This is a genomic window from Streptomyces sp. NPDC093510, assembly GCF_040683555.1.
GTDB lineage: Bacteria > Actinomycetota > Actinomycetes > Streptomycetales > Streptomycetaceae > Streptomyces.
The window spans coordinates 1-114,931 of sequence record NZ_JBFBEE010000011.1 but is presented as its reverse complement, the minus strand read 5'-3'; the positions used below and the strand labels follow the sequence as shown (position 1 = coordinate 114,931).

Annotated in this window: 101 protein-coding genes and 1 pseudogene (1 of these 102 cut by a window edge); 61 read left to right on the top strand and 41 right to left on the bottom strand. The window is 71.3% G+C overall.

Annotated features, from left to right (window positions below):
* Positions 1-258, top strand: the 3' end of a protein-coding gene (locus tag AB0N81_RS19165) for a HAMP domain-containing sensor histidine kinase (protein WP_365359705.1). Its footprint begins 2,049 nt before the window's first position; the window shows 258 of its 2,307 coding nt (coding positions 2,050-2,307); its start codon lies off the left edge, out of view; it ends in the stop codon at positions 256-258.
* A 378-nt stretch (positions 259-636) separates the two neighbouring features.
* On the top strand, positions 637-3,936 hold the full coding sequence (locus AB0N81_RS19160) for a BTAD domain-containing putative transcriptional regulator (protein ID WP_365360065.1): 3,300 nt from the start codon (positions 637-639) through the stop codon (positions 3,934-3,936).
* A 108-nt stretch (positions 3,937-4,044) separates the two neighbouring features.
* Here the strand turns inward: AB0N81_RS19160 and AB0N81_RS19155 are convergent, their stop codons facing one another.
* Both AB0N81_RS19155 and AB0N81_RS19150 read right to left on the bottom strand, forming a co-directional pair.
* Complete coding sequence (locus AB0N81_RS19155) at positions 4,045-5,784, bottom strand: bifunctional 3'-5' exonuclease/DNA polymerase (protein ID WP_365359703.1); 1,740 nt, start codon at positions 5,782-5,784, stop codon at positions 4,045-4,047.
* Between the two features lie 440 nt (positions 5,785-6,224).
* On the bottom strand, positions 6,225-7,067 hold the full coding sequence (locus tag AB0N81_RS19150) for a nitrilase-related carbon-nitrogen hydrolase (RefSeq protein ID WP_365359701.1): 843 nt from the start codon (positions 7,065-7,067) through the stop codon (positions 6,225-6,227).
* Positions 7,068-7,656: 589 nt separating this feature from the next.
* Here AB0N81_RS19150 and AB0N81_RS19145 point away from each other — a divergent pair.
* Positions 7,657-8,880 (top strand): DUF2786 domain-containing protein, encoded by a 1,224-nt coding sequence (locus AB0N81_RS19145; protein ID WP_365359699.1) that lies wholly within the window; start codon positions 7,657-7,659, stop codon positions 8,878-8,880.
* Between the two features lie 56 nt (positions 8,881-8,936).
* Complete coding sequence (locus tag AB0N81_RS19140; RefSeq protein WP_365359697.1) at positions 8,937-11,618, top strand: FUSC family protein; 2,682 nt, start codon at positions 8,937-8,939, stop codon at positions 11,616-11,618.
* Positions 11,619-11,648: 30 nt separating this feature from the next.
* Here AB0N81_RS19140 and AB0N81_RS19135 read toward each other — a convergent pair whose 3' ends face one another.
* Genes AB0N81_RS19135 through rpmB form a run of 3 tightly spaced genes read right to left on the bottom strand, consistent with a single transcriptional unit; the run spans position 11,649 to position 12,817 of the window.
* Positions 11,649-12,224 (bottom strand): hypothetical protein, encoded by a 576-nt coding sequence (locus tag AB0N81_RS19135; protein WP_365359695.1) that lies wholly within the window; start codon positions 12,222-12,224, stop codon positions 11,649-11,651.
* A gap of 51 nt (positions 12,225-12,275) precedes the next feature.
* Positions 12,276-12,581 carry a 30S ribosomal protein S14 gene (gene rpsN / locus AB0N81_RS19130; RefSeq protein WP_365359693.1) on the bottom strand — a complete coding sequence of 102 codons (306 nt, stop codon included), beginning with the start codon at positions 12,579-12,581 and terminating at the stop codon, positions 12,276-12,278.
* Positions 12,581-12,817: a 50S ribosomal protein L28 gene (rpmB, locus tag AB0N81_RS19125; RefSeq protein WP_365359691.1), complete on the bottom strand. Its 237-nt coding sequence runs from the start codon at positions 12,815-12,817 to the stop codon at positions 12,581-12,583. The genes rpsN and rpmB overlap by 1 nt, the downstream gene beginning before the upstream one ends.
* A 71-nt stretch (positions 12,818-12,888) precedes the next feature.
* Here rpmB and rpmG point away from each other — a divergent pair, with 71 nt between their 5' ends.
* The 5 genes from rpmG to AB0N81_RS19100 all read left to right on the top strand — a co-directional run bounded on the left by rpmG (position 12,889) and on the right by AB0N81_RS19100 (position 15,247).
* Positions 12,889-13,053, top strand: coding sequence for a 50S ribosomal protein L33 (rpmG, locus tag AB0N81_RS19120; protein ID WP_362997281.1), 165 nt, complete (start codon positions 12,889-12,891; stop codon positions 13,051-13,053).
* 5 nt (positions 13,054-13,058) lie between these two features.
* On the top strand, positions 13,059-13,304 hold the full coding sequence (locus tag AB0N81_RS19115; protein WP_365359689.1) for a type B 50S ribosomal protein L31: 246 nt from the start codon (positions 13,059-13,061) through the stop codon (positions 13,302-13,304).
* 47 nt (positions 13,305-13,351) lie between these two features.
* Positions 13,352-14,482 carry a GTP-binding protein gene (locus tag AB0N81_RS19110; protein ID WP_365359687.1) on the top strand — a complete coding sequence of 377 codons (1,131 nt, stop codon included), beginning with the start codon at positions 13,352-13,354 and terminating at the stop codon, positions 14,480-14,482.
* A 2-nt stretch (positions 14,483-14,484) separates the two neighbouring features.
* Positions 14,485-14,721 carry a 30S ribosomal protein S18 gene (gene rpsR / locus AB0N81_RS19105; protein WP_365359685.1) on the top strand — a complete coding sequence of 79 codons (237 nt, stop codon included), beginning with the start codon at positions 14,485-14,487 and terminating at the stop codon, positions 14,719-14,721.
* Positions 14,722-15,007: 286 nt separating this feature from the next.
* Positions 15,008-15,247 (top strand): DUF397 domain-containing protein, encoded by a 240-nt coding sequence (locus AB0N81_RS19100; protein ID WP_223775964.1) that lies wholly within the window; start codon positions 15,008-15,010, stop codon positions 15,245-15,247.
* A gap of 52 nt (positions 15,248-15,299) precedes the next feature.
* Here the strand turns inward: AB0N81_RS19100 and AB0N81_RS19095 are convergent, their stop codons facing one another.
* A complete protein-coding gene (locus tag AB0N81_RS19095; RefSeq protein WP_365359683.1) occupies positions 15,300-15,788 on the bottom strand; it encodes an ATP-binding protein in 489 nt (162 codons plus the stop codon).
* Positions 15,789-16,101: 313 nt separating this feature from the next.
* Here AB0N81_RS19095 and AB0N81_RS19090 point away from each other — a divergent pair, with 313 nt between their 5' ends.
* The 7 genes from AB0N81_RS19090 (at position 16,102) to AB0N81_RS19060 (ending at position 22,636) form a co-directional block, all read left to right on the top strand.
* Positions 16,102-16,965, top strand: coding sequence for a helix-turn-helix transcriptional regulator (locus AB0N81_RS19090; protein ID WP_362997269.1), 864 nt, complete (start codon positions 16,102-16,104; stop codon positions 16,963-16,965).
* Positions 16,966-17,043: 78 nt separating this feature from the next.
* Positions 17,044-18,501, top strand: coding sequence for an aldehyde dehydrogenase family protein (locus AB0N81_RS19085; RefSeq protein WP_365359681.1), 1,458 nt, complete (start codon positions 17,044-17,046; stop codon positions 18,499-18,501).
* A 140-nt stretch (positions 18,502-18,641) separates the two neighbouring features.
* Complete coding sequence (locus AB0N81_RS19080; RefSeq protein WP_365359679.1) at positions 18,642-19,193, top strand: DinB family protein; 552 nt, start codon at positions 18,642-18,644, stop codon at positions 19,191-19,193.
* 32 nt (positions 19,194-19,225) lie between these two features.
* Positions 19,226-19,867, top strand: a complete 642-nt coding sequence (locus tag AB0N81_RS19075) for a PadR family transcriptional regulator (protein WP_365359677.1) — start codon at positions 19,226-19,228, stop codon at positions 19,865-19,867.
* A gap of 79 nt (positions 19,868-19,946) precedes the next feature.
* Complete coding sequence (locus AB0N81_RS19070; protein WP_365359675.1) at positions 19,947-20,882, top strand: ATP-binding cassette domain-containing protein; 936 nt, start codon at positions 19,947-19,949, stop codon at positions 20,880-20,882.
* An 8-nt stretch (positions 20,883-20,890) separates the two neighbouring features.
* Positions 20,891-21,670 (top strand): ABC transporter permease, encoded by a 780-nt coding sequence (locus AB0N81_RS19065; protein ID WP_365360063.1) that lies wholly within the window; start codon positions 20,891-20,893, stop codon positions 21,668-21,670.
* 273 nt (positions 21,671-21,943) lie between these two features.
* Positions 21,944-22,636, top strand: coding sequence for a VTT domain-containing protein (locus tag AB0N81_RS19060; RefSeq protein WP_365359673.1), 693 nt, complete (start codon positions 21,944-21,946; stop codon positions 22,634-22,636).
* A gap of 75 nt (positions 22,637-22,711) precedes the next feature.
* Here AB0N81_RS19060 and AB0N81_RS19055 read toward each other — a convergent pair whose 3' ends face one another.
* Both AB0N81_RS19055 and AB0N81_RS19050 read right to left on the bottom strand, forming a co-directional pair.
* Entirely contained in the window at positions 22,712-24,385 is a 1,674-nt protein-coding gene (locus tag AB0N81_RS19055; RefSeq protein ID WP_365359671.1) for a threonine/serine exporter family protein, read from the bottom strand.
* Between the two features lie 115 nt (positions 24,386-24,500).
* Positions 24,501-24,992, bottom strand: a complete 492-nt coding sequence (locus tag AB0N81_RS19050; protein WP_055568469.1) for an inorganic diphosphatase — start codon at positions 24,990-24,992, stop codon at positions 24,501-24,503.
* 124 nt (positions 24,993-25,116) lie between these two features.
* Here AB0N81_RS19050 and dacB point away from each other — a divergent pair, with 124 nt between their 5' ends.
* From dacB to folE, 6 genes are all read left to right on the top strand, one after another.
* Entirely contained in the window at positions 25,117-26,628 is a 1,512-nt protein-coding gene (gene dacB / locus AB0N81_RS19045) for a D-alanyl-D-alanine carboxypeptidase/D-alanyl-D-alanine-endopeptidase (protein WP_365359669.1), read from the top strand.
* A 577-nt stretch (positions 26,629-27,205) separates the two neighbouring features.
* The gene (locus AB0N81_RS19040; protein WP_365359667.1) at positions 27,206-28,333 is read left to right on the top strand and encodes a zinc-dependent metalloprotease; all 1,128 of its coding nucleotides are present in this window, start codon (positions 27,206-27,208) and stop codon (positions 28,331-28,333) included.
* 233 nt (positions 28,334-28,566) lie between these two features.
* Positions 28,567-29,607, top strand: coding sequence for a tRNA lysidine(34) synthetase TilS (tilS, locus tag AB0N81_RS19035; RefSeq protein ID WP_365359665.1), 1,041 nt, complete (start codon positions 28,567-28,569; stop codon positions 29,605-29,607).
* Between the two features lie 54 nt (positions 29,608-29,661).
* The gene (gene hpt, locus AB0N81_RS19030; protein ID WP_365360061.1) at positions 29,662-30,222 is read left to right on the top strand and encodes a hypoxanthine phosphoribosyltransferase; all 561 of its coding nucleotides are present in this window, start codon (positions 29,662-29,664) and stop codon (positions 30,220-30,222) included.
* A 183-nt stretch (positions 30,223-30,405) separates the two neighbouring features.
* Positions 30,406-32,427, top strand: coding sequence for an ATP-dependent zinc metalloprotease FtsH (gene ftsH, locus AB0N81_RS19025; RefSeq protein WP_365359663.1), 2,022 nt, complete (start codon positions 30,406-30,408; stop codon positions 32,425-32,427).
* 108 nt (positions 32,428-32,535) lie between these two features.
* A complete protein-coding gene (gene folE / locus AB0N81_RS19020) occupies positions 32,536-33,141 on the top strand; it encodes a GTP cyclohydrolase I FolE (protein ID WP_365359661.1) in 606 nt (201 codons plus the stop codon).
* 35 nt (positions 33,142-33,176) lie between these two features.
* Here folE and AB0N81_RS19015 read toward each other — a convergent pair whose 3' ends face one another.
* From AB0N81_RS19015 to AB0N81_RS18990, 6 genes are all read right to left on the bottom strand, one after another.
* The gene (locus AB0N81_RS19015) at positions 33,177-33,662 is read right to left on the bottom strand and encodes a DUF3180 domain-containing protein (RefSeq protein ID WP_365359659.1); all 486 of its coding nucleotides are present in this window, start codon (positions 33,660-33,662) and stop codon (positions 33,177-33,179) included.
* A 46-nt stretch (positions 33,663-33,708) separates the two neighbouring features.
* Positions 33,709-34,320, bottom strand: coding sequence for a 2-amino-4-hydroxy-6-hydroxymethyldihydropteridine diphosphokinase (gene folK / locus AB0N81_RS19010; protein ID WP_365359657.1), 612 nt, complete (start codon positions 34,318-34,320; stop codon positions 33,709-33,711).
* On the bottom strand, positions 34,317-34,676 hold the full coding sequence (gene folB / locus AB0N81_RS19005; RefSeq protein WP_055565731.1) for a dihydroneopterin aldolase: 360 nt from the start codon (positions 34,674-34,676) through the stop codon (positions 34,317-34,319). Before folB ends, folK begins: the two co-directional genes overlap by 4 nt.
* 155 nt (positions 34,677-34,831) lie before the next feature.
* Entirely contained in the window at positions 34,832-35,401 is a 570-nt protein-coding gene (locus AB0N81_RS19000) for a nuclear transport factor 2 family protein (RefSeq protein ID WP_365359655.1), read from the bottom strand.
* Positions 35,398-36,270 carry a dihydropteroate synthase gene (gene folP / locus AB0N81_RS18995; RefSeq protein ID WP_365359653.1) on the bottom strand — a complete coding sequence of 291 codons (873 nt, stop codon included), beginning with the start codon at positions 36,268-36,270 and terminating at the stop codon, positions 35,398-35,400. Before folP ends, AB0N81_RS19000 begins: the two co-directional genes overlap by 4 nt.
* A gap of 30 nt (positions 36,271-36,300) precedes the next feature.
* Entirely contained in the window at positions 36,301-38,121 is a 1,821-nt protein-coding gene (locus AB0N81_RS18990) for a phosphatidylglycerol lysyltransferase domain-containing protein (RefSeq protein WP_365359651.1), read from the bottom strand.
* Between the two features lie 249 nt (positions 38,122-38,370).
* Between AB0N81_RS18990 and AB0N81_RS18985 the strand changes: the two genes are divergently transcribed.
* A complete protein-coding gene (locus AB0N81_RS18985; protein WP_365359649.1) occupies positions 38,371-39,489 on the top strand; it encodes an alpha/beta hydrolase-fold protein in 1,119 nt (372 codons plus the stop codon).
* A 94-nt stretch (positions 39,490-39,583) separates the two neighbouring features.
* Here the strand turns inward: AB0N81_RS18985 and AB0N81_RS18980 are convergent, their stop codons facing one another.
* A complete protein-coding gene (locus AB0N81_RS18980; protein WP_365359647.1) occupies positions 39,584-40,741 on the bottom strand; it encodes a betaine/proline/choline family ABC transporter ATP-binding protein in 1,158 nt (385 codons plus the stop codon).
* 159 nt (positions 40,742-40,900) lie between these two features.
* Here AB0N81_RS18980 and AB0N81_RS18975 point away from each other — a divergent pair, with 159 nt between their 5' ends.
* From AB0N81_RS18975 to AB0N81_RS18960, 4 genes are all read left to right on the top strand, one after another.
* Positions 40,901-41,629: an ABC transporter permease gene (locus AB0N81_RS18975; RefSeq protein WP_365359645.1), complete on the top strand. Its 729-nt coding sequence runs from the start codon at positions 40,901-40,903 to the stop codon at positions 41,627-41,629.
* A complete protein-coding gene (locus AB0N81_RS18970) occupies positions 41,626-42,288 on the top strand; it encodes an ABC transporter permease (RefSeq protein ID WP_365359643.1) in 663 nt (220 codons plus the stop codon). The genes AB0N81_RS18975 and AB0N81_RS18970 overlap by 4 nt, the downstream gene beginning before the upstream one ends.
* Positions 42,289-42,373: 85 nt before the next feature.
* Complete coding sequence (locus AB0N81_RS18965) at positions 42,374-43,345, top strand: ABC transporter substrate-binding protein (protein ID WP_365359641.1); 972 nt, start codon at positions 42,374-42,376, stop codon at positions 43,343-43,345.
* A gap of 187 nt (positions 43,346-43,532) precedes the next feature.
* Positions 43,533-44,675, top strand: a complete 1,143-nt coding sequence (locus AB0N81_RS18960; protein ID WP_365359639.1) for a hypothetical protein — start codon at positions 43,533-43,535, stop codon at positions 44,673-44,675.
* Between the two features lie 144 nt (positions 44,676-44,819).
* Here AB0N81_RS18960 and AB0N81_RS18955 read toward each other — a convergent pair whose 3' ends face one another.
* Both AB0N81_RS18955 and AB0N81_RS18950 read right to left on the bottom strand, forming a co-directional pair.
* Positions 44,820-46,142 (bottom strand): PH domain-containing protein, encoded by a 1,323-nt coding sequence (locus AB0N81_RS18955; RefSeq protein ID WP_365359637.1) that lies wholly within the window; start codon positions 46,140-46,142, stop codon positions 44,820-44,822.
* Positions 46,139-46,648 (bottom strand): PH domain-containing protein, encoded by a 510-nt coding sequence (locus tag AB0N81_RS18950; protein WP_365359635.1) that lies wholly within the window; start codon positions 46,646-46,648, stop codon positions 46,139-46,141. Before AB0N81_RS18950 ends, AB0N81_RS18955 begins: the two co-directional genes overlap by 4 nt.
* A 63-nt stretch (positions 46,649-46,711) precedes the next feature.
* Between AB0N81_RS18950 and AB0N81_RS18945 the strand changes: the two genes are divergently transcribed.
* Complete coding sequence (locus AB0N81_RS18945; protein WP_365359633.1) at positions 46,712-47,875, top strand: NADH-quinone oxidoreductase subunit D; 1,164 nt, start codon at positions 46,712-46,714, stop codon at positions 47,873-47,875.
* Positions 47,876-47,914: 39 nt separating this feature from the next.
* Here AB0N81_RS18945 and AB0N81_RS18940 read toward each other — a convergent pair whose 3' ends face one another.
* Positions 47,915-48,928: an SAM-dependent methyltransferase gene (locus AB0N81_RS18940; protein WP_365359631.1), complete on the bottom strand. Its 1,014-nt coding sequence runs from the start codon at positions 48,926-48,928 to the stop codon at positions 47,915-47,917.
* Between the two features lie 106 nt (positions 48,929-49,034).
* Between AB0N81_RS18940 and AB0N81_RS18935 the strand changes: the two genes are divergently transcribed.
* Together AB0N81_RS18935 and AB0N81_RS18930 are read left to right on the top strand one after the other, a co-directional pair.
* Positions 49,035-50,237 carry a sensor histidine kinase gene (locus AB0N81_RS18935; RefSeq protein ID WP_365359629.1) on the top strand — a complete coding sequence of 401 codons (1,203 nt, stop codon included), beginning with the start codon at positions 49,035-49,037 and terminating at the stop codon, positions 50,235-50,237.
* Between the two features lie 89 nt (positions 50,238-50,326).
* Complete coding sequence (locus tag AB0N81_RS18930) at positions 50,327-50,998, top strand: response regulator transcription factor (protein WP_365359627.1); 672 nt, start codon at positions 50,327-50,329, stop codon at positions 50,996-50,998.
* A 71-nt stretch (positions 50,999-51,069) separates the two neighbouring features.
* On the opposite strand, the gene AB0N81_RS18925 is transcribed toward AB0N81_RS18930, so the two are convergent.
* Positions 51,070-52,176 carry a DUF5937 family protein gene (locus AB0N81_RS18925; RefSeq protein WP_365359625.1) on the bottom strand — a complete coding sequence of 369 codons (1,107 nt, stop codon included), beginning with the start codon at positions 52,174-52,176 and terminating at the stop codon, positions 51,070-51,072.
* 246 nt (positions 52,177-52,422) lie between these two features.
* Between AB0N81_RS18925 and AB0N81_RS18920 the strand changes: the two genes are divergently transcribed.
* Positions 52,423-52,668, top strand: a complete 246-nt coding sequence (locus tag AB0N81_RS18920; protein ID WP_365359623.1) for a hypothetical protein — start codon at positions 52,423-52,425, stop codon at positions 52,666-52,668.
* On the opposite strand, the gene AB0N81_RS18915 is transcribed toward AB0N81_RS18920, so the two are convergent.
* A complete protein-coding gene (locus tag AB0N81_RS18915) occupies positions 52,625-53,842 on the bottom strand; it encodes a beta-eliminating lyase-related protein (RefSeq protein WP_365359621.1) in 1,218 nt (405 codons plus the stop codon). The two genes, AB0N81_RS18920 and AB0N81_RS18915, sit on opposite strands and share 44 nt — an antisense overlap.
* Before the next feature lie 147 nt (positions 53,843-53,989).
* Here AB0N81_RS18915 and AB0N81_RS18910 point away from each other — a divergent pair, with 147 nt between their 5' ends.
* The 11 genes from AB0N81_RS18910 (at position 53,990) to AB0N81_RS18860 (ending at position 63,152) form a co-directional block, all read left to right on the top strand.
* A complete protein-coding gene (locus tag AB0N81_RS18910) occupies positions 53,990-54,928 on the top strand; it encodes a DUF2520 domain-containing protein (protein ID WP_365359619.1) in 939 nt (312 codons plus the stop codon).
* A complete protein-coding gene (panC, locus tag AB0N81_RS18905; protein ID WP_365359617.1) occupies positions 54,925-55,950 on the top strand; it encodes a pantoate--beta-alanine ligase in 1,026 nt (341 codons plus the stop codon). Before AB0N81_RS18910 ends, panC begins: the two co-directional genes overlap by 4 nt.
* Positions 55,947-57,662: an L-aspartate oxidase gene (locus AB0N81_RS18900; protein ID WP_365359615.1), complete on the top strand. Its 1,716-nt coding sequence runs from the start codon at positions 55,947-55,949 to the stop codon at positions 57,660-57,662. Before panC ends, AB0N81_RS18900 begins: the two co-directional genes overlap by 4 nt.
* 2 nt (positions 57,663-57,664) lie before the next feature.
* The gene (nadC, locus tag AB0N81_RS18895; RefSeq protein WP_365359613.1) at positions 57,665-58,663 is read left to right on the top strand and encodes a carboxylating nicotinate-nucleotide diphosphorylase; all 999 of its coding nucleotides are present in this window, start codon (positions 57,665-57,667) and stop codon (positions 58,661-58,663) included.
* On the top strand, positions 58,663-59,469 hold the full coding sequence (locus tag AB0N81_RS18890; protein WP_365359611.1) for a type III pantothenate kinase: 807 nt from the start codon (positions 58,663-58,665) through the stop codon (positions 59,467-59,469). Before nadC ends, AB0N81_RS18890 begins: the two co-directional genes overlap by 1 nt.
* 124 nt (positions 59,470-59,593) lie before the next feature.
* Complete coding sequence (locus AB0N81_RS18885) at positions 59,594-59,776, top strand: hypothetical protein (protein ID WP_365359609.1); 183 nt, start codon at positions 59,594-59,596, stop codon at positions 59,774-59,776.
* Positions 59,777-60,530: 754 nt separating this feature from the next.
* Complete coding sequence (locus AB0N81_RS18880; RefSeq protein WP_365359607.1) at positions 60,531-61,205, top strand: hypothetical protein; 675 nt, start codon at positions 60,531-60,533, stop codon at positions 61,203-61,205.
* Between the two features lie 14 nt (positions 61,206-61,219).
* The gene (locus tag AB0N81_RS18875) at positions 61,220-61,396 is read left to right on the top strand and encodes a hypothetical protein (protein ID WP_365359605.1); all 177 of its coding nucleotides are present in this window, start codon (positions 61,220-61,222) and stop codon (positions 61,394-61,396) included.
* Positions 61,397-61,582: 186 nt separating this feature from the next.
* On the top strand, positions 61,583-61,981 hold the full coding sequence (locus AB0N81_RS18870; RefSeq protein ID WP_365359603.1) for a BlaI/MecI/CopY family transcriptional regulator: 399 nt from the start codon (positions 61,583-61,585) through the stop codon (positions 61,979-61,981).
* 9 nt (positions 61,982-61,990) lie between these two features.
* Complete coding sequence (locus AB0N81_RS18865) at positions 61,991-62,587, top strand: amino-acid N-acetyltransferase (RefSeq protein WP_365359601.1); 597 nt, start codon at positions 61,991-61,993, stop codon at positions 62,585-62,587.
* 226 nt (positions 62,588-62,813) lie between these two features.
* Entirely contained in the window at positions 62,814-63,152 is a 339-nt protein-coding gene (locus AB0N81_RS18860; RefSeq protein WP_365359599.1) for an Lsr2 family protein, read from the top strand.
* Here AB0N81_RS18860 and AB0N81_RS18855 read toward each other — a convergent pair.
* A complete protein-coding gene (locus tag AB0N81_RS18855) occupies positions 63,131-63,736 on the bottom strand; it encodes an SCO3374 family protein (protein ID WP_365359597.1) in 606 nt (201 codons plus the stop codon). The two genes, AB0N81_RS18860 and AB0N81_RS18855, sit on opposite strands and share 22 nt — an antisense overlap.
* A gap of 441 nt (positions 63,737-64,177) precedes the next feature.
* Here AB0N81_RS18855 and AB0N81_RS18850 point away from each other — a divergent pair, with 441 nt between their 5' ends.
* Positions 64,178-66,706, top strand: a complete 2,529-nt coding sequence (locus AB0N81_RS18850; protein ID WP_365359595.1) for an ATP-dependent Clp protease ATP-binding subunit — start codon at positions 64,178-64,180, stop codon at positions 66,704-66,706.
* Positions 66,707-66,830: 124 nt separating this feature from the next.
* Here the strand turns inward: AB0N81_RS18850 and AB0N81_RS18845 are convergent, their stop codons facing one another.
* The 6 genes from AB0N81_RS18845 to AB0N81_RS18820 form a co-directional block, all read right to left on the bottom strand.
* Entirely contained in the window at positions 66,831-69,395 is a 2,565-nt protein-coding gene (locus AB0N81_RS18845; protein WP_365359593.1) for an NACHT domain-containing protein, read from the bottom strand.
* A 51-nt stretch (positions 69,396-69,446) separates the two neighbouring features.
* Positions 69,447-71,993, bottom strand: coding sequence for an NACHT domain-containing protein (locus AB0N81_RS18840; RefSeq protein WP_365359591.1), 2,547 nt, complete (start codon positions 71,991-71,993; stop codon positions 69,447-69,449).
* Positions 71,994-72,056: 63 nt separating this feature from the next.
* The gene (locus tag AB0N81_RS18835) at positions 72,057-73,130 is read right to left on the bottom strand and encodes a PDDEXK nuclease domain-containing protein (protein WP_365359589.1); all 1,074 of its coding nucleotides are present in this window, start codon (positions 73,128-73,130) and stop codon (positions 72,057-72,059) included.
* Between the two features lie 46 nt (positions 73,131-73,176).
* A complete protein-coding gene (locus AB0N81_RS18830; protein ID WP_365359587.1) occupies positions 73,177-73,374 on the bottom strand; it encodes a DUF397 domain-containing protein in 198 nt (65 codons plus the stop codon).
* Between the two features lie 22 nt (positions 73,375-73,396).
* Entirely contained in the window at positions 73,397-73,588 is a 192-nt protein-coding gene (locus tag AB0N81_RS18825; protein WP_365359585.1) for a DUF397 domain-containing protein, read from the bottom strand.
* A complete protein-coding gene (locus AB0N81_RS18820; protein ID WP_365359583.1) occupies positions 73,585-74,487 on the bottom strand; it encodes a helix-turn-helix transcriptional regulator in 903 nt (300 codons plus the stop codon). The genes AB0N81_RS18825 and AB0N81_RS18820 overlap by 4 nt, the downstream gene beginning before the upstream one ends.
* A 312-nt stretch (positions 74,488-74,799) precedes the next feature.
* Between AB0N81_RS18820 and AB0N81_RS18815 the strand changes: the two genes are divergently transcribed.
* Positions 74,800-75,228 (top strand): ATP-binding protein, encoded by a 429-nt coding sequence (locus tag AB0N81_RS18815; RefSeq protein WP_365359581.1) that lies wholly within the window; start codon positions 74,800-74,802, stop codon positions 75,226-75,228.
* Here AB0N81_RS18815 and AB0N81_RS18810 read toward each other — a convergent pair.
* Positions 75,218-78,313 carry an NACHT domain-containing protein gene (locus tag AB0N81_RS18810; protein WP_365359579.1) on the bottom strand — a complete coding sequence of 1,032 codons (3,096 nt, stop codon included), beginning with the start codon at positions 78,311-78,313 and terminating at the stop codon, positions 75,218-75,220. The genes AB0N81_RS18815 and AB0N81_RS18810 overlap by 11 nt on opposite strands.
* 17 nt (positions 78,314-78,330) lie before the next feature.
* Positions 78,331-81,522, bottom strand: coding sequence for an NACHT domain-containing protein (locus tag AB0N81_RS18805; protein WP_365359577.1), 3,192 nt, complete (start codon positions 81,520-81,522; stop codon positions 78,331-78,333).
* A gap of 485 nt (positions 81,523-82,007) precedes the next feature.
* Here AB0N81_RS18805 and AB0N81_RS18800 point away from each other — a divergent pair, with 485 nt between their 5' ends.
* Positions 82,008-82,685 (top strand): M23 family metallopeptidase, encoded by a 678-nt coding sequence (locus tag AB0N81_RS18800; RefSeq protein ID WP_365359575.1) that lies wholly within the window; start codon positions 82,008-82,010, stop codon positions 82,683-82,685.
* 98 nt (positions 82,686-82,783) lie between these two features.
* On the opposite strand, the gene AB0N81_RS18795 is transcribed toward AB0N81_RS18800, so the two are convergent.
* Positions 82,784-83,440, bottom strand: a complete 657-nt coding sequence (locus AB0N81_RS18795; protein WP_365359573.1) for a helix-turn-helix domain-containing protein — start codon at positions 83,438-83,440, stop codon at positions 82,784-82,786.
* A 340-nt stretch (positions 83,441-83,780) separates the two neighbouring features.
* Here AB0N81_RS18795 and AB0N81_RS18790 point away from each other — a divergent pair, with 340 nt between their 5' ends.
* The 3 genes and pseudogenes from AB0N81_RS18790 to AB0N81_RS18780 form a co-directional block, all read left to right on the top strand.
* Complete coding sequence (locus AB0N81_RS18790) at positions 83,781-85,262, top strand: MDR family MFS transporter (RefSeq protein WP_365360059.1); 1,482 nt, start codon at positions 83,781-83,783, stop codon at positions 85,260-85,262.
* 218 nt (positions 85,263-85,480) lie between these two features.
* Entirely contained in the window at positions 85,481-86,326 is an 846-nt protein-coding gene (locus AB0N81_RS18785) for a class I SAM-dependent methyltransferase (protein WP_365359571.1), read from the top strand.
* A gap of 118 nt (positions 86,327-86,444) precedes the next feature.
* Positions 86,445-87,191: pseudogene (locus AB0N81_RS18780) on the top strand (LLM class flavin-dependent oxidoreductase); the annotation flags it as partial.
* A 291-nt stretch (positions 87,192-87,482) separates the two neighbouring features.
* Here AB0N81_RS18780 and cseC read toward each other — a convergent pair.
* From cseC to AB0N81_RS18755, 5 genes are all read right to left on the bottom strand, one after another.
* Positions 87,483-88,856: a two-component system sensor histidine kinase CseC gene (cseC, locus tag AB0N81_RS18775; protein ID WP_365359569.1), complete on the bottom strand. Its 1,374-nt coding sequence runs from the start codon at positions 88,854-88,856 to the stop codon at positions 87,483-87,485.
* A gap of 58 nt (positions 88,857-88,914) precedes the next feature.
* Entirely contained in the window at positions 88,915-89,628 is a 714-nt protein-coding gene (cseB, locus tag AB0N81_RS18770) for a two-component system response regulator CseB (RefSeq protein ID WP_365359567.1), read from the bottom strand.
* Between the two features lie 117 nt (positions 89,629-89,745).
* The gene (locus AB0N81_RS18765; protein ID WP_365359565.1) at positions 89,746-90,345 is read right to left on the bottom strand and encodes a hypothetical protein; all 600 of its coding nucleotides are present in this window, start codon (positions 90,343-90,345) and stop codon (positions 89,746-89,748) included.
* 29 nt (positions 90,346-90,374) lie between these two features.
* Entirely contained in the window at positions 90,375-90,923 is a 549-nt protein-coding gene (locus tag AB0N81_RS18760; protein ID WP_365359563.1) for a SigE family RNA polymerase sigma factor, read from the bottom strand.
* A gap of 191 nt (positions 90,924-91,114) precedes the next feature.
* Positions 91,115-92,062: an A/G-specific adenine glycosylase gene (locus tag AB0N81_RS18755; RefSeq protein ID WP_365359561.1), complete on the bottom strand. Its 948-nt coding sequence runs from the start codon at positions 92,060-92,062 to the stop codon at positions 91,115-91,117.
* A gap of 407 nt (positions 92,063-92,469) precedes the next feature.
* Between AB0N81_RS18755 and AB0N81_RS18750 the strand changes: the two genes are divergently transcribed.
* Together AB0N81_RS18750 and AB0N81_RS18745 are read left to right on the top strand one after the other, a co-directional pair.
* Complete coding sequence (locus AB0N81_RS18750; protein ID WP_365359559.1) at positions 92,470-94,221, top strand: histidine kinase; 1,752 nt, start codon at positions 92,470-92,472, stop codon at positions 94,219-94,221.
* 56 nt (positions 94,222-94,277) lie between these two features.
* The gene (locus tag AB0N81_RS18745; RefSeq protein WP_365360057.1) at positions 94,278-94,955 is read left to right on the top strand and encodes a response regulator transcription factor; all 678 of its coding nucleotides are present in this window, start codon (positions 94,278-94,280) and stop codon (positions 94,953-94,955) included.
* Between the two features lie 13 nt (positions 94,956-94,968).
* Here AB0N81_RS18745 and AB0N81_RS18740 read toward each other — a convergent pair whose 3' ends face one another.
* Positions 94,969-95,742, bottom strand: a complete 774-nt coding sequence (locus AB0N81_RS18740; protein WP_365359557.1) for a phosphatase PAP2 family protein — start codon at positions 95,740-95,742, stop codon at positions 94,969-94,971.
* A gap of 162 nt (positions 95,743-95,904) precedes the next feature.
* Here AB0N81_RS18740 and AB0N81_RS18735 point away from each other — a divergent pair, with 162 nt between their 5' ends.
* Positions 95,905-96,741 (top strand): hypothetical protein, encoded by an 837-nt coding sequence (locus AB0N81_RS18735; RefSeq protein ID WP_365359554.1) that lies wholly within the window; start codon positions 95,905-95,907, stop codon positions 96,739-96,741.
* Positions 96,742-96,828: 87 nt separating this feature from the next.
* On the opposite strand, the gene disA is transcribed toward AB0N81_RS18735, so the two are convergent.
* Together disA and radA are read right to left on the bottom strand one after the other, a co-directional pair.
* Positions 96,829-97,953 (bottom strand): DNA integrity scanning diadenylate cyclase DisA, encoded by a 1,125-nt coding sequence (gene disA, locus AB0N81_RS18730; protein WP_362997138.1) that lies wholly within the window; start codon positions 97,951-97,953, stop codon positions 96,829-96,831.
* Positions 97,954-98,088: 135 nt separating this feature from the next.
* Positions 98,089-99,498 (bottom strand): DNA repair protein RadA, encoded by a 1,410-nt coding sequence (gene radA / locus AB0N81_RS18725; protein WP_365359552.1) that lies wholly within the window; start codon positions 99,496-99,498, stop codon positions 98,089-98,091.
* Between the two features lie 170 nt (positions 99,499-99,668).
* Between radA and AB0N81_RS18720 the strand changes: the two genes are divergently transcribed.
* The gene (locus AB0N81_RS18720; RefSeq protein ID WP_365359550.1) at positions 99,669-101,495 is read left to right on the top strand and encodes a hypothetical protein; all 1,827 of its coding nucleotides are present in this window, start codon (positions 99,669-99,671) and stop codon (positions 101,493-101,495) included.
* 28 nt (positions 101,496-101,523) lie between these two features.
* Here AB0N81_RS18720 and AB0N81_RS18715 read toward each other — a convergent pair whose 3' ends face one another.
* Complete coding sequence (locus AB0N81_RS18715) at positions 101,524-102,402, bottom strand: hypothetical protein (protein ID WP_365359548.1); 879 nt, start codon at positions 102,400-102,402, stop codon at positions 101,524-101,526.
* A gap of 71 nt (positions 102,403-102,473) precedes the next feature.
* Here AB0N81_RS18715 and AB0N81_RS18710 point away from each other — a divergent pair, with 71 nt between their 5' ends.
* The 5 genes from AB0N81_RS18710 to AB0N81_RS18690 all read left to right on the top strand — a co-directional run bounded on the left by AB0N81_RS18710 (position 102,474) and on the right by AB0N81_RS18690 (position 107,349).
* Positions 102,474-103,406: a Ppx/GppA phosphatase family protein gene (locus tag AB0N81_RS18710; protein WP_365359546.1), complete on the top strand. Its 933-nt coding sequence runs from the start codon at positions 102,474-102,476 to the stop codon at positions 103,404-103,406.
* 78 nt (positions 103,407-103,484) lie between these two features.
* A complete protein-coding gene (locus AB0N81_RS18705) occupies positions 103,485-104,309 on the top strand; it encodes a sugar phosphate isomerase/epimerase (protein ID WP_365359544.1) in 825 nt (274 codons plus the stop codon).
* Positions 104,306-104,938 carry a TetR family transcriptional regulator gene (locus AB0N81_RS18700; RefSeq protein WP_365359542.1) on the top strand — a complete coding sequence of 211 codons (633 nt, stop codon included), beginning with the start codon at positions 104,306-104,308 and terminating at the stop codon, positions 104,936-104,938. The genes AB0N81_RS18705 and AB0N81_RS18700 overlap by 4 nt, the downstream gene beginning before the upstream one ends.
* Before the next feature lie 124 nt (positions 104,939-105,062).
* A complete protein-coding gene (gene ilvD / locus AB0N81_RS18695; protein WP_365359540.1) occupies positions 105,063-106,916 on the top strand; it encodes a dihydroxy-acid dehydratase in 1,854 nt (617 codons plus the stop codon).
* A 103-nt stretch (positions 106,917-107,019) separates the two neighbouring features.
* On the top strand, positions 107,020-107,349 hold the full coding sequence (locus AB0N81_RS18690; RefSeq protein WP_365359538.1) for an SH3 domain-containing protein: 330 nt from the start codon (positions 107,020-107,022) through the stop codon (positions 107,347-107,349).
* Between the two features lie 67 nt (positions 107,350-107,416).
* On the opposite strand, the gene AB0N81_RS18685 is transcribed toward AB0N81_RS18690, so the two are convergent.
* A complete protein-coding gene (locus tag AB0N81_RS18685) occupies positions 107,417-109,741 on the bottom strand; it encodes a serine/threonine-protein kinase (protein WP_365359536.1) in 2,325 nt (774 codons plus the stop codon).
* Positions 109,742-109,976: 235 nt separating this feature from the next.
* On the opposite strand from AB0N81_RS18685, the gene AB0N81_RS18680 reads away from it, so the two are divergent.
* From AB0N81_RS18680 to proC, 4 genes are all read left to right on the top strand, one after another.
* On the top strand, positions 109,977-110,453 hold the full coding sequence (locus tag AB0N81_RS18680; RefSeq protein WP_365360055.1) for an EamA/RhaT family transporter: 477 nt from the start codon (positions 109,977-109,979) through the stop codon (positions 110,451-110,453).
* Between the two features lie 83 nt (positions 110,454-110,536).
* A complete protein-coding gene (locus AB0N81_RS18675; RefSeq protein ID WP_365360053.1) occupies positions 110,537-111,397 on the top strand; it encodes an ABC transporter ATP-binding protein in 861 nt (286 codons plus the stop codon).
* A complete protein-coding gene (locus AB0N81_RS18670) occupies positions 111,394-112,131 on the top strand; it encodes an ABC transporter permease (RefSeq protein ID WP_365359534.1) in 738 nt (245 codons plus the stop codon). Before AB0N81_RS18675 ends, AB0N81_RS18670 begins: the two co-directional genes overlap by 4 nt.
* Positions 112,132-112,225: 94 nt before the next feature.
* The gene (proC, locus tag AB0N81_RS18665; protein WP_365359532.1) at positions 112,226-113,050 is read left to right on the top strand and encodes a pyrroline-5-carboxylate reductase; all 825 of its coding nucleotides are present in this window, start codon (positions 112,226-112,228) and stop codon (positions 113,048-113,050) included.
* A 105-nt stretch (positions 113,051-113,155) separates the two neighbouring features.
* Here the strand turns inward: proC and trpS are convergent, their stop codons facing one another.
* Positions 113,156-114,166 carry a tryptophan--tRNA ligase gene (trpS, locus tag AB0N81_RS18660; protein WP_365359530.1) on the bottom strand — a complete coding sequence of 337 codons (1,011 nt, stop codon included), beginning with the start codon at positions 114,164-114,166 and terminating at the stop codon, positions 113,156-113,158.
* Positions 114,167-114,931: the final 765 nt, after the last annotated feature.

Sequence of the window (114,931 nt, the reverse complement as noted above, 5' to 3'; positions counted from 1 at the left end):
CGCATCAGCTCCCGCACCACGGACGACGCCGTGCTGATCGAGGTCGCCGACACGGGCACCGGCATCGCGCCCGACGACCTGCAGCACGTCTTCGACCGGTTCTGGCGCGCCGACAAGTCCCGCACCCGTGCGACGGGAGGCAGTGGTCTCGGCCTGTCGATCGTGCGGAAACTGGTGGAGGCGCACGACGGGACGGTGACGGCGGAGAGCGTGCCGGGCAAGGGATCGCTGTTCACGGTGCGGCTGCCGGGGGCGTGACACACCGGTAGGGGAGAGGCGGGTGGCGCGAGGGAGGGGAGCGCGGGTCACAGGGGCGGGAGAGCGCGGGTCACAGGGGGAGCGAGAGCGCGGGCCACAGGGGGAGGGAGAGCGCAGGTCGCACGGAGGGGCAGGGCGAAAGCCCCGGTCGTTCACCTCCGCCGACCGGGGCTCTCTCTGCCCCCGGACCCGGCCGCGGCGGCGACACTCCCCCGAGCTACGCGCTGTGCGCGAGTACCGGCGGGCCAGGTCCGATGTAGAGATCAGATCAGGCCACACCAACAGATCGCTAACATGTGGCCAACGGTCCTTCCGGTATGGGGCGGCCGGCACTCTGGAGCAGGGCACGGGGAGGACGGTGTGAGTGAGCGGTGCGGGCTGCGGTTCGGTCTGCGGTTCGGTCTGCTCGGGGCGCCCGCCGTGTACGACGCCGACGGTGAGCCCCATCCCGTACGCAGCGCGAAGGGACGCGCCCTGCTGGCCGCTCTCCTGCTCGAACCGGACAGAGCCGTCTCCCTCGGCGTCCTCAAGGACGCGCTGTGGGGCGACTTCCCGCCGGCCTCCGCGCAGGCCTCCCTCCAGAACCACGTCACACGGCTGCGGCGCCTCCTCGACGACCCGCAGCGGCTGCACGCGGTGCCGCCCGGCTACCGACTCCGCGTGGACGACGGCGAGTTGGACGTCCGCGTCTTCGAGCGCCTCGTGACGCAGGCGCGGGCCGCGCACGCCGAGCGGGACTGGACGCTGGCCGCCGCCCGCGCCCAGGACGCGCTCGCGCTGTGGCGCGGCACGCCGTTGAGCGGCCTCCCGGACTCGCTGGACGGCCACCCCCTCGTACCGCGCCTGGAAGAGGCACGCCTCCTCGCCCTCCAATGGCGGTACGACGCCGAACTGGAACTCGGCACCGGCCTCGCGGCCCTCGTCCCCGAACTCGCCGCCCTGGTCGCGGAACACCCCCTCCGTGAGGTCTTCCACCGCCAGCTGATGCTCGTCCTCCACCGCACGGGACGCCAGGCCGAGGCCCTCGCCGTCCACCGCGAACTGCGTCGCAGGCTGATCGAGGAACTCGGCGTGGAACCGGGCGCGGCGGTGCGTGACGCGCACCGGGAAGTGCTGGGGGCGGGGGCGGGAGCGGGGGCGGGTGAGGAGGCGTCGGGGCCCGGCCTCGCACCCGCAGACGCACGCGAGTCGTCCCGTGCATCCGAGTCGCCCCACGCACGCGAGTCGTCCCGTGCATCCGAGTCGCCCCACGCACGCGAGTCGTCCCGTGCACCCGAGTCGCCCCACGCATCCGAGCCGAAAGGTGCCCCCGGGCCCGAGGCCGCGCCCTGGCCCACCCGGCCCAGAGGCGCGCCCTGCCCCACAGACGCACGCCACCCCACAGACGCACGCCGCCCCGCCGACACACGCCACCCCGCTGACGCGCCCGAGTCCGCTGACGCGCCCGAGTCCGCGGACGCGCCCAAGTCCACGGACGCGCCCGAGTCCGCGGACGAAGGTCAGCCGTCCGGAAGTACGGGTGAGGCGGCCCCGGAGCGGTCGCCCGCGCGCCCCGCTCAACTGCCGCCGGAGCCTGCCCACTTCACCGGCCGTGACGGCACCGTGCGCTCGCTGCGGCTCGCACTGGCCGGAGGGTCACGCGTCGCCGTCGTCTCCGGGATGGCCGGGGTCGGCAAGAGCGCGCTCGCCGTACACGTGGCGCACGCGCTGCGGGAGGAGTTCCCGGACGGGCAGCTCTACGTCAACCTGCGCGGCGCGACACCGGGCATGACCCCGCTCACTCCCGGACAGGCCGTCGCCGCGCTCCTCCGCGACCTCGGCGCGGGGCCACGCCACATCCCCGACGGGCCCGAAGCGCCGGACGCCGCAAGCGCGTTGCTGCGCTCGCTGCTCGCGCCCACCCGCACGCTCATGGTCCTGGACGACGCCGCGACGGCCGCGCAGGTACGCCCCCTGCTCCCCGCGGGCCCCGGCTGCGCGGTCATCGTCACCAGCCGTTCGCCGCTCACCGCCCTCGACGGGGCGGCGCGTTTCCCGCTGGCCCCCCTCTCCGACGGGGACAGCGCCGCCCTTCTGCGCGCCGTCTCCGGCCGCGCCCGACTCGATGCCGGGCACCCCCTGATCGAACTCGCGGGCCGCCTCCCCCTCGCCCTGCGCATCGTCGCCGCCCGCCTCGCCGCCCGGCGCGCCCTCACCCCGGACGCCCTCGCCGAACTCCTCACCGTCAGCGGCGGCCGCCTGCACCACCTGGAGTACGACGACCTCAGCGTGCGCCGCTCGCTCGCCGTCGCCCTCGACGCCCTGCGCACCTCGGACCGCGAGGCCGACCGTGACGCCGCGCGCGCCCTCGGCCGGATCGGGGCGGTCGACCTGCCGACGTACGGAGTGCCGCTCACCGCGCGCCTGTTGGGCACCGACGAACTGCGCGCGGGCGCGGCCCTCGACCGCCTCGTCGACGTCGCCCTCCTGGAGGAGACGTCCTACGGCCGGTACGCCCCGCACGACCTCGTACGCGACTTCGCCCGCGAGACCGCCACCACCGGCCCGGACGGCGACGCCACGGGCGCTGACCCCGTCGAAGAGGTCTACCGGTGGTACGCGGAGTCCGCCCGCCGCACCCTGCTGGCCATCCTGCCGGAGGGCCTCGACCGGACCGACCGCCTGCGCGGCGTCGAGTCCCGCCTCGTCCGCCCCGGCCGCGGCATCCCGGCCGGCCCGTCCCTGACCGCAGAGTCCGCCTTCACCTGGGGCGACACCGAGCTCGCCAACGTCCTCGCCCTCGCCGAGCGGCACGACGACCCCGCCGGACTCCTCCCCGTCCTGGTCCGCTGCCTCTTCCCCTATCTCCAACGCCGCGGCCGCCTCACCGAACTGGCCGCGCTCGGCACCCTCGCCCTGGACGCCTCCCGCCGCCAGGGCGACACCGCGGCCGAGGCCCAGGCCCTCACCGACCTCGCGGGACTGCACTTCATGTCCGGCCGGAGCAGCGAGGCCCTCGCCCTCAACGACGAGGCCCTCACCCTGTGGAGCGCGCTCGGCATCGTGTCCTGCGTACGCCGCGGCCTCAACAACCGTGGCCTCCTCCTCGAGGGCCTCGGCCGCCACACCGAATCCGCCGAGGCCCTCCACCAGAGCCTCGACCTCGCCAAAGAACTCGCCGACCCGCTCAGCGAGGCGATCACCCTCAGCCATCTCGGCAACCTGTACGAGCACACGGACGCCCGCGCCGCCATCGCCCACCACGAACACAGCCTCGCCATCGGCGAGACCATCGGGCACGCCGTCGTCCGCCAGTCCGCCCACTGCAACATCGGCTACGCCCACCTCACCCTCGGCGAACCGTCCGCCGCCCTCGGCCACTTCGAGGAGAGCCTGCGCCTGCACGGCGAGTACGAGGACTGGCACGGCGCTTCCCAGGCCCGCCTCGGCCTGGTCCGTGCCCTGCGCGGACTCTCCCGCACCGTGGACGCCACGCGCGAGTGCGCCGCCCTCCTCGACCGCGCCGAACAGCGCGGCGACACCCACATGACCGGCCTCGCCCGCCACCAGCGCGGGCTCCTGCTCCGCGCGGCGGGACGCGACGAGGAGGCGTACGAACAGTGGCGGGCCGCGCTGCGCGCCCTGGACGGCACCGACAGCAAGGTGTCCGACGAACTGCGGGCGCTGCTGGCGGGTTGAGCGGGTTAAGCGGGTTAAGCGGGTCAAGGGGGCGGGCGGTCGGGCCGCGTGGCCCAGCTACGTCTTGTCACGCGTTGCTGCGCGTTGTTGGGCGCTGCTGCGCGCTGCTCACTTCGCGTCCGCGTAGCACTCCACGATCGCTGTGGTGAACGGGAACCGGACCGGTGTCTCCCCGAACGCGATCCGGCCCGCGAGGTCCCCCGCCTCACGCACCGCCAGCGCCACCGTCTCCGCCTCCTCTGCGGGGCAGTGCACGATGACCTCGTCGTGCTGGAAGAACACGAGCTGGGCCCGCAGCCCGCCCTCCGCGATCGACCGCCGCAGCGCCGCCAGCATCAGCAGCGCCCAGTCCGCCGCGCTGCCCTGCACGACGAAGTTACGCGTGAAACGGCCCCTCGCGCGGGCGTTGGTCGATGCGTAACCAGGAATGAACTCCCCCTCCGAGAAAGGGGATCCGGCGACGGGCGGGACGCCGTCCGCGGGGGAGTCGGCTGGTGGCGGGCCCTCCTGGGGGATGCCCGCCTCGTCGTCCTCCCCGGCGCCCGCCGCCGGCGGACTCGTCCTTCCCAGCCACGTCCGCACGAGCCGGCCCTCCTCGCCCGCCTTCGCCGCGTCGTCGACGTACGCGACGGCCAGCGGGAAGCGGCGGCGCAGCGCCGCCAGGTTCTTCAGGCCGTCGCCCGACGTCTGCCCGTACACCGCGCCGAGCAGCGCGAGCTTCGCGTGCTCGCGGTCGCCGGAGAACGCGCGGTCGGAGAGGCGGGTGTACAGGTCCTCCTCGCTCCCCGCCACCTCCATCAGGCCCCGGTCCCGGGAGATCGCGGCGAGCACCCTCGGCTCCATCTGGTCGGCGTCCGCCACGACGAGCCGCCAGCCGGGGTCGGCGACGACGGCCCCGCGGATCACCTTCGGGATCTGCAGCGCCCCGCCGCCGTTCGTCGTCCAGCGGCCGCTGACCGAACCGCCCGGGGTGTACTCCGGGCGGAAACGTCCGTCGTGCACCCAGTCCTGGAGCCAGCTCCAGCCGTGCGCCGTCCAGATCCGGTACAGCTTCTTGTACTCGATGAGGGGCTTCACCGCGGGGTGGTCGATCCCCTCAAGCTCCCAGCGCCGCGTCGACTTCACCCTGATGCCCGCCTGCGCGAAGGCCTTGACGACGTCCGCGGCCAGATCCGGGCGGACGCGGCGGCCGAACGCGGTGGACACCTCGTCGGCGAGCTCGGCCAGGCGGCGGGGCTCGCCGCGGCCCGCGTACCGCTCGCCGAGCAGTTCGTTCAGGAGCTCGCGGTGCACGTCGGCGCGCCAGGGCAGGCCCGAGGCGTTCATCTCGGCGGCGACGAGCATGCCGGCGGACTCGGAGGCGGTGAGCAGGCGCATGCGGTCGGGGTGGGTGGTCGCTCCGTGTCTTCGCTGCTGCTCGGCGTACACCTCCGCGAGCTCGGCGAGGGATACGTGGGCGCCGCCCGGGCGGGGCTCGAAGAGGGAGTCCTGGGTTCCGGGTTCGGCGGCGCGGGGAGGGGGGTCGGGGGGTACGGGGGTGTTGCGGAGGCGGGCGAGGGCGGCGGCCGCGGAACGGGGCTCGCCCAGGCGGCCCTCGTGGCCGAGGAGGAGGAGTTCGGCGGCTTCGATGTCGTAGCAGCGGGGGATGCGGGTGGCGGTGGTGAGGAGGCGGGGGTAGATGGCCGCGGTGGACCGCCAGATCCAGCGGTCCACGTCCGGGCGCTTCCGGACGGCTTCGGCGAGGTCGGGCTCGCGGATGATGTCTCCCACGGGCAGCCCGTCGCCCCCGACCCGGACGAGCTCCGCTCCCCCTCCCTCAACAGCACCGATGACCCACCGTCCACCCATGCGGCGAGTTTCGCATCCGGCACTGACATTGCCATTGCTGGCGGGGGCGCCTTGGGCGGGGTAGCGCTTTCCGCCCGTCTGTGGGGCGGGGCCGTGGGGGTATGTACGTACTCGCTATCCCTGCGTCGCGCCTCAAGTCCAAAGACGCCAATGTTTCCTCGGTGCTCCGTGCGCACATACCCCCACGTCCCCTCGGGAGCGCGTTTGCGGCTGCGGCCCGGTGGGGGCTGCCCCTGCTCCTACCTGGCAGCTGCGTCGAGGGGGTCACCCGCCCCTACTCCCGCGGGACGTCGCGGGGTGCACGGGTGGGTGGGTGGGATACATCCGCCGCGAAGCGGCGGGTTTGGGGGTTTTGGGCTTACGGGGTGGGTTCGCGGCTGCGGCTGTGGGTTGGTCGGGGCGCTCATCCACAGCCTGTGGATATCGGGATGGCGTACGCCTCAGCTGTCGCCGCCCTCGTCAATGAGCCGACGCACCTCGCGGTCGACCAGACCGAGCCGCGCCTCGGCCACGAGCGGCACCGCGCGGCGCTGCCTGCGTGCTTCGTGTACGTCGATGTCGACCGTCACCAGAGCCGGCTCCCACTTCGGAGCCTGCGCCACGACCGTTCCGCGCGGGTCGACGACGCGCGAACCGCCCCAGAACGACGCGCCGTTCTCATTGCCGACCCGGTTCACGAAGACGACCCAGCACTGCAGCATGCGGGCGGTGTACGACAGCAGCGTGTCCCAGTACAGGCCGGTGTCCATCGCCTCGGGGTCCAGGCTGGCCGCGCTGTTCGTCGGTACGACGAGGACCTCGGCGCCGTCCTGCACGGCGAGCCAGGGCAGCACGGGCTGCCAGGCGTCGTTGCAGATGAGGGTGGCCGCACGGCCGTGCCCGCCCGGCAGGTCGTACGCGCGCAGGTGCTGGCCCGGACTCACGTGCTTGCGCTCCTCCCACGCCAGGTAGTTCGGGAGGTACAGCTTCCGGTGGGCGTGCAGGAGGCGGCCCTCCGCGAAGTACGCCGCCGTGTTGTACGCGCGCAGGCTCGTGTGCTCGTGGAGGCCGACCAGGACGTCCGGGCCGCCCGGTTCCGTCAGTCCGCGCAGCCTCGGGTCGTCGGTCGTGACCGACGCGTCTCTCTTCGTACCGCCCAAGTGGTAGCCGTGCAGGCTCAGCTCAGGGAAGACGACGAGGTCAGCGCCCTGGGACTCGGCCTGGGCCGCCTGGTCCCGCGCGATCTCCAGGTTCCGCTCGACCTCACCCAGCGCGCAGTCCGTCTGTGCCAGAGCCACTCGCATGCGCCGAGCCTCCCAGCGCCCCCCACCCCCCGCACCCGGAAGACCCCCGTCCGAGCGCCAGCCCGACCGCCCCACCCGCCGACGGCCCACCCGTTCCCCGCACACGGGGAGTAGGAACGGGCGGAGGGGGCTCCACCAGGAGTAGGCGAGTGGAGGCCCCAGTGGAGCCCCCCACCTGCCCGCGGCCGGGGGGCGCCGTGGGGACCATTGCCCCCGCGACGTCCCGCCGGGGTAGGAGCCCCAAGCCCGCCGCTTCGCGGCGGATGTATCCCACCCACCCGCCCGTGCGCCCCGCGACGCAGCTGCCAGGTAGGAGCAGAAAGGGGGGGGGCGGCCCCCCACCGGGCCGCAGCCGCACGCGCTCCCGAGGGGACGTGGGGGTATGTGCGCACGGAGCACCGAGCACACTGTGGCGTCTTTGGACTTGAGGCGTGACGCAGGGATAGCGAGTACGTACATACCCCCGCGGCCCCGCCCCGACAACGGGTTGAACGCCCAGCAACGGGACCGCGCCGCCCAGCAGCGGACTGAACCCCGCCAGAACCAACCCGCAGGCGACGGCCCCCACCCCGACTCCTACCCTGACCCCATGGACTCGGTGATCGACAGAGCGTTCGCGGCGGCGCTGTACGGCGACGGCGACGAAGGTCTGGACACCGGCGCGTCCCTCCTGGCGGCCGCCCCCGAAACAGATGCCGACCTGCACCGCCGCGGCGAGGAGTACCTGCGAAGGGCCTGGCAGCGCGGCTGGCAGCCCGCCGACGTCATCCGCGTGGTCCGCCGCGACCTGGCCGACCCGCACGTACGCCTCACCGCCACCCTCATCCGCACCGAGACCAGCCGCTACGCCCACCTCCCGCCCCGCTGGTCGACCCAGCTGGCGGACCTGGGGCCCACCGAAGAAGCCACCCGGGACGGGAACCGGGACCGCTTCACCCGGGCCACCACCCACCTCCAGCTGTACCGCCTCCTCCTCCGCCTGCCCCCGCTCGAACCCGCGGGCCCGCCACCCGGCGACACCGTCCCCGGCCCGGTCCAGGGCGAGCCCCGCACCCTCACCCGCATCCGCGCCCTCCTCGCCAAGGCCGAGGCGACCGGCTACCCGGAGGAGGCCGAGGCGCTCACCGCCAAGGCGCAGGAGCTGATGGCGCGGCACTCACTCGACGAGGCACTGCTCGCGGCCCGTACGCACGCGAAGGACGTCCCGGCCGCCTGCCGCGTCGGCGTGGACGCCCCGTACGAAACGGCGAAGGCGATCCTGCTCGACGCCGTCGCCGCCGCGAACCACTGCCGGGCGGTGTGGAACGAGGCGTTCGGCTTCTCCACGGTGGTCGGCTTCGAGCCCGACCTGGAGTCGGTCGAGCTCCTCTACACCTCGCTCCTGGTGCAGGGCACCGCGGCGATGACCAAGGCGGAGGCGGGGCAGCGCGCGGCGGGCCGCAAGCGTACGAAGACGTTCCGGCAGGCCTTCCTGATGGCGTACGCGCACCGCATCGGCGGACGCCTGGCCGCCGCGGGCGAGCACGCGGTGGCGGAAGCGGCGCGGGAGGCGGGGGAGGGGGCGCCGGGGGCGGAGGGTGCAGAGGGGGAGGCGCGGGGCGCGGCCTCGCTGCTCCCCGTACTGGCCGCCCGCGACGTCGCCGTCACCGACCGCGCCGAGCAGATGTTCCCCGAGACGACCACGACGCGGGTGCGGGGCGTGACGGACGCGGAGGGCTGGGACCACGGCACGGCGGCGGCGGACCGCGCCCACGTCCCGCATCGCGACCCGCACCGCGGCCGACCCCGTGGCAAGGGCCCCGCGCTGCCCTGACTGGATACATCCGCTATGCGCCCGTATTGGCCGCATATTGCCCGTATCATCACAGAGTGACCTGGCTCCGCGCGCTGAAAGAGACAGCTCGCTCGGGTCTGACCGTCGAGCGCAAACGTCTCGAACCCCTGGTCGCCCTGCGCGGCGCCGCCGGTCTGGCCATCGTCATCGGCGTCAGCCTCACGCTGTTCGGGCCCGCGGTGGCGGCGAGCTCCGCGTTCGGCGCGTTCCAGGCGGCCATCGCCACGTTCCAGCGCAGCTGGCGCCCCCGCCCGGAGCTCGCCCTGGCCTCCGGCACGAGCCTCGCCGTCTCGACCTTCCTCGGCTACCTCACCGGCTCCCACCTGCTTCTCTTCCTCGCGCTCCTCTGCCTGTGGACGTTTCTCGCGGGGCTGAGCTGGTCGGCGGGGCCGACGGTCGGCATCATCGCGTCGTCCAACGTCGCGATCATGCTGGTGACGGTCACGATCCCCACGTCGGTCGCCGCGGCGGCGGGCCACGCGGCGATGATGGTCGTCGGGGGCTGTGTGCAGGCGGGCCTGGTGATCCTTTTTCCGGTACGCAGATGGGGCGCGCACCGGGACGCGCTGGCCGACGCGCTGGCGGCGGAGGCGGACTACGCGCGCAGGCTCCGGCACGATCCGGTGGCCGCGTTCGACCCCGAACCCCTGATGGCGGCGCGCGACGCGGCGACGATCACCCCGCGCCAGGCCCGCACGCGGCCCGCGGAACTGCACGGCGCGCGGGGCGTCGCCGAACGCATCCGTCCCGTACTGGCGTCCCTGGCGGACCCGGCGGTGGGCGCGCCTGCGGAGGGCAAGGAACGGGACAGGGTCCGCGAGCTCCTGGGTGCGGCGGGCGCGGTCCTGGACGCGGCGGCCCGCGCGATCCGTCACGGGGAGCCGGTGCGGATTCCGCCGGCTGCCCTGGCCGCCCTCAAGACCCCCGACACGGGTGCGATCCTCACGGGCCCGCCCTACCGAGCCGCGACCCGCCTGGGCGCCCTCCTGAAAGACGTCCTGGAAACAGCGGGCAACACCCAGCTCCCCACGCTTCTGGGCGGCGGACCGGCGGATACGGCCGGCGCTCCGCCGCCGGCCGAGCCCGAAACACCCACCGCCCCCAGCACTCGCACCGCCCCCGGCACTCGCACCGCCCCCGGTACTCGCACCGGATCTGGCGCCCCCGCCGAGCCTGGCGCCCCCGCCGAGCCTGGCGCCCCCGCCGAGCCTGGCGCCCCCGCCGAGCCTGGCGCCCCCGCCGGGCCTGGTGCTCCCGCCGGGCCTGGCGCCCCCGCCGAGCCTGGCGCCTCCACCGGGCCTGGCGCCCCCGCCGGGCTTGACGCTCCCGCCAGCTCTGGCGCCTCCACCGAGCCAGGTGCCCCTGCCGACCTGGGCGCCCCGGCCGACCCGGGCACCTCGGCCGACCCGGGCACCTCGGCCGACCCGGGCACCCCGACCGACCCGGGCACCTCCACCGACCCGACCGACCCGACCACCCCGACCACCCCTGCCGACCCGAACACCCCAACCACCCCGCCCGCATCAACCACCCCAAGCCCCCCCGCCATCCCCCGCCCCTCCGCAAAGCCCGGTGAGGCGGTCCCCCTCCTTCGTCCCAGCCTCTTCGCTCTCTTTCCCGCTGCCCTTCGGGCTGTCAGGGCAGATCTTCGGCATGACTCGCCCGTGGCCCGGCACGCGATCCGCGTCACGGGGGTCGCCGCCGCGGGGTATCTCCTGGGGCACTGGCTGCCGTTCGGGCACGGGTACTGGGCCCCCATGGCGTCGGTCATGGTGATGCGTCCGGACTTCTCCCAGACGTACTCGCGGGCCGTGGCCCGGTTCGGCGGGACCCTCGTGGGGGTCGCCCTCGCCACGGGACTGGTCCAGCTGGCGCACCCCGGCACGGGGCTGTCCGCCGCGCTGGCCGTGCTTTGCGCCGGGATGATGTACCTGCTGATGCGCACCGGCCAGGTCGCGGCGCAGGCCTGCGTCGCCGCGTACGTCGTGTTCCTGCTCGGCATGGGCGGCCAGCAGTGGACGCAGACCGTCCCGGAGCGCGTGGTCCTGACCCTGCTCGGCGGCGTCCTCGCGATGATCGCGTACGCCCTCTACCCCGCCTGGGAGACCCCGCGCCTGCGCACCCGCCTCGCCGACTGGCTGATCGCGGACGGCCGGTACGCCGCCGCCGTCGTCGACCGCTACGCGCACCCCGCGGGCAAGGCCTGCCCCGACGTGCGCGAAGCCCTGCTCGCGGCACGCGATGCCCGGATCGCCTGGCAGGAGGCGGTGAACCGGGCCAAGAACGAACCGGTGCGACACCGTGGTCTCTCCCGCGCGGCCGCCGCCGACGCGGAACAGGTGCTCGCCCAGCTGGGCCGCGTGGCCATGCTGATGGAGGCGCATCTGCCGGAGCGCGGCGACACCCCCGTGCCGGCCGCAGCCCGCCTGGCCGAGGCGCTGCGCAAGTCGACGGAGCAGGGCGCGAAGGCCGTACGCGAACGCCGCGTACCCAAGTGGGACGCGGTCCGTACGGCTCTGGAGGAGTGGGACGGCGAGGGCGTTCCCGACCGGGTGGTCCGCAGGGGGGCGGGCCTGCTCCTGGACACCCTGGACGAACTGTCCGACGCCCTGGACACGGCGCCCCCGCCGATGCTGGTGGACGGCTCGGCCACGAAGCGGCCGGACGCCGACGGGCCGCGGAGCCCGGAGGAAGGTCCGGGGCCCACGGCCCGTTGAGTACTTGCCCCCTCCGGAGGGGGGCTGGAGTCAGGGCTGGGGTACGCCTGCCGTGGGCAAGCCGTCCGGCAGCTTGCCGCCCCGCGTCTTCAGGAACTCGTCCTTGCCGGCGCCTTCCCAGGCGACCGTCATGGACTTGCCGTCCACGGACTCGACGCGTCCCGTCGTACGGTCCGCGTTCCCCTTCGGGCACTTCAGGCTGATCAGCTGCGACCCTGCCCGGTCACCCGTGGTGCCGTTGCACAGCACGTCCTCGCCGAGCAGCGTCGCCGTCTTCCCGGTGACGGCGAGGGCGAGCGGCTTCCCGTCGGCCGTGGTGACCCACGAACCTTCCAGGCTGCCGCCGCCCCCGGCCCCCGAGCCGCCCGAGCCGCCCGAGCCGCCTGAACCGCCTGAACCACCGGAGCTGCCTGCCGAGTCCTCGTCCGCGCCCCCGGACCCGCCGGAAGAGCTCGAACCGGACGACCCGCGATCCTTCTTGCCGCTCCCGTCACCGCCCCGGTCACTGCCCCCGTCACCGTCACTCCCGCACCCCGTCAGGACGAGCGCGGCCGCCAGGCCGGCCACGACGGCGCCTACTCGGACACTGCGGACGTACGTGCGCACTTGAAGTCCCCCTGAGAACCGGCCACATCGCGCGCCAAGCTACCAGGACGACTACCAGGAGGACTTGCGCACACCGGGGAGATATCCGGCGTGCGCTTGCTCACGGAGCTTCACCCTCGACAGTCCGAACGCGCCCACGTAGCCGCGCGGACGCCCGTCGACGCTGTCCCGGTTGCGTACCCGCGTCGCACTGGCGTCGCGCGGCTGGCGCACCAACTCCCGTTGCGCGGCGAGCCGTTCGGCATCACCCGTGCCGGGACGGCGGATGATCTCCTTCAGTTCGGCCCGGCGCGCGGCGTACCGCGCGACGGTCTCGCGCCGCTGCTCGTTCTTCGCGATCTTGCTCTTCTTGGCCATCAGATCCTCACTCCACGCGCACGGATCCTGGCGACGGCCGCCTCGACCCCGATGCTGTCGACGGTCTTGATCCCCTTCGTGCTGAGCCGCAGCCGCACGTAGCGACCCTCGCTCGGCAGCCAGTACCGCTTGCGCTGGACGTTGGGGTCGAAGCGGCGGGAGGTCCGCCGGTGGGAGTGGGAGATGTTGTTGCCGAAGCGGGGTTCCGCGCCGGTCAGCTGGCAGTGGGCGGACAAGGTGACGCACCTCTCGGTAGGCGGAAAAGGGCTCCTGTTGAAAACGGGAGTCATTTTCATATACTAGCCACATGGCCCGCACCGAACACCGCCCCGTCATCAAACTCCGCTCCACAGCGGGGACCGGCTACACGTACGTGACCCGCAAGAACCGCCGTAACGACCCCGACCGCCTCACGCTGCGCAAGTACGACCCGATGGCCGGACGCCACGTCGACTTCCGAGAGGAGCGCTGACCGTCATGCGCAAGGACATCCACCCGCCCTACGGCCCCGTCGTCTTCCGCGACAAGGCCGCCGGCTTCGCCTTCCTCACCCGTTCCACCGCGACCAGCGGGAAGACGGTCGAGTGGGAGGACGGCCGTACGTACCCCGTCATCGACGTCGAGGTCTCGTCCGCGAGCCACCCCTTCTACACGGGCACGGCCCGCGTGATGGACACGGCCGGCCGCGTCGAGCGCTTCGAGCGCCGCTTCGGCAAGCGCTGATGGCGGGCCAGGAACGGGCCTCGCGGGCCGAGGGGGAGGCGTCCCGCATGGACGTCGTGATCGTCGCCGGCCTCCACGCGGCCGCCCGCAAGGCGGCCGTCGACGATCTGCTCGCGAGCGTCCCCGACAGCGTGGCCCTCCACCACGACCTGTCGACCGCCGTGTCGGGCACCGTCGTCCGCACGGTCCGCGACGCCACCGGCACCCTCTCCACCGGCGACGCCCCGCTGGTCAACGACTGCGCGTGCTGCGCGCTCCGCGAGGACCTGATGCCCGAGCTCGACCGCCTCGCCGACGCGGGCCTCACCCGGCTCGCGGTCGTCGAGCTGTGGGACTCGGTCGAGCCCAAGGCGATGGCCGAGGTCGTCGCCGCGCACGGCGGCGATGGCCTCGCGCTCACCGGTGTGGTCACCGCGGTCGACCCCGCCCTCCTCCTGCCCTGCCTCGGGAACGGGGACGACCTCATGGAGGCCGGGCTCGCCGCGGCCCCCACCGACCAGCGCACCGTCGCCGACACCTGGGCGCGCCAGTTGGAGTACGCGCCCGTGCTCGCCGTCGCCGACTCCCCGGAGGCCGACGACGAGGACCGCGCTCTGCTCGCCCAGCTTCACCCGACCGCCCGCCAGGTGCTCATCGGCGAGGGCGACCTGGCCCGCGCCGCGCTCGCCGGATTCGACGTCGAGGCCGCCGCCGCGGCGCAGCACCCCGCCTGTGCGCTGCTGCCTGCCGAGGCCGACGCGTGCGGGGTCTCCACCCTCGTATGGCATCGGGAGCGGCCGTTCCACCCGGAGCGGCTCTACAACGCGCTGGAGGACCTGACCTGCGCGGCCGCCCGCAGCCGGGGCCGCTTCTGGCTGGCCGACCACCCGGACACGCTGCTCGGTTGGGACGCGGCGGGTGGCGCGCTCTGCGTCGAGAGCGCCGGGCCGTGGCTGGCCTCGCTGCCGGACGCCGCCTGGGAGATGGTGCCGCCGGTCCGTCGCGCGGCCGCCGCCATGGACTGGCATCCGGAGCACGGCGACTGCTGCAACCACCTGGTGTTCACCTCGCCGGGCCTGGACCGCGACGGGCTCGAAGAGGTTCTGGAGTCCTGCCTGCTGACGGACGAGGAGTACGCCGCCGGGCGCGACGCCTGGAAACACCTGCCCCCCGCCTTCGACACCCTCCTGGAGGTCTGACCTTGTCCCCTCGCAAGCCCCCGCGCCCGCAGAAGCCGAAGCCGAACCCTCTGGACCAGGCGGGGATCACGTACATCGACTACAAGGACACGGAGCTGCTCCGGAAGTTCATCTCGGACCGGGGCAAGATCCGCAGCCGCCGGGTGACGCGGGTGACGGCCCAGCAGCAGCGGCGGATCGCGGCGGCGGTCAAGAACGCCCGTGAGATGGCGCTGCTGCCCTACGGATCGCCTCGCTGACCCGTTGTCGTATCCCTCCTCGCCCCTCTCCCCGGGGCGCGGAGGGAACAGGAAGGGCGCTGTGTGCGTCTCTTCCTGGTGCAAGGTGCTGACGGTCCTGTGTCCACGGTCCTGTGTCCACGGTCCTGTCATCGCTGTCCCGTGATCGCGGTCCTGTAATCAGGGGAACACCCCGCGTGCACGTGCATCTGCCCATGCATCCGCATGTGAACACAGCTATGATCCGGGACAGTTGACCACTGCATCTAGAGCCACTCATGGCACCGCACCACCCGGGGAGCGATCTGTGCACCACGCGTTTAACGGCATGGCGGCCACGGAGCTTCACGGGGTGGTCTGGCAGAAGAGCAGGCACAGCAACTCGCAGGGCTCGTGCGTGGAGTTCGCGAAGCTGCCGGGCGGTGATGTCGCCGTGCGCAACTCGCGCTTCCCGGACGGCCCGGCGCTCGTCTACACGCGCGCCGAGATCGAGGCGATGCTGCTGGGGATGAAGGACGGGGAGTTCGACCACCTGATAGGCGGCTGACCCACTCCCCTCAACTCGGGTCCCTCAACTCAGGCCCCTCGACTCAGGTCCCTCAACTCAGGCGGAACAGCGCCCAGACCACCTTGCCGCGGAGCGCGCCGGCGAGCGGGTGCCAGCCCCAGCTGTCGCTGAACGAGTCCACGAGGAACAGGCCGCGGCCGGATTCGGCCGAGAAGTCGTCGTCCGTGTCGCGCGCCACCGGGCTGTCGTCGCTGGGGTCGCGCACCGCGCACACCAGCCGTGTCGCCCAGTGCATCAGGTGCAGCCGCACGGGCGGCTCCTGCTGGTCGCGGGGGGTGTCCGCGGGCAGCGCGTGGCGCAGGGCGTTGGTGACGAGTTCGGAGACCACGAGCGCGATGTCGTCGAACCTCTCGTCGAGGTCCCACTGGCCGAGCGTCTTCCGGGTGAACTGCCGGGCGCTGCCCACCGCTTCGTAGCGGGCGGGGAGGGCGACGGAGGCCGCGTCGGAGACCGCGGAGGGGTCGATCGGAGGTAGCCCCTGCCGTAACGGCTCGAGCATGGTCGATCCATTCGTCCCCATGCGAGGCACTCCCCGGTTTCGCGGTACATAGCGATGGAGCGGTGGCGCGGTCGGTCGCCGATGGTGCGGTGGTACGCGGTCGGTACAGCAGTGGCGCGCGGACCATGGTTCCGAATGCGCACAGCAGATGCAAGGGCAGATGCACGTGCACGCGCCGGGATTGGTCGATCCCGTGCCACTTCTTGCCCATTTCTTCCCACGACTTCTTCGGGGGAGCTTTCGGACCCTTTCCATTTCTGTAACCGGACGTGTACGGCCCGAAGCGTTTAATGGCAGACTGCTGGCTTCCAGTCGATCGGGAGGATTGAGCGAAGTGACCGCAGGGGAGTCGAGCGGCTCGGTGGTACGGCGCATCCTGCTGGGCTCACAGCTGAGGCGGCTCAGAGAGTCCCGCGGCATCACCCGTGAAGCGGCCGGATACTCGATCCGCGCCTCCGAGTCGAAGATCAGCCGCATGGAGTTGGGACGGGTGAGCTTCAAGTCCAGGGACGTCGAGGACCTTCTGACGCTCTACGGCGTCACCGACGAGGCCGAGCGCGGCGCGCTGCTCTCGCTCGCCAAGGAGGCCAACCTCACGGGCTGGTGGCACAGTTACTCGGACGTCCTGCCCGGCTGGTTCCAGACATATATCGGCCTGGAGGGCGCCGCCTCGCTCATCCGCGTCTATGAAGTCCAGTTCGTCAACGGGCTGTTGCAGACCGAGGCGTACGCGCACGCCGTCGTCGCGCGGGGCATGAAGGGTGCGAGCAAGGCCGAGATCGAGCGGCGCGTCGCGCTGCGCCTTGAGCGCCAGAAGCTCCTCGCCTCCGAGCACGCGCCCCGCTTCCACTGCGTACTGGACGAAGCCGCGCTCCGACGCCCGTACGGCGACCGTGAGGTGATGAGGGGTCAGATCCAGCACCTCATCGAGATCTCCGAGCGCCCGAACGTCACCCTCCAGGTGATGCCGTTCAGCTTCGGCGGGCACGCGGGCGAGAGCGGCGCCTTCACGATGCTGAGCTTCCCGGAGTCCGACCTCTCCGACGTCGTGTACGTGGAGCAACTCACCGGCGCCCTCTATCTCGACAAGGCGGAGGAAGTCGCGCAGTACGAGCGGGTGGTGGCCCAATTGCAGAAGGACAGCCCCGATCCGGTCGGCAGCCGTGATCTTCTCCGTGGTCTGCTCCAACTCACCTGAAACATAAGTACTATGACGTGAGATCAGACATCTGCTTCCGTTTGCGGCCGTCTGCTGCCGCGGCAAGGGGTCCGTCTCATGTCCTTCTTCACCGACCTGGCTCATCAGTTCATCGACGGGGAGTGGAAGGCCGGGTCGGGGTCCTGGGACATCATCGACTTCAATCCGTACGACGGGGAGAAGCTCGCGTCCATCACGGTCGCCACGGCCGACGAGGTCGACCAGGCCTACCGCGCGGCCGAGCGTGCGCAGCAGGAATGGGCGCAGACCAACCCCTACGCCAGGCGCGCCGTCTTCGAGCGTGCCCTGCGGATCGTCGAGGACCGTGAGGAAGAGATCACCGAGGCGATCATCGCCGAGCTGGGCGGCACCCGGCTCAAGGCGGCCTTCGAGATCCACCTCACCAAGGAGTTCCTGCGCGAGTCGGTCCACCTCGCACTGCGTGCCGAGGGTCGCGTCCTGCCCTCGCCGGACGACGGCAAGGAGAACCGCCTCTACCGCGTCCCGGTGGGCGTGGTCGGCGTCATCAGCCCGTTCAACTTCCCGTTCCTGCTGTCGATCAAGTCCGTCGCGCCGGCCCTCGCCCTGGGCAACGCGGTCGTCCTCAAGCCCCACCAGAACGCGCCGGTGCTCGGCGGCAGCCTGGTGGCCAAGGTGTTCGAGGACGCCGGGCTCCCCGCCGGACTGCTCAACGTCGTCATCACCGACATAGCCGAGATAGGCGACGCCCTGATCGAGCACCCGGTGCCGGGCGTCATCTCCTTCACCGGCTCGGACCGCGTGGGCCGTCACGTCGCCACGGTCTGCGCCTCGAACTTCAAGCGCTCCGTCCTGGAACTCGGCGGCAACAGCGCGCTGATCGTCCTGGACGACGCCGACATCGACTACGCAGTGGACGCGGCGGTCTTCAGCCGCTTCGTGCACCAGGGCCAGGTCTGCATGGCGGCCAACCGCATCCTGGTGGACCGGTCCGTCGAGGCGGAGTTCACCGAGAAGTTCGTCGCCAAGGTCGCGGGCCTGAAGGTCGGCGACCCGGCCGACCCCACCACCCACATCGGCCCGCTCATCAACTCCTCGCAGGCGGACGCCGTCACGGCCGTGGTCGACCAGGCCGTCTCGGCCGGCGCGAAGGCGCTGCTGCACGGGAGCACGGACGGCAACCTGGTCGCCCCCTCGGTCCTCACGGACCTGCCGGCCGGCTCCCCGGTCCTGAACCAGGAGATCTTCGGCCCGGTCGCCCTGCTGCTGCCCTTCGACGGTGAGGACGAGGCGGTCCGCATCGCCAACGACACCCCGTACGGACTGAGCGGCGCGGTGCACACCGGCGACGTCGAGCGCGGCGTGCGCGTCGCCAAGCGCGTCAGGACCGGCATGATCCACGTGAACGACGGCACGGTGCACGACGAGCCGATCGTGCCGTTCGGCGGCGAGAAGAACTCCGGCGTCGGCCGGCTGAACGGCGAGTCGACGGTGGACGCCTTCACCACGCAGAAGTGGATCTCCGTGCAGCACGGCAGGTCGCGCTTCCCGTTCTGAGAGTCCCCTTTTCCAGGGTCACGGAGCCTTGCGGACAGTACCTGTCCGCAAGGCTCCGTAGCGTCTGTGGTGTCGGAAAGCCCGGCGGAACAACCCGGCGTCACAGCCCGCGCCCGCGGGCCGGAGAAGAGGCGGACACCATGGTCACTCACGTCAGCGCGGAAGCCAGGGGCGACGAGCGCGGCGCCCTGATCGCCTTCGTACAGGCCCAGCGCGGCGGCATCCGCAGGTCGGTGCTCGGCCTGACCGACGAGCAGGCGTCGGCGCGGCCCAGCGCCAGCGAACTGACCCTCGGCGGCCTCGTGAAGCACGTCGCAGAGACCGAGCTGAACTGGCTGCGGATGGCCCAGCAGAAGCCCAATGAGAAGGCCCGCACGGAGGCGACGTGGGGCGACAGCTTCCGCCTGGTGGAGGGGGAGACGCTCGCCGGGACGCTGGACTTCTGGGAGGAGGTCGCCCGGGAGACCGACGACTTCATCCGTACGGTGCCGAGTCTCGACGACACGTTCCCGCTGCCCGAGGCGCCGTGGTTCCCGCAGGACGGCGCGGTGTCGATGCGGTGGCTGATGCTGCACCTGGTCGAGGAGATCGGCCGGCACGCGGGCCACGCCGACATCGTCCGCGAGTCCCTGGACGGGAAGACGGCCTTCGAGCTGGTGGCGGCTGCCCAGGGATACCCTAGTCAAAGTTGAAGACCGGGGGGCTGAGTGGAAGGGCGCGGTACATGTCAGCGATCCGGCTGCTGGTTCTGGGGGCCGTGCGTCAGCACGGCCGCGCCCACGGCTATCAGGTCCGCAACGACCTGGAGTACTGGGGCGCCCACGAGTGGTCCAACGCCAAGCCGGGCTCGATCTACCACGCCCTGAAGCAGCTGGCGAAGCAGGGGATGCTGCGCGCCCACGAGGTCGCCCCGTCCACGGTCGGCGGCCCGCCCCGCACGGAGTACGAGATCACGGAGCAGGGCACGGAGGAATTCCTCTCCCTCCTCCGTGAGTCCCTGACGACGTACGACCAGCGGCCGGACATCCTCACGGCGGCGCTCGGCTTCATGGTGGACCTGCCGCGCGAGGAGGCCGTGGGCCTTCTCGAGGAGCGGGTGCGCCGCATGGAGGAGTGGCGGGCCTCCGTCACCGAGTACTACACGCCGTCGGAGGGTCCCGAACAGCTGGGCCACATCGGCGAGATCATGAACTACTGGGTGCACTCGGCGGACACGGGTGCGGAGTGGACCCGAAGTCTCATCGCCCGCATCGAGGGCGGCGCGTACACCTTCGCCGGTGAGGGCGATCCCTTCGTGGCCGTGCTCGCGGAGGGCGAGGAGAACCCGTACGCGACGGGGAACCGGCACGCCGAGGATAACCACTAATCAAGTTTGACGAATGCGAGTCCTTCGGCTACCTTCCTCCTTCTAGTCAAGTTTGACTACAAGATCAGAAAGGAGCCGGATGACGGACGCGATCGTCGTCGAGGGCGCACACAAGGCCTACGGGAAGAAGAAGGCGCTGAACGGACTCGACCTGCGGGTCGGGCGCGGCACGGTGCACGGGGTGCTCGGGCCGAACGGCGCGGGCAAGACCACGGCGGTGCGGATACTCGCCACTCTCCTGAGGGTCGACAAGGGGCGCGTGGAGGTCGCAGGGCAGGACGTCCGGCGCAGACCCGACGAGGTGCGCAGGCGCATCGGCCTGCTGGGCCAGCACGCCGCGGTGGACGAGGAGCTGAGCGGCCGGCAGAACCTGGACATGTTCGGGCGGCTGTACCACCTCGGCGCCCGCCGCGCGCGCGTGCGGGCCGACGAGCTCCTGGAGCGGTTCGGCCTCGTGGACACCGGCCGCAAGGCCGTCAAGCAGTACAGCGGAGGCATGCGGCGCCGCCTGGACCTCGCGGCCTCCCTCATCACGGACCCCGAGGTGCTCTTCCTGGACGAGCCCACCACGGGCCTCGACCCGCGGGGCCGTGCGGAGGTGTGGGACTCGGTGCGCTCGCTTGTGGGCGGCGGCACCACCGTCCTCCTGACGACGCAGTACCTGGAAGAGGCGGATCAGCTGGCCGACCGCATGTCGGTGATCGACGAGGGCCGCGTCATCGCGGAGGGCACGGCGGACGACCTCAAGGCGAGGCTCGGCGGCGACCGCATCGACGTCGTGGTGCGTGACGGTTCCCAACTGGAGCTCGTGGCCGGGCTGCTGCCTCCCGGCGCCACGGTGGACCCGGACCGCCGCCTGGCGTCCGCACCTGTCACGGACCGCATGGAGGCCCTCACGGACGTCGTGCGGGCCCTGCGGGACGCCGGTATCGACGCGGAGGACGTGGCGCTGCGCAGGCCCACGCTGGACGAGGTCTTCCTGAGCCTGACGGACCGTACGAAGGAGCCTGTGTGAGTACGTCGATGAGCTGGGCAGCGGCCGACTCCTGGACCATGACGCGGCGCGAACTCGCCCACTGGGCACGACAGCCGGTGCAGGTCCTGGTCGGCCTCGTCTTCCCGGTGATGATGCTGCTGATGTTCACCTACCTGATCGGCGGCGGGAAGGGCATCGCGGGGGAATACGCGGAGTTCCTCGTGCCCGGCATGTTCGCGCTGACCATGGTCTTCGGCCTCGACGCGACGATGCTCGCGGTCACCCAGGACCTGAACAAGGGCGTCATCGACCGGTTCCGGTCCATGCCGATGGCCAACGGCGCCGTCCTGGTGGGCCGTTCGGTCGCGGACATGCTCCAGTCGTTCGTCTCGCTGCTGGTCATGATGGGGGTCGGACTCGCGATCGGCTGGCGCTGGCACGGCTCGTTCGGGGCGGTGCTCGGGGCCGTCGGGCTGCTGATGATGCTGCGGTTCGCGATGCTGTGGCTCGGCATCCACCTGGCGATGATCGCCGGCAGGCCGGAGCTGGTGGTGGCCGTGCAGATCCTGGTCTGGCCGGTCGGCTTCCTCTCCAACGCCTTCACCGTCCCGCAGAACATGCCGGGCTGGCTGGGCACCCTCGTCGAGTGGAACCCGATGTCGGCGACGGCGGCGGCCGTCCGCGACCTCTTCGGGAACGACCCCGGGGTGACCGGCACGTCCTGGGCGGCCGAACACGCGGAGCTCCTCGCGGTGCTGTGGCCCGTGGCGCTCGTCGGGGTGTTCCTGCCGCTGGCGGTGCGCAGGTTCTCGGCGCTGAGCGACTAGCGCCCGCGCGAGTAAGGGGCGCCCGTCCATGGCGGGCGCCCCTTACGAGGCTCAGGTCTGTCCGGGGCCTGGTCGAAAAAGGGGCGAAGAGTGCCACGGCCACACGCCGACGGAGCCACCGGCGGCACCAGGAGAGGCGGCGATGAGCCGGGATCGTCCCCGGCCGGGCATCCTGAGGGGCGGTGGAACCTGCCCACGCCGTCTGGCGTTGATAACTTTGGGCGGCTGCACCCCGCCGCCGCACCGCCCCCTCACCCTCAGGAGCCCGGAACCGTGACGACGCTTGCGCTCGGACCAAGCTGGCTGGATCCGGATTACCTGCTCAACCAGTTCGGCCTCTGGGGCCTGCTGGTGATCGTCTTCGCCGAGTCCGGTCTGCTCATCGGCTTCTTCCTGCCCGGCGACTCGCTGCTGTTCACCACGGGCCTGCTGATCACCACGAACAAGCTGGACACCCCGCTGTGGCTGGCCTGTCTGCTGATCTGCCTCGCCGCGATCCTGGGCGACCAGGCGGGTTACCTCTTCGGCAAGAAGGTCGGCCCCGCCCTCTTCAACCGCCCCGACTCCAAGCTGTTCAAGCAGGAGAACGTGGTCAAGGCGCACGACTTCTTCGAGAAGTACGGCCCGAAGTCCCTGGTCCTGGCCCGTTTCGTGCCGATCGTGCGGACGTTCACGCCGATCATCGCGGGCGTCTCCGGCATGCGGTACCGCTCGTTCATCACGTTCAACGTCATCGGCGGCGTCCTGTGGGGCGCGGGCGTCACGCTGCTCGGCGCCTGGCTCGGCAACATCGAGTTCGTGCACAAGAACATCGAGGCGATCCTCATCCTGATCGTCCTCATCTCGGTGGTGCCGATCGCCATCGAGTTCCTGCGGGCCCGCAGCAAGTCCAAGAAGGCGGCGGCGGCCGAGGGCGGCTCCCCGGGCACGCCCCCCGCCCAGCGCGGCCGCCACGCGAAGCGCTGACGCCCCGCTGACGCCCTCTCCGGAGACGTACGCCCGCTCTCCGTGGACGTACGCCCGCTCTCCGGAGACGTACGCCTAGAAGCCCCTGGTCCGCTTGGCCGCGCGGCGGTTCGCCGCCGATGCGGCCCCCGGGACCTTCAGGATCAGCCGGGAGACCTCGCTCCCCAGGTTCACGCCGATCGCGATGGCCAGGGCCGTCGCGACGGCCCTGGTGAGCGAGTTCATGCCCGTGTTCAGGTCGTTCTGCGCCAGCGCGAGCAGCCCGAAATACGTGGCGCTACCGGGCAGCAGAGGGCCGATCGCGGCCGTCACATAGGGCAGTGAGGACGCGAACCGGTAGCGCGAGAAGAGCTGTCCGAACAGGCCCACCAGACCGGCCGCGACGGCCGTCGCCGCGACGGGCGACAGCTCCAGCGGGGTCTGTGCGAGCGCGCCGAACATCACCCAGGCGATTCCGCCGTTGAGGGTCACCATCAGCACGGTGTTACGTTCCTGCTGGAGCAGGATGGCGAAGGCGAGACTCAGCGCCATCGACGCCAGGATCTGGATGACGGGACGCGACGACGTCACGCCGAACTTCGTCTCCGGGGTCAGATTCGTCGCGTCGAGCATTACGCCGAGCGACAGCACGAGCAGCACGCCGCAGACGATGCCCACGATGAGGTACATCACCTCCAGGAGGCGCGCGGCAGCGGTGATGTAGTAGCCGGTCAGACCGTCCTGCACGCCCGCCACCAGGGCCCGCCCCGGGATCAGCGCGAAGAGCCCACCCGTGATCACCGCCGAGGCCATGGACGCCTCGGTGTGCACGAAGCTGAGCGCCACACCCATTCCGGCGGGTGGCATCGCGGCGCCCACGAACTGGTAGAACTCCGGCAGCCCACGCCCCGCGCACAGCCAGGCGAGCCGGTCGCCGAGCATCGCGCCGACGGCGGCCACCAGGAAGACGAGGGCGCCACCGCCGACCAGCACGGACGCGGAGCCCGCGAGGAGCCCGCTGGCCGCCGTGAGGGCCCAGCCCGGGTAGGGGTGACGGTTACGCCGGATGCCCGCCAGACGGCGGTAGGCCTCCTCCAGGGAGACCTCGATCTCGGGGTCGCTGATGTCGTCCACCAGGTGGAAGACCGCCGCGAGACGCGTGTAGTCCGTGCCCCGTCGGCGCACCGTCCTGGAGGCCGTGACGGGGTCGTCCACCAGCGAGGGCTGGTGCGAGATCGACAGGAGCGTGAACGTGACGTTCGGCTCACAGCGGTCCAGGCCGTACGAGCGGCAGACGGCGAACATCGCCGCCTCGACATCCTCGGCGCCCTCACCGCCCGCGAGCAGCAGCTCGCCGATACGCAGCGTCAGGTCGAGCACGCGCGGCACGGCGGGCCCGGCCTCGTCCTCCTGCTTCTGCGCGGCCTCCGTCGCGGGACGCTCGGTGACCGGCATGCGCAGCATCGTGCGCATCTGGTCCTGCCACGGCACGTCCTTGGTGAGCTTCACCAGGGGTATGCCCTGCGCGGGCGTGAAGGCCTGCGGGGCGTTGCGGGAGCTGTACGTGTGCGGCGTGGTGAACGCCGACTTGTCGGTCTCCTGCGGCGTCGGGGACGGCGTCGCGAGGCCCGTGGGGATGGCGAACTCGGACGTCGTCTGGGACTCGTCCTCAGGGGCCTGCGGCTGCGACATCACCCCGCTGGGCTGCGCGAACGCGCTGCGGGCCTCGTCCGACTGAGGCTTTCGGTCCTCGGCCTCATGCTCGGCCACTTATGCCCTCACTTCTCATACGACTCGTACGCACCCTCCGTATGGCCAGTATGGGCACAGATACACGAACGGGCCGTGTGACCTGGGGTCACACGGCCCGCCCGGAGCGAGTGGCTCAGTGACCGCCCTCGTCCTTGAAGCGCTTGTAGGAACGCTCGATCTCGGCCTCGGCGTCCGTGCGGCCGACCCAGTCGGCGCCCTCGACGGACTTGCCGGGCTCCAGGTCCTTGTAGACCTCGAAGAAGTGCTGGATCTCCAGGCGGTCGAACTCGGAGACGTGGTGGATGTCCCGCAGGTGCTCCACGCGCGGGTCCGAGGCCGGGACGCAGAGCAGCTTGTCGTCGCCGCCCGCCTCGTCGGTCATCCGGAACATGCCGATCGCGCGGCACTTGATGAGGCAGCCGGGGAAGGTCGGCTCGTCCAGGATGACCAGGGCGTCCAGCGGGTCACCGTCCTCGCCGAGGGTGTTCTCGACGAAGCCGTAGTCCGCGGGGTAGCTGGTCGACGTGAAGAGGCGACGGTCCAGACGGATCCGGCCGGTCTCGTGGTCCACCTCGTACTTGTTCCGCGAACCCTTCGGAATCTCGATGGTGACGTCGAACTCCACGGGTGGCTCCTCCATGATCAGCACATACTTCGGGTGATTAAGTGTCCCTCACGCAGATGTGTGATCGCGAAAGGGGCTGGTCGTCGTGCCGGAGCTCAAGCCTTGGCAGCGGCCTCGACAGCTTTTGAGACAGCTGCCCAAGCCTTTTGCCACCCAGCTCTCCGGGTTCTCCGGGAAGCTCACGACCTGGCGGCTCACGGCTGGTGCGGCCACCTTCGGCCTGGTCATCGCGGCCGGGGCGGTGGCCGCGGCCGGCCCTTGGGACTCCTCCGGTCAGCGTACGGCGGAGCGGGACCGGGCCGCTTCCCAGGAGGCCCTGGGTGGCGCAGATCACGCTGGTGGTACGCCGGGACGCGCGCCGGAAACCCCTCCGAGCGCCCCTTCCGTGCTCGCCGGACTCGGCGCACCCGCGGGCACGGCCCCCGCACCCACCGACCGCGCCCTCGCGGAGGTCCTCGACCCGCTCCTGAAGGATCCGGCGCTCGGCCCCGAGCGGTCGGCCGTCGTGCTCGACGCGGCCTCCGGGAAGCGGGTGTACGGCAAGGGCGCGGGCGAGGGCCTCACACCCGCGTCGACCATCAAGATCGCCACGGGGGTCGCCGCGCTGTCCGCGCTGGGCCCCGACCACCGGATCACCACGAAGACGCTGCTCGACCCCGGCTCGTCCGGCACACCCGACGTCGTCCTCGTCGGCGGCGGCGACCCCACGCTCACCGCCCGCAAGGACGGCCGCTACACGGACACGGCGGCGAGCCTGCGCACCCTCGCCGCGGACACGGCACGCTCCCTCAAGAGCCGCGACATCGACAAGGTCGGCCTCAAGTACGACACGTCGCTGTACTCCGGACCCGCGCAGCACCCGATCGGCCCGAACGAGAACATCACGCCGGTCAGCGCCCTGATGGCGGACGAGGGCCGACTGGACGACTCCTCCAGCGGACCGGCCCCGCGCGCGGGTGACCCGGCGGCCGAGGCGACGAAGAAGTTCGCGGACTTCTTGTCGACCGAAGGCATCAAAACCAACCTCTCCCCCTCCGACTCCGCCAAGGCGTCGGAGGGAGCCGAATCCCGGGCCGAATCCCTCGCGAAGGTCGAGTCGCCGCCCCTGTCCTCGCTGGTCGAGCGGATGCTGACGCACAGCGACAACGACATCGCGGAGGCACTGGCCCGCCAGACGGCCGTCGCGGCGAAGGAACCGGCGAGCTTCGAGGGCGCGGGCCGGGCGGTCCGGGCCCAGCTGCGGAAGCTGGACCTGCCCCTCTCCGGAGCGAAGTTCGCCGACGGCAGCGGCCTGGACCGGTCCGACCGCGTCTCCGCCGAACTCCTGGCGGCCCTCCTGGACCACGCCGCCGACCCCGGCCGCCCCGAACTGCGCTCCGTGGTGACAGGCCTCCCGGTCGCCGGCTTCACCGGCACGCTGGTCGACCGCTACCCCAAGGACTCACCCGGCACGGGCGTGGTCCGCGCCAAGACCGGCACCCTGACCGGCGTGAACAGCCTCGCGGGAACGGTCGTCGACGCCGACGGCCGCCTCCTCCTGTTCGCTTTCATGACCACAGGCACCACGAACCCCCAAGCAGCCCAAACGGCCCTGGACCACATGGCCTCCACAGTCGCCAACTGCGGCTGCCGCTGACACGACGGCGACGAAGACGCCATTCAGGGGCGCGGGGAACTGCGCAGGCAGCGAAGGTGCGGGCTGACGCCGCGGGCGACGGGTGTGAAGGCACGGCTCGGGGGCGCGGGGAACTGCGCACGCAGCGAAGGTGCAGGCTGACGTGGCGGACGACGGGTGTGAAGGCGCGGCTCAGGGGCGCGGGGAACTGCGCACGCAGCGAAGGCGCAGGCTGACGCCGCGGACGACGGGAGCGAAGGCGCGGCTCGGGGGCGCGGGGAACTGCGCAGGCAGCGAAGGTGCGGGCTGACGTGGCGGGCGACGGGTGTGAAGGCGCCGTTCAGGGGCGCGGGGAACTGCGCGCCCAGCCACATCCGACCGGCAGCCGAACGAGGAGAGCGAGTCCCCCAAGGCAGGCAGGTCCCCCCCAAGGCAGGCAGGTCCCCCCGAAGGCAGGCGGACCCCCGAAGGCAGGCGGGCCGGGGGCGCCGGGAGCAGGGGGCCCGGCCCGCACCATCGGGGCCCTAGGGGCGAGCACAGGGCAATGTCAGGGGTGCAAGCCCCTCCACCGGAGGGAGCCAGCACGTACCGTTGACGCATGACGAGCATCGGTGGTGCGGAGATGGTCGACTGGAACCTCGCGGTGGCGACCGCGACCCGGCTCGTGAGGCCGGGTCCAGAAGTGAGCCGGGACGAGGCGCGCGCCGTCGTCGCCGAGCTCCGCCGGCACGCCAAGTCCTCGGAGGAACACGTCCGTTCCTTCACGAGGATGGGCACGGAGGACACGCACGACACCCCGGTCCTCGTGGTGGACCGGGCCGGCTGGGTCCGGGCGAACGTCGCGGGTTTCCGGGAGATCCTGAAGCCCCTCCTCGACAAGATGCAGGACAAGCGCGGGAGCAGCCCGGGCGGTGCCGTCCTCGGCGCGGTCGGCGGCAAGGTGACGGGCGTGGAGCTGGGCATGCTCCTGTCCTTCCTCGCCTCTCGCGTCCTCGGGCAGTACGAGACCTTCGCCCCGCCCACCCGAGACCTCCCCGCGGGGGCGAACGGCGGCGGCCGCCTCCTCCTGGTCGCGCCGAACATCGTGCACGTCGAGCGCGAGCTGGACGTGGACCCGCACGACTTCCGCCTCTGGGTCTGCCTGCACGAGGAGACGCACCGCACCCAGTTCACCGCCGTGCCCTGGCTGCGCGACCACCTCGAAGGCGAGATCCAGTCGTTCCTCGGCGAGACCGAGGTCGACCCGATGACAGTCCTGGAGCGCGTCAGGGAGGCCGCCCAGTCGCTCGCGGGCGGCCGCTCCGAGGCGGAGGGGGACGAGGACGAGGGAGGCCGCTCCCTCGTCGAGCTGGTGCAGACCCCCGCGCAGCGAGAGATCCTCGCCCGTCTGACGGCCGTGATGTCCCTCTTGGAGGGGCACGCGGACTTCGTGATGGACGGCGTTGGCCCGGACGTGGTGCCGTCCGTGGGCGAGATCCGCGAGAAGTTCCAGCAGCGGCGGGCGCGCGGCGCGAGCCGCCTCGACCAGGCCCTGCGCAAGCTCCTCGGGCTCGACGCGAAATTGCGCCAGTACCGGGACGGCGAGCGGTTCGTGCGCGCGGTCGTCGACCAGGTCGGCATGGACGGCTTCAACCGCGTGTGGACGTCGCCGAACACACTGCCCACGAAGGCGGAGATCGCCAAACCGGCGGACTGGGTCGCGAGGGTGCACCGTAAGGGAGACTGAGGGGCCGGATGCGGCCGACGGCAGGAGAATGCCTCAGCTATCACCCGTCCGAGGGACCGTAGGCGATGGGTAGGCGTGCAATGCTCGGGGAACGGCTCGGCTCTGTCACCATCGACACACTCTGAGTGACCGAACGCAAGGGAAAGAAGACCCCGTGTGGGGCCGGATCTCCCGAGTGGGTCCTGAGTGGCTGGTCCGAGCTCACCCCCCGAACTTCACGAAGGGAACCGGACATGGGTCCCCATCCTGCGGTCGCAGCGATACGCCTGGCGGTCCGCCGCGTACTCCACGACGTACTGACCGATGTGCAGCGCAGCACCGAGAACGACCCCCCACACCCCCCGCACGAGCAGCAGGCCCCGCAGCCGACCGTGCTCGTCGCCTGCTCCGGCGGTGCCGACTCCATGGCGCTCGCCTCCGCCCTCGCCTTCGAGGCCCCCAAGCTCGGCATCCGCGCGGGCGGCGTCACCGTCGACCACGGCCTGCAGCCCGGGTCCGACCTGCGCGCCGCCGAGGTCGTCGTGCGTCTCACCGCCCTCGGCCTGGGCCCGGTCGACTCCGTCGCCGTGGACGTCGGGCGTGACGGCGGCCCCGAGGCCGCCGCCCGCGACGCTCGGTACGCGGCCCTGGACGCCGCCGCGGAGCGGCACTCGGCGGCCGCCGTCCTGCTCGGGCACACCCGCGACGACCAGGCGGAGACCGTGCTGCTCGGCCTCGCCCGCGGCTCCGGCATCCGCTCCCTCTCCGGAATGGCCGCGACCTCGGGGGTCGCGGGCCGTTACCGCCGCCCCTTCCTGCACATCGACCGGCAGACCGCCCGCAAGGCCTGCATGGTCCAGTCGCTGCCCGTCTGGGACGACCCGCACAACGCCGACCCGGCGTACACCCGATCCCGGCTGCGTCACGAGGGGCTGCCCGCGCTGGAGAAGGCGCTCGGCAAGGGCGTCGTCGAGGCGCTCGCCCGGACGGCCCAGCTCTCCCGTGACGACGCCGACGCACTCGACACCTGGGCCGCCCAGGCCGAGACGTCCGTGCGCGACGCCGCGGGCCTCCTGGAGTGCGCGAAGCTCTACGCCCTGCCGCCCGCCGTGCGACGCCGCATCGTGCGCCGGGCCGCGATCGAGGCCGGGGCGCCCGCCGGTTCGCTGTTCGCCCGGCACATCGAAGAGGTCGACCGGCTGATCACCGGCTGGCGGGGCCAGGGAGCCATCAATCTCCCGGGCAAAGTCGTGGCTCAGCGCCAGGGTGGCAGACTGGTGATCCGGCAAGGCTGACGAGAGCCCCGTGTTCGTTGGGGCACCTGTCGGCCGGTGGGACGACCGAAAGTGATGCGGGTGGACGCGAAAGACATGGGCACCGACCTCAAGTCGGTGCTCATCACCAAGGAAGAGATCGACGCGAAGCTGGCCGAGCTGGCCGCGAAGATCGACGCGGAGTACGCGGGCAAGGACCTGCTGATCGTCGGCGTCCTCAAGGGCGCGGTGATGGTCATGGCGGACCTGGCGCGCGCGCTGTCCACCCCCGTCACGATGGACTGGATGGCCGTGTCGTCGTACGGCGCGGGAACCCAGTCGTCCGGCGTCGTGCGGATCCTCAAGGACCTGGACACCGACATCAAGGGCAAGCACGTCCTGATCGTCGAGGACATCATCGACTCCGGTCTGACGCTGTCCTGGCTGCTCTCGAACCTCGGCTCGCGCGAGCCCGCCTCCCTGGAGGTGTGCACGCTGCTGCGCAAGCCGGAGGCGGCGAAGGTCGCGATCGACGTGAAGTGGATCGGCTTCGACATCCCCAACGAGTTCGTGGTGGGTTACGGCCTGGACTTCTCCGAGAAGTACCGCAACCTCCCGTTCGTCGGAACGCTCGCCCCGCACGTCTACGGCGGCTGACTCCCGCAGGACTCCGTACGCCGTCGGGGAACCCTCACCCGTTTCCCGCCGTTGGAGCATGCGAGGGCTGGATTGCCAGCAGTCCCGGGCGGCTTCGGGTCACAATGCTGGGGTACCGTCCGAAGAACAGTCTTTATCAAACTCACTATGGCAGGAGGGACGGGGCGTCATCGCTCCGTATGGATGGACGTGAAGCGATACTTCCGTGGGCCAGTCATGTGGATCGTGCTGGCCGTCCTTGCCGTGGTCGTGTTGATGCAGGTCGTCGGCTCGTCCGGTGGCTACAAGACGGTGGACACCGGCCAGGTCGTTCAGGCGATCACCAAGAACCAGGTGGAGTCGGCCAAGCTGACCACCGGTGACGAGCAGATCATCAAGGTCGAGCTCAAGGACGGCCAGAAGGTCAAGGGCAGCAGCAAGATCCAGGCGAGCTACATCGGCGACCAGGGCGTCGACCTCGCCAAGTCCCTGCAGGCCAAGTACGAGAGCAAGGACATCCCGGACGGTTACACCGTCTCCCCGTCGAAGCAGAACCCCTTCGTCGGCATCCTGCTCTCCCTGCTCCCCTTCGTCCTCATCGTCGTCGTCTTCCTGTTCCTGATGAACCAGATGCAGGGCGGTGGTTCCCGGGTCATGAACTTCGGGAAGTCCAAGGCCAAGCTCATCACCAAGGACACCCCGAAGACGACCTTCTCCGATGTGGCGGGTTCCGACGAGGCCGTCGAGGAGCTCCACGAGATCAAGGAGTTCCTCCAGGAGCCGGCGAAGTTCCAGGCCGTCGGCGCCAAGATTCCCAAGGGCGTGCTCCTCTACGGCCCGCCCGGTACGGGTAAGACGCTGCTCGCGCGCGCCGTCGCCGGTGAGGCCGGAGTCCCGTTCTACTCGATCTCGGGTTCCGACTTCGTCGAGATGTTCGTCGGTGTCGGTGCCTCCCGTGTGCGTGACCTCTTCGAGCAGGCCAAGGCGAACGCCCCGGCGATCGTCTTCGTCGACGAGATCGACGCGGTGGGTCGTCACCGCGGCGCCGGTCTCGGCGGTGGCCACGACGAGCGCGAGCAGACGCTGAACCAGCTGCTCGTCGAGATGGACGGCTTCGACGTGAAGGGCGGCGTCATCCTGATCGCCGCCACGAACCGTCCGGACATCCTCGACCCCGCGCTGCTGCGCCCCGGCCGATTCGACCGGCAGATCGCCGTCGACCGTCCGGACATGCAGGGCCGTCTGGAGATCCTCAAGGTTCACCAGAAGGGCAAGCCGGTCGCCCCGGACGTCGACCTGTCGGCGGTCGCGCGCCGCACGCCGGGCTTCACCGGCGCCGACCTGAGCAACGTCCTCAACGAGGCCGCGCTGCTCACCGCCCGCGGTGACAAGAAGCTGATCGACAACCACGCGCTGGACGAGGCGATCGACCGCGTCGTGGCGGGCCCGCAGAAGCGGACCCGGATCATGTCCGACAAGGAAAAGAAGATCACCGCGTACCACGAGGGCGGACACGCCCTGGTCGCGGCGGCCTCCCCGAACTCGGACCCGGTCCACAAGATCACGATCCTGTCCCGCGGCCGGGCCCTGGGTTACACCATGGTCCTGCCCGAAGAGGACAAGTACTCGACCACGCGCAATGAAATGCTCGACCAGCTGGCATACATGCTGGGCGGGCGCGCGGCCGAGGAGCTCGTCTTCCACGACCCGACGACGGGCGCGGCGAACGACATCGAGAAGGCCACGGCCACCGCACGCGCGATGGTCACGCAGTACGGCATGACCGAGCGTCTTGGCGCGATCAAGTTCGGCGGGGACAACACCGAGCCGTTCCTCGGGCGCGAGATGGCGCACCAGCGGGACTACTCGGAAGAGGTCGCCGCGCTGGTCGACGAAGAGGTCAAGAAGCTCATCGAGACCGCGCACAACGAGGCATGGGAGATCCTCGTCGAGAACCGCGACATCCTCGACAACCTGGTCCTTCAGCTCCTCGAGAAGGAGACGCTCAACAAGGAGCAGATCGCCGAGGTCTTCGCCGGCATCGTGAAGCGCCCGGCCCGCCCGGCGTGGACCGGCTCCTCGCGGCGCACGCCCTCGACCCGCCCGCCGGTGCTCTCCCCCCGGGAGCTCTCGCTGACGAACGGTGCGAACGGCGCGACCCCCGCGGTGACGTCGGGCACGGAGAAGTCCCTTGAGGTGGCCCCGGAGGACCGCCCCGAAAGCTGACCCGCGCCTCAGCAGGCCCGGAATGTAAGCCGCGCCCCCCTGGTTCTAGCCTTGGGGGCGCGGCTTATTTCGTACGCCCGCGTGATACGCACAGGAACGAGGCACAACATGACCGACCCGGTGACGCTGGACGGCGAGGGCTCGATCGGCGATTTCGACGAGAAGCGGGCCGAGAACGCCGTGCGTGAGCTGCTGATCGCCGTGGGGGAGGACCCGGACCGGGAAGGGCTGCGGGAGACCCCGGGGCGCGTGGCGAGGGCGTACAAGGAAATATTCGCGGGACTGTGGCAGAAGCCCGAGGACGTCCTGACGACGACGTTCGACCTGGGACACGACGAGATGGTCCTCGTGAAGGACATCGAGGTCACCTCATGCTGTGAGCATCATCTGGTCCCGTTCCGGGGCGTCGCACATGTGGGGTACATCCCGGCCACCAGCGGCAAGATCACCGGCCTGTCCAAGCTCGCCCGGCTCGTGGACGTCTTCGCGCGCCGCCCCCAGGTCCAGGAGCGCATGACGACGCAGATAGCCGACTCGCTGATGGAGATCCTGGAGCCGCGCGGCGTCATCGTCGTCGTGGAGTGCGAGCACATGTGCATGTCGATGCGCGGCATCCGTAAGCCCGGCGCCAAGACCATCACCTCCGCGGTGCGCGGCCAGCTGCGCGACCCCGCCACGCGTAACGAGGCGATGAGCCTGATCATGGCCCGCTAGCCCGATTGTCCCTGGCCCGGCAGCAGTGGTGACGCCTACGCCGCCTGGGCCGTCCCGTCGTTCTCGTCGTCGTCCTCCGGGAGCCTGCAGACGCGCTCCATGAAGAAGGCGGCCGCTATCACCGCGATGCCCATCAGGACCGAGAGCCCCGCGTACACCGCCTGGTCGCGGCGGGGCGGGATGTCGAGGAACTCCAGCAGGAACGCGCCCGTCCCGCCGTACATCCCCGCGACGAGGGCCGCGACCAGGGCACTGGCCTGGCCGAAGACGACGGCGCGGGCGGCCATCATCGGTTCGACGCCCTTCGCCCCGGGGCGGCGCTCACGCTGGGCGCGCAGGCGCGAGCGCAGCGAGAGCGCCGTCGAGAGGAGCACCACGGCGATGACCGCGAGCACGATGGGCGCGGCCAGGGGGACGCGCGGCAGCGTGCCGACGGAGTCCCACAGCCGGGCGCCCGACCAGGACAGCACTCCGGCCGCGAGAAAGAGGCCGGCCAGCGTCCTGATGCGCAGTTGCTTCACGGATGACCCTTCATCGGCTTGATTGCTCGACCGCCTTCTCCAACGACTACTCCGGCAGTCGGAGTTCCAGGTCGGCGCGGGGCGCGACGCCGTCGCGGGTGACCGCGTCCAGCAGCTGTGCCACCGGGCCGCGGCCCGTCAGCCGGGCCTCGGGCTCCACGTCGTGCCAGGGGGCGAGGACGAAGGCACGCTCGTGCGCGCGCGGGTGGGGCAGCGTGAGCGCCGGGTCGTCGGAGACCACGTCGGCGTACGCCACGATGTCCACGTCGATCGTGCGCGGGCCCCAGCGCTCGTCACGTACGCGGTGGAAGGCCTCCTCGACCGCCTGCGCGCGCTCCAGGAGCGAGGCGGGCGGCAGGGTCGTCTTCACCACGACGACCGCGTTGAAGTACGAGGGCTGGGTGCCCGGGTCGACGCCCCAGGGCTCGGTCTCGTACACCGGAGAGACCGCCTTGACCCGCAGGCCGGGGGTGTCCTCCAGAGCGTCGACGGCGCCCTGGAGCGTCTCCAGGCGGTTGCCGAGGTTGCTGCCGAGGGAGATCACGGCGCGCTTGGGGTTGGACAGGGTGCTGTCCGCCGCATCGACCTGTTCGACCACGGAGGTGGGCACCGGCTGGACGGTGGGGTCGCTCTGACCCGCTTTGAAGGGCGCAGTCATACTCGGCTCCGGGTGATGGTGACGGTCACGTCGTCGAACGGGACGGTGATCGGGGCGTCCGGCTTGTGCACGCACACCTCGACCTCCAGGACTCCGTCGTGCTTCAGACACGCCTGGGCGATGCGCTCGGCGAGCGTCTCGATGAGGTCGACGGGCTCGCCCTCGACGACGGCCACGACCTCCTCGGCCACGATCCCGTAGTGCACGGTCTTCGCCAGGTCGTCGTCGGCCGCGGCCGCTCGCGTGTCCAGACCAAGAACCAGGTCCACGATGAAGGTCTGGCCTTCTTCGCGCTCCCGCGGATAGACACCGTGGTGCCCGCGGGCCTTGAGGCCGCGCAGCGCGACACGATCCACGCGAATCACTCCTGCAATCGTCGGTATCGGCAGGCCTGCACCGAGTGCGGTCGGCACACCAGCCTCGTTCGAATCTACCTGCGGGCACTGTCAGTGCTCGCCCGCGGGGCCTGTCGGCCGCCGCGTCACGAGCCGCTCGGGCAGCGCCTACCCACTCAGGACGGAGTCTCGTCGTCCTCTTCGTCGTCGGTTTCGGCCAGTACGGGAGACGCGTGGTGCGACCACAGCTTCCAGCCGTCGGGTGTGCGGCGGAACACGTTCGTGGCGACCACGAGCTGGCCGACGAGCGGGCCGAGCTCGCCGCCGCCCTCGGGAGGCGGGCCGCCGCTGAGGATGTTCTCGGTGCACGTCACCAGGGCGGTGTCGCCGGCCACCCTGACCTTCACGTCGGTGAGGAAGAACTGGATGTACTCCGTGTTCGCCATGATCAGCGCGTACGACCTGAGGACCTCGCCGCGGCCCGTGAGGACCGGCCAGCCGGGGTGGACGCAGGAGACGGCGTCGGCGTCGCCCGCCGCTGCATCGTCCTCGGCGTCCTCGGCGTCCTCGGCGTTCTCGGCGTTCCCGGTGGCTCCGGCGTCCTCGGTGACCTCCCCGTCCCGCGGGGCGTCCTCGGAGTCCAGCCACAGGTCGGACACCTCGTCGAAGTCGCCGCGTTCCAGCGCTTCGTAGAAGGCGGTGTTGGCGCGCTCGACCTGCTCGACGTCCGTGCTCGCCGCGGTCACCGGTGGCCGCCGGCGGCGCCCGTGACGGCACGGGCGACACGGACCGCGTCGGCCGTCGCCCGCACCTCGTGCACGCGGACCGCCCAGGCGCCCTGGTGCGCGGCGATGGCGGAGACCGCGGCGGTGGCGGCGTCGCGCTCACGGGCGGGCGGCGGGGCGCCCTCAGGACCGGCCAGGACGCGGCCGAGGAACCGCTTGCGGGAGGCGGCGACCAGGATCGGGTGGCTGAGCTCGCGCAGCCGGTCCAGACGGGCCAGGAGCGCCAGGTCGTGCTCGGCCTCCTTGGAGAAGCCGAGGCCGGGGTCGACGACGATGCGCTCGGGCGCGATGCCGCCCTCGATGGCGGCCTCCACGCGCGCGTGGAGCTCGCCGACGACTTCGGAGACGACGTCCTCGTAGACCGGCTTGGCGTGGATGTCGGTGAGGAAGCCGCGCCAGTGCATGACGACGAAGGGGGCTTCGGCCGCGGCCACCGCCGGGACCATGCGCGGGTCGGCGAGGCCGCCGCTGACGTCGTTGACGAGGACGGCGCCCGCGGCGAGCGCCTGCTCGGCGACGGTGGCCCGCATGGTGTCCACGGAGACCGTGACGCCCTCGGCGGCCAGGCCGCGCACGACGGGGACGACGCGCTTGAGCTCCTCGTCCTCGTCCACGCGGGGGGCACCGGGCCGGGTGGACTCGCCGCCGACGTCGACGAGGTCGGCGCCCTGCTCGACCAGGTCGATGCCGTGTTTGACGGCGGCCGTGGTGTCGAACCAGCGGCCACCGTCGGAGAAGGAGTCCGGCGTCACGTTCACGACGCCCATGACCGCACAGCGGTCCCACTCCGGCAGCCCCTGGACCGTTCCCCGCCCGCGCAACGTACTCATACCTCCAGCCTAGGCCCGGACGGGCACGGGTTACGCCGCCTGCATCTCACGTTCCGTGGTGTGGTGCGGGCAGGGGCGGCGCTGGGGCGTGCCCCTGCGCAGGAAGCGGGGCAGGGCGAGCGTGACGAAGCCCTCGGCCTGCATGGCGGCGAAGCCGATGCGGGGGAGGTCCTTGCTGGAGCGGTAGACGACGAAGCGGGGCTCCCAGCGGGGGCGGAACTTCGCGTTGAACTTGTACAGGGACTCGATCTGGAACCAGCGGGACAGGAAGACGAGCAGGCCGCGCCAGGCGCGCAGGACCGGGCCCGCGCCGATCTTCTCGCCGCGGGCGAGGGCCGCGCGGAACATCGCGAAGTTGAGGGACATGCGCGCGATGCCGAGCTTCGGGGCGGCCTGCAGGGCGGCCACGATGAGGAGCTCGTTCATGCCGGGGTCGGCGGCGCGGTCGCGGCGCATGAGGTCCAGGGAGACGCCGTCCTTGCCCCACGGAACGAAGTGGAGGACGGCCTTCAGGTCGCCGTAGGGACCCGGCTCCTCGTCGGCCTTGTGGGCTGTGGCGATCAGACAGTCGCCGTCGTCCGGGTCGCCGATGCGGCCGAGCGCCATGGAGAAGCCGCGCTCGGTGTCGGTGCCGCGCCAGTCGTCGGCGGCGCGCTGGATCTTGGCGAGCTCCTGTTCGCCCAGGTCACGGATGCGCCGCACGCGCGTCTCGTAGCCATTGCGCTCGATCCGCTTGACCATCTGGCGTACGTTTCGCATCGCACGCCCGGAAAGGGAGAAATCCGCGACGTCCACCACCGCCTCGTCGCCCAGTTCGAGGGCGTCCAGGCCCGTCTCGCGGGTCCAGACCTCGCCGCCCGTCTCGGAGCAGCCCATGACGGCGGGCGTCCAGGAGTGGGCCTTCGCCTCGTCCATGAAGCGCTCGATGGCGCCCGGCCAGGCCTCGACGTCACCGATCGGGTCGCCGCTCGCGAGCATCACTCCGGAGACGACGCGGTAGGTGACGGCGGCCTTGCCGCTGGGGGAGAAGACGACGCCCTTGTCGCGGCGGAGCGCGAAGTGGCCGAGGGAGTCGCGGCCGCCGTGCTTGTCGAGCAGCGCGCGCAGCCTGTTCTCGTCGTCCTCGGTGAGGCGGGCGGCCGGGTGCTCGGGGCGGAAGGCCAGGTAGATGGTGGTGAGGGCGGTGAGCATGCCGAGGGCGCCCAGGGAGAAACCGACGGTCCAGGACGTGCGTCCGTAGTAGTCGACGGGTCCTTCGAAGCCGAAGAGTCCGTACAGGACGTGGGTCAGGCGGTCCGTGATGCTGGGGTCCCCGATGACCTTGCCGGGGTGCACGCTGACGATCACCAGGCCCAGCAGGATCGATCCGGCACCGAGGAGGACGAAGTTGGCCAGGGCCCGCCAGCGGCTTCGAGGGTCGGGGAGGGCGGTGAACTCACTCCGATGGCGGAGTATGAGCGCGAGGAGCGCCAGCGAGATCACGACGCCGACGACCGAGTGCCGGTACCCGAACTGCGCCACGGCGCCCGCGGGCAGCAGCACCACGGCGGCCCGCCAGGCCCGCCGCTTGTGCCGCCGCAGGCCGTGCGCGAGCAGGAGCAGCAGGATGCCCGAGCTCAGCGCCAGGGCGGCGGCGAAGGGGCCGAGAGCGCCGGGCAGGACCTCGGCGACAGCGTGCATGCGGCTGTGCCGGAAGCGCGGGAACACGCCCGCCGCGACGTTCAGCAGACCGACGAGGGCGCAGGCTCTTGCCACGAGGGCCGGCACTGCCTCGGGGCGTGGCCCCCGCAGCATCCGGCGGAGCCGGCTGTCACGGTGGCGCACCTCACTGCCCGGAACCCCACCCGACATTTCCCCATCTATCCTGACAGACATCGCATCCCGTAGTTCTGCGAGAGAGCTTTAATCCGGCGCCAAAGAGGCATCCGGCTACATTGCGCCCTCTAGGACGGTCCTTCGGGGAGACGGGTTCATTCCCGACCGGAAACCGCTGGAAAAGCTCTGGCAAGGCCCCCGGCAGGCGTCGGCAGGGCCTGGGCCGGGTCCGGTCAAGCCGAGGCATGTGCCCGGCAAAGGTAGAAAGCGCAGGCTGAACACCCCATGGGTCTCACGAGCAACAAGGTACTCGCCCTTGCGGTCTTGCTGGCCGTACTGCTCTTCGTCGGCACGATCTGGCTCTGGCCACGGCTCGCCCGCCGCAGCTGGAAGGCGATCACCGGCCGCGTAGGGCTGCTTCTCGCCACCCAGATCGCGGTCTTCGCGTCGGTGGGCCTCGCGGCCAACCAGGCCTTCGGCTTCTACGCCACGTGGGCCGACCTCTTCGGCCAGGAGACGGCGCCCGGACTGGTGGTCGACCACGATCCGGCCAAAGGAGCAGGACCCGTCAAGGTCGTCGACACCCAGACCGTGAACGTGCCGGGCGGCAGCCGGCCCGTGACCGGGGGCCAGATCCAGAAGATCGAGGTCAGCGGCCAGGAGTCCGAAATAGCCAGCCCCGCCTACGTCTACCTGCCGCCCGAGTACTTCCAGCCGCAGTACCGGAACCGGAAGTTCCCCGCGGCCGTGGTGCTCACCGGCTACCCGGGCACCGCCGAGGCGCTCATGAAAGGGCTCCACTACCCGCAGACCGCCCACAAGCAGGCCGCCGACGGCACGATGCAGCCGATGATCCTGATCATGATGCGGCCCACCGTGGCGCCGCCGCGCGACACGGAGTGCGTGGACGTCCCCGGTGGACCGCAGACCGAGACGTTCTTCGCCAAGGACCTGCCCGGAGCGATATCGGACCACTACAGGGTGGGCGTCAAGGCACAGAACTGGGGCGTCATCGGTGACTCGACGGGCGGCTACTGCGCCCTGAAGCTCGCCGTGCACCACCCCGGGACGTACGGCGCGGCGGCCGGTCTGTCCGCCTACTACAAGGCGCCCATCGACGTCACCACCGGTGACCTCTTCCACGGCGACAAGGAGCTGGAGCGGCGCGCCGACCTGATGTGGTACCTCGACCACATGCCGGCGCCCAAGACGTCCCTCCTGGTGACCAGCAGCAAGAAGGGCGAGGACAACTACCGCGACACCCTTAAGTTCATCGACAAGGTGAAGGCGCCCACGCGCGTCTCGTCGATCACGCTCGAGAGCGGTGGGCACAACTTCAACACCTGGCGCAGGGAGATCCCCGCGACGCTGCAGTGGATGAGCGGACGGCTGAGCGGCGGCTAGGCCCTGTGGCGCGAGGGCTCACGCCCGGCGCCGCCCCGAAGGTCACGCCCGGAGCCCTCGCCCGGCGCCCTCGCCTGGAGCTCGCGCCTGGAGCTCACGCCCCCTTGATCGTGGCCACCGTCTCCAGTTCGACCTCCGCGCGCGCGACGGCGCGTGCGTCGGCCGCCGTCGAGCGGCGCAGCGCCTCGTGCAGCCGGGCCGGGGTGAGCACCCCCAGGAAGCGTCCCTCGCTGTCCTTGTCGATGACCGCGATCCAGCCCGCGTCGTGCTGCAGCATCGTCGCGAACGCCTGCTTCAGACTCGCGCCGACCGGGAGCCACGCCTCCATGCGGCGGGCGTGCTCGCGGACCGTGCCGCTGCCCGCGCGCGCGTGCTCCGCGGAGAGCCAGCCGTGCAGGTTGTTCTCGCCGTCCAGGACGACGGCCCAGCGGGCGTCGAGCTCCTTGGGCAGCGGGTCGTCGAGGTGGACCACAGGGGGCTGTTCCAGGTCGCCCTCCTCGATCGGTGTCACGGAGAGCCGCTTCAGGCCTCGGTCCGCGCCGACGAAGTCCGCCACGTAGTCGTTCGCGGGGGCGCCGAGGACCGTCGAGGGAGTGTCGAACTGCTCGATGCTGCCCTGGCCGTAGACCGCGATGCGGTCGCCGAGGCGGACCGCCTCCTCGATGTCGTGCGTGACGAAGAGCACGGTCTTGCGCACGGCCTGCTGGAGGCGGAGGAACTCGTTCTGCAGGTGCTCGCGGACGACGGGGTCGACCGCGCCGAAGGGCTCGTCCATCAGGAGCACGGGCGGGTCGGCGGCCAGGGCGCGTGCGACGCCGACGCGCTGGCGCTGGCCGCCGGAGAGCTGCTCGGGATAGCGGTCGCCGAAGACGGCGGGGTCGAGGCCGACCAGGTCGAGGAGTTCGGCGGCGCGCTCGCGTGCCTTGCCGCGCTTGACGCCGAGGAGATGCGGGACCGTCGCCGTGTTGTCCAGCACCGTCTTGTGCGGGAAGAGGCCGACCTGCTGGATCACATAGCCGATGCGGCGCCGGAGTTGGACGGGGTCAATGGTGGCTATGTCGTCGCCGTCGACGAATATCCGGCCCTCGCTCGGCTCGATGAGCCGGTTCACCATCTTCATCGTCGTCGTCTTGCCGCAGCCCGACGGGCCGACGAGCGTGACCAGTTCACCCTCGGCGACCTCGAAGGACAGATCGTCGACGGCCGTGGTGCCGTCCGCGTAGTGCTTGGTGACGTGCTCGAACCGGATCATGGTTCCCCATTGTGGAGGGCGGTGGCGGGCTCTGCGTGAAGGCCGTGTTGCGGCAGTACAACGAGTCTCTGCGATTGTCAGTGCCTCGCGTTAGGGTCGCCAAGACACGGGGGGACGCGTGTTCGGCATACGTCTCGGGATTCGGGGGAGGTGGGGCGCGTGGCCGAGCAGAACTGTCTGGTGAGGAACGACTGGATCTGCGGGGAATATCTCCGCAGCCGCAGCCAGGAGTTGATCGACGCGACCCTTCAGCACGTCGGGATCACCGTCGCCTCCGTGGCGATCGGCGTCGCCGTGTCCCTGCCGCTCGCGCTGCTCGCGCGCCGCTGGCGCTTCCTCTCGGGACCGATCCTCGGCGTGACGACCGTGCTGTACTCGGTTCCCTCGCTGGCGATGTTCTCGCTTCTCCTGCCCTTCTTCGGGCTCTCCGTCTCCCTGGTCGTCACGGGCCTCGTGCTGTATTCGCTCACGGTCCTCGTGCGGAACATCCTGGCCGGTCTCCAGGCCGTCCCCGACGAGGCGAGGGACGCCGCCAAGGGCATGGGGTACGGCCCGTTGAGGCTGCTGTGGGAGGTGGAGCTGCCCCTCGCGCTGCCCGCCCTGCTGGCCGGCGTCCGCATCACCACGGTCTCGACGGTCGCACTGACCACCGTCGGCGCGATCGTTGACTATGGAGGTCTCGGCACGCTCATCCTCGACGGCCTCGACACGACCTTCAAGGCCCAGGTGCTCACGGCGTCGGTGCTCTGCGTGCTCCTCGCCGTGGTGGCCGACCTGCTGCTGCTCGTGCTCCAGCGCTGGCTGACCCCGTGGACACGCGCCCATCGAATACGGACGGACCGGGTGTCGCGCAAGGCGGCCGTCGCCAAGGTGGCTGAGCCCGCATGAACGCGATCACGGGTGCGTACGACTGGCTGACCACGGGAGCCAACTGGCAGGGCGAGAAGGGCGTGTGGCACCGTCTCGCCGAGCACCTGTACTTCACCGGGGTCTGCCTCGGCGTCGCCTGCGTCATCGCCCTGCCCCTCGCGCTGTACCTCGGCCACATCGGCAAGGGCGGAGCCCTCGCGGTCAACATCTCCAACGTCGGCCGCGCGGTGCCCACGCTGGCCCTGCTGATCCTGCTCACGCTCACCCCGCTCGGAGAGCACGGTGACGCGCCGACGCTGATCGCGCTGGTGCTCTTCGCCGTGCCGCCGCTGCTGACCAACGCCTACCTCGGGATGCGGGAGGTGGACCGGTCGGTGGTGGAGGCCGCGCGCGGGATGGGGATGAGCGGCGGCCAGCTGTTCGCGCGGGTCGAGCTGCCTCTCGCGTATCCGCTGATCATGACGGGCGTCCGCTCCGCCGGTGTGCAGGTCGTCGCGACGGCCACGCTCGCCGCGATGGCGGGCGAAGGGGGTCTCGGCCGGATCATCACGGCCGGGTTCAACCTGCAGAACACGCCTCAAGTGGTCGCGGGCGCCCTCCTCGTGGCGCTGCTCGCGCTCCTCGTGGAGGGGGTTCTGGTCGTCGCCGGGCGCCTCTTCGACCCGATGCGGCGGTAGGGCTGCGGAGTCCGCGGTGGAGCCTGCGGTGGAGTCCGCGGTGGAGTGAGTTCTGATTCCTTCCTTTCGAAATGGTGGTTCACCGATGAACAGCACAACGCGTCGTGCGCGACGGATGGCAGGGGCGGCCACGGCCGTCGTGGCGCTGACCGCGGGGCTCGCCGCGTGCGGCGGGGACAGCCTGGAGGACGACGGCAAGGGGTCGGACAAGGCGGGCGGTGACAAGAAGGGCTCACTCGTGGTGGGTTCCGCGCGGTTCACCGAACAGAAGGTGCTCGCCGAGCTGTATGTGGGCGTTCTGGCGGACGCGGGTTACGACGCGCAGGTCAAGACCGTGCAGAACCGCGAGATCTACAAGCCGGAACTGAAGAAGGGCACGATCGACATCGCGCCCGAATACGCGGCGACGCTCGCGGAATTCCTCAACCTCGAGAAGAACGGCCCGAAGGCGAAGACCGTCGCCTCCAGTGATCTGGGCGACACGGTGAGCGCTCTGGAGAAGCTCGCGGAACCGCAGGGGCTGAAGGTGCTCCCGGCCGGCGAGGCCGTCGACCAGAACGCGTTCGCGGTCTCCAAGGAATACGCGGAGAAGCACAAGCTCAAGACCCTCTCGGATCTCGGCAGGTCGGGCGAGAAGGTCAAGATCGCGGCGGGCGACGAATGCGAGTCGCGGCCGTTCTGCGCACCGGGCCTGAAGAAGAAGTACGGCATCGATGTCGCGGGAATCGACCCCAAGGGCGTCGGCACCACGCAGTCCAAGCAGGCCGTGAAGAACGGCACGGACCAGCTGGTGCTGACCACGACGACCGACGCGACGCTGAAGAACTACGACCTCGTGATCCTCGAGGACGACAAGAAGCTGCAGAACGCGGACAACATCCTTCCTGTGGTGAACGCGAAGGAGGCCGGCGGCAAGGAGATAGCCGCCGCGCTCGGGAAGCTCACCAAGACGCTCACGACGGAAGACCTCATCGAACTCAACCGGAAGGTCGACGAGGAGCGTCAGAAGGAAGCTGATGTCGCGAACGAGTATCTGAAGTCGAAGGACCTCATCTGAAGATGATCAAGAAATCTTCCGAGGTCATGCTCAAGCGTGCGGCGGAGAAGTTCCGGGTTCGTAGCGGAAGTTGAGCACTGAAGCAAAGCGGAGGAGGGGTGGGGAGTTGTGGTGAGTTACGGATGTGGTGCCTGCTTTTTGCCGGGCGGGGCACCATACTTCGCCTACGCGCGGTAAGTTTCTGGCCATGCCACGTGGACGCCACCGCCATTCCCCACCCCTGCACAGGCTGCTTCCCCCCTCGACGGTCGCAGGCGTATCGATTCTCAGCGCCGGCGGCGCCTGGATGTTCGCGGAACCCGTCGTGCTCCGCGGGCTCGTCGCGGCCGCGGCCGCCGCTGCCGTCGTCGGCTCGGTCGTCATGCGCCGCTGGGACCAGGCGGCCGGCAAACGCGTCGCCGAACTCGGCAGGGCCCGCGCGAGCGACGAGTGGCGCCACGAGGAACGGATAGCCGAGGCCGAGGCCGACCTCGAGGAGTCCCGCGAGCTGCGGGGCAGGCTGGAGACGAAGCTGCGCTCCAAGCGCGCCGAGCTTGCGGCCCTGCGCAACGAACACGCCGCGCTCCTGCGGCGGTACGCCACCGCCGAGACGGAGCGGGCCAGCGCCCTGGAGGGCCGGCGGCTGCTCGCCATAGAGGCGGCGTCCCCGGCGTCCCCGGCGCCCGCGCTGCCGGCGGCCGGCGAGAGCTCCGGCTCCGGCACCGGCTCCGGTTCCAGCGCCGACGACCTCGTGCCCGCGGTGCGGGCGGGGGCTCCGGTGCCGCCGGCACGTACGGAGACCTCCACGGCACGTACGGATATGGAGGTCGCCGCGGCGCGCGGTGGGAACTCCGCGGCGCCCCGGACGTCCGCTCGGCCGGGCTCGACCCCCACGCCCTCCCTGTTCGCGCTGGCCAACGCGGCACTCGACCGGATGGCCCCCGGGGCGGTGTCCCCGGCGGAACCGGAAGCGGTGCCGGAGCCGAAGCGGGAAGCGGAGGACGAGTCGCGGGGGAAGCCCGGGGCGGCCGATGGATACGCCGGGCACGAGCGCGCGGTAGCCGTCGCGCCGCCCGCGCAGGCGCGACGCACGGTCCCCCAGGGCGGTTTCGACTTCTTCGGCACAAAGAACGTGGCGCCCGAGGCACTGGAGTCCGTGCAGAACGAGGACCTCGCCGACGTGGTGGGCGAGGAGGCACTCGCCGTCCACAAGGCGGAGGCCGAGGGCGAGTTCAAGAACGCCCCCGACGGGGACGCCGCCCGGGGCATCGGCCAGGTCATCGACCTGACGGCCCATGACGAGACGGAACAGATCGACGTGGCGGAACTGCGCACGGCCCTGAGGGCGTAACGTTCCGCTGCGGTCGGGCGGTCTCCTGGGCACCGGGCCGCCAGTGGCTGGGCGCGCAGTTCCCCGCGCCCCTGAAGACCGCTCCTGAGACCGCTCCTGAAGACCGCACAGGCCGGCACGCCCACGGGCGTCCGAGGCCGTCCGTCAGGCCATCCAGCGGTCCGGGATGGCCTCTCTGCGGCCCGTGCGGGAGCGGTCCGCCTGGGAGTGGAGGAGTGCGGCCGCCTCCGTGGCGGGGCGCAGGCGGGCCGTCACCGTCTTGCCGGCGCCGGTGTCCACCCGTACGTCGGCCACGTCCTTGTAGCGCTCCCAGGGCCCCTGGGAGCGCCGCACGCTCTGCACCTTCGCGTGCGGCACGAGCGAGACGCGGCGCTTGAGCAGGCCGTGGCCCGCCGCGAAGACCTCGCCGGTGACCGCCAGGCCGTACCCCTTCCACCAGAACGGGACGCACCACGCCGCGCGCGCGGGCGGCCGCACGAGCTCGGCAGCGTCCGGCACGCGCACGCCCGGCAGGACCCGCCCGATCACCGCCTCGGCGTGCTCCCGCGGCGCGACCGGCACCAGGACGCTGTTCGACGAGCCCGCCACGTCCAGCTCGACCCGCACCCACCCCATGCGCCGCCACAGCAGCGGCTGCACGACGTGGACGGTCTGCACCCGGCCGGGCGGCACCGTCTCGTGGGCCTTGTCGAGCAGCCCGTGGTCGATGCGGATGCCGTCGGGGGACTCGCCCACCGTCCAGTCGTACTCCTTGATGAAGCGGCCGCCGCTGCTCGCGAACGCGCCGCCCAGCATGGGGAGGGCGGCCGCGAGGACCGTCCACACGTTGTGCGTGGCGAACCAGAGGAGGGTGGGCACCACGGTCGCGGCGAGGAGCATCGCCCAGGGGGCGCCGGTCAGCAGCAGGGAGAGGGCGAGCATGCGCGGCTGGACGTGCAGCAGGCCCCGCACGGGCGCCTCGCCGACCTCGCGGGCCTCCTCGGGGGCGAAACCGGCGGCCCGTGCGAGGAGTTCGGCCCGCAGCCCGGCGGCGTCCCGCTCGCCGAGGTAGGCCAGCTCGTCCTTCTTCTCCGCGCCGACGACGTCCAGCTTGAGCTTCGCGACTCCCGCGATGCGCGCGAGCAGCGGCCGTGTCACGTCGACGGCCTGGAGCCGGTCGAGCCGGATGTGGGCGGTGCGCCGGAAGAACAGTCCCGTGCGGATGCGCAACTCGGTGTCGGTGACGGAGAAGTGGGTGAACCACCAGCTCAGGAAGCCGTAGAGGGCGCCGCCGACGACCACTGCCACGCTTCCCAGGAGCAGTGTGGTGGCGGTCAGTTCGGAGAGCCGCTGCTGTGTGCCGTTCGGGTCGTGGACCGCCCAGCCCACCAGGAGCGCGAAGGGCGCCCACGCGCGGCGCAGCGGCGTGACGGGGTGCAGCCGGCGCTCGGGCACCGAGCCGTCCGCCACCTCCTGCGGGCTGGTCACAGCCCCGCCGATCGGGCCTCGCCGAGCTCGGTCAGCCGGTCGCGCAGCCGCTCGGCCTCCTCGGGGAGCAGGCCGGGGATGCGCGCGTCGGTGGCCGCCGCGGCGGTGTGGAGCTGGACGCTCGCGAGCCCGAAGCGCCGCTCCACGGGCCCCGACGTCACCTCGACGAGCTGCATCCGGCCGTACGGCACGACGGTCTCCTCGCGCCAGAGCACGCCCCGGCTGATGAGGAGGTCGTCGGCCCGCTCCGCGTACCGCCACGACTGCCAGTTCCGGCCGAGCATCGGCCAGCCCCAGGCCACGACGGAGAGCGGCAGCAGTGCGAAGGCCGCCCAGGCCGGGCCCGCGAACAGGCCGAGGAGCACGCCGACGGCCGCCGCGAGGGGCACCAGCCAGAGCACCAGCAGGAGCCGCCGCATCTTCAGCAGCCCCCGCGGCAGTCCTGTCCACACCGGCTCCGTCCGCGGCCCCGCCGGTCCTGTGGGTCCCGCCGTCCCCGTTTCCATGCCCCAAGCGTACGTACGGCCGGTGACAGTCGCGTAGGTCCGCGCGTGCGAGAGACTGTGGCCATGAGTCCCACGACGGAGACCACCATGGAGACCACGCTCGGTATCGGCGGAGCGGCCGAGAGCACCGACATGGTGCTCAACATCGGCCCCCAGCACCCGTCCACGCACGGCGTGCTCCGCCTCCGCCTGGTCCTGGACGGTGAGCGCATCCAGCACGCGGAGCCGGTCATCGGCTATATGCACCGCGGTGCGGAGAAGCTCTTCGAGGCGCGGGACTACCGGCAGATCGTGATGCTGGCCAACCGGCACGACTGGCTCTCGGCGTTCTCGAACGAGCTGGGTGTCGTGCTTGCCGTGGAGCGGATGCTCGGCATGGAGGTCCCCGAGCGCGCCGTCTGGATGCGCACGCTGCTGGCCGAGCTGAACCGGGCCCTCAACCATCTGATGTTCCTCGGGTCGTACCCGCTCGAACTGGGCGGTATCACCCCGGTGTTCCACGCGTTCCGCGAGCGCGAGGAGCTCCAGAACGTGATGGAGGAGATCTCCGGCGGCCGCATGCACTACATGTTCAACCGCGTCGGCGGCCTCAAGGAGGACCTGCCCGCCGGATGGACCACGCGCGCGCGTGCGGCGGTCGCGTCGGTGCGCTCGCGCATGGACGTGTACGACCGTCTGGTGCTCGGCAACGAAATCTTTCGGGGCCGTACGCGCGGCGTCGGCGTCCTCACACCCGAGGCGGTGCATGCCTACGGAGTGAGCGGCCCCATCGCCCGCGCCTCCGGAGTCGACTTCGACCTGCGCCGTGACGAGCCGTACCTCGCGTACGCCGAACTGCAGGACACCCTGAAGGTCGTCACGCGCGAGGAGGGCGACTGCCTGGCACGCTTCGAGTGCCTCCTGGAGCAGACCCACAACGCCCTCGACCTCGCGGACGCCTGCCTGGACCGGATCGCCGACCTCCCGCAGGGACCGATCAACCAGCGCCTCCCGAAGGTCCTCAAGGCCCCGGAGGGCCACACGTACGCGTGGACCGAGAACCCCCTCGGCATCAACGGCTATTACCTCGTCAGCAAGGGCGAGAAGACCCCCTACCGCCTGAAGCTGCGCTCGGCCTCGTACAACAACATCCAGGCGCTGACCGAGCTGCTCCCGGGGCAGTTGGTCGCGGACATGGTGGCGATCCTGGGATCGCTGTTCTTCGTGGTTGGGGACATCGACAAGTAGTGCCGTCCTAGGGCCTATGTCGGACGTCCCGCCCAGGCCCTAAGCGGTGAGCAGGGCCTCCACGCGTACGCCGCCGACGGGCTGCAGCAGCCAGCCGAAGTCGCCGAGGCCGCCGGGCGCGGTGAGCTCCGCGGCCTGCCCCGCGCGCGTGAGGGCGCGTACGTACGCCGCCGGGTCGTCGGAGGCGAGAGCGAGCGGCGGGCGGGCGCCGCTCACGCCCAGCGCGCCGAGCGCAGCCCGCTGGGTGTGCAGCGCGGCCCCGTCAAGCGCGCAGGCGTCCAGCGCCACATGGGCCGTGATGTCGCAGCTGCCGTCGGGCACGGGCGCCGTCTCGCGGCCCGCTCTGAAGCCCGTCAGCGTCCCGAAGGGCGGGCGCGCCTCCCGGGCGTGGGCGTAGTCGGCGGCGACCGCCAGACCGCGCGTCAGGGCCGCCACGGCCGCCGCCCACGCCTCGTCCCGGGGACGCCCGATCTCCGCGCGGAGGCCGGGCTCGGGCTCCAGCGGCCACCAGCGCGCCAGCCAGTCGGCGTCCGGTCCTTCGACAGGGCCGCCCAGGAACTCGGTGCCGTCGTCGCGCACGAGCACCCGGTGCGGGGTTCCGTCGGCGGCCACCTCGGCGACGTCGACGGGGACGTTGTCCAGCCACTCGTTGGCGAAGAGGAGGCCCGTGACATCGGTCGGCGGGGAGGTCCGCCACTCGACGCGCCCGTCGAAACCCGCGGGGCGCTCCGCGCGCTCCACCGCGTACGCGCGCACGCGTGCCGCCACATCGGCGGGCAGCGCCGCCAGTACGCCCGCGGTCAGTTCGCCGCGGCCCGCGCCCATGTCCACGAAGGCCACCTCGTCCGGGTGACCGAGTTCGTCGTCCAGGCGGGTCAGGAGGCGTGCCACAGCGCTCGCGTAGAGGGGCGAGGCGTGCACGGAGGTGCGGAAGTGCGCGGCGGGCCCGGCAGGGCGGAGGTAGAAGCCGCCGGGGCCGTACAGGGCGGCCTCCGTGGCCTCGCGCCAGGCGCGCAGGGGTGTCCCATGCGCCCCTTCGTTGTCGTTCGTCACAGACCGCAGGCTAAGGGGGCCTCCACCTTGGGGAGTACATGTAGTCGATACGGATCGGACCTCCGGTTGACCCGGAGGCGCCGCGGGGCTGCCTACGCTGGGTTACGTGCAGCGCCTCTATGCCTTCCTCCGCAGACACCCGACATGGGTCGACGGCTTCTGGGCCTTCGTCCTGCTCGGGATCTCCGGGATCGGTCTGGTCACCGTGTCCGAGGCGGACGGCCACGACCCGAGCGTCGTGGCGATCCCGGTCGTCATCGGTCTCTCCCTCGTGGTGGCGCTGCGCCGACGGGCGCCCGAGCGGATGCTGGTCCTCGCCGCGGTGCTGGGCTTCCTCCAGCTCGTCTTCGACGTGCGGATGATGCCGGCGAACTTCGCGATGCTCGTGATCATCTACACGGCGGCGGCCGTCGGGGCGACGTGGGCCTCGCGGTTCGCGCTGGTCGGCGGCCTGTGCGCGGCGCCGCTCGCGATGATGCGCTGGCCTGTCGAGAACACCGGCGTCTTCGGCAACGTGCTCTACACGATCTTCCAGATCGTCCCCTTCGCGCTCGCCTGGGTCCTTGGCGACTCCATCCGCACCCGCCGCGCCTACCTCGCACAGCTGGAGGAGCGCGCCGACCGCCTGGAGCGGGAGCGCGAGGCGCAGTCGAAGGTCGCGGTGGCGGCCGAGCGGGCCCGCATCGCCCGCGAGCTGCACGACGTCGTCGCGCACAACGTGTCGGTGATGGTGGTCCAGGCCGACGGCGCCGCGTACGTCCTGGACGCCGCGCCCGACCAGGCCAGGAAGGCCCTGGAGACCATCTCGGGCACCGGCAGGCAGGCGCTGGCGGAGATGCGCAGGCTGCTCGGCGTGCTGCGCACCGGCGAGCCCGAGGAGAGCGGCGAGTACGTGCCGCAACCCGACGTCGAGCAGCTCGACGAACTCATCGAGCAGGTGCGCACGGCCGGCCTGCCCGTCGACTTCAAGGTGGAGGGCACCCCCCGCCCGCTGCCCAGCGGTGTGGAGCTCACCGCGTACCGCATCGTGCAGGAGGCCCTCACCAACACCCGCAAGCACGGCGGGGAGAACGCCGGGGCGAGCGTGCGCCTGGTCTACTTCGACGACGGCCTCGGGCTGCTGGTCGAGGACGACGGCAAGGGCGCCCCGCACGAGCTGTACGAGGACGGCGGGGCCGACGGCTGCGGACACGGCCTGATCGGCATGCGTGAGCGCGTCGGCATGGTCGGCGGCACGCTGGACGCGGGCCCGCGGCCCGGCGGCGGCTTCCGGATCAGCGCGCTGCTGCCCCTCAAGCCCGCACACTGATGAAACCGATCTGCTGACACCGATCTGCTGACACCGATCCGCTGACACAGATCTGATGCCACCGACTCAGTTCTTTGGAAGGACCCTTGATGTCGATCCGCGTGATGCTCGTCGACGACCAGGTGCTGCTGCGCACCGGGTTCCGGATGGTGCTCGCCGCCCAGCCGGACATGGAGGTCGTCGCGGAGGCGGGCGACGGCGTCGAGGCCCTGGAGGTGCTGCGCGCGACCGAGGTCGACGTGGTGCTGATGGACGTGCGCATGCCGAAGCTGGACGGCGTGGAGACGACCCGGCGCGTCTGCCAGGGGGAGAACCCTCCGAAGGTGCTGATCCTGACCACTTTCGACCTCGACGAGTACGCGTTCTCCGGGCTGAAGGCGGGCGCTTCCGGCTTCATGCTCAAGGACGTGCCTCCGGGGGAGCTGCTCGCCGCGATCCGCTCCGTGCACAGCGGTGACGCGGTGGTCGCGCCGTCCACCACACGGCGCCTCCTCGACCGCTTCGCGCCGATGCTGCCGACCACCGGCGGGCAGCCGCAGCTCAAGCAGCTGGAGCGCCTCACGGACCGGGAGCGCGAGGTGATGATCCTCGTCGCGCAGGGCCTGTCGAACGGCGAGATCGCGGCGCGGCTGGTCCTCTCCGAGGCGACCGTGAAGACGCACGTCGGCCGCATCCTGACGAAGCTGGGCCTGCGGGACCGGGTGCAGGTGGTGGTCCTCGCGTACGAGACGGGGCTGGTGCGGGCCGGCGGGGCTTCGTAGCCCGACACTGGGTCTGCGGGGCTTCGTAGCTCGATACAGGGCCTGCCGAGCTTCGTAGCCCGGTACAGGGCCTAGCGCAGGACGCCCTCGATGAAGTCGCTGCCCAGGCGGGACACCACGGTGATGTCCAGCTGGTGCTGGACATAGCGGCCGCGGCGGCGCGTGGTGATCAGGCCCGCCTTCTTCAGGACGCTCAGGTGCCGGGATATCTCCGGTGCCGTCATGCCGTGCGCGTCGGCCAGCTCGCTCGTCGTGTACGCCCCGCGCGCGAGGTGGCGGCACAGGCGCATCCGCACCGGGTGGGCGAGCGCGGACATGCGGCGGGTCAGCTGCTCCACGGTGGGCGGGTCGGTGAAGCTGGGGGCGCCGACAGGGTAGGTGATCGACGCCTGCCAGCCCTTGCGGTGCAGCACCCACAGGTGCGGCCAGCCGAGGCTTGTCGGGATGATCGCCAGGCCGCCCGAGCCCGTGGTGGTGCGGCCCACGGAGATCTTGTCGACGGTGATGAGCTGCCTGTCCTCGTCCAAGGACACTGCTCCGGAGATGGCCTTCAGGGCTTCCGAGAGCCCCTTGCGGCGCAGCAGCTCGGTCTTGTGCCGGGCGTCCGCGGCCAGTTGATGGTGCACCCGGGCCCAGGTGTCGGCGAAGAACGCCTCGTCGCAGTCCTCCATGAGCGTGCGGAACCACGCGCGGACGACCGGCGGATCGTCGAGCAGCCGCTTGGTGAAGCGCATCTGGTGCGGGCCGCGGGCGGCGGCGAGGTCCAGGGCGCGCCGCTGCACGGCGGGGTCGGACAGGAGCTTGCGGTCCGGCTCCGCGTACGTGGACTGGCAGGTGAACTCCAGGGCCGCGTCCACGAACTGCTCGTCCGTCAGCTTGTCCAGCTGGTCGAGCTCCTCGGCGAGCGTGGCGCCCGGGAGCGCGCTCTGCCCGGGGAGGCCGGCGAACGGCGCGAAGACGTCCGAGAACGTCGTGCGCCACAGGAAGTCGGCCTCGCACATGCGGTCCGCCAGGCCCGGACCGAGGCGCGTCGAGACGGCCGTCGCCCAGCCCTGGAGGCCCGGGTGGTGGCCCGGCTCGGCGAGTGCGTGCAACGCCATGCCGAGCTCCGACAGGGGCGACGGCACGACATGGATGCGCTCCTGGGACAGCCCGCTGATGTCGATGCTCACGCTCATGGCCCCATGGTGCACCCCGCCACTGACAGCGCGGCTGTCGATTGACGAGCGCCGTCAATCGACGCGACGCGGGCGGGAGTGCGGGCGCAGGCTGGAGTCATCCCCGGAGCCGCCGAAGTCTCCGGACCCTTCTCTCCGGAGCCGCCGAAGTCTCCGGACCCATCTCCCTCCCACGACACTGCGCCCGGGAAAGCCGCGGCCACACGATGTCCGTTAAGTACTATTTATTCCGAGAGGTGATCCGTCATGAGCGTCACCCAGCAGTACCTCCTCGACTCCTACCGCGCCGCCCAGCACGGCAGGGCCACGCCACCCGCACCCGGCGCGCAGGACTGGCAGGCCGTCCGCGAAGTCCGCGACTACGGCCGCTTCCGCGCCGTCGTGGCGGAACGCCCCGCCCGCGGCCGGATCCGCGCCGCCCTGGCCCGGTTCACGCAGGGCGGCCGGCTCAGCGGGGGATCCGGCGCACGAACTCCGCGACCGCTTCCCTGACGTCGTCGGCCGTCCATTTCAGGCCCGCCTCGGTCACGGTGACCTCCGTGACCGAGAGGCCGGGCGGCCCGTCCGGGAACCAGCGCTCGAAGAGCAGGGTCCCCGTCTCCTCCGCCTGCCCCAGACAGGCCTCGTTCAGTACGTCCGACGCGTACGGCAGCCACACCTGGAACTGATGGGTGTGCGGGCGCTCGGGGTGCACACGCGACCAGGCCACCCCGGATTCCGTGAACCCTTTCCGCAGCGCCTCGGCGACCACGCGCGCGTGGGCGACGTACTCGGGCAGCCGGGGCAGCGTGTCCCGCAGGCCGAGCAGCGCCGACACCGCGGCAGGGAACTGCTGGAACAGCTGGCCCCCGTAACGGTGGCGCCACACCCTCGCCTCCTCGACGAGCGTGCGCGGGCCGGCCAGCGCGGCGCCGCTCAGCCCCTCGAGCGACTTGTAGAACGACACGTACACGGAGTCGGCGAGACCGGCGATCTCCGCGAGGCCGCGCCCGAAGTGCGGCGTGCACTCCCACAGGCGGGCGCCGTCGAAGTGCACGACCGCGTCCCTCTCCCGGGCCGCCGCCACGACCGCTTCGAGCTCCTCCCACTCCGGCAGGACGAAACCGGCGTCCCGGAGCGGCAGTTCGAGCATCAGCGCTCCGAAGGGCTCCTCGAAGTCCCGCACTTCGTCCGCCGTCGGAAGCCGCGGCTCGCTCGTCGGATGCACCGAGCGCAGCCCGCTGACCGCGGAGAAGGCGCCCCCTTCGTGGACCTCGGGGTGCGCCTTCGGATGCAGGGCCACGGCCGCGTTCCCCGTACGCCCCGCCCAGCAGCGCAGTGCGACCTGCTGCGCCATGGTGCCCGTCGGGAAGAACGCGGCGTCCTCCTTGCCGAGCAGACGCGCGACCTCGCCCTCCAGAGCGGCGACGACTCCGTCCCCGTAGATGTCGGTGGGCTCCTCCGGACCGACCAGTTCGGGCGCCGCGGCCGCCAGGGCCGACAGCCGTTCGGCGAGCGGGATGTGCAGGACGGAACGGTGCAGGGCCCGGGACGCGCCCAGGGCGGCGGCGCGACGGCGGGCCGACTGGATCGCGTACGAATCCGCGTCCGGCGGCTCCGGCGGCTCTTGTACGGCGTCGGGCTCTTGTGCCGCGCTGGACTCTTGTGTGGCGCTGTGAGAGGGCATCCTCCGAGCATGGGCCGTGCGGCCGCCACCAGTCATATGAATAACCACAGCCTGTGGACAGCGGAAGACGCGGCACCAACCGATCGCGTTAGCATGACGAGAAATCGTCCGGTACCCCGAGCGGACTGGAACGGAAGGCGCCGCCGCGTGAACGCATCGCATCAGCCAGACCCGCGGGACCGCCCCGCGAGGCTCACCGTGGGAGTCGTGGGAGCGGGCCGCGTCGGCCCTGCGCTCGCCGCGTCACTGCAGCTCGCCGGGCACCGCCCGGTGGCCGCGTCCGGCGTCTCCGACACCTCCGTGCGGCGAGCCGCCGCCATGCTGCCCGACGTTCCCCTCGTCACCCCCGCCCAGGTCCTGGAGCGGGCCGACCTGGTGCTCCTGACCGTCCCCGACGACGCCCTGCCCGGCCTCGTCGAGGGCCTCGCCGAGACCGGTGCCGTCCGCCCCGGCCAGCTCCTCGTCCACACCTCCGGGCGGTACGGCACCAAGGTCATGGAGCCCGCCCTGCGCGCCGGCGCCCTGCCGCTGGCACTGCACCCCGCCATGACGTTCACCGGCACCCCCGTGGACGTACAGCGACTGGCCGGATGCTCCTTCGGGGTGACCGCGCCCGACGAGCTGCGGCTCGCCGCGGAGGCCCTGGTCATCGAGATGGGCGGCGAGCCCGAGTGGATCGCCGAGGAGAGGCGCCCGCTCTACCACGCGGCTCTCGCCCTGGGGGCGAACCACCTGGTCACCCTGGTCGCCGAGTCCATGGACCTGCTCCGCGACGCGGGCGTGGAGGCCCCGGACCGGATGCTCGGCCCGCTGCTCGGCGCCGCCCTGGACAACGCGCTGCGTTCGGGCGACGCGGCGCTCACGGGCCCTGTCGCGCGCGGCGACGCGGGCACCGTCGCCGCCCACGTCGCGGAGCTGCGCAAGCACGCCCCGCAGACCGTCCCGGGCTATCTCGCGATGGCCCGCGCCACCGCCGACCGAGCCCTCGCCCACGGCCTGCTCAAGCCGGAGCTCGCCGAGGACCTCCTCGGAGTGCTCGCCCACGGCGCGGGCGGCGGCAGCAGCACCGAAGGGGGGCCCCGGTGACCAGCGGGACCAGCAGGACCACCACGCTCCTGCACACCGCCGACTCCCTGCGCACCCGCACGCGTGCGGGCCGCCGAGCTGTCGTCATGACCATGGGCGCCCTGCACGACGGGCACGCCTCACTGATCCGCGCGGCCCGCCGCGTCGCAGGGCTCGACGGCGAGGTCGTCGTCACGGTCTTCGTGAACCCCCTGCAGTTCGGGGCGGGCGAAGACCTCGACCGATACCCCCGCACCCTCGACGCCGACATCAAGATCGCCGAACAGGCGGGCGCGGACATCGTCTTCGCCCCCGACGCCGACGAGGTCTACCCCGGGGGCGAGCCCCAGGTCCGCGTCAGCGCGGGCCCCATGGGCACCGTCCTCGAAGGCGCCACCCGCCCCGGCCACTTCGACGGCATGCTCACCGTCGTCGCCAAGCTGCTGCACCTCACCGGCCCCGACGTGGCGCTGTTCGGGCAGAAGGACGCCCAGCAGCTCGCCCTCATCCGCCGCATGGTGCGCGACCTGAACTTCCCCGTGGAGATCACCGGCGTCCCCACCGTCCGCGAGGAGGACGGCCTGGCCCTCTCCAGCCGTAACCGCTACCTCGCCGCGGACGAGCGGCGCACCGCACTCGCCCTCTCCCAGGCCCTCTTCGCGGGCCGCGACCGGCACGCCGCACAGGAGGCCCTCCGCGCGCGGGCCGCCAGCGCCCCCGCCTCACGCGCGCGTGCCGACGCCCTGAACGCCATGGGTGAGTCCCGCGCGGCCGCCGACGCCCACGCCGTGGCGGAGTCCACGGACCCCTCGGCGCCCGGGGGCGGCCCCGCCGCCGTCGTCGCGGCGGCCCGTCTCGTCCTCGACGAGGCGGCGCGCCTGAGCCCCCCGCTGGAGCTGGACTATGTCGCGCTGGTGGACCCGGCCGACTTCTCCCCGGTCCGCCCCGGGCACACCGGCGAGGCCGTCCTCGCCGTCGCCGCCAAGGTCGGTTCGACGCGGCTGATCGACAACATCCCGCTGACGTTCGGAGTCGCCGTATGAGTGCCACCGGAATACGGCTGCACGCCCCCGCCCCCGGCTGGTCCCTCGACGCCGACATCGTGGTCGTCGGCTCCGGAGTGGCCGGACTGACCGCAGCCCTGCGCTGCGCGGCCGCCGGACTCAAGACCGTCGTGGTGACCAAGGCCCGCTTGGACGACGGCTCCACCCGCTGGGCGCAGGGCGGCGTCGCCGCGGCGCTCGGCGAGGGCGACACCCCTGAACAGCACCTGGACGACACGCTCGTGGCGGGCGCGGGCCTGTGCGACGAGGAGGCCGTGCGCATCCTCGTCACCGAGGGCCCCGATGCCGTACGCCGCCTCATCGAGACCGGCGCCCACTTCGACACGGGACCCGAAGGCACCATCGAGCTGACCCGCGAGGGTGGCCACCACCGCCGCCGCATCGCGCACGCCGGCGGCGACGCGACCGGTGCGGAGATCTCCCGCGCCCTCGTCGAAGCCGTCCGCGCGCGCGGCATACCGACGGTGGAGAACGCACTGGTCCTGGACCTCCTGACGGACGCCGACGGACGCACCGCCGGTGTCTCCCTGCACGTCATGGGAGAGGGCCAGCACGACGGCGTGGGAGCCGTCCACGCCCCCGCTGTGGTCCTCGCGACCGGCGGCATGGGCCAGGTCTTCTCGGCGACCACCAACCCGTCCGTGTCCACGGGCGACGGCGTCGCGCTCGCCCTGCGCGCGGGCGCCGAGGTCTCCGACCTCGAATTCGTGCAGTTCCACCCCACCGTGCTCTTCCTCGGGGCGGACGCGGAGGGCCAGCAGCCGCTGGTCTCCGAGGCCGTCCGGGGCGAGGGCGCGCACCTCGTGGACGCCGACGGCGTGCGCTTCATGGTCGGACAGCACGAGCTCGCCGAGCTCGCGCCCCGCGACATCGTCGCCAAGGGCATCACGCGCCGCATGCAGGAGCAGGGCGCCCATCACATGTACCTGGACGGCCGGCACTTCGGCGCCGACATGTGGGAGAACCGCTTCCCGACCATCCTCGCCGCCTGCCGCGCCCACGGCATCGACCCGGTCACCGAGCCCATCCCGGTCGCCCCCGCCGCGCACTACGCCTCCGGAGGCGTCCGCACCGACCGGCACGGCCGCACCACCGTCCCGGGTCTCTACGCCTGCGGAGAGGTCGCCTGCACCGGCGTCCACGGCGCGAACCGCCTGGCCTCCAACTCCCTCCTCGAAGGCCTGGTCTACGCCGAGCGCATCGCCGCCGACATCACGGCCCGGCACGCGGAGAACGCCCTCCACGCGCGCGTGCCCGCCCCCGTCACCCCGCCCGAGACGCCGACGCACCCCCTGCTGCCTGCCGAGGCCCGCTTCGCCATCCAGCGCGTCATGACCGAAGGCGCCGGAGTCCTCCGCTCCGCCTCGTCCCTCACCGAGGCCGCGGCGCGCCTTGCCCGCATCCACGCCGACGCGGCGGGGGCGCTCGCCGAGCACGGCAAGACGGCCGAGCCCGGCGTCGACACCTGGGAGACCACCAACCTCCTGTGTGTCGCCCGTGTCCTGGTGGCCGCCGCCCAGCGCCGCGAGGAGACCCGCGGCTGCCACTGGCGCGAGGACCACGCCGACCGCGACGACGCGGCCTGGCGGCGCCACATCGTCGTACGCCTGAATCCGGACCGGACGCTGGCGGCGCACACGACACAGACCCCCGACTTCCCTCCGACCCGTCCCAGTCCCCAGGAGCAGTGACCGTGAGCACCCCCGACGACCTCCCCCTCGCCGCCCCCGCAGCATCAGGCGGTGGCTGCGGCGACGCCTGCGGCTGCGGTGGGGACGACGCGTTCGACCCCCTGGAGTGCGGCCTCGACCCCGCTCTCGCACGGCTCCTCGCAGAGGCGGGCCTCGACCCGCTCCAGATCGAGGACATCGCGCACATGGCCATCGAGGAGGACCTGGCCGGCGGCGTGGACGTCACCACGGCCGCCACCATCCCCGAGGACGCCGTCGCCACCGCCGACTTCGCCGCACGCGAGGCGGGCACCGTCGCGGGCCTGCGCGTCGCCGAAGCGGTCATGTCCGTGGTGTGCGAGGAGGAGTTCGAGGTCGAGAGGCACGTAGAGGACGGCGACCGCGTCGAGGCGGGCGACGTACTCCTCAGCGTCACCACCCGCACCCGCGACCTGCTCACCGCCGAGCGCAGCGCGCTGAACATCCTGTGCCGCCTCTCCGGCGTCGCGACCGCCACGCGCGCGTGGGCGGACGCGCTCGACGGCACCAAGGCGAAGGTCCGCGACACCCGCAAGACGACGCCGGGTTACCGCGCCCTGGAGAAGTACGCGGTACGCATGGGAGGCGGCGTCAACCACCGCATGTCGCTCTCCGACGCGGCCCTGGTCAAGGACAACCACGTGGTCGGCGCGGGCGGCGTGACCCAGGCCTTCAAGGCCGTACGTGAACAGTTCCCGGAGGTCCCGATCGAGGTGGAGGTCGACACGCTGCACCAGCTGCGCGAGGTCGTCGACGCGGGCGCCGACCTGATCCTCCTGGACAACTTCACGCCGGGCGAGACCGAGGAGGCCGTCGCCGTCGTCGCGGGCCGCGCCCTCCTCGAATCCTCGGGCCGCCTCACCCTGGAGAACGCCCGGGCGTACGCGGAGACGGGCGTCGACTACCTCGCGGTGGGCGCCCTGACGCACTCCTCCCCGATCCTCGACATCGGCCTCGACCTGCGGGAAGCGGTGCGGGACTGATGCTCCTTACGATCGACGTGGGCAACACCCACACCGTCCTCGGACTCTTCGACGGCGAGGACATCGTCGAGCACTGGCGCATCTCCACCGACGCGCGCCGCACCGCCGACGAACTGGCCGTCCTCCTCCACGGCCTGATGGGCATGCACCCCCTGCTCGGCGACGAGCTGGGCGACGGCATCGACGGCATCGCGATCTGCTCGACGGTCCCCTCGGTCCTGCACGAGCTGCGCGAGGTCACCCGCCGCTACTACGGAGACGTCCCCGCCGTCCTCGTCGAACCCGGCATCAAGACCGGTGTCCCGATCCTCATGGACAACCCCAAGGAGGTCGGCGCCGACCGCATCATCAACGCGGTGGCGGCGGTCGAGCTCTACGGAGGCCCGGCCATCGTCGTCGACTTCGGTACGGCGACGACGTTCGACGCGGTCTCCGCGCGCGGGGAGTACGCCGGTGGGGTCATCGCCCCCGGCATCGAGATCTCCGTCGAGGCCCTCGGCGTACGCGGCGCGCAACTCCGCAAGATCGAGCTCGCCCGCCCGCGCAGTGTCATCGGCAAGAACACGGTGGAGGCCATGCAGGCGGGCATCCTGTACGGCTTCGCGGGCCAGGTCGACGGTGTTGTGAACCGCATGGCACGCGAGCTGGCGGGCGCGGGCGGCGACCCGGACGACGTGACGGTGATCGCCACGGGTGGTCTGGCCCCCATGGTCCTCGGTGAGGCCTCGGTCATCGACGAGCACGAACCGTGGCTGACGCTGATCGGTCTTCGCCTCGTCTACGAACGGAACATCTCCCGCGCCTGACCGATAGCCGACGCTTCGTGTGCACAACCCGCCCCCTTCTGCGAGAGTCTGCGCTGGCACGGGGACTTGGGCGGTGTGGGGCGGACTGGGGCGGATGAGGCGCAGGAGACGACTGAGGGCTGCGGTGGTTGCGGCGGCGCTGGTGGCTGTGGCCGGTGGCCCGGCGACGACGGCCCGGGCCGACCAGTCCTCGACGGTGTTGGCCGGTGCGGGGGCGGGCATCTTGCCCTGGCTGGCGGTAGCGGCGGTAGCCGCCCTGGGCATAGGCGCGGTCGCCTACGCCCTCTCCCGCCGCCACCCGGACTGACCCCTACGGCGCCCTCTCCTCTTCGCCGCCCTCCACTAGCCCGCCGCTCCGCGGCGGATACCTCCCACCCGCCCACCCGTTTACCCCGCGACGTCCAGCGGGGGTAGGGGCGGGCGGGACCCCCGTGACGTCCGGCGGGGGCGGGGGCGGGTGGGCCCTGTGACGTCCGGCGGGAGTGGGGTGGGTGGACCCCGCGATGTCCGGCAGGAGTGGGGGTGGGTGGGGCCCTGTGATGTCCGGCGGGGGTGGGGGTGGGTGGGCCCCGCGACGTTCCCCCGGGGTAGGGGCGCCAAGCCCGCCGCTTCGCGGCGGATGTATCCCACCCACCCACCCGTTCGCCCCGCGACGTCCCGCGGGAGTAGGGGCGGGTGGGTGGGGTGTTCCCCGCGACGTCCCCCCCCGGGAGTAGGGGCGGGTGGGTGGGGTGTTCCCCGCGACGTCCCCCCCCGGGAGTAGGGGCGGGTGGATGGGGTGTTCCCCGCGACGCCCTGCCGGGGTAGGAGCAGTAGAGGGGTGGCCCTCCACCGGCCGGCAGTCGCGCAACCGGCCCGAGGGGACGTGGGGGTATGTGCGCACGGAGCACCGAGGAAACATTGGCGTCTTTGGACTTGAGGCGTGGCGAAGGGATAGCGAGTACGTACATACCCCCACGGCCCCGCCCCACAGACGAAGCCAAGGCGCCCCGCCCAAGGCGCCCCCGCCAGCAAGAGTGGCGTTAAGCCGATTTTGTCCGTTTGGCGCGTATCGTCAGTCCATGCCCACGCCATACGGATCCCGAGGCGGCATGGCCTTCGGTGCGGAGGAGCTGCGTGTGCTCCGTCGCGCCCTGGCCCTCGCCCTGCACCCCAGCCCCGTCCGCGACGAGGACGTCCAGGACTGCCTCCGTCTCGCCGAATCGGTCGACGAAGCGATGCGCGAGGGCGCCCGACTGCGCGCCTTCCTGGTGGCCGACCTCGCCCGCTACCGGGCCGCCCTCCCCGGCACAGCCCCCGGCTACCTCGCCCTCCTCGACGACGTCCTCGCCACCGGCTACCAGCCGGGCGCCGACGACCTCGCCGCCCTGCGCGCCCTGCGCGGCAACCCCACCGCGGCCGCCCTCCTCGACCGCTGCCGCACACTCGCCGAACGAGCCGTCCGCGCCCGTCTCGCGCGCCGCGCCGTCCCGATCCCGGCCCCCGCCGACCCCCGCACCCGCACCAGGACCCGCCCCCGCACCCGCCTCCTCGCCCTCCCCGGCGGCCTGCATGCGGAACCGCTCCACCGCCCGGCCACCCCGGAGCCGCCCCGCCCCGTCCCCACCCCGGCAGAGGTCTTCCCGCCGAAGCGACGCCCTGCGAGCCCCGCAAGTCCCGCAAGTCCCGCGAGCCCCGCAAGTCCAGCGAACCCCGCGACACCCGCGGACCCGCCGCACCAGCTCGTCGCGGGCTAGCTACTCTGGGGGGCATGGACTACGTTTCCGCGCTCGTGCCCCCCGTAGTGATGGCCGTGTTCTTCACGGGCCTCATCGTGACGATCGTGAAGACCCAGGGCGGCGCCAACAAGGCCAAGGAGGACGCGGCCGTGGACGCCGCGATCACCCGCGCCGAGGCGGGCCAGACCCCGAAGCCCGGCAGCGCCTGACCCCACCGCGGTCAACCCGCACCAGCACCACCCGCACCACCGAGGTCACCCCGCGTACACGCGCGGCCCCACGGCGTACGACTCCCGCGTCATTCGAGTCGTACGCCCTTTTTGTTGCAGAATTAGAGGTACGCCACGTCCCTCACGCATCACGCCAATAGTGACGTCTCCCACTATTGTTCTGCTGTGCCTCGTCCATTGGGAGAACTCGAAGACTCAGTCATGACGCGGGTGTGGAAGTGGAACCGCCCCGTGACCGTTCGAGAAGTCCTGGAAGACCTTCAGCAGGAACGGTCCATCGCGTACACCACCGTGATGACCGTTTTGGACAATCTCCATCAGAAGGGCTGGGTGCGCCGCGAAGCGGAAGGCCGTGCCTATCGATATGAGGCGGTCTCCACTCGTGCCGCCTACGCAGCCGCACTGATGAACGAAGCCTGGTCGCAGAGCGACAACCCGGCCGCCGCACTCGTCGCGTTCTTCGGCATGATGTCGGCGGAACAGCGGGAAGCGCTGAGCGACGCGATGCGTATCGTCCAAGGCCCGGAGAACCCCGGCGCCGTCGAGCGTGGCGCAGAGCGATAGCGTCCGCTCATGCCAGCAGAGGTCCCCGAACGCCCCGAACCCCCCTCACACAGCGAACGCAGCGAAGGCGGCGAAGGCAGCGAACTCAGCGAACTCAGCGCAAAAGCGGTCTCCGTCCGCAGGGCGCGAACCTCCGATGTGCCGGCCGTGCGCCGCCTCCTCGACTCCTACGTCCGCGAGCGCATCCTCCTGGACAAAGCGACGGTGACGCTTTACGAGGACATCCAGGAGTTCTGGGTGGCGGAACGGGACGACAACGCCGAGTTGGTAGGCTGCGGCGCTCTGCACGTGATGTGGGAAGACCTGGCGGAAGTCCGCACCCTCGCGGTGAATCCCGAGGTCAAGGGCGCCGGAGTGGGACATCAGCTGTTGGGCAAGTTGCTGCAGACCGCCGGCTGGCTCGGCGTCAGGAAGGTTTTCTGTCTCACCTTCGAAGTCGACTTCTTCGCGAAGCACGGCTTCGTGGAGATCGGCGAGACTCCGGTCGACGGAGATGTCTACAGCGAGCTCCTGCGTTCCTATGACGAGGGCGTCGCGGAGTTCCTCGGCCTCGAACGAGTGAAACCGAACACCTTGGGCAACAGCCGGATGCTTCTGCATCTGTGATCGTCACGGCGGTATTCCGGGCCGCCCCCTGCCCCGGTCGTCTATGTCCGAAACGCGCATGTTTCCAGGCTTCTAGGGGTCCCCGGTCTCTCCCAGGGGTTTGTGTTTTTCCGGCAAAAGCGGTTTGCTTTCCGACGTACTGCAGTACTGCATATAACAGGGGCCGGTGAATCGGCGGCGTGCGTCGTGCGGCCCGGCCTCACAGTTATCGATGAAAGGAAATCCGGTGGCACAGAAGGTTCAGGTCCTTCTTGTCGATGACCTCGACGGTGGCGAGGCGGACGAGACCGTGACGTTTGCGCTGGACGGCAAGTCCTACGAGATCGACCTCACCACGGCCAACGCGGACAAGCTCCGTGGCGCCCTTGAGGACTTCGTCAAGGCAGGTCGGCGCACCGGAGGCCGCGGTTCGAGCGGTCGCGGCAAGGCGCGTTCCGCCGCGGCGAGCGGTGGCCAGGACACGGCCGCGATCCGCGCCTGGGCAAAGGACAACGGCTACGAGGTCAATGACCGCGGCCGCGTTCCCGCGTCCATTCGCGAGGCCTACGAGAAGGCCAACGGCTGACGGCTGCGACGCCTCAGCCGGACCCGGTGGCACTGCGTCGCCGCCGTGTCCACCAGTCGTACGAGACCGGAGCCCACGGCGGGGTCGCTGCGGAGCGCAGTCCCTCCTCCCCCCACCCCGGGCAGGGACGGAAGCGCGGGCAGCGTCGGCTCCACCTCACAGCCGGGCTCCGGGGGCCGCAGCCAGACGGCGGCCCCCCGCGAGCCGGACCACCCCGGGGGAGTGGGCGCGTCCATCCGCCCGCCCGCCCCGACCGCGGTGAGACCGAGGGGGATGTGTCCCCACTCCAGCCAGTCGAGCAGCCCCGGCAGCTCTTCCGCGCTGCCCGCACTCACCAGGAGCCGCATCGTTTCCCCGCGCAGAGCCACCGGCGCCTTCGGCCCGAGGTGGCGCAGCGCCGCGAAACCCGCCTCCGCAGGCAGTTCCAGGACGTCGAAGCGCAGACCCGTCAGGAGCCGCACCGGGCCGGGCTCGGGGGCGGTCGCCCAGCCGAGCTCGTTCTCGTACCACTGCCGCACCGGGTCGCTCTGCTCGAAGGGGGCTCGGGGCTGAGGAACTCGGGGCTGGGGAACCGTGGGGGCCATGTCCGGGCAACAGCCGGGAAGGCGCCGGGGTTACGCGTTGTGGCGGCTCGAATGCGTTGCGTGTCCGGAAAGGGGGCGTAAGGGCGTGTTCGGCGGCGCAAGGGTGTTCGCCCGTAGCGGAGGGAACCGGGGCACGCCGCATGGAGTGTCAGTCGTTACGGGTAAGACATCCCTAGTGGGAGGGGGCGACACGCGGTCCTGGGCATGTCACGTTCGCCATCGGCGTAGTGATGGTGGGGGTAACTGCCTGGCCTGCGGGAACATCGTCTCGCACCATCGGGTTGGAGCAGTTGTCGGCGTTCGAGGTCAGGACTTCCCCTGCGAAGGGGGCCGGGTGTCGGCAGTTGGAATGAGCGGTCCCCGCTTGCGGGACTAAGCTGCGGAAGGACAGGGAGGGGACCGACCCCTTTACTGCCTGACCGCTCTGAGGAGCGATTAACGATGTTCGAGAGGTTCACCGACCGCGCGCGGCGGGTTGTCGTCCTGGCTCAGGAAGAAGCCCGGATGCTCAACCACAACTACATCGGCACCGAGCACATCCTCCTGGGCTTGATCCATGAGGGCGAGGGTGTCGCCGCTAAGGCCCTGGAGAGCCTCGGGATTTCGCTCGAGGCGGTCCGCCAGCAGGTGGAGGAGATCATCGGGCAGGGCCAGCAGGCTCCGTCCGGGCACATTCCCTTCACCCCTCGTGCCAAGAAGGTCCTGGAGCTGTCGCTCCGCGAGGCCCTTCAGCTGGGCCACAACTACATCGGCACGGAGCACATCCTGCTCGGCCTGATCCGTGAGGGCGAGGGCGTCGCCGCCCAGGTCCTGGTCAAGCTGGGCGCCGATCTCAACCGGGTGCGGCAGCAGGTCATCCAGCTGCTCTCCGGCTATCAGGGCAAGGAGACCGCCACCGCCGGCGGTCCTGCCGAGGGCACGCCCTCCACGTCCCTGGTCCTCGACCAGTTCGGCCGGAACCTCACCCAGGCCGCTCGTGAGTCCAAGCTCGACCCGGTCATCGGGCGCGAGAAGGAGATCGAGCGGGTCATGCAGGTGCTGTCCCGCCGTACGAAGAACAACCCGGTCCTGATCGGTGAGCCCGGCGTCGGCAAGACCGCCGTCGTCGAGGGTCTCGCCCAGGCCATCGTCAAGGGCGAGGTGCCCGAGACCCTCAAGGACAAGCACCTCTACACCCTGGACCTCGGCGCGCTGGTCGCAGGCTCGCGCTACCGCGGTGACTTCGAGGAGCGCCTGAAGAAGGTCCTCAAGGAGATCCGCACCCGCGGCGACATCATCCTGTTCATCGACGAGCTCCACACCCTGGTGGGTGCGGGTGCCGCCGAGGGCGCGATCGACGCCGCGAGCATCCTCAAGCCGATGCTGGCCCGTGGTGAGCTGCAGACCATCGGTGCGACCACGCTCGACGAGTACCGCAAGCACCTGGAGAAGGACGCCGCGCTGGAGCGCCGCTTCCAGCCCATCCAGGTCGCGGAGCCGTCGCTGCCGCACACCATCGAGATCCTCAAGGGCCTCCGCGACCGTTACGAGGCGCACCACCGCGTCTCCATCACGGACGAGGCACTGGTGCAGGCCGCCACCCTGGCCGACCGGTACATCTCGGACCGCTTCCTGCCGGACAAGGCGATCGACCTGATCGACGAGGCCGGTTCCCGGATGCGTATCCGCCGGATGACCGCGCCGCCGGACCTCCGCGAGTTCGACGAGAAGATCGCGGGCGTCCGTCGCGACAAGGAGTCGGCGATCGACTCCCAGGACTTCGAGAAGGCGGCCTCTCTCCGCGACAAGGAGAAGCAGCTGCTCGCCGCGAAGGCCAAGCGCGAGAAGGAGTGGAAGGCCGGCGACATGGATGTCGTCGCCGAGGTCGACGGCGAGCTGATCGCCGAGGTCCTGGCCACGGCGACCGGCATTCCGGTCTTCAAGCTCACGGAGGAGGAGTCCTCCCGCCTGCTGCGCATGGAGGACGAGCTCCACAAGCGCGTCATCGGCCAGAAGGACGCCGTCAAGGCGCTCTCGAAGGCGATCCGGCGTACGCGTGCGGGTCTGAAGGACCCGAAGCGTCCCGGTGGCTCGTTCATCTTCGCGGGCCCGTCCGGTGTCGGTAAGACCGAGCTGTCCAAGGCGCTCGCCGAATTCCTCTTCGGTGACGAGGACGCGCTGATCTCCCTCGACATGTCGGAGTTCAGCGAGAAGCACACGGTCTCGCGTCTCTTCGGTTCGCCTCCCGGTTACGTGGGTTACGAAGAGGGCGGTCAGCTGACCGAGAAGGTCCGTCGCAAGCCGTTCTCCGTCGTTCTTTTCGACGAGGTCGAGAAGGCCCACCCGGACATCTTCAACTCGCTCCTGCAGATCCTGGAGGACGGTCGTCTGACCGACTCCCAGGGCCGGGTCGTCGACTTCAAGAACACGGTCATCATCATGACGACCAACCTCGGCACCCGTGACATCTCGAAGGGCTTCAACCTCGGCTTCGCGGCCCAGGGCGACACGAAGTCCAACTACGAGCGGATGAAGAACAAGGTCAGCGACGAGCTGAAGCAGCACTTCCGCCCGGAGTTCCTGAACCGCGTGGACGACGTCGTCGTCTTCCCGCAGCTCAGCCAGGGCGACATCCTCCAGATCGTCGACCTGATGATCACCAAGGTGGACGAGCGCCTCAAGGACCGGGACATGGGCATCGAGCTCTCCCAGTCCGCGAAGGAGCTGCTCGCGAAGAAGGGTTACGACCCGGTGCTCGGCGCGCGTCCGCTGCGGCGCACGATCCAGCGCGAGGTCGAGGACACCCTCTCCGAGAAGATCCTCTTCGGTGAGCTCCGTCCCGGCCACATCGTGGTCGTCGACACGGAGGGCGAGGGCGAGACCGCCACGTTCACCTTCCGTGGCGAGGAGAAGGCGGCACTGCCCGACGTGCCGCCGATCGAGTCGGCCGCCGGTGGCGGCGCGGGCCCGAACCTGAGCAAGGAGGCGTAGCCCTCGCAGGGCGCGCTCACAGGGGCTGCCCCGGACCGTTTCGTACGGTTCCGGGGCAGCCCCTTTTCCGTGCGTGAAGTACATGACGTACGCGATGTACGTGGCGTACGTGACCGGGTGGCCCTCAGGCCGTGATCGAGACGCCCTCCGGTACGTTCCGCACGCGCGGAAGACGCGGATTGACGCGCAGAACGCGCAGGGCGGGGAAGCGGGCCAGCCACGACATGTCCGGGTCCGGCAGCTCCGCGTTGAGCCACAGGTGCGTGAGCCGGTCGGGGACCAGGCCCGCGAGGAGCTCCTCGGTGCGCATGACGCCGGCCACCTGGATGCGGGGCCGCCCGCCGAGGCCGCGCAGGGCCGCGAGCTCGGCCGCGTCGGAGACGGGGAAGTACAGGCCCTCGGGGGCGAGGTGGGCGATGATCTCGCGTGCGTACCGCTCGGTGTCGAAGTGGCGCCAGGGGCGGGCCAGCTCGGTGCGGATGGCGAGCGAGGTACGGGTGCGCAGCCGGGCGAGGTAGTCGATGGCCGCGTCGTCCTGGACGCGGGTCGCGGTGATGGCGAGGAGCAGCGCCTGCTGGTCGCCGGGGACCTGCTCGGGGTCGGGCAGCTGCTCCAGGACGATGGGGCCGACCCAGCCGAGGCTGCGGGCGCCCTGTTCGGTGGTGGGGCGCACGAGGTTCTTCGTACGCCGGTGGACGAGTTCCTGGACGGCCGGGTCCAGCTCGCTGACGTGTTCCAGGCAGGCCGCGGCCATCAGGCGCCGGTGGTTGACGTGCGGGCGGCGCAGGCCGGGGGCGGCGGACAGCAGGCGCTCCAGGAAGCGGGCGCATTCGTCGGGGCGGGCGTGGGCGGCGGCCATGCGGATGACCTCCTCCCACTCCGGCTGGTGGGCGTGGTCGACGAGGGTGTCGAGGTCGCCGCGGGCCACGATCTCCTTGGCGGCCAGGTAGTCCTGGAAGGTGCGGTGGATGAAGTCGACGGAGACGCCCGCCTGCTCGCGCAGCAGTCCGGTGCGGTGCAGCAGGTGGACGAAGATCTTCTCGCCGTCGCCCGCGGCACGGGCGGAGGGGATGGCGGGCAGCGCGTGGTCCAGGACGTCGACGACGCGGCGGCGCGGCAGCTCCGAGAGGCCCTCGTCGAGCATGGCGTGGGCGAGCTTGCGCAGGAGCAGTTCGCGGGCGCCCTGCTGGAGCCGTACGTCGTCGGCGTACAGCACGTCGCGTTCGGGGTCGCGGCGCTGCAGGAGCATCTCCAGGGCGGCGTCGTAGAGCTCCTTGCGGCCTTTGGGCAGGGAGCCGGAGCGGTCCCGGTTGAGTGCGCATATGAGGCCGCACATCAGGGGGTTGGTGGCGAGCTGGCGCAGCTCGCGGTAGATCCGTACGGAGTGCAGGAGGCGCTGCTCGTACTCCTTGAGGGAGTCGGTGTCCTGGCCGGCGTCGCTCATCGCCGCGGTGTGCCAGTCGCGGATGAAACGGGTGACCTGGTCGCGGGACATCGGTGCAAGGGACAGCTCGGTGAACCCCTCCTCGGCGAGGCGTTCCTGGGCGAGCCAGCCGTCCTCCACGGCGGAGGGCCGTGAGGTGACCAGGCAGGCGGTGCCGGAGAAGATGCGCAGGAGGCGGCGGAGCTGGCCGCGCAGGGCGCCGCGGGACTCCTCGGGGGCCTCGTCGATGCCGTCGACCAGGAGCAGGGCGCGGCCCGCGAGGAGGGTGCGGACGACCCACCCGTCGGGCGCCCGGTCGGCGAGCGGATGCCGTACGGCGTGCAGGAAGTCGTCCGGGGAGGGGAAGCCCTCGCGGGCGAAGCGGCGTACGGGAAGGACGAACGGCACGCGGGCGCCCTCGCGCGCGGCGGCCACGGCGAGCCACTGCACGAGGGTCGTCTTGCCGGACCCGGCGACGCCGCGCAGCAGCACCCGCTCGTGCCCTTCGAGGGCCCGGTCGGCGAGGAGCACGGTCCGCTGCTGCCCGCCCGCCCCCGCCACCGGGCCGCCGCTGCTCTCCTCGGCCTGGAGGCTCAGATAGGTGTCCTCCAGGGGCCAGCGGTCGGGCGCGTGTGCGAAGTCGACGCCGACGATGGTCAGCCAGCCGTGCTGGCGCACGACCTCCTGCGCGTACGCGGCCTCGAACTCGGCGTCCTCCCGGGAGGGCTCGCTACGCCGGGCGGCGGCCGCCACCTCGGCGTCGTTGAGGTCGACGAGCTGACGGACGCGGCTGGCGCGCTCGGGCATGTGGCGCTGGATGTACGGGGAGCGGCGCACGAGGTGGTGCAGCACGTGCAGGCAGACGGCGACGAGCAACTCGTCGTGGAACCAGGCGGCGTCGGGGCTCAGTCCGCGGTCCGCGCCCTGGACGGCGCCGCGCAGCCGCCGCGCGTAGTCCTGCGGTCCCAGGCGCACGGCGTCGGCGTCGGTGAGGTCGAGCTCGCCGACGGCGAGCAGGGTGCGGGTCAGGACGTCGGCGACCTCGGGCAGCTCGGCGGTCGGTGTGGTGTGCGTCTCCGCGGCGAGCTGGATGAAGTCGGCGGCGGTGCGGTGGACGTCGTCAGGACCCGCCGGGGCGTCGGGGCCCCGCCAGGTGGTGAGGGCGGCGATCAGCTCGGGGGTGGTGGGGGGCCGGGGCGGGACGCGGAAGAACCGTTGTACGAGGGGCATGGTGTGGGCCGAGGGGGTGCGTACTACGGGCTCCATGGGCATCGGGTCCCTGGGGGTCGCGGATGCTGGCGTCGGGTCAACCGTAGGTCAATCACGGTTCGGTGGGCGGACGTTGAGCTCAATATGAGGCGATACCTGTCGGGCTTCGGTGTCGCTCACCTCCGAGTGCACGGTGACCTCGGAGAGACGGGGGAAGGCCGACAGCCAGGCGAGCCCCTCGACAGGGTGTGCCGCGTCCAGCGTGAGACGGGTGAGCTGTTCGGGCACGATGAGCTCCGTGAGGTCCTCGGCGCGGTAGGCGCCGACGATCTGGATGTCCGGCCAGCCACCGATGGAGCGCAGGGCGCGCAGGTCCTCCGGGCCGTGCACGAGGACCGTGGGGCGCCGGGACAGGTGCGTGAGGATTTCCCGCAGGTAGAGCCAGCGGTCGAAAGCCGGCCAGGACGAGGCCAGGACCAGCTGCACCCGCGGATCGTGATGGTCGCGGAAGCGGCTCAGGAAGTGCAGGGCGGGGGCGCTGCCGATCTTGGCGGCCACCAGCGGCACCAGGGAGGCGAGCTCGTCGCGGACCTCGTCGGGGCCGGGCAGCAGATTCAGCACCAGATCGCCGCCCGCCTCCGCCAGGGCGTACGCGTCCTGCCTCGTCCGAGGCGGGATCAGCGACCGTACTCCCGTCTCCACCAGCTGCCGCACGCCCGGCGCCACCTCAGCCGCGTAGGGCAGCGCGGCCGCCGCGAGCAGCTTGCCGCGTGTGGTACCGGCCCGTACGAGCCGCTGCAGCATCCGCTCCGCCTCCTTGGGCCGCGCGTGCGCGACCGCCAGCAGGATGACGTCCTCCCATTCGGTGCGGTCCGCGTGGTTCACGAGCAGGTCGAAGTCCAGCTCCTGTACGGCGAGACGGGCGCCCAGATAGTCCTGAAACGTGCGGTGCAGGAAGTCCACGCGCCCGGCGGCCGGCTCCCGCAGCAGGCCCGAGCGCAGCAGGAGCCAGAGGTACACCTCCTCGCCGCCGCCGTCGATGTTCATCGCGGGCGCGGCGTCCCCGAGGATGCGCACGGCATCCGATTCGTCCATCTCCGAGCGGCTGTTGCGGATCAGCCACCAGGCGAGTTTCTGGAGGAGCTGGACCTGGATGGCGAACGGGAGCCGTACGGCCGTGACGTCCCGCTCGACGTCCCTGCGCTCGAGCAGCATCGTCAGCGCCGCCTCGTACAGGGACTTCCTGTCCTGCGGCAGGAAGCCGCGCCGCTCGCGGTGGAGCGCGCAGAGCATGCCGCACATCAGCGGGTTGGTGGCGAGCCGGTTCAGCTCGGACGCGGCCCGCACGGACTGCAGGAGGGCGGTCCCGACGGCCTCGTTGGCGCCCGCGGCTCGGTGCCAGCGGCGTACGAACGTCTCGACGTCGTCACGAGTCATCGGTGACAGCGTGAGCTCGGCGAAGCCGGTGGTGCCCAGCCACTTGTCCGGGACGGCGGAGGGGCGGGTCGTGACGAGCCAGAGGTTGCCGGGGAAGACGCGTGTCAGATCGCGGAGCCACCGCTTGGCGGACTCGCGCCGGTCCTCGGAGATCTCGTCGAGCCCGTCCACGAGGAGCACGCCGCGGCCCGCCCGCAGCACGCGATTCACCCAGCCGGGCGGCTCCTCCCCGGCGACGAGGCACCCGACGGCGGTCAAGAACTCGCTGGGCATGGGGAGTTCGGAGCCCGGCCGGACGATCCGCCGCATCGGCAGCACGAACGGGACGCGCCCGATGAGGTGGGTGAGCCCGTGCTCGTACGTCCGGTCGGCCGCGGTGACCGCGAGCCACTGGACCAGGGTGGTCTTGCCGGACCCGGCGACGCCGCGCAGCAGCACGTGGTCGTGCTGGGCGAGCACACGTTCGGCGGCCACCTGGGTGCCGCCCTCGCCGGGCCGCTCCCGCGTCGCCTCCAGGCTCAGATACGCCGTGTCGAGCGGCCACTCGCTGGTCCCGGCGTAGACATCGAGGCCGTAGATGGTGAGCGTGCCGTGGCGCGCGGTGATGTACGAGGCGTACCGCTCCTCGAACGCGGCGTCCTCGCGCGTCTGCGACGGCAGCCGTTCGAGGAGTACGTCGACGGCCTTGACGAGCCGCGCGAGCTGCTGACTCTGCGAGGTCTGCTGCCGGGCGATGTACGTGGAGCGCTGCGTGAAGAAGTTCAGGATGTGGAGGGAGGCGGTGTGGAGGAGCTGGTCGTACAGGGCCTCGCCGTCGGCGCTGAGCCCGTGGACGGAGACCGTCGTACGCTCCCGGAGCCTGCGGGCGAACTGCTCGGGGCCGAGGGCCACCGCTTCGTAGTCCTCGATGGTGAGAGTGCCCAGCACCGTGAGCGACTGCGCGAGGGCGTGCTTGACGGCGACGGCCTCGGCGGCGTCCACGGGCCGCTCGCCGGGCCCCGCGGCCTTCAGCGCCCTTCGGACGAGTTCCTCCGCGATCTTCTCGACGTCCTTCGGCGTGACGTCGCGCTTCTCGCCCCGGAACGACACGAGCCCCGAAATCCGCACCGGCTTGGTGACGAGGCCCGCGCCCGGCTGGTCCTTCACGAAGAGCTTCTTCACGAGGGGAGCGACGGCGCTGGAGGCGAGGCGGGCGCCTAGGGTTGCGGGGTCGACCATGAGTTGAGGGTAGGCCAACGGGCCTCCCTGTACGGGGGGTTAAGAGCCAAGGAGTCGGCCGACCTACGCCTGCTCGATGCCGTCGATACTGTCGATGGCTTCCTGGACGACCCGGGACAGGTCCTCCTCGGTGGGGATCAGCTCACGCTCCGCTGGGGCGAGCGTGGAGTAGGACGTGACTGCCATGGGGTTGTTGCTGGCGTCGAGGGCCAGCTGAACGGCTGCCTTGTTGTGGCGGGCTCCGATGAGGAAGCCGATCGTCGCGTCGTCCCGCTCCGGCTCGCGCACCATCTGGTCGACCACGCTCACGTAGAAGTTGAGCTTGCCGATGTGCTCGGGGCGCACGTCCTTCGTCTTGAGCTCGAAGACGAAGTAGCGGTGCAGCTTGAGGTGGTAGAAGAGCAGGTCGATACGGAATTCGTCGCCGCCGATGACGACGGGGTACTGACGCCCCACGAAGGCGAAGCCGACACCGAGCTCCGTAAGGAACCGGATCATCCCGTCGACGATGGCCGTCTCCAGCTCGCGCTCGGCGTGATGCTTGTCGAGACCGAGGAAGTCGAGGCGGTACGGGTCCCGGACCAGCTCCTTGAGGACGTCGGAGCCGTCCGGCACGGTCGCCGCGAAGTTGTTGGCGGCGGCGCCCTGGGTGAGGTGCAGTCCCTGGTGGATGAAGCGGTCCAAGATCGCGCGGGACCAGCCGTTGCGGACGGCTTGGGTGGCGTAGAAGTCCAGCTCCGACGGGGTGTCCAGCTTGGTCATGAGGACGGTGATGTGTCCCCAGGGCAATTGTCCAACAGGCTGTTGGACAATTGGGCCTGGCCAGGTCCGGGCCATCTTGTGCATGTACATCAGGTTGCTCCGGGAGAACCCGCGCTGGTTCGGGAAGGCCGCCTTCAGGTCAGCGGCCAGGCGGGTGACGACCTTTGCGCCCCACCCCTCCTGTGCCTGCCGGTCAAGGATGAGGTGCCCGATCTCCCAGTACAGCTGGATCAGTTCGGTGTTGACGGCCCGTTGGGCGCGGGTTTGTGCGCCGGACACGGCCCCCTTGATCTCGCTCAGGAGGTCGCCGTACCAGGAAGGCAGGTCGTTCTGCTGCGCGGGGATCGCTGCTCTGGCCTCGGTGTTCTTGCTCATGGCGCCGACGATCTCGCAGGGCGCCTTGCCCCGGGGACGATTGGGGTCACGTCACCCGAACGGTGCGGTCGGACGAGGTGAGGGCGCATATCAGGGCGGCGAAGGCGGTGGGGTGGGTGGAGAGGGTTGTGTCGGGGGCGTCGCTCTCTTGGAGGTGGATCTGGCCGGTGGGGCTTTCGGCTACGTAGACGCAGTTGGCCTGGTCGCCGCTGAAGGAGGACTTCTGCCAGTGGAGGGTGCTCATGCCTGGGCCTCCTAGGAGGGATTCAAGATGTTGGCAGGCGCGTGGTGAGGGTGTGCAGGAGGGCGGAGAGGGCTTTGGGGGTGGTGGTGAGGATGGTGGTGGGTTCGTCACTCTCTCGGAGGTGGATCCGCCCGGTGGGACCGGCGGCTACGTAGACGCAGTTGACGCCTGCTCCTTCGCTGAAGGAGGACTTCTGCCAGCTGAGTTCGTTCATCGGTGGGCTCCGCTGTGGGTGTAGTGGATGTGCTGGACGAGGCCCAGGGAGTCGCGGTCCTCGGGTCGGACCGGTGAGGTCTCGTTCACGATGGGAGCCAGCGCGCTGTCCCCCAGGGCGGTGATGGTCGATTGGTACTGGGAGATCGTCTCGCCGTCGTGCAGGGTCATTCCGGCGGCGGGGTGTTCGACGAAGACCGTTTCCAGCCCCTGCACTCCCGGGGAGAGGAGCAGGAACGGGGCGCTGCGCCACGCCTGTGTCCCCTGGTCGAACGGCAGGATCTGAATCGTGACATGCGGATCGGCGGAGCTGCGGATCAGATGTGCAAGTTGGGCGCGCATGATCTGAGAGCTGCCGACGACCATGCGTAGCGCGGCCTCATGGATGACGACATGCAGCTGAGGCGGCTGTGCACCGGTGAGGATGTGCTGGCGTGCCAGGCGAAAGCGCACCAGGGTATCGATCTCGGCGGGTAGAGCACCGGGCCGAGCGTTCTGGAAGAGCGTGCGCATGTACGACTTGGTCTGGAGCAGGCCGGGGATGAGCAGCGTCTCGTAACTCGCGATGCTGGTCGCTCGATCCTCCAGCTCGGCAACGTCCAGAAACTGTTGTGGCAGCACCTTGCGGTAGTCGGACCACCAGCCCTTGCCGTTGCTCTCCGCCAAGCGCACCAGCTCGTCAACGTACGTCCCACTAGTGCACCCGTACTCGGTCGCAAGGGTGCGGAGGCGCTCCGTGGAGATACCGGTTCTGGCCGCCTCAATGTGCGTCATGTGGGGTCGTCCCACGCCGATCAGGGCCGCCGCCTCGATGAGGTTGAGCCCCGCGTTCTCGCGCAGCTTTCGGAGCTCGACGCCGAGCCGTCGCTGGCGCTCGGTGATGTGCAGCCGTAGTGCCAAGGCTGGTCCTCCCGGGAGTTCGGGCTCAGTTTGCCGCCTCAGGAGTGAAGCTTCCACCGATTGAGGAAAGAAGGTTGCACTAGTGACGCCTACTCCTTACGTTGAGTGAGGCGGCGCTCACGCAACCATGCCGGAAGCCTCGCTGTCGACGCAGCAAACCGCCCCGCCCGCCCCCAGAAGCGCACCGCCCGATCCAACCCCCCGTGCCGGACGGGGGGTTGCCCGCGAGGGGCGGTAGGCCACTGTGGCCGGGCCACGTGGGGCCGGTCATCCATCAGTCGAAGCAGCGACCCAACGCCATGGAGGCGTCTCATGGGCGTACCCGCGCATGCCCTCAAGTCGGACGGGCGCGAGCCCGAACTACCGTCACCCCCCGAGACCTACACCCTGTTCACCCCCGGCAACCCCCACTCCCCCAAGATCTGCCGCGACTTCGTACAACGCACCCTGGAGACCCTCGGTCTCGGCCACCTCGGGGACACCGCCGCTCTCTGCACCTCCGAACTGGTGACCAACGTGCACCAGCACACGAAGAGCGACGTCCACCTGAGAGCCGTCGTCGCCGCCACCCACGTACGCATCGCCGTGTATGACGGCGGCGACCAACTGCCGGCGCCCCGCAGGCCCGATGCGGAGGAGGAGGGCGGACGTGGACTGTTCCTCGTGACCGCGCTGTCCGACGTGTGCGGGGTGACGCCCGCGAGCGTGGGCAAAGGAGTGTGGTTTCAGCTCAATCGGTGAGGGGGTCGTACGTGGACACCTCGACGCGGCCGGGCAGGGCTTCCAGACCCGTGGTGGTGGGGGCGGGGGCCCGCAGGCGGGTGAGGGACGGGAGGCCGACCAGGGGGGTGACGTCGAGCGATTCGTGGCCCGGAGGCGTGAGTACGTCCACGTCGACGAGCCCGGGCACGAGCGTCACGAGGCGGGCCATCGCGTCGTCCCATCGGCCCTTGGGGAACACCTGCAGCTCTGTGACGCCGGGCAGGGCCAGTCCGGGAGGTGCGGCCGCGAGGCTGTCGGACGACATGGTCAGCTGCGCGAGGTGGGGGAGGCGGGTGAGGGCCTCCCACCGCTCGGGGGCGTCGAGGCGTTCCGAGGCGGAGGCGCCGAAGATGACCCACTTCAACTCCCGCCACACCTCCATGTGGTGGATGCCGGTCAGGCTGTCGACGGAGTCGAAGAACCCCAGGGAGTGCAGGGGCGCGTCGGAGGGGAACAGGGAGAGAGCCCAGGGCTCGTCGACGTCGAAGACGCGCAGTGCGGTGAGGTCGTGCAGGAAGGCCAGCGCTTCCGGGGCGAGACGGGGCGGAGGGATCTGGAGCATCAGGAACGTGGGCACGCAGGCCACGAGCAGCCGGGAGGCGGCTCGCGGGGAGACTCCCGCGCGAAGGTCCAGGTGTTTCGGGCGCAACCTCAACCGCTCCACTTCCGCCGCCTGCTCGTCGTTGAGGATCGTGAAGTGTGTCTGCCCGTCGTCGAGGTGGGCGATGACCTGCTCGGCGTACGCGCGACAGTCGTACCGCTGCCACCCCCACATCAGCTGGCTGCGCACGGCGAGACTCGGGTGCCGTACGAAGCGGGCGAGGAAGGGGATCGCCGCATCCGACCGGATGCGGGTGGCTGTGATCGTCACGTTCCGGGCCTCGTCGTCGGTCAGTCCCTCCGGCCCGGGGAGCAGGTCGATCACCACGGGCCCGGCCTCCGCGAGGTCGCGGGCGTCCGCAGCGCTCCGCGGCGGAATCAGCGCCGCCGTCCGCCGCTGCACCTCCTCCCGCACCGTAGGCGCCAGCTCCGCCGCGTGTTCCAGGCAGGCCGCCGCCAGGAGATGGAGCCGCTTGCGGGCCCGCTCCTCCGGGTGGCGGTCCCCGTGCGTGAGCAAGTCGTCCAGGATCTCCGCCCGTTCGCGCGGCCGCGCCTGTGCCACCGCCATGCGGATGACGTCCTCCCACTGGTCGTCGGCGGCGTGCTGTGCGAGTACTCCGAAGTCGCCCTCGTCGACCGCGGCCCGCGCGCCGAGGAAGTCCTGGAACGTGCGGTGGACGAAGTCGACGGTGTCCGGGCCGGGTTCGCGGAGGAGGCCGCTGCGGTGCAGGAAGTGGGTGTAGACCGCTCCGGCGTCGCCGAGCGGGGCCAGCTCCGGCACCGAGGGCAGCGCGTCCGCGATGATGGCCTCCGCGCGCGAACGGTCCATCACCGTACGCCCGTTGCGGATCAGCCAGTACGCGAGCCGCTGGAGCAGTTGCAGCTGCGGCTCCTCCCGCAACTCCGGGACCGCCATGTGGCGCTCACGGTCCCGGCGTACCAGAAGCATGGAGAGAGCCGCCGTGTAGAGATCCTTGCGGCCCAGCGGCAGGAAGCCCCGCCGGTCCCTGTGCAGCGCGCAGATCAGACCGCACATGAGGGGATTGGTGGCGAGACGTCCCAGGTCCGGCTTGGTGCGGACCGCCTCCAGGAGCTGCGTCTCGTACGCGGCCAGCGCGGCATCCTCGTCCGGGGCCCCCGTGGCCGCGGCCGCGTGCCAGCGCTCGATGAACGCCGCCACTTCCGCCTTCCGCATCGCGGCGAGCGTCAGCTCCGTGAACCCCTCCTCGGTGAGCCAGGCCTCCCGTACGGCCGAGGGGCGCGACGTCACCAGCCAGCGGTTGCCGGGGAACGCGTCGATGAGGTCGCTCAGCCAGGCCCGGGTCCGGGCACGCTCCGTCTCCGGGATCTCGTCGATGCCGTCGATCAGGACGACGGCACGGCCGGCCGCCAGGACGCGCGCCTCCCATCCCTTCGGCTGGGTCCCCGCGAGGGGGCAACCCACGGAGGCGAGGAAGTCCGCGGGGGCGGGCAGGCGCTCGCCGTGGCGGGTGAGGGTGCGCAAGGGGAGGACGTACGGAATGCGGTCGTCCAGGTACGCCATGGTGTCCGAGGAGACAGCCACGGCCCCGCGCGCCGCGCTCACCGCGAGCCACTGCACGAGCGTCGTCTTTCCGGAGCCCGCCTCGCCCCGGAGGAGGACCCGGTCATGGGTGGCGAGAGCCTGGTCGGCGGGGAGCGGGGGAGTGAGCTCGACGATCTCCACCTCCTCCGTGTGGTACTCCGCTCCTGCCTGATAGCGGGCCGACGCCACGCGCCCGGGCGCCACCGCCTCCAACGACATGTAGGCCGCGTCCAGCGGCCACTTCCCCGGGGAGTCCGCCAGATCGATGCCGAAGATCGTCAGCTTGCCGTGCTTCTTGGCGACGTACGCGCGGTAGCCACGCTCGAAGGCGGAGTCCTCCGCCCCGGAGACCGGCCTGCGGGAGATCAGCTCGTCGACCTTCGCGATCAGTTCGTCCTGCCCCCGGCTCTGCGCGACCAGCGTCGCCGCGACGAACGTGGAGCGCTGCGTGAAGAACTGCAGGATGTGCAGGCAGGCCCACTCGGTGACCGAGTCGAGGTAGAAGGAGGCGTCCGCGGAGAGCCGGGAGTCCGGTGCCGCGTGCAGCAGCTTGCGGGCCAGCTTCTCGTGGCCCAGGCGGACCGCCTGGACGTCGTCCATGTCGAGGTCGCCGAGTGCGAGCAGTACCCGGGTCAGGGCGTCGGTGACCGCCTGCGCCTCGTCCGGGGGGAAAGTGCGCTCGCCGGGTGAGCCCAGGGACGCCGTCACGAGCCGTTCCGCGAGCCGCCGCACGTCCCGCTCGCCCAGCGCGCGCTTCTCGCCCTTGAACGACACGAGCGAGGAGAGCCGCACGGGTTTGTCGACCAGGCCCGCGCCCGGGCCGTCCCGCACGAAGAGCTTCTTGATCAGGGGGGCTACGGCGCTCGATGCCAGGCGGGTGCCTATGACCGCGGGATCCATGGTGTGAGCGTAGTAGGTCAGGGGCGTGGGACCGGGCGTCCGTCGACGATCAGCTTTACGGAGTCGGGGAGTTGGGCGGGGTCGGGGGTCTCGGAGGGCTGCGTCACGGTGACGTGCCGCAGGTGGGGGTGGGCTCGTAAGGGAGCCAGGTCGATCGTGTCCGGCTCGTGGACGTTCAGGTGGGTCATCGACGGGAGCGCCTCGACGGCCTGTCGTAGATCGCACCCGGCGCCGTGGGCCAGGATCGTGACGTGGCCCTGCGCGAGGAGTCGGACTCCGCTCGCCGCCAGGCTCGCCAGCTCTTCGGGGCTCAGACTGAGGTGCCTCAGGCCTCTCAGGCCCGCCAGCACCCGCCAGTCCTCGTCGGTGGGTGGAACGTCCAGATCCAGGCCGATCTGCCTGAGGGAGGTGAACTTTCCGAGGGCCGAAAGACCCGCCGTGTTTTTGGGCAGGAAGACGCAATCCAGCGGAGCGTCGTCCGACATGAGATCAAGGACCGGCCACTCGGGCTCCATCCGTACGCTGAGGAGGGTGAGCTGGTCGAGCGCCCGTAGCGGTCTCAGGTCGAGTTGAGGAACGCCGGCGAGGATCAGTTCGCTGAGGGGGAGTTCGGTCACAGGCGCGAGTGAGGAGACGGCGGGGCACCTCAGCAGGCCGAGGCGTTTCAGGTTCCGGTACCGGCCGACGAACTCCAAGTCGTCGATCACGCCGTTGCCGGAGAGGGTGAGCCGCTCCAACTCCACGTCTCCCAGAGCGTCGACTATCTGGTCGGCAGTGAAGTCGCCCACCAAGTCGATGTGCGTATGCCCGCCCAGACGGCTCAGCGCGGCGAGTTCGGCGTGCGAGCGGACCAGGATCGTCGCGCCGGGCTTGTCCCGCAGGTGGCTGATGATTTCCCGCGCGTAGGTCTCCGTATCGAAGCGGTCCCAGTGGGAGCCGAGTTGGTGGCGGGCGGCGGGGCTCGCGTGGTCCCGGTACTTCACCAGGCACGGCAGCGCGGCGTCGCCGCCGACGAGGCCCGCCGTACTGATGACGTAGGCCGCTTCCTGCTCGCTCGCCTCGTCGTCGGGGCCGGGCAGGAACTCCAAGACAATGGGCCCCAGTTCGGCCAGCTTCTGCGCCTCCTTATAGCTCTGCGGAGGGATCAGTTCCGCCGCCCGCCGCTCCACCTTCCCCCGCACCTCGGGATCCAGCTTCGCCGCGTGCTCCAGGCATGCCATGGCCAGCAGGTGCAGCCGTACCCGGTGCTCCGGCTGCTTGTCGCCCCGCTTCATCAGGCCCCGCAGCAACCGCACCCGTTCGTCGGGGCGCGCGTGCGCGACGGCCATGCGGACCACGTCCTCCCACTGGTCCAGGTGCGCGTGCCGGACCAGCAGGTCGAAGTCGCGCTCCTCCACCGCCGCCCGCGCCCCCAGGTAGTCCTGGAAGGTGCGGTGCACGAAGTCGACGGCCCCCGCGCCGGGTTCACGCAGCAGCCCCGAGCGGTCGAGGAGATGGCGCAGGATTTCCTCGGCCGTGCCCTGCGCGGCGACATGCGGCATGGACGGCAGCAGCCTCTCCAGCTGGTTCACGGCGTCCGCGCGGTCCATCTCCGAGCGGCCGTTGCGGATGAGCCAGTAGGCGAGCCGCTGCAACAGCTCGATCTGGGACTCCTCGTCCAGCTCCGCCGCCATGTCGCGCTCGCGGTCGCGGCGCTCCAGGAGCATCGAGAGCGCGGCGTCGTACAGCGCCTTCCTGCCCCGGGGCAGGAAGCCTCGGCGCTCCCGGTGGAGCGCGCAGATCAGGGCGCACATCAGGGGGTTGGTGGCGAGCCTGCCGAGGTCCTGCTTGGTACGTACCTCCTCCAGGAGGGCGTCGCCGAGAGCCGGGTCCGCGTCGGCCGCCTCGTGCCAGCGACGGATGAAGACGCGGATGTTCTCGTGGCTCATCTCGCAGAGGGTGAGGTCGGTGAAGTCCTCGCTGCCGAGCCAGTCCTCGCGTACGGCCGAGGGGCGTGAGGTGACCAGCCAGAGGTTGCCCGGGTAGGCGCAGAGCAGGTCGCGGAGCCAGCGGCGGGTGCGTTCGCGTTCCTCCTCGGGGACCTCGTCGATGCCGTCGATCAGCATGAGGGCCCGGCCCGCGGACAGCACGCGGTCGGCCCAGCCGGCGGGCTGGGCGGAGGCGAGCGCGGCGCCGGCCGCGCCCAGGAAGTCGGCCGGAGCGGGTAAGGACGCGCCGCCGCGCGTGAGCGTGCGCAGCGGCAGGACGAACGGCACACGTCCGATGAGGTGGGCCTGTTCGCCCGTGAGCCGGTCCTGGCGGGCGGTGGTGACCGCCAGCCACTGCACCAGCGTGGTCTTGCCCGATCCGGCGGCGCCGCGCAGCAGGACCCGCTTGTCGCCCGCGAACGCTCCCTCGACCGGTTGGGAGAGGGGCGGGGTCCAGCTCTCGGACAGCGGGAGCCCGTCGCGGCTCTCCGCCGCGAAGGCGCCGTCGCCGACGGGATGGTGGTCGGCGTTCCGGGACGCGCGGAGGCTGAGGTAGGCGGTGTCCAGGGGCCAGTCGCGGCACTCGTCGAGGTCGATGCCGTAGATCGTGAGATGGCTGTGCTTCTTCGCGACGTACTCCTCGTAGCGCCGCTCGAATCCGGCGTCCTCCGCGGACCGGTCGGAGAGGCGCTGGATGAGGATGTCCGTGCGGGTGATCAGCTCGTCGAGCTGTCTGCTCTGCTCGACGAGTGAGCGGGCGACGAAGGTGGAGCGCTGCGTGAGGAAGTGCAGGATGTGGAGGCAGGCGCTCTCCAGGAGCCGGGAGTACAGGGAGACGGTGTCCCGGCTGAGGAAGCGCACGAGCTGACGGCCGCCGGCCCGCTCGTACAGCTTGTCGGCGAGCCTTCTGTGGCCGAGGCGCACCGCTCCGACGTCGTCGAGGTCCAGTTCCGGGAGCGCGTAGAGGGTCAGCTCCAGTGCGTCCGTGAGGGCGTCCGGCTCGATGTCGTCCATCGGCTGCTCATGGGTTTCCCGGGCGGCCCGGCCGACCAGTTCCCGTACGAGCTTGCGCAGGTCCTGCTGGGACAGCGTGCGCTTCTCGCCCGTGAACGACACCAGCGAGGACAGCCGTACGGGCTTGTCGACCAGGCCCGCGCCCGGGCCCTCCCGCACGAAGAGCTTCTTGATCAGTGGGGCGATGGCGCTCGATGCCAGGCGGGTGCCGACGACCGCGGGATCCATGGGCGTGAGCGTAGTGCGGGTCACATTCGCGGTGGGGTGGATCTCGCGGGCCGGTGACATGACGCACAGGGGTTTCGGCCGGTACTAGGCGGAATAGTGGAAACCGCCGGAGCGGGGGTCGGGACCTTCGGCCCGCAACCTCCGGGACCTGTGTCGCGTCGGGGGGTGCCGGGCGGGTTGCCGCCGTGAGTAGGCCCAGGTTGCCCACTCGACGTGGGGTTAAACCCGGGCGGAGGGAGAAAGCGCAGCCCCGTGAGCCTGGGGTAAATGTCCGGATTTGAGGGTGTCAAGAGGGCTAAATACCGGCGTCCAGCTACGGCTTTACGTAGTAGATGGGCGTTTTGGGCCCCGACCGGAGTGGGGGTTACCAAGGGATGGCCGACCCGGCGAAGCGCGGTCGTGGGTGACTCACCCGCTGCCCGCCTGCCGGGTCTCCACATGCCCCCCTCAGTCGGCCCAGCCGTCACACTCCGGAGGACATCCTCATGCTCAAGCGCACCAAGTCCCACCGTCCCGGCCCGTCGATGTTCCGTACGCGTGCGGCCGTCATCGCCGTCGGCCTCGGAGCCTCGGCGGCCCTCGGGGCCGGGGTCTCGGTCGCCGCTGGGGACGCCAAGAGCGGTGGCGCGCTGCCCGGCGTCGCCGTGAACTCCGTCAAGGCGCAGGCCGACGCGCAGGCGAAGAAGGCCGACGCCCAGGCGAAGAAGGCCGCCGACGTGAAGAAGGCCGCTGCCGCCAAGGCCGCCGCCTGGGTCGACCCGGTCAACAACTACACGCTCTCCGCGAGCTTCGGCCTCGGCGGCAACATGTGGTCCCAGAAGCACTCCGGCCAGGACTTCGCCGTGCCGGTCGGCACCGCGGTGGAGTCCGTGCACGGCGGCACCGTCGTCAAGGCGGGCCCGAACGGCGCCGGTGACGGTCCCGCGTACGGCAACGCCGTCGTGATCAAGCACAGCAACGGCACGTACTCCCAGTACGCGCACCTCTCGCAGGTCGACGTCCGGGTGGGCCAGGCCGTCGGCACCGGCCAGCGCATCGCCCTCTCCGGCAACACCGGAAACTCCAGCGGCCCGCACCTGCACTTCGAGATCCGCACGACCCCGAACTACGGCTCGGCCGTCGACCCCGTCGCCTTCCTCGGCTCGGTGGGCGTGAAGGTCTGACTGGCGTGAAGGTCTGACGTAAAGGTCCGGCCCGACCGCCGGGCACGCGCGGGCGCGGGCGCGGGCGCGGCTACGAGCTAAGCGCCCGTGTGCGCCCGCTACGCACCCGTGTGCGCCCGCGTCACCAGATCGATGGCGACCTCCAGGATGGCCTTGCGCTTCTCCTCGGGGTCGCCTTCGACGTCCTTGAGCACGAACATCCCGCCGTGCATCGTGAACAGCGCGCTGAAGCAGCGCACCTGGTCGGCCATCGGGGCGTCCGGGTCCTTGAGGATCTCGTAGAGCCCGAGCATGCGGTCCTTGAAGCTCTCGCCCGTCTTCAGGTCGCGCATCGTCGCCTGGTTCTCCTGCATGAAGCGGAAGAGGGGCGCGGCGTCGACGAGGATGTCGCTGTAGCGGCGCAGAGCCGTCTGCTTGGTCTCCAGCGTGATCGGCTGCGGCTGCTCGTGACCCCAGGCGATCAGCTCGTCGATGGGCCTCGTGAGGTCATCGAAGATGCTGGTCAGGATGTCTTCCTTGGTCTTGAAGTGGTAGTACAGCGCCGCCTTCGTGACCTCCAGCCGCTCCGAGATCTCGCGGAGCGACGTCTTCTCGTAACCCTGCTCGGCGAAGAGTTCGAGGGCCACGTCCTGGATGCGCTGACGGGTGTTCCCGCGGCGCTGCTGCTTGCCCGTGCCTGTGCCCGTGCCGCTTGCGCCTGTTCCGGTGCCGCTTGTGCCCGTGCCCGTGCCGCTTGTGCCTGTGCCCGTGCCCATCGGGGTGCTCCTCGACCTCATGCAACATAACTTACTTGACGCCCGGCTAGTGCGGGGTCTACCTTCCCTCAGTGTAGTCAACTAGCCGGGCGGCAAGTAAGTGCACGGGGAGACGCGGGGAGTGGGGAACATGGCGGAGAAGACCATCGAGAAGACCGGGCGGGCGGCCGGCCCGGAGGCGGCACAGGTGGGCCTGGAGACGGCACGGGTGGGCCCGGAGGCGGCACGGGTGGGCCCGGAGGTTGGACAGGCGGCCCCGCCGCCCGCCGGGCCCGGCTCGGCCGGGACGACGAAGACCGCCAAGGCCGAACCGCAGCCGCGCAGCGTACGCGTCGTGCTGATGGCGCTGATGATCACGATGCTGCTCGCGATGCTCGACAACATGATCGTGGGCCCCGCGATGCCGACGATCGTCGGCGACCTCGGCGGCATGGAGCACCTGTCGTGGGTCGTCACCGCCTACACCCTGGCCACCGCCGCCTCCACCCCCATCTGGGGCAAGCTCGGCGACATGTACGGGCGCAAGGGCTCCTTCCTCACCGCCATAGTCATCTTCCTGGCCGGCTCCGTGCTGAGCGGCATGGCCCAGGACATGGGACAGCTCATCGGCTTCCGCGCGATCCAGGGGCTCGGCGCGGGCGGCCTGATGGTCGGCGTCATGGCGATCATCGGTGACCTGGTGCCGCCGCGGGAGCGCGGCAAGTACATGGGCATGATGACCGGCGTCATGGCGGTCGCGATGATCGGCGGCCCGCTGGTCGGCGGCTCCATCACCGACCACCTCGGCTGGCGCTGGGCCTTCTACATCAACCTGCCGCTCGGCGCCGTCGCCCTCATCATGGTGACCAGCGTCCTGCACCTGCCCAAGAAGAAGGCCGAGGGGCGCATCGACTACCTCGGCGCGGCCCTGCTCACCGTCGGCATCAGCACGCTCGTGCTCGTCACCACCTGGGGCGGTACGGAGTACGCGTGGGACTCAGCCGTGATCATGGAGCTCATCGGGATCGGCGTCGCCTCGCTCATCGGCTTCCTCTTCGTACAGAAGAAGGCCGCCGAGCCGGTCATGCCGCTGCACATCTTCGCCAGCCGCAACTTCTCGCTGATGGCCGTGATCGGCTTCATCACCGGCTTCGTGATGTTCGGCGCGATGCTGTTCCTGCCGCTCTACCAGCAGTCCGTCCAGGGCGCCTCGGCCACCAACTCCGGCCTGCTGCTGCTCCCGATGCTGCTCTCGATGATGGCCGTCTCGCTGTTCGCGGGCCGCGTCACCACCGCCACCGGCAAGTACCGCGTCTTCCCGATCGTCGGCACCGTTCTGATGGTCACCGGCTTCTTCCTGCTCGCGCAGATGGACACCGGCACCTCGCGCCTCACCTCCGGCCTCTACATGGCCGTGCTCGGCGCCGGCATGGGCTTCCTGATGCAGATCACCATGCTGGTCGCGCAGAACAGCGTCGAGATGAAGGACATGGGCGTCGCCTCGTCCTCGGCCACGCTCTTCCGTACGCTCGGCTCCTCCTTCGGCGTCGCCATCATGGGCGCGCTCTTCAACAACCGCGTCCAGCACGTGATGGACGACCGGGCGGGAACCCTCGGCGGCAAGGTCACCGAGACGTCGGCGCAGCTGGACGCGGCGAGCCTCGCCAAGCTGCCGGAGGCCGTCCAGGACGCCTACCAGCACGCGGTGTCGTCCGGTACGCACTCGGCCTTCCTGCTGGGCGCCGTCATCAGCGTCGTCGCGCTGATCGCGTCGTTCTTCGTGAAGGAGATCCCGCTGCGCGGCTCGGGCCCCGAGGGCAGGCCGGCCGTGATCGCGGAGTAGTCGAGTAATCCGAGCGGTAATCCGAGCGGTCAATCCGAGCCGCCAATCCGAGCCGCCAATCCGAGCGGCCAATCCGAGCGGCCCCCCGGCGCATCGCGCACCGGGGGGCCGTCGGCACTCCATCGGGAGCATTCTCCCGGCCCGCGAGGCAGGGCTGCCCGCGGCGGTGCGCCGGCAGCGATACGTTGCCGGGCAGCAATGCCGCGAAAGGAACAAGGATGACATCGCAGGGCAAAGGCGCCGCGGGAGATGTACGGACGGACGAAGACGCCTACAGCGCCGCGTTCGACCTGTTCCTCGCCGGAACGGATCAGAAGACCCGCACCCAGGACTACCTCGCCCAAGTGGCCGGTCAACTGAACGGACGACGGGTATTCCTGGACGTGGGCCCGGCCGAAGGCACCATCACCCGGCACATCGGCCGGCTCTTCGAACGTACGGTGTGCATCGAGCCGAGCCGGCCCATGCGTCACGCACTCGCCCGTACGTGCCCCGACGCCCGCGTGCTGGCGGAACCGCTGCTCGATGCGGACCCCGGCGTCACCGTCGACCTGGCCCTGCTCTCCCACGTGCTGTACTACGTCCCCCGCCCGCAGTGGACGGCCGCCGTGCTGCGCGTCATGGACTGGATCGCCCCGGGCGGCCTGCTCCTGGTGCTCATGGAGAAGTCGGACAGCAGCTGTATGCGCATGGTGCAGCACTTCACCGGCAGCTGTTTCGATCTGCGCGAACTCGCGGACGAACTCGCCACCGCCCCGCCCGACCTGGTCGGAGACGTCCGGCTGGACACCGTCCCCGCCCGGTACCGCACCCAGGACCTGAACGAGGCCGTCACCGTCGCCGACTTCCACCTCGGCGTCCCCTCGACCGGGCCCGGCGGAGGCGCACCGCCGAGCCGCGAGGCCCTGGAGGACTACGTACGCGCTCACTTCCACGACCCCGACGGCGGCTACACCATCAGCAACGACCAGCACGCGCTGCGCGTCGAACGCCCCCGGGACAGCCGGGACAGCTGGGCCAGTACCGGAGCGGGGCTCGGCGGGCGCACACCGCCGATCGGGTGACGCGGAGCGGGCGGCACCTCGCCCGGCAATCAAGGGCCCCCGCAGACATTTCCGCAGGTCAGAAGGGTACGAAAGGGGCAGTGGCCCCGAGCGGAGACCGGGTGCGAGCCCTACGGTGATGGGCATGGGACCTGAACTATGGGCGACCGTGCAGGCGATGCCCGGCGTGCACGAGGCCCCGGAGCTGGAGGCGGCCGGCTGGGACGGCCTCACCTTCGGGGACTCCCAGTGCCTGATGGGAGATCCCTACGTCGCCCTGACCGCGGCGGCTCTGAAGACCAGCCGCATCCGTCTGGGAGTCGGCGTCACCAACCCCTGGACGCGACACCCCGCCGTGACCGCCGCCGCCGTCATGTCCGCGCACATGGAGTCCGGGCGGCGCGTGTCCCTCGGCATCGGCCGGGGAGACAGCTCCCTCAGCCGGCTCGGCCTCGCCCCCGTCCCCCTCCAGCAGCTCATCTCGTACACCACGGCCGTGCAGACCTACCTCCGAGGCGACCAGGTGTCCGTGACCACGGCACGCCGTGGGGCGCCGCAGGTCTTCCAGGACCGGCTGGTGCCGCTCCCGGACGACAGCCGTCTCACGTGGCTCGCCCGCGCCCCCGAGGGCTCGGCGCCGGAGGTGTTCCTCGCCGCCTCCGGCCCGCGGACCATCCGGGCCGCGGCCTCGACGGCCGACGTGACGGCCCTGTCCGTGGGGGCGGACCGCGACCGGCTGCGGGAGGCGGCCGAGACCGCCCGCGAGACGCGGTCCGACGTGCGGCTGGCCGCTTTCGTTCATGTCGTCGTCGATGACGACATCGACAGGGCCCGCGCCATGGCGACCCATGGCATCGCCAGATTCGCCCGTTTCTCGCACCGTTTCTCGCACCGTTCCTCGACCGTTCCTCGCACCACCGCGCGTCGGAACCCACTCCGCGGTTTCTCGACTCCTTCGCCGTCCTGGGCCCGGCCGGCTACTGCCGGGACCGGCTTCTCGAACTCGCCGACGTCGGTGTCGAACGCTTCCATATCGTCACCGGCTGCTCGGGGGAGTACCGAAAACGCTCGTACCGGGCATTCATCCGGCAGGTCGCCCCCGCCGTGCGGGAGCACCACAGCGACCGGTGAGAAAGCGAGCACCGCAGAGACCAGTGAAGCGACCGGTGGGACGAGGTCAGAAGTTGTCCGGCAGCTTGAGGACCGGGTAGCTGCCCGTGCTCGTGGGCGCGTGCTCCGGCAGCCACAGCACCGCGACCGCACCCTCGGAGGGCACCTCGGGGGCCGCACCCGCGGGGCGTACGTTGCGGAAGGTGAGCCGCGCGCCGAGCACCCGCGCCTGGCCCGCCGCGATCGTCAGACCGAGACCGTGCCCGTGCCCCGCCCGGTCGGTGCTGCCCGTGCGGAAGCGGCTCGGGCCCTCGTCCAGGAGCGCCTCGGGGAAGCCGGGCCCGTGGTCGCGCACCCGGACCACGCGGCCCTCGACGCTGACCTCGATGGGCGGCTTGCCGTGCTTGGTGGCGTTGGCGACGAGGTTGCCGAGGATGCGTTCCAGGCGGCGCGGGTCGGTGGTGACCTCCGACTCGTGCACCACCGTCACCGTCACGTCCGTGGTCAGGACCGCCATGCGCCGGGCCACGAACTCGCCGAGGGTGATGTCCTGAAGCTCGGCCCGCTCGGCGGCGGAGTCGAGACGCGCCACTTCGAGTACGTCCTCGACGAGCGTCCGCATCGCCTGCGCGCGGTCCTTGACCAGCTCGCTCGGCCGGCCCGGCGGCAGCAGCTCGGCCGCCGTGAGCAGCCCGGTCACCGGGGTGCGCAGCTCGTGCGCGATGTCGGCGGTCACCCGGCGCTCGGCCTCCAGGCGCTGCTTGAGCGCGTCGGCCATGGCGTCGACGGCGCTCGCCACGTCGTCGGTCTCGTCCTTCACGACCCCGCCGATCGCCTCGCGGACACTCACGTCCGAGTGGCCCTGGGCGACCTCGCTCGCCGCCGTCGCCGCCTTGCGCAGCCGTCGCGACAGCTGTCCGCCGATGAGTACGCCCAGCGCGCAGCCGCCGAAGACGACCGCGATGGAGCCGATGACCAGGGCCTGGTCCAGGTCTTTCATGACGGTGGCGCTGCGGTCGGTGAAGCGGGAGTGCAGGGACAGGACGTGCCCGTCCGCGAGGGGCACGGCGGCCCAGATGTCGGGCACGCCGTCCGGCTTCTCCTCGACGAAGGTGGCGCGGCGGCCCTTGAGGACCTTCTGCCGCAGCTCCTGCGGCAGCTCCGGGTCGTCGACCTTCGTGCCGAACTGCAGCGTCTGCCGCTGGGAAGCGGAGGAATAGAGGCGCAGGGCGAACTGGATGCGCTCGTCCTGCACGTCGCGCGCGTTGTCGAGCATCGAGACGCGTGCGGCGTTGTGCACGACCAGGCTCAGGGCGATCGCGACCAGCGCACCGACCAGCGCGATCGCCGCGGCGATCTTCCAGCGCACGCCGGTGCGCAGCTGCGGCCCGGAGCGGAGCCTCTCGCGGACGCGCTCGACGGCCCTGCGCCCCCCGTTCATATGCGTCGTCCCCTGAGTGCCGTGAGTACCAAACGTGCCGTGCGTCCGCTGATCGTCCTCACGCCTTGAGCTTGTAACCGAAGCCGCGGACCGTCTCGATGCGGTCCTGTCCCACCTTCGTACGCAGCCGCTGGACGTGGACGTCGACGACGCGGGTGTCACCGCCCCAGCCGTAGTCCCACACGCGCTCCAGGAGCTTGTCGCGGGAGAGGACCGTGCCGGGCGCGGACGAGAACTCCAGGAGCAGACGCATCTCGGTCGGCGTCAGCGCCACGGGCGCACCGTCCCGGCGCACCTCCATGCCGACTGTGTCGATCTCCAGGTCGCCGAAGTTCAGCACCCCGCCGTCCGCCGCGGAACCCTCCTCGTGGCCGCCCGACGCCGAACCGTGGCCGCCGGCGTGGCCGAAGCGGCGCAGGACGGCGCGGATGCGGGCGACCAGGACGGCGCCGTCGAACGGCTTGGTCACGTAGTCGTCGGCGCCCGCCTCCAGGCCGAGCACCACGTCGATGGAGTCGGCACGCGCCGACAGCATGATCACCGGAACCGTCGACTCGTCACGGATGCGGCGGCACAGCGAGACGCCGTCCAGGCCCGGCACCATCACGTCGAGCAGGGCGATGTCCGGCCGGTCGGCGCGGAACGCCTCCAGGCCCGCGAGCCCGTCCGGCATGGCGGTCACCGCGAATCCGTCGCGCTCCAGGGCGAGCTGGGTGGCCTCACGGATGACGTCGTCGTCCTCGACGAACAGGACGTGGGTCTGCTCTGCCATCGGATGCTCTCAGTCCTTTTCGCTGCGTCGTGCGTCGGTGCGTCGGTGCGTCGGTGCGTCGGTGTAGCGGTGCGTCGGTGTAGCGGTGCGTCGGTGTAGCGGGGTAGCGGTGCGTTGTCAGTCCGCGGACGGAGTGGGTTCCCCGTCCACCGCGTTGCCGAAGTCGTTGCGCGTACGCCCCGACTCCGTGAAGCGGTTCGCGGCCCAGCGGTACGTGATCACTTCCTCGCCCGAGGGGTAGGCCACCGAGTCGCCCGACTCGTACAGCTGCTTCGTCACGACCAGGTCGCCCCGGTCGATCTCGGCGTAGACGGAAGCGGGCTCCTCGGCCTTGAAGACATTCTTGTACCTGTCGCCCTGGGCGCGATACACGTAACTGCCGATACCCACCGCGTCACCGCAGGTCAGCACGTTCACCACAACATCGGAGGCAGTTCCTCCGGTCAGGTTCCCGTACGACACGTCGACCGGGTACGCCTTCCCCACGCACGGCTTCAGATCCCGTTTGATGGCCGGGCTGACCTGCGGGTCCTCCTTGACGAGCCGGACCGCGTCGATCTTCTTCGCCGGCACGGACGCGGAGGGCGAAGGGGACGGCGCCGTGGACACCACGGGCTCGGTGCGGGCCGGACCCTCGTCCCGCGCGCCGGACCCGCCCGTCGAACAGGCGGAGAGCAAAAGGCCGACGGCGGCGACCGCGGCCGTCGCCGCGCTCACCGCCTTCACGCTTCTCGTGACCCGATGGCCTAGGCCGCGCAACTCTCCCGCTCCTCACGTCCGAGCGCGCTCGCGACCAGCTCTTCGCGGTCCCGGCTCTCCAGCTCCTGCCGGAGCCTGGCGAGTGCCCGGTGCAGCGTGCTCTTGACCGTTCCGGCCGACATACCGAGGGCGGCGGCCGTCTCCTCTGTGGACATCTGCTCCCAGTGTCGCAGCACGACCACGCTGCGCTGCTTGGGTGCGAGGACCTTCATGATGTCCATCAGCAGCGCGCGGTCCGCGTGCTGCTCGGTGGAGTCTTCCACGCTCGCGTCGGGCAGCTGCTCGGTGGGCACCTCCTCGAGCTTGCGGGCCCGCCACCACTCCGTACGCGTGTTGATCATGACGCGGCGCAGATAGGCGTCCGCGAGCCGCTTGTCGGCTATGCCGTCCCAGCGGCCGTACGTCCGTACGAGCGCGGTCTGCAGCAGGTCCTGGGCGTCCACGGGGTCCGGGACCAGGCGCCGGGCGCTGCGCAGCAGGGCATCCTGCCGAGTGCGGACGTACTCTTCGAACTCGAGCACCTCGCCGTGCGCCATACCAAACCGCCTCCGTTCCCCATTGCCGACCGCTGTCCCTGCTGTGCGGTACGGGTATGAAGTTACGGAGGCGTTGTCACGAGGCTGTGCGGAGCAGCCAGCGGCGGACGCACGGCTGTCCGTCGGTTGTGTAACAGACGTAGGGCCCGGGTAAATACCTGCGTTTCGCAGGGCCCCCGGCGCCCCTGCCCTCAGGTCAGAGGCAAACGGTACAGACCGCCCGGAAGCGGCTCGACGAGCCCGTCCGCGACCAGCCCGTCCAGCGCTCGCGCCCGCTGCACGGGCTCGTCCCACACCCGGTCCAGGGCGGCCTGCGGCACGGGAGTCACCGCGTCGCGGAGCACGGCGAGCAGCTTGCCCCGCACCTGCCGGTCCGTGCCCGCGTATGTCTGACCGCGGCGGGCCGGGCCCTCGTGCGCGGGCTTCCCCGCCGTGCGCCAGGCGCACTGCGCGGCGATCGGGCACGCCCCGCAGTTCTCGTTCTTCGCCGTGCAGACCAGGGCGCCCAGCTCCATGGAGGCGGCCGCCCAGCGGGACGCGGTGCGCTCGTCCTCCGGGAGCAGGGCACGGGCGAGCTTGCGCTCGGCCGCGGTCGTCGCGTTCGGCGGGTACTGCACGCCGGTCACGGCCCGCGCGAAGACCCGGCGCACGTTCGTGTCGAGGACGGCGTGCCGCTGCCCGTACGCGAACGAGGCCACGGCGGCCGCGGTGTACTCCCCGATGCCGGGCAGCGCGAGCAGCTGTGCGTGCTGCGTGGGCACGTCGCCGTTGTGCCGTTCCGTTATGGCGAGGGCCGCGCCGTGCAACCGCAGGGCGCGGCGCGGATAGCCGAGCCGCCCCCAGGCGCGCACGGCCTCACCGGGCGCCTCCTTGGCGAGGTCGGCGGGGCGGGGCCAGCGGGCGAGCCACTGCTCGTACACGGGCAGGACGCGGCTGACGGGCGTCTGCTGGAGCATGAACTCGCTGACCATCACGCCCCACGGCCCGGCGTCCGCACGACGCCACGGCAGGTCACGGGCGTGCGTGTCGAACCAGGCGATGACGGGGCTGTGCAGGGCCTCGCCTGCGGGCTCGGGACGGTCCCCGTGGACGTGCCCGGGGACGGGACTGTTCGGCGTGGGCTTCGTGGGCGCAGTCATGGCACATCCGATCCTGCCACGGGCACGGCGGGGCACGGGCCAACCGGGCGGTTCGCCTCGTCGGTTTCCCGGAACAGGACCCGCCGGGCGGCCTACACCGGCCTCCGCCGGCCTCCGCCGGACCGGTCACGCACCTGACGATCGGCAGGGGTGCGGGGGAGTGGAGGGCCAGTAGCGTCGGCGGAGTGAAGAGACGTAGAGGGGGAGTGGGGGGTCGTGTGGCGGGAGTGGAGAGCGGTGCGGCGGGAGTGGGGGGTCGTGTGGCGGGAGTGGAGAGCCGTGCGGCGGGGGTGAGGGGACGTGCGGCGGGAGCGGGGGGACGTACGACGGGAGTGGAGAGCCGTGCGGCGGGAGCGGGGGGACGTATGGCGGGAGTGGAGAGCCGTGCGGCGGGAGTGGGGGGACGTATGGCGGGAGTGCAGAGCCGTGCGGTAGGAGAGGGGTGGCGCTGGGGCGACGCGCTGCTGTGGGTGGCGCTGGCCGTTCCCGTCGTGTCGGTCGACCGGCTGGGCCTCAACGAACCGCGCTCCGCCGCGGAGCAGCTCACCGGCCTCGCCGTCCTCGCCGTCGCCGTCGCGGTCTGCCGGACCCGCCCGCTCCTCGCCTTCCTCCTCTCCGCCGCCCTCGGCCTCGTCACCGCGCCCTCCCTCTTCACCCTCTCCTTCGGCCCGGCCCTCGCCGTCCTCGTGCTGCTCCTCGGCCGCCGCGCGGACCGCGCCCGCCCCGCCCTCCTCGCCTTCGCGGGCATCGCCCTCGTCGGCACCGTCAAGATCGCCGTACGGGACGTCGACCCGGTCGTCGAGTGGCTCGTGCTCGTCGCGACGCTGCTGTTCGGCGCCGTCTTCCCCTGGCTCGCGGGCCGCTACTGGCGTCAGGGCCGCGAACTGGCCGCCGCCGGCTGGGCCCGCGCCGACCAGCTGGAGCGCGAGCAGCGCATCGTCGCCGACCGCGCCCGGCTGCGCGAACGGGCCCGCATCGCGCAGGACATGCACGACTCCCTGGGCCACGAGCTGAGCCTGATCGCCGTACGGGCGGGCGCCCTTCAGGTCGCCCCGGGCCTGGACGAGCCGCACCGCGCGGCCGCCGCTGACCTCCGCGCGGCCGCCTCGCAGGCCACGGACCGGCTGCACGCCATCATCGGCCTCCTGCGCGAGGAGGGCGACGAGCCGGCGCCGCTGGCCCCGGCGGGCGAGAGCGTCGCCGCACTTGTCGCACGCGCCACGGAGTCGGGGCTCACCATCACGTACGCGGACGACTGTGACGACGGGGGCGACGGTGACGACGGGGGCGACGGGGGCGACAGGGGCGAAGGTGCCGACGGGGGCGTAGGTGACGGCGGCGGTGAGAAGCCGGACGACCCGGCCCGTCGCGCGATGACCGACGGCACCGGCACCGTCCACCGCGTCGTCCAGGAGGCCCTCACCAACGCGGCCAAGCACGCACCGGGCGCGCACGTCACCGTCACGGTGGCACGCGACGGCTCCACGACGACGGTCACCGTCACGAACGGCCGCCCCGGCACCGGGAGTTCCTGCGCCCCCGGCGAGCTGTCCCGCGGCGGCTCCGGCCTGCGCGCCCTGCGCACCCGCGTCACGGACCTGGGCGGCACGCTCGACGCGGCCCCCTACGGCCACGGCTTCCGGGTCACCGCCCGCCTCCCGGCCGAGGGGACCGTCTCCGCGCCGCCGCCCCCGGCGGGCGCCCGCCTCGCGTACGCCCGACGCCGCACCGTCCTGGCGTTCGGGGCCGCCGTCACCACGGGGACGCTGCTCGTCGCGGGAACCTTCGCCTGGTACGCGTACTCACGCACGCACTCCGTCCTCGACCCCGCCGACTACGCCCGCCTGCGCATCGGCGAGACCCGCGCGGAGGCCGGCCGCGTACTGCCGGACCGGACCGTCGCCGATCCGCCGCTGGAACGAGCGCCGACACCGCCACCCCCGGACGCCGACTGCGCGTACTACCGGGCGAGCGGCGAACTCTTCACCGCCGTGCCGCACTTCAGGCTCTGCTTCGCCGAGAACGACCGACTCGTGGACAAGGCCGTCATCCCCACGGCGAGCGAGGCAGAGACCGGGACTGAGACCGGGACTGAGACCGGGACCGGGACCGGGACCGAGAAGAATCAAGACAGGGCTGGAAAGGAGCAGGTGCGGTGAACGAGGCACGGGTGAACGAGGCACAAGTTACGGAGGACGGGGTGCCTGGGACGGCGATGGACGGCACCGCCCCCGCCATCCGCGTCCTGCTGGCCGACGACGAGGCGATGATCCGCGCGGGCGTGGGCGCCATCCTCGCCGCGGGCCGGGGCATCGAGGTGGTCGCGGAGGCCGGCGACGGACGCGAGGCCGTGTCCCTGGCGCAGGCCCACCGCCCCGACGTGGCGCTGCTCGACATCCGCATGCCCCGCCTGGACGGCCTCGCCGCGGGCGAGGAGATCGTGCGGACGGTGCCGGGCACCGCCGTCGCGATGCTGACCACGTTCTCCGAGGACGCGTACATCGCGCGGGCCCTGAGCGGCGGCGCCATCGGCTTCCTGCTGAAGTCCGGCGATCCGCACGAACTCATCGCGGGCGTACGGGCTGTGGCGGGCGGCGCGGCCTTCCTCTCGCCCAAGGTCGCCCGGCACGTCATCGACGGTTTCGGCGCCCGGCGCATGGGCCGCGGCGCCACCGCCCGCGCCAGGACCGAGGCCCTCACCCCGCGCGAGCGGGAAGTGCTCGGCCTGGTCGGCGCCGGACTGTCCAACCCGGAGATCGCGGCCCGGCTGCACCTCGTGGAGGGCACGGTCAAGGCGTACGTGAGCGCGGTCCTCGACCGGCTCGCGGTCAGGAATCGCGTGCAGGCCGCGATCGTCGCGTACGAAGCGGGGCTGGTCCCGGAGACGGACTGAACCCGCCGCCGCGTCAGCGGGGCTGGATGTCGTCCCGCCGGAACGTCATGGTCGGCGAGTCGTACGCGACCGGGTCGTACGCGGCCGGGTCGTACGGCCTCTGCTCAGGAACCGGAGCAGAGGCCGGGGTCGGGGCCGGGGCCGGAGCAGGGGAAGCGGCGTGGGCAGGACGCGCCGGCCGCGCGGGGCCCGGCCCCGCGAACCACTTCACGATCCCCGTGGACGACCCGCGCATCGCCAGCGTGATCCGCGCCACCGGACGCGTGGTGAGCCGTACGAGCACGAACACGATCACCGCGCCGAAGACGAGACCCACCGCCACGTCGTGCGGATAGTGCACGCCCACGAAGACCCGCGAGAACGCCATGAGCACGGCCATCGGCACGGTCAGCGCCGCGATGCGCGGCCAGGCGAGCGCGAGACCGATGGCGGCGGCGCCCGCGATCGTCGAGTGGTTGCTGGGGAAGGACCAGTCGCCGTGCGGCGGGCACTCGACGAGTGGCCTCAGCGCGCCGGACACCGCCCGGCAGGGACGCTCCTCGTCGATCACGGACTTGAGCAACTCGCTGCACACGTAAGCCACCGCCGTGGCGAGAGGAGCGAGCACCGCGACCGCCAGGGCGCGGGGGTCCCCGCGCCTGGCCCGCCACCAGGCGACGATGAACAGCACGCCGAAGAGCAGCAGCCCGAGCTCCGTCCACACCTCCGCGAGGTGCTGGAACCACGACGGCGTGTCGTGGGCGAAGTCGGTGATGTCGCGGTAGAGGTCGTCCGTCATGGTGTCCATGATTACGGACGGTACGGGTGACGCCGAATCGTCACATCCGGCGATCGTCCCGTCACACCCCCTGACGATGGACAGGGGTCCCGGGATGATGATCCGGAAACTTTGTCGCCCAAGGCGGCGGGTGGGGCGGGAGAAGCACCGGATCTCTCGTAAGGTTTGGGCGTGGGATCTCTGCGCAATCCGGTCGGGCCGCTTCCCTCCACCATCTACTGGCGTCGGAGGGCCGTTCTGCTGTCCGTACTCGGCCTTCTGCTGCTGCTTGTCGTATGGATCATCACCTCCGGTGGTGGCGGCGGCAACAACAACGCGGACGGGCCTGGCGGCAACGGACCCGCCACGTCCATCACTCCTGGGCCCTCCGATTCCGGGCCGGCGATCAGCCAACACCCGGGCGGGCGGGACGAGTCGAGCGAAGGCTCCGACTCGGGCTCGGGCGGCTCGGGCGGCTCCGGAGGATCGGGGTCCGGTGGCTCGGGCGGTTCGGGTGGCTCGGGCGGCGGCTCCGGCGGCTCGGAGGGCGGCTCGGGCAGCGGCTCCGACGACGGCGCCAAGGGCGGCGGCGGTTCGGGCGACCGGCTCCCTGCCGGTACGCGACTGCCCAACTGCACCGGTGGCGACGTGAAGTTGAAGGTGCGCAGCGTCCGGAACACGTACGCGATCGACGAGAAGCCGAAGTTCGAGCTGATCGCCGAGAACGGTGGAGGCAAGGCCTGCAAGGTCGATCTCGGCGGCAAGGGCACGGTGCTGACGATCACTCAGGCCGAGGGCGACGACGAGTTCTGGTCGTCGGCCGACTGCCCCGGCGGCAAGGGAAGCCTGCTGCTGCGCGTGCCGGGGGACGGACGGATCACGCACACGGTCCAGTGGGACCGGCGCCCCAGCGCCCCGCAGTGCGCGACGCCTTCCGCGGGATTGGCGGAGCCGGGCACGTACTTGGTCGAGGCGAAGACCCCCGGCCTGGGGACGGCACGCACGTCGTTCGTGCTGGAGAAGGACTGACCCGCCCGGAGAAGGACTGGCCTGTCCGGAGAGGGACAGACCTGCTCGGAGAGGGGCTGACCCGCGGCCCGCGCCCCTTCGGGGGCTCTAGACGTAACGCTCCAGGATCGACGACTCCGCGAGCCGCGACAGTCCTTCGCGGACACTGCGGGCCCGCGCCTCGCCGACGCCGTCCACCGTCTGGAGGTCGTCCACACTGGCGGCGAGAAGCTTCTGCAGGCCGCCGAAGTGCTCCACGAGCCGGTCGATGATCGCGCCGGGCAGCCGGGGGACCTTGGCCAGGAGGCGGAAGCCGCGCGGGGACACCGCGGAGTCCAGCGCCTCGGGGGAGCCGGTGTACCCCAGGGCGCGCGCCACGGTGGGGAGTTCGAGGAGCTCCGCGTGCGTGAGCGAGTCCAGCTCCGCGAGGGCCTCGTCGACCGTGCGGGAGCGCTTGGCCGTGGGCTCGGGCACGTAGTCCCGCACGACCAGTTCGCGCTCGGGCTCGACGCCCGCGATCAACTCGTCCAGCTGGAGGGCGAGAAGGCGTCCGTCGGTGCCGAGCTCGACCACGTACTCGGCGATCTCCGTGGCGATGCGGCGGACCATCTCCAGGCGCTGGGCGACGGCGGTGACGTCCCGGACCGTCACCAGGTCCTCGATCTCCAGGGCGGACAGCGTGCCCGCGACCTCGTCGAGGCGGAGCTTGTACCGCTCAAGGGTGGCCAGTGCCTGGTTCGCCCGGGACAGGATCGCCGCCGAGTCCTCCAGGACGCGGCGCTGCCCGTCCACGTAGAGCGCGATCAGCCGCATCGACTGGGACACCGACACGACGGGGAAGCCGACCTGCTTGCTCACCCGGTCCGCCGTGCGGTGCCGCGTGCCCGTCTCCTCCGTGGGGATCGTCGGGTCCGGCACCAGCTGCACGCCCGCACGCAGGATCTTGGTGATGTCCTTGTCGAGGACGATGCCGCCGTCGAGCTTGCACAGCTCACGCAGCCGCGTCGCCGTGAACTCGACGTCCAGGATGAAGCCGCCCGTGCACATCGACTCGACGGTCTTGTCCCAGCCGAGGACGATCAGGCCGCCGGTGTTGCCCCGGAGGATGCGCTCGAGGCCGTCGCGCAGCGCCTGGCCGGGTGCGACGGCGCTCAGGGAGGCGCGCATCAGCCCATCGGCAGCGGAGCTGCCGCCGGACTTGCCGGGGTTCGCTGCCCGGTCGTTGGCTGCCACTGCACTCCCTCGGTCGCAGGTTGTCCTGGCCTCTGCCGCGCACTCGCTCCGTCGGAACGCACGCCTTGCGGCACACCTTGCTCCGCACGGAACGCACGCCCTGCTTCGTACGGATGGGCGAGACCAGGGCAAAGTCTACCGGCGCTCTTCCTCCTCCCGTGGGGCCTCTCGGCGACGGGATCTCGGAAGGACACGGAGGGCGTCCCCCATGTCGGCGACTTCGATGACCTTCATACCGGCGGGGACCCTGCCGGGGTCGGACGGCACGAGGGCGTGGGTGAAGCCCAGGCGGTGGGCCTCGGCCAGTCTGCGCTGCACGCCCGTGACCCGTCTGACCTCGCCGGCCAGGCCCACCTCTCCGATGGCCACGAGGTTCTTCGGCAGTGGGGTGTCGCTGGCGGCGCTGGCCAGGGCGAGGGCGACGGCGAGGTCGGCGGCGGGCTCGGACAGCTTCACGCCGCCGACCGTCGCGCTGTAGATGTCCCGCTTGCCGAGGGCTGTGATCCGGCCGCGCTGCTCCAGGACGGCCAGCATCATCGAGACGCGGGAGGTCTCCAGGCCGGAGGTGGTGCGCCGGGGGCTGGGGATCTGCGATTCGACGGTGAGCGCCTGGACCTCGGCGACCAGGGGGCGGCGGCCTTCCAGGGTGACGGTCAGGCAGGTGCCGGGGACGGGCTCGGCGCGGCGGGTGAGGAAGAGGCCGCTGGGGTCGGCGAGACCGGTGATGCCCTCGTCGTGCAGCTCGAAGCAGCCGACCTCGTCCGTCGTCCCGTAACGGTTCTTGACGCCTCGGACGAGACGCAGGCGCGCGTGCCGGTCGCCCTCGAACTGCAGGACCACGTCGACGAGATGCTCCAGGAGGCGGGGTCCCGCGATCGCGCCGTCCTTGGTGACGTGGCCGACCAGGAGCGTGGACATGCCGCGCTCCTTGGAGGCGCGGATCAGGGCGCCGGCGACCTCGCGGACCTGCGCCATGCCGCCGGGCGCCCCGTCGATCTCGGGCGAGGCGACGGTCTGGACCGAGTCGAGGACCAGGAGCGAGGGCTTGACCGCGTCCAAGTGCCCGAGGACCGCAGACAGGTCGGTCTCCGCCGCCAGGTACAGGTGGTCGTCGATGGCGCCGATGCGGTCGGCGCGCAGCCGGACCTGGCTCGCCGACTCCTCACCCGTCACATAGAGCGTGCGGTGCGCCTCGCTCGCGGCCTTCGCCGAGACGTCGAGCAGCAGCGTGGACTTGCCGACGCCGGGCTCGCCCGCGAGCAGCACCACGGCGCCGGGGACCAGGCCGCCGCCGAGGACGCGGTCCAGCTCGGGCACGCCGGTGGAGCGTGCGGTGGCCTGGCGGCCGTCGACCTCGCCGATCGGGACGGCGGAGGAGGTGACGCGGCCGGGGGCGGTGGTGCGGACGGCGGGCGCGCCGTACTCCTCGACGGTGCCCCAGGCCTGGCATTCGGGGCAGCGGCCGAGCCACTTGGCCGTCTGCCACCCGCACTCGGTGCAGCGGTAGGACGGACGGTCCTTGGTGGATTTCGTACGGGCAGCCATGGTCGGAACCGTAGCGGAGGCCACTGACAACGGACCGAGGGGCCAACGGGACCCGGGCCATGGAATGAGAGGTTCCTGTCCCCTTTTGAGGGATCTGTTCACCCGTAAGGGTTAAATGTGCTGGAGAGGGAGGAAGGGACCTGCATCATCCGCCTAACTTCGCACGGGTGATGAGCAGCAGGCCGGAAACTCCCACGAACGCAACCGGCGCACACCGGGCGCACCGTGACGCGCGCAAGCGCGTGGTGCCCCGCCCGGCGCCCCGGACCACTCCGCCCGCGCGCTACGAACCGTGTCTGGACGGCCTGTTCACGTACTGCCTGTCCGTGCTCTGCGATCACGACGCGGCGACCGCGGCGCTGGGTGACGTGCTCCACCACGCCGAGCGCAGGGGCGCCCGCGGCCCCGGGACGGACAGCGAGCTCAAGCCCTGGCTCTACGCCCTCGCGCGCTGGGTCTGCCTGCGCCGGCTGGCCGCGGCCAAACGCAGCCGGGAGGGCAGGCACGCGCACGGTGCGAAGCAGCATGCCGCGCAGTCACAGATCGCGCAATCTCAGGCCGCCCCGTCACCGAACGCCGCGCAGTCTCAGGCCGCCCCGTCACCGAACGCCGCGCAGTCACAGACCGCCCCGTCACCGAACGCCGCGCAGCCCCAGGACGGCGAGCAGCAGGAGACCGCCCGGGAGCGGCGCAAGGAGCTGGCCCAGCTGGCCTGGCCGGAGGCCGCGGGCACCACCCCCGAGCAGCGCGAGGCCCTGGAACTGGCCGTGCGCCACCAGCTCGCCCCCGCCGAGGTCGCCGCCGTCCTCGGCCTAGACCTCACCAGAACCCGCGGCCTGCTCGCCTCCGCCGCCTGCGAGGTGGAGCGCACCCGCACCGCCCTCGCCGTCGTGGAGACCGGCAGCTGCCCCATCGTGGCCCGCCTCACCGGCGACAACCAGCTGCTGCTCGGCACCGCTCTGCGCCGCGAGCTCGTCCGGCACGTCGACGACTGCCCGCGCTGCCGCCGCACCGCCGAGCGGGCCGGGGCGAGCGCCTGGCCGGGCACGGCCGTCACCCCGGCCGCGCTCCCCGTCGTCGAGGCCCCGAGGGCCGCCCTGCACGTGGCGATGGCGCACGTCCCCCGCGCGCGGGCCGGCGGTCCCCGGTACGACAGGCGCGGTTTCCCGATGGACCCCAAGGACCACGCCGCCCGCCGCGACCGCCTGCGCGCGCGTGCCGTCACCACGACCGTCGTCGCCACCGTGGTGGCCGCCCCGGTGCTCGCGCTCTGGGCCGCCTACCGGGGAGCGCCGCTCACCGGCGAGGGCCACGACGGCCGTTCTGTCAGCGCGAGCGAGGGCGGCGGCCCCGGGGGCCTCGGCAGCGACCACGCGCGGGACGGGTACGAGAACGCGGGCAACGCGCGCAAGGGCCCCGATCCCCGCTTCACCGCGGGCAGCCGCTCACCCGACGTCTCCGTAGAGGTCATCAGCGGCGGGTCCGGCTCCCGCTCGTCGACCGGCCCGGGACGCCTCACCGTGGAGGCACAGCCGAGCGGCGACACGACCCTCATCACGCTGACGGCGTCCGGCGGTTCACCGGTCCACTGGTCGGCGAGCGAGGGCGCGTACTGGCTCTATCTGAGCCGCTCGTCCGGGACGCTCGCGCCGGGGGAGTCGGTCACCATCCAGGTGTACGTCGATCACACCCGAGAGCCGTCGGGCCCCTGGCACGCGCGGGTCTCGGTCGCCCCCTCGGGCGCGGTCATCTCCATCGACGGGTACGGCGACGGGCGTCCGCCGACCCGTCCGGGCCCCGGCCCGAGGCCCACGAACCCCGGCCCGTCCGACCCCGGCCCCTCCTATCCGGGCCCGTCCGACCCGGGACCCTCCGACCCCGGCCCGTCCGACCCCACGCCCACACCGTCGGACCCGACGCCCACACCGTCGGACCCGGGCCCGGGCGACTCGTCCCCGCCACCCGGTGACGGCAGCGGGGGCCCGAGCCCGAGCTGACCACGTGTTACCTCATAGGGCACAGGCCCTATCGGGACGCGGGGTCCGCCGGATGCGGTGCGAGCATCGGCAGTTGCGAGGCCAGCCGCTGCTCGCACAGTTCCACGAGCCGGTCGTACCCCTCCTTGCCCATCAGCTCGATGAGCTCCGGGCGGTAGGAGACGTACACCGGGTCGCCCGCGCCGTGCGCCGATGTCGCCGACGTGCACCACCAGTGCAGGTCGTGGCCGCCGGGACCCCAGCCCCGCCGGTCGTACTCGCCGATCGACACCTGAAGGACGCGCGTGTCGTCGGGCCGGTCGATCCACTCGTACGTCCGGCGCACCGGCAGCTGCCAGCAGACGTCCGGCTTCGTCTCCAGCGGCTCGCGGCCCTCCCGCAGCGCCAGGATGTGCAGCGAGCAGCCGGCGCCGCCCGCGAACCCGGGGCGGTTCTGGAAGATGCACGAGCCGTTGTACGGACGGGTCTGGCGGTCGCCGTCCTCGTCCGTGGCGATCCAGCCGGTCTCCCGGCCCACGTCGTGGTGCTGCCAGATGTCGGGCGTGAGCCGGTCCACGTATCCGGCGACGCGCTTCTCGTCGTCATCGTCGGAGAAGTGGGCACCCAGCGTGCAGCAGCCGTCGTCGGCACGGCCCGCCTGAATGCCCTGACAACCGCTCCCGAAGATGCAGTTCCAGCGAGAGGTCAGCCATGTCAGATCACAGCGGAAGAGCTGCTCGTCGTCCGCGGGATCAGGGAACTCCACCCAGGCGCGGGCGAAGTCAAGACCCTTCTCGTCCGGCTCCGCCTTCTTGGGCTTCGCCGGCTTCCCGGACTTTCCCACCTTCTCGTTCTTCTCCGGCCTGCCCACCTTCTCGGCCTTCGCCGACTTCGTTTTGTCGGCCTTCGTCTTTTTCGTCTTCGGCACATCTCCAGGGTATGCGGGCGGCCGACCGCCCGGGGCCAGACGATCACCCCGTGCGGCGTAGCGTTCCTTATATGAGACTCGGTGTCCTCGACGTGGGGTCGAACACGGTGCATCTGCTCGTGGTCGACGCCCATCCCGGTGCGCGCCCGCTGCCCGCACACTCGCACAAGGCCGACCTGCGCCTCGCCCAACTCCTCGACCCGGCCGGGGCCATCGGCCCCGACGGCGTCGACCGGCTGGTCGCCGTCGTCCGCGAGGCGATGGAGGCCGCGGAGGACAAGGGTGTGGAGGAAGTGCTGCCGTTCGCCACCTCCGCGGTGCGCGAGGCGAGCAATGCCGACGCGGTGCTCAAGAGGGTCAAGGACGAGACCGGCGTGGATCTGCAGGTCCTGTCCGGCGAGGAGGAGGCCAGACTGACGTTCCTGGCCGCCCGGCGCTGGTTCGGCTGGTCCGCGGGCAAGCTCCTCGTCCTCGACATCGGCGGCGGCTCCCTGGAGATCGCGTACGGCATGGATGAGGAGCCGGACGTCGCGACCAGCCTGCCGCTCGGCGCCGGCCGCCTCACCGCCGCCTGGTTCCCGGCGGACCCGCCGGACCCCTCCGACGTGAAGGCGCTGCGGCGCCACGTGCGCGCGCAGATCGCCCGCACGGTGGGCGAGTTCACCCGCTTCGGCGCCCCCGACCACATCGTGGCGACGTCGAAGACGTTCAAGCAGCTCGCCAGGCTGACGGGGGCCGCCCGCTCGGCGGAGGGCCTCTACGTACAGCGCGAGCTGAAGCGCAAGTCCCTGGAGGACTGGGTGCCGCAGCTCGCCGCGATGACCACGCGGGAGCGCGCGGAGCTGCCCGGCGTCTCCGAGGGGCGGGCCGGACAGCTGCTCGCGGGAGCGCTCGTCGCGGAAGGCGCGATGGACCTCTTCGGGGTCGAGGCGCTGGAGATCTGCCCGTGGGCGCTGCGCGAGGGTGTGATCCTGCGCAGGCTCGACCACCTTCCGCCGTCGTGAGCGGGCGGTATGCACTCTGACCTGGGCGGTACGAGGCCACCTCCCCCGCGCCCCGACCGGGCCCGTACCCTGTCCTTCGTGGCAGAACCAGTGGTGCGCATCCCGGATGCGAAGGTCGCCCTGTCGACGGCCTCGGTCTATCCGGAGTCGACGGCGACGGCCTTCGAGATCGCCGCGCGCCTGGGTTACGACGGCGTCGAGGTCATGGTCTGGACCGACCCCGTCAGCCAGGACATCGAGGCCCTGCGCAGGCTGAGCGACTACCACCGGATGCCGATCCTGGCCATCCACGCGCCCTGCCTGCTCATCACGCAGCGCGTCTGGTCCACGGACCCCTGGGTCAAGCTGCAGCGCGCGAAGGCCGCCGCCGAGAAGCTGGACGCCTCCACCGTCGTGGTGCACCCGCCCTTCCGCTGGCAGCGGCAGTACGCCCGCGACTTCGTCGACGGAATCTGGCGGATGGCCGACGAGACGGATGTGCGGTTCGCCGTCGAGAACATGTACCCCTGGCGCTACCGCGACCGCGAGATGCTCGCGTACGCCCCCGACTGGGACGTCACCAAGGACGACTACCGCCACTTCACCGTCGACCTCTCGCACACCGCGACCGCCCGCACGGACGCGATGGAGATGATCGACCGCATGGGCGACCGGCTCGGCCACGTCCACCTCGCCGACGGCAACGGCTCGGCCAAGGACGAGCACCTCGTGCCGGGGCGCGGCACGCAGCCCTGCGCCGAGCTCCTGGAGCGCCTGGCCGTCAGCGGCTTCGGCGGGCACGTCGTCATCGAGGTCAACACCCGGCGCGCGATGTCCAGCGCCGAACGCGAGGCGGACCTCGCCGAGGCCCTCGCCTTCACCCGGCTGCACCTGGCCTCCGCCGTGAAGGTGCCCCGCTCGTGACCCCCGGCGCGCCGTCGGAGACCTCCGCCCCGCGCCGCCGGGGACGCCCCTCGCGCACCCAGTCGGAGAACGGGCCCGCGACCCGCGAGGAGATCCTGCGGGCGGCCCGCGAGGAATTCTCCGCACGGGGGTACGAGAAGGCGTCCGTGCGCGGCATCGCCAAGGCCGCCGGGGTGGACCCGGCGCTCGTGCACCACTACTTCGGTACGAAGGAACAGGTCTTCGAGGCCGCCATCACCGTCGCCTTCGCGCCCGCGCTGGAAGCGCCCGCCGCGATCGAGGACGGCCCGCTCGAAGGGGTCGGCGAGCGCCTGACCCGCTTCGTCATCGGCGTCTGGGAGAACCCCGCGACGCGCGCCCCGCTGCTCGCCATCGTGCGCTCCGCCGTGAACAACGAAACGGCCGCCTCGATCTTCCGCCGCCTCGTCGCCACCCAGCTCCTCGGGCGCATCGCACGCCGTCTCGAACTGCCCGACGCGGAGCTGCGGGCCGAGCTCGCGGCCGCCCAGCTGGTGGGCATCGCCATGCTGCGGTACGTGATCCAGGTCGAGCCGCTGGCCTCGGCGGACGTGGAGCAGCTCGTGGCACGGGTGGCCCCGGTGGTGCAGGGACATCTCACGGGTCCGTGAGACGGCCGTCCCGCCATCCGGACACCCTGTCCGGATCCTGGAGCCGCGGCGTACGCTCGAAGGCAGTCTTGTCCCTCCGTATATCGCCGGAAATCCCTGACATTCCCTGAAGGAGCGAGCGACCATGCCCGAGCTCAGGTCCCGCACAGTCACCCACGGCCGCAACATGGCGGGCGCCCGCGCCCTTATGCGCGCCTCCGGTGTACCCGGGGCCGACATCGGGCGGAAGCCGATCATCGCGGTCGCCAACTCCTTCACGGAGTTCGTGCCCGGCCACACCCACCTGCAGCCGGTCGGCCGCATCGTCTCCGACGCGATCCGCGAGGCGGGCGGCATCCCGCGTGAGTTCAACACCATCGCCGTCGACGACGGCATCGCGATGGGCCACGGCGGAATGCTGTACTCCCTGCCCTCCCGCGACCTGATCGCGGACTCCGTGGAGTACATGGTGGAGGCCCACTGCGCCGACGCCCTGATCTGCATCTCCAACTGCGACAAGATCACCCCCGGCATGCTGATGGCGGCCCTGCGCCTCAACATCCCGACGGTCTTCGTCTCCGGCGGCCCGATGGAGGCCGGCAAGGCCACCCTCGTCGACGGCACGGTCCGCAAGCTGGACCTCGTCAACGCCATCAGCGACGCCGTGAACGAGAACATCTCGGACGAGGACATCCTCCGCATCGAGGAGAACGCCTGCCCGACCTGTGGCTCCTGTTCCGGCATGTTCACCGCCAACTCGATGAACTGCCTGACCGAGGCCATCGGCCTCTCCCTGCCCGGCAACGGCTCGGTCCTCGCCACGCACACCGCCCGCAAGGAGCTGTACGAGCGGGCCGGACAGACGGTCGTCGACATCACCAAGCGGTACTACGACGGCGACGACGCCTCCGTCCTGCCGCGCAGCATCGCCACGCACGCCGCCTTCGAGAACGCCATGGCCCTCGACATCGCCATGGGCGGCTCGACGAACACGATCCTGCACCTGCTCGCCGCCGCCCTGGAGGCCGAGGTCGGCTACGACCTCGCCGACATCGACGCCGTCTCGCGCCGCGTCCCCTGCCTGGCCAAGGTCGCCCCGAACGCCGCGCCGACGACGACGTACTACATGGAGGACGTGCACCGCGCCGGCGGCATCCCCGCGCTCCTCGGCGAGCTGTACCGCGGCGGCCTGCTCAACGAGGACGTGCACACCGTCCACTCGCCCTCCATCAAGGAGTGGCTGGACACCTGGGACATCCGCTCCGGCTCCGCATCGGACGAGGCCGTCGAGCTGTGGCACGCGGCCCCCGGCTGCCGCCGCTCCGCCGAGGCGTTCTCGCAGTCCGAGCGCTGGGACACCCTCGACACGGACGCGGCGAACGGCTGCATCCGCGACGTCGCCCACGCCTACTCGAAGGACGGCGGCCTCGGCGTCCTCAAGGGCAACATCGCCGTCGACGGCTGCGTCGTGAAGACCGCCGGTGTCGACGAGTCGATCTGGACCTTCGAGGGCCCCGCGGTCGTCTGCGACTCGCAGGAGGAGGCCGTCGAGAAGATCCTGAACAAGGCCGTGAAGGACGGCGACGTGGTCGTCATCCGCTACGAAGGCCCCAAGGGCGGCCCCGGCATGCAGGAGATGCTCTACCCCACCTCCTTCCTGAAGGGCCGCGGCCTCGGCAAGACCTGTGCCCTGGTCACCGACGGCCGCTTCTCCGGCGGCACGTCGGGCCTTTCGATCGGCCACGCCTCCCCGGAGGCGGCGGCCGGCGGCACGATCGCGCTCGTCGAGGACGGCGACCGCATCCGCATCGACATCCCCGGCCGCTCGATCGAGCTCCTCGTCCCCGAGGAGGAGCTGGCCGCCCGTCGCGAGGCCCTGGGCGGCGTGTACGCGCCGAAGAACCGCGAGCGCAAGGTGTCCGCCGCCCTGCGCGCCTACGCGGCGATGGCGACGAGCGCCGACAAGGGCGCGGTCCGGGACGTGTCGAAGCTCGGCTGACCCGTACGGCCGGGCACCGGAAACCTTTTGGGGCGCGGGCGCGTCCTTGGTGTGGAGAACACGCCAGGGGCGGCCCGCGCCGCCGTTTACGGGGGAGAGCACTGTGAGCGAGAACGTGATGGTGCCGGAAGTGACCACCGAGCCGGGCGAGGCCGTTGGGGTCGTCGAGGCCGTCGAGGCCGAGGCAACGGCCGCGAGGACCTACGCGATCGTCGCGGACGTCAACGTCCGCTCGGGCCCCGGCACTTCGTACGCCAAGGTCGGCCGCCTGCGCGCGGGCGCCCGCGTCAGCATCGCCTGCCAGAAGTCCGGCGAGACGGTCACGGGCCCGACCGGCACGTCGAAGCTCTGGGACCGGATCGGCAGCGGCCGGTACGTCTCGGACACGTACGTCCGCACGGGCAGCGACGGGTACGTGGCACCGCGCTGCTGAGGGTCGTACGACTCGTACGGGTCGTACGCGGCCTTGTGGCCGCCGGAGCCCGGCCGGACGTCAGCGTTCAGCCGGACTTCGGCGGCTTCGTCGCGTCGAAGGCGAACACCGTGTTCTTGGCAGCCGCCACGACCACCACGCTTCCCTTGACGGTCACGCGCGGGCTGGCGTTCACCTCGCCCGCCAGACCGTCGGCCCGCGGGTCCGTCGACCACAGGTGCTCGCCCTTGCGCGACGAGAGCGCGACGACCCGGCCGCTGGCCGAGCTGAAGTACAGCGCCCCGTCGCCGTCCCCGGCCACCGGCCCCGACACGCCCTCCACGCTCGTCTGCCGGGACCACTTCTTCCTGCCGGTCGCCGGATCGAGCGCCGTGACGAGACCGGTCCGCCCGCTCACGAAGACAGTGCCGTCCGCCATGCCGGGCGTCCCGTCGTACGTATTCGGGAGCCGTGAGTACGTCACCTCGTGCGCGGCCCGGCCCACCCGCGACACCCCGTCGTAGCCCACCATCTCGGGCCCCTCCTGACGCGGGTGCAGGAGGACGAGGTCGCCGCCCGCGGCACCGACCGGCACGGCCGGGCCCTTGACGGCGACGGCCCTGCCGAGATTCCCGGACGCGAGGTCGACGACGCGCAGGACGGGGTGGCGCACCTCGCCGGCCGACAGCTCCGCCTGCGGCGCGCACATCGCGTACAACCGCGTGCCCGCAGGAACCGGCGCACACCGCGTGCCCGAGGGGAACGGTTCCTTCCAGGCCACCTTCCCGCTGTGCGCCCGCCGGGCCTCGAAGCGCGTGTTCGACGCGTCGACCGTGACGACGGTCGAGCCGATCACCACGGCGTCCTCGGTACGTCCCGTCACGGCCGTCGACTGCGCGCCGGACGGCACCGACCAGAGCTCCTCGCCCTTGTCCGCGTCGATGGCGACCACCTCGGTCTGCGGGCTGCCCGGATCGTCCTCGGCCGCGAAGCGGTAGCCGAGCACCGTGTCGTCGGTGGCGCCCACCAGGTGCATGCCCTGCACCGGGACGCCGGGGCTGTTCTCCGTCCACACACGGGAGCCGTCGGAGAGCCTGAGGCGGGCCGCGACGACGCCGCCGCCCCCGCAGAACAGCGCGTCACCGCGCGCCACGCAGCGCAGCTCGTCCGGAATGTCCGCCCGGCCGCCCGGCACGGCCTTGCGCCACGGCTCGAAGCCGCCGGGCAGCCGCGCCCCGGCCGCCGCGATGTCGTCCCCCTTGCCGCCCGGCCCGTCCGATCTGTCCGCCCCCATCACGGCGACGCCGCCGCCGATCGCGGCCACGGCCACGGCGGCCGCGAGCACCGGACGCCAACGGCGGCGCAGCCGGCCACCGACGACGGCCCCCGTCCCGTGCCCGGAATCGCCGGGCGCGGACGGTGAGGCACCCGCGGGCGGGGACGCGTGGCCCGGGGGCATGTGGTCCGAGGGCGCGTGGTCCGAGGGCACGTGGTCCGGTGACGCGGCTCCCGGTGCCGGCGTGTCGTCGTCCGTCGGCAGGTGGTGCTGCGTGTCCGTCTCCCGCATGCTGCGCGGGCCGTCCGCGGGCCCCGCCGGGCTGCCCAGATCGGCGGGCAGGTCCCGCAGCCGTACGAGAAGTTCGTCCGCCGAGGGCCGGTCCTCGGGGTCCTTCGCCAGGCAGGGTTCGACCACCCGCCGCAGCTCGACCGGCACCGCGCCCAACGACGGCGCCTCGTGCACCACTTGGTACGCCGTCATGTACGGGCTGTCCGCGTCGAAGGGACCCTGACCCGTCGCCGCGTAGACGAGCAGCGTGGCCAGTGAGAAGACATCGGAACGCGGCCCGACCCCACGCGGCGTCTGCAACTGCTCCGGCGACATGAACGGCGGCGTGCCGATCACCCGCCCCGTCATCGTCAGCGTCTGCTGGTCGGCGGCGCGCGAGATGCCGAAGTCGATGACCCGGGGGCCCTCGGGGGAGAGCACCACGTTGGACGGCTTGAGGTCCCGGTGCACGACGCCCGCGCGGTGGATGTCGCGCAGCGCCTCCGTCAGACCGATGGCCAGCCTGCGCAGCTCGACGCCGCCGATGGGGCCCTTCTTGGCGATGTGCTGTGCGAGCGTGTGGCCCTCGATGAAGGTGGTGGCCATCCACGGGTGCTCGGCCTCGGGGTCCGCGTCGATCACCGCCGCGGTGAAGGCGCCGCTGACCCGTCGGGCCGCCGCCACCTCCTGCCGGAAGCGGATGCGGAACTCCTCGTCACCCGCGAACTGCTGATGGATCAGCTTGATCGCGACGGGACGGCCCGAGGCCGTACGCGCCAGGAAGACCGTGCCCATGCCGCCCGAACCGAGGCGCGCCTCGAGCGGGTACCCGCCGATCTCCTCCGGGTCTCCTCCACGGAGCGACATGCTCACCGACCTCCCCGTGTTCCCCCGTCACGTCTTACGCCGCCCAAAGTAACCGCCGAGAGGTGCGTCCTGGCAAGGCGGGGGACGAATAGGGCGCGCCGGGGCGGCGGACGCGTCAGGCGATAATCAAGCGGTGAGCGAAGAACCCGGCACCCAAGGCCCCACCGGCACGGCAGGCACCTCCGGAGCTTCCGGCACTCCCGGCCGCCCCTCCGGCCCCTCCGGCACCCCTGGTATCCCTGGTACCGAACCCGGCCCGCGGCCCGAGCCCATCCGCTTCTTCGGCACGACCTGGGTCGCCCACGACGGCGGCTACGGCGCCCGCCGCGTCGGCGTCGCCGTCGGCTCGCTGGCCGCGGCGGTCGCCGGCTGCTTCGTACTGCGCTTCGCCTACGAGGGCCTGACGATCGCGGACGTCGGACAGTTCGTGAACCTCCTGGTCGTCCTGATGTTCGCGATCTGCAGCGCGCTCGCCTTCCGCCGCACGTGGGAAGGGTTCTCCCGCCGCCACGACGCGGCGTCGCAGTCCTCGACGCGCGGCCTGATGACCATCGGCTTCGTCGGCACCCTCCTCGCCCATTTCTTCCGCTCCTTCTCCGAGGCCCCGGGCGAGAAGCTGCACCGCGAGGAGTACGAGACGGCGCGCGAACAGTACGAGAAGCGCACGTCCCGCCGCACAGGCAACCCTTCCCGCAAGAAGCGCAAGCGCTGAAGGCCCCGCGCGCGCCGCGCGCCCTGCGACACCCCCGCGCCACCTTGACGAGGCGCATTGTCGCGAGGATTATTCATCACATGATGAATAAAGAGCCCCCGGCGGCCCGCCGCACGAATTCGACGCCCCCTTCAGCCGCGACCCCAGCCGTCCGGGCCCAGAACCTCACCGCCGTCCGAGGCCCCCGCACCGTCCTTCGCGGCCTCGACTTCACCGTCGCCCGAGGCCGGATCACCGGCCTCCTCGGCCCCTCCGGCTGCGGCAAGTCCACCCTCATGCGGGCGATCGTCGGCACCCAGGCGAAGGTCACCGGCGCCCTGACGGTCCTCGGCCACCCGGCCGGCGCCCCCGTCCTCCGCTCCCGCGTCGGTTACGTGACCCAGCACCCGTCCGTCTACGACGACCTCACCGTCCGCCAGAACCTCGACTACTTCGCGGCCGTCCTCGACCCGGGCCGGGGCGCCGCGGCCGCACGCCGCCACGACGACGTCGCCCGCGTCCTCGACGACGTGGCCCTCACCGCACACGCCGACTCCCTCGCCGGCAACCTCTCCGGCGGCCAGCGCAGCCGCGTCTCCCTCGCCGTCGCCCTCCTCGGCACCCCCGAACTCCTCGTGCTCGACGAGCCGACCGTCGGCCTCGACCCCGTACTCCGCCGCGACCTGTGGACCCTCTTCCACACCATCGCCGCCGACCGCGGCGCCACCCTCCTCGTCTCCTCCCACGTCATGGACGAGGCGGAACGCTGCCACCGCCTCCTCCTCATGCGCGAAGGCGAACTCCTCGCCGACGACACCCCCGCCGCCCTGCGCGAGCGCACCCACACCGACACGGTCGAAGCGGCCTTCCTGCGCCTGGTGGACGCGGCCGACCTCGTGGACACGGCCGATCTCGCGGACACGGCCGACGCCGGCCGCCCCGTCCCGCCCGGGAGCCCCCGATGAGCACCTACCGCACCCTCGCCTCCGCCGCCCGCGTCCTGCGCCAGCTCCGCCACGACGTGCGCTCCATCGCGCTGATGCTCCTGGTCCCCTGCGTGATGCTGCTCATCCTGCGCTACGTGTTCGACGGCAGTCCCCAGACCTTCGACTCCATCGGCGCCTCACTCCTCGGGATCTTCCCCCTCATCACGATGTTCCTGGTGACGTCGATCGCCACCCTGCGCGAACGCACCTCCGGAACCCTCGAACGCCTCCTCGCCATGCCCCTCGGCAAAGGCGACCTCATCGCCGGCTACGCCCTCGCCTTCGGCGCCCTGGCCGTCGTCCAGTCGGCCCTCGCCACCGGACTCGCCCTCTGGGTACTCGGCCTGGACGTCACAGGCTCCGCCTGGCTGCTGCTCCTGATCGCCCTGCTCGACGCCCTCCTCGGCACCGCGCTCGGCCTCTTCGTCTCGGCCTTCGCCGCCTCTGAGTTCCAGGCCGTCCAGTTCATGCCGGCCGTGATCTTCCCCCAGCTCCTCCTCTGCGGCCTGTTCGCCCCACGCGCCGACATGCAGCCCGCCCTGGAATGGATCTCCAACGCCCTCCCCATGTCGTACGCCGTCGACGGCATGAACGAAGTCCTCCGCCACCCCGACATCACCGGCGACTTCGTACGCGACGTCGTCATCGTCGCCGGCTGCGCACTGCTGGTCCTCGGCCTCGGCGCGGCCACCCTGCGCCGCCGCACGGCCTGACCCCCGCCGTTCCGCCCACCGGACACCACCGCTGCTGCCGGCGCCCCGATGCGAGGATGGCCATCGGACGACGCAACCCCGGAGGCCACCGTTCATGAGCAGCAACACGAGCCAGAAAGTCGCAGTCCTCGGCACCGGAAAGATCGGTGAAGCCCTGCTCAGCGGCATGATCCGCGGAGGCTGGGCGCCGACCGACCTGCTGGTCACCACCCGCCGCCAGGAACGCGCGGACGAGCTCCGCACCCGCTACGGCGTCACCCCTGTCAGCAACGCCGACGCCGCCAAGCAGGCCGACACCCTGATCCTCGCCTGCAAGCCCCAGGACATGGCCAAGCTGCTCGACGAACTCGCCCCGCACGTCACCCCCGACCGCCTCGTCATCAGCGCCGCCGCCGGAATCACCACCGCCTTCATCGAAGAGCGCCTGGCCGAGTCCACCCCGGTCGTGCGCGTCATGCCGAACACCCCCGTCCTCGTCGACGAAGGCATGTCCGTCATCTCCGCCGGCAGCCACGCCTCCGCCGCCGCCCTGGCGCACGCGGAGGCCATCTTCGGCGCCGTCGGCAAGACGCTCCGCGTCCCCGAGACCCAGCAGGACGCCTGCACGGCCCTGTCCGGCTCGGGCCCCGCGTACTTCTACTTCCTCGTCGAGGCCATGACCGACGCGGGCATCCTCCTCGGCCTCCCCCGCGACAAGGCGCACGACCTCATCGTCCAAGCGGCGATCGGCGCCTCCGTCATGCTCCGCGACAGCGGCGAACATCCCGTCAAACTCCGCGAGAACGTGACGTCCCCCGCCGGCACGACGATCAACGCCATCCGGGAGCTCGAGAACCACGGCGTGCGCGCGGCCCTCATCGCGGCCCTGGAAGCCGCCCGCGACCGCAGCCGCGAACTGGCCACCGGCAACAACAGCTGACCCCCCGGCCGGCCGACGGGCCGGAGGCGGCCCGCGGCACAGGCTCCGGCAGCGAGGCACGATGCGCAGGCCCTCCGCGTCACGCCTCGCCCCCGGCCCCCGCACCTACCGCGCGTCGCTCACAGGCGGCAGCAACCCCATCGCCCGATAGGCGCCGTCGACCGTCGGCTTGGCCATTCCCCGCGCCCGCTCGGCTCCCCGCCGCAACACCTCCTCCAGGTACGCGGGGTCCGCCACCAGCTCCTTGTGCCGCTCCTGTACGGGCTTGAGCAGCTCCACCACGGCCTCGGCGGTGTCCTTCTTCAGTGCGCCGTACGACTCGTACGCACCGCTCAGGGCTTCCGGGTTCCCGCCTCGGCAGGCAGCGAGGATCTCCAGCAGGTTCGACACCCCCGGCTTGGACGACCGGTCGAACGCGACCTCACTGCCGCTGTCCGTGACGGCCCGCATGATCTTCTTGCGCACCACGTCCGGCTCGTCGAGCAGATAGACGATCCCGGCCCCCGTGTCGTGGGACTTGCCCATCTTCGACGTCGGGTCCTGCAGATCCATGACCCGCGCCGCCACCTTGGGCGGCGTGGCCCGCGGCACCACGAACGTCTGGCCGTACCGCTGGTTGAACCGCACTGCCAGGTCCCGCGTCAGCTCGACGTGCTGCGTCTGGTCCTCACCGACCGGCACCTCGTCGGCCTCGTACGCCAGGATGTCCGCCGCCATCAGCACGGGATAGGTGAGGAGCGACAACCGCACGCTCCCGCCCCGCGCCTGCTCCAGCACGGACTTCTCCTTGTACTGGATCATCCGCCGCATCTCGCCGTCCGACGCCACGCACTCCAGCAGATACGAGAGACGGGCGTGCTCGTCCACGTGGCTCTGGACGAAGACGGTGGCCCGTTCGGGATCGATCCCCGACGCGAGCAACAGCGTCGCCGCCTGCCGACTGAGCCTGCGCACCCGCCCGGGATCGTGCTCCACGGTCAGGGCGTGCAGGTCGACGATGCTGAAAAGGGAGTCCGCCCGGTACTGATCGACCTCGGCCCACTGCCGGATGGCCCCCAGGTAGTTGCCCAGGGTCAGGTGTCCCGTCGGCTTGACCCCGCTGAAGATCCTCGTCATCTCTCCGCCTCCTGGTCAGGACCGCCGGCCCGGCGACCGGGCTCCGGGTCCTCCTGGGGGAGAAACAAGAACGGCCGCCGAAGCGGCGGCCGTCGAGTACATGCGTATGTACGGCCGCCGTCAGGCGGCCCACCACAGTTGGGCGTACGCACGTGTAGTCACGCCTGCCAGACTAGCCCTCGGAGGGGCCCGTCGTCTGGAGTTGACACTCCCGGAGCGGCTACGTAGTGTTCTCCGAGTTGCCCGACGTGAGCGTCGACCACATGGTCGGTCCCCGGGCAGCCATTCCGCAAGAACCATTCAAGCGATCGACGTCGTGCGCCCTTCTGGGACTCGCCTTCGGCCCGCTTTCATGCGTATTTGCGAAATGAGGAATCGGCGTTCGAGAGAACGCCCCCGATTAGGTCGGGAGCCGAGATTCCGCTAAAGTCTCACTCGTCGGAACGGCCCAACAGCCGCGAAGACAAACCCCGCTGACTGGGGGTCAGGCCCGAAAGGATCTGATAGAGTCGGACTCGCCGGAAAGGGAAACGCGAAAGCCGAAAGGCCGGAGCGGGAACCGGAAAGGCACCGAGGAAGTCGGACACGAAAGAGTCTGATAGAGTCGGAAACGCAAGAACGAAGAACAAAAAGAAACACCGAAGGGAAGCGCCCGGAGGAAAGCCCGCAAGGGTGAGTACAAAGGAAGCGTCCGTTCCTTGAGAACTCAACAGCGTGCCAAAAGTCAACGCCAGATATGTTGATACCCCGACTCACTTCGGTGAG

Coding starts and splice junctions, on each gene's coding strand:
- AB0N81_RS18685 (WP_365359536.1), bottom strand. CDS start 109,741: ATGTCGCTCCGTGGAGGAGACCCGGAGGAGATCGGCGGGTACCCGCTC.
- AB0N81_RS19095 (WP_365359683.1), bottom strand. CDS start 15,788: ATGGGGACGAATGGATCGACCATGCTCGAGCCGTTACGGCAGGGGCTA.
- folE (WP_365359661.1), top strand. CDS start 32,536: ATGACCGACCCGGTGACGCTGGACGGCGAGGGCTCGATCGGCGATTTC.
- AB0N81_RS19075 (WP_365359677.1), top strand. CDS start 19,226: ATGTCAGCGATCCGGCTGCTGGTTCTGGGGGCCGTGCGTCAGCACGGC.
- trpS (WP_365359530.1), bottom strand. CDS start 114,166: ATGACGAGGATCTTCAGCGGGGTCAAGCCGACGGGACACCTGACCCTG.
- AB0N81_RS18875 (WP_365359605.1), top strand. CDS start 61,220: ATGGACTACGTTTCCGCGCTCGTGCCCCCCGTAGTGATGGCCGTGTTC.
- AB0N81_RS18785 (WP_365359571.1), top strand. CDS start 85,481: ATGACATCGCAGGGCAAAGGCGCCGCGGGAGATGTACGGACGGACGAA.
- AB0N81_RS19065 (WP_365360063.1), top strand. CDS start 20,891: ATGAGCTGGGCAGCGGCCGACTCCTGGACCATGACGCGGCGCGAACTC.
- AB0N81_RS19070 (WP_365359675.1), top strand. CDS start 19,947: ATGACGGACGCGATCGTCGTCGAGGGCGCACACAAGGCCTACGGGAAG.
- AB0N81_RS18710 (WP_365359546.1), top strand. CDS start 102,474: ATGAGACTCGGTGTCCTCGACGTGGGGTCGAACACGGTGCATCTGCTC.
- AB0N81_RS19150 (WP_365359701.1), bottom strand. CDS start 7,067: ATGCGAGTGGCTCTGGCACAGACGGACTGCGCGCTGGGTGAGGTCGAG.
- AB0N81_RS18950 (WP_365359635.1), bottom strand. CDS start 46,648: ATGGAAACGGGGACGGCGGGACCCACAGGACCGGCGGGGCCGCGGACG.
- AB0N81_RS19115 (WP_365359689.1), top strand. CDS start 13,059: ATGCGCAAGGACATCCACCCGCCCTACGGCCCCGTCGTCTTCCGCGAC.
- AB0N81_RS19155 (WP_365359703.1), bottom strand. CDS start 5,784: ATGGGTGGACGGTGGGTCATCGGTGCTGTTGAGGGAGGGGGAGCGGAG.
- AB0N81_RS18930 (WP_365359627.1), top strand. CDS start 50,327: ATGTCGATCCGCGTGATGCTCGTCGACGACCAGGTGCTGCTGCGCACC.
- hpt (WP_365360061.1), top strand. CDS start 29,662: ATGCGGGTGGACGCGAAAGACATGGGCACCGACCTCAAGTCGGTGCTC.
- AB0N81_RS18720 (WP_365359550.1), top strand. CDS start 99,669: ATGAGCAGCAGGCCGGAAACTCCCACGAACGCAACCGGCGCACACCGG.
- AB0N81_RS18805 (WP_365359577.1), bottom strand. CDS start 81,522: ATGGATCCCGCGGTCGTCGGCACCCGCCTGGCATCGAGCGCCATCGCC.
- AB0N81_RS18840 (WP_365359591.1), bottom strand. CDS start 71,993: ATGGTCGACCCCGCAACCCTAGGCGCCCGCCTCGCCTCCAGCGCCGTC.
- AB0N81_RS19145 (WP_365359699.1), top strand. CDS start 7,657: ATGGACTCGGTGATCGACAGAGCGTTCGCGGCGGCGCTGTACGGCGAC.
- AB0N81_RS18850 (WP_365359595.1), top strand. CDS start 64,178: ATGTTCGAGAGGTTCACCGACCGCGCGCGGCGGGTTGTCGTCCTGGCT.
- AB0N81_RS18915 (WP_365359621.1), bottom strand. CDS start 53,842: ATGCCCTCTCACAGCGCCACACAAGAGTCCAGCGCGGCACAAGAGCCC.
- radA (WP_365359552.1), bottom strand. CDS start 99,498: ATGGCTGCCCGTACGAAATCCACCAAGGACCGTCCGTCCTACCGCTGC.
- folP (WP_365359653.1), bottom strand. CDS start 36,270: ATGAGTACGTTGCGCGGGCGGGGAACGGTCCAGGGGCTGCCGGAGTGG.
- AB0N81_RS18800 (WP_365359575.1), top strand. CDS start 82,008: ATGCTCAAGCGCACCAAGTCCCACCGTCCCGGCCCGTCGATGTTCCGT.
- AB0N81_RS18855 (WP_365359597.1), bottom strand. CDS start 63,736: ATGGCCCCCACGGTTCCCCAGCCCCGAGTTCCTCAGCCCCGAGCCCCC.
- AB0N81_RS18945 (WP_365359633.1), top strand. CDS start 46,712: ATGAGTCCCACGACGGAGACCACCATGGAGACCACGCTCGGTATCGGC.
- ftsH (WP_365359663.1), top strand. CDS start 30,406: ATGGACGTGAAGCGATACTTCCGTGGGCCAGTCATGTGGATCGTGCTG.
- AB0N81_RS18890 (WP_365359611.1), top strand. CDS start 58,663: ATGCTCCTTACGATCGACGTGGGCAACACCCACACCGTCCTCGGACTC.
- AB0N81_RS18985 (WP_365359649.1), top strand. CDS start 38,371: ATGGGTCTCACGAGCAACAAGGTACTCGCCCTTGCGGTCTTGCTGGCC.
- AB0N81_RS18825 (WP_365359585.1), bottom strand. CDS start 73,588: ATGAACGAACTCAGCTGGCAGAAGTCCTCCTTCAGCGAAGGAGCAGGC.
- ilvD (WP_365359540.1), top strand. CDS start 105,063: ATGCCCGAGCTCAGGTCCCGCACAGTCACCCACGGCCGCAACATGGCG.
- AB0N81_RS18980 (WP_365359647.1), bottom strand. CDS start 40,741: ATGATCCGGTTCGAGCACGTCACCAAGCACTACGCGGACGGCACCACG.
- AB0N81_RS18920 (WP_365359623.1), top strand. CDS start 52,423: ATGAGCGTCACCCAGCAGTACCTCCTCGACTCCTACCGCGCCGCCCAG.
- AB0N81_RS18880 (WP_365359607.1), top strand. CDS start 60,531: ATGCCCACGCCATACGGATCCCGAGGCGGCATGGCCTTCGGTGCGGAG.
- AB0N81_RS19080 (WP_365359679.1), top strand. CDS start 18,642: ATGGTCACTCACGTCAGCGCGGAAGCCAGGGGCGACGAGCGCGGCGCC.
- cseB (WP_365359567.1), bottom strand. CDS start 89,628: ATGGCAGAGCAGACCCACGTCCTGTTCGTCGAGGACGACGACGTCATC.
- proC (WP_365359532.1), top strand. CDS start 112,226: ATGAGCAGCAACACGAGCCAGAAAGTCGCAGTCCTCGGCACCGGAAAG.
- AB0N81_RS18925 (WP_365359625.1), bottom strand. CDS start 52,176: ATGAGCGTGAGCATCGACATCAGCGGGCTGTCCCAGGAGCGCATCCAT.
- AB0N81_RS18835 (WP_365359589.1), bottom strand. CDS start 73,130: ATGAGCAAGAACACCGAGGCCAGAGCAGCGATCCCCGCGCAGCAGAAC.
- AB0N81_RS18960 (WP_365359639.1), top strand. CDS start 43,533: ATGCCACGTGGACGCCACCGCCATTCCCCACCCCTGCACAGGCTGCTT.
- AB0N81_RS19085 (WP_365359681.1), top strand. CDS start 17,044: ATGTCCTTCTTCACCGACCTGGCTCATCAGTTCATCGACGGGGAGTGG.
- AB0N81_RS18845 (WP_365359593.1), bottom strand. CDS start 69,395: ATGGAGCCCGTAGTACGCACCCCCTCGGCCCACACCATGCCCCTCGTA.
- rpmG (WP_362997281.1), top strand. CDS start 12,889: ATGGCCCGCACCGAACACCGCCCCGTCATCAAACTCCGCTCCACAGCG.
- cseC (WP_365359569.1), bottom strand. CDS start 88,856: ATGAACGGGGGGCGCAGGGCCGTCGAGCGCGTCCGCGAGAGGCTCCGC.
- AB0N81_RS18760 (WP_365359563.1), bottom strand. CDS start 90,923: ATGGCGCACGGCGAGGTGCTCGAGTTCGAAGAGTACGTCCGCACTCGG.
- AB0N81_RS18815 (WP_365359581.1), top strand. CDS start 74,800: ATGGGCGTACCCGCGCATGCCCTCAAGTCGGACGGGCGCGAGCCCGAA.
- AB0N81_RS18755 (WP_365359561.1), bottom strand. CDS start 92,062: ATGACTGCGCCCACGAAGCCCACGCCGAACAGTCCCGTCCCCGGGCAC.
- rpsN (WP_365359693.1), bottom strand. CDS start 12,581: ATGGCCAAGAAGAGCAAGATCGCGAAGAACGAGCAGCGGCGCGAGACC.
- AB0N81_RS18965 (WP_365359641.1), top strand. CDS start 42,374: ATGAACAGCACAACGCGTCGTGCGCGACGGATGGCAGGGGCGGCCACG.
- AB0N81_RS18830 (WP_365359587.1), bottom strand. CDS start 73,374: ATGAGCACCCTCCACTGGCAGAAGTCCTCCTTCAGCGGCGACCAGGCC.
- AB0N81_RS18750 (WP_365359559.1), top strand. CDS start 92,470: ATGGCGGGAGTGCAGAGCCGTGCGGTAGGAGAGGGGTGGCGCTGGGGC.
- AB0N81_RS19040 (WP_365359667.1), top strand. CDS start 27,206: ATGACGAGCATCGGTGGTGCGGAGATGGTCGACTGGAACCTCGCGGTG.
- tilS (WP_365359665.1), top strand. CDS start 28,567: ATGGGTCCCCATCCTGCGGTCGCAGCGATACGCCTGGCGGTCCGCCGC.
- AB0N81_RS18675 (WP_365360053.1), top strand. CDS start 110,537: ATGAATAAAGAGCCCCCGGCGGCCCGCCGCACGAATTCGACGCCCCCT.
- AB0N81_RS18810 (WP_365359579.1), bottom strand. CDS start 78,313: ATGGATCCCGCGGTCATAGGCACCCGCCTGGCATCGAGCGCCGTAGCC.
- AB0N81_RS18900 (WP_365359615.1), top strand. CDS start 55,947: ATGAGTGCCACCGGAATACGGCTGCACGCCCCCGCCCCCGGCTGGTCC.
- AB0N81_RS18990 (WP_365359651.1), bottom strand. CDS start 38,121: ATGTCGGGTGGGGTTCCGGGCAGTGAGGTGCGCCACCGTGACAGCCGG.
- AB0N81_RS19110 (WP_365359687.1), top strand. CDS start 13,352: ATGGACGTCGTGATCGTCGCCGGCCTCCACGCGGCCGCCCGCAAGGCG.
- AB0N81_RS18790 (WP_365360059.1), top strand. CDS start 83,781: ATGGCGCTGATGATCACGATGCTGCTCGCGATGCTCGACAACATGATC.
- AB0N81_RS18795 (WP_365359573.1), bottom strand. CDS start 83,440: ATGGGCACGGGCACAGGCACAAGCGGCACGGGCACGGGCACAAGCGGC.
- AB0N81_RS18970 (WP_365359643.1), top strand. CDS start 41,626: ATGAACGCGATCACGGGTGCGTACGACTGGCTGACCACGGGAGCCAAC.
- AB0N81_RS18865 (WP_365359601.1), top strand. CDS start 61,991: ATGCCAGCAGAGGTCCCCGAACGCCCCGAACCCCCCTCACACAGCGAA.
- AB0N81_RS18745 (WP_365360057.1), top strand. CDS start 94,278: ATGGACGGCACCGCCCCCGCCATCCGCGTCCTGCTGGCCGACGACGAG.
- AB0N81_RS18740 (WP_365359557.1), bottom strand. CDS start 95,742: ATGGACACCATGACGGACGACCTCTACCGCGACATCACCGACTTCGCC.
- folK (WP_365359657.1), bottom strand. CDS start 34,320: ATGACTGCGCCCTTCAAAGCGGGTCAGAGCGACCCCACCGTCCAGCCG.
- AB0N81_RS18670 (WP_365359534.1), top strand. CDS start 111,394: ATGAGCACCTACCGCACCCTCGCCTCCGCCGCCCGCGTCCTGCGCCAG.